This is a genomic window from Blautia sp. AM29-29 (assembly GCF_003480555.1).
Taxonomy (GTDB): Bacteria; Bacillota; Clostridia; order Lachnospirales; family Lachnospiraceae; genus Fusicatenibacter; species Fusicatenibacter saccharivorans.
On record NZ_QUJD01000007.1, the window covers coordinates 1,399 to 116,741 of the forward strand.

The 115,343-nt window shown below is 47.6% G+C and carries 117 protein-coding genes, 1 pseudogene and 1 riboswitch (1 of these 119 running past the window's edge); of the genes and pseudogenes, 98 read left to right on the forward strand and 20 right to left on the reverse strand.

Features of this window, described 5'->3' with window-relative positions; genetic code table 11:
* From DW769_RS06345 to DW769_RS16805, 5 genes are all read left to right on the forward strand, one after another.
* Nucleotides 1–472 (forward strand): RNA-guided endonuclease TnpB family protein (locus tag DW769_RS06345; protein WP_147398853.1); only part of this gene is annotated, 472 nt, incomplete at its 5' end.
* Nucleotides 473–1,460: 988 nt separating this feature from the next.
* Nucleotides 1,461–2,132 (forward strand): DUF1638 domain-containing protein, encoded by a 672-nt coding sequence (locus DW769_RS06355; RefSeq protein ID WP_055227877.1) that lies wholly within the window; start codon nt 1,461–1,463, stop codon nt 2,130–2,132.
* A 475-nt stretch (nt 2,133–2,607) separates the two neighbouring features.
* A complete protein-coding gene (locus DW769_RS06360) occupies nt 2,608–4,188 on the forward strand; it encodes an ATP-binding cassette domain-containing protein (protein ID WP_118750144.1) in 1,581 nt (526 codons plus the stop codon).
* Between the two features lie 105 nt (nt 4,189–4,293).
* On the forward strand, nt 4,294–4,827 hold the full coding sequence (locus tag DW769_RS16800; protein ID WP_227093459.1) for a hypothetical protein: 534 nt from the start codon (nt 4,294–4,296) through the stop codon (nt 4,825–4,827).
* A gap of 155 nt (nt 4,828–4,982) precedes the next feature.
* Complete coding sequence (locus tag DW769_RS16805) at nt 4,983–5,246, forward strand: hypothetical protein (protein WP_227093461.1); 264 nt, start codon at nt 4,983–4,985, stop codon at nt 5,244–5,246.
* A 38-nt stretch (nt 5,247–5,284) separates the two neighbouring features.
* Here DW769_RS16805 and DW769_RS17410 read toward each other — a convergent pair whose 3' ends face one another.
* Nucleotides 5,285–5,359 carry a DUF6783 domain-containing protein gene (locus DW769_RS17410; protein WP_442857707.1) on the reverse strand — a complete coding sequence of 25 codons (75 nt, stop codon included), beginning with the start codon at nt 5,357–5,359 and terminating at the stop codon, nt 5,285–5,287.
* Between the two features lie 51 nt (nt 5,360–5,410).
* Between DW769_RS17410 and DW769_RS06370 the strand changes: the two genes are divergently transcribed.
* The 3 genes from DW769_RS06370 (at nt 5,411) to DW769_RS06380 (ending at nt 8,959) form a co-directional block, all read left to right on the forward strand.
* Complete coding sequence (locus tag DW769_RS06370; RefSeq protein ID WP_055227879.1) at nt 5,411–7,018, forward strand: spermidine synthase; 1,608 nt, start codon at nt 5,411–5,413, stop codon at nt 7,016–7,018.
* Between the two features lie 144 nt (nt 7,019–7,162).
* Entirely contained in the window at nt 7,163–8,386 is a 1,224-nt protein-coding gene (locus tag DW769_RS06375; protein WP_055227880.1) for a M28 family metallopeptidase, read from the forward strand.
* A 78-nt stretch (nt 8,387–8,464) separates the two neighbouring features.
* Nucleotides 8,465–8,959: a GNAT family N-acetyltransferase gene (locus DW769_RS06380; protein WP_055267834.1), complete on the forward strand. Its 495-nt coding sequence runs from the start codon at nt 8,465–8,467 to the stop codon at nt 8,957–8,959.
* On the opposite strand, the gene DW769_RS06385 is transcribed toward DW769_RS06380, so the two are convergent.
* The gene (locus DW769_RS06385) at nt 8,928–9,815 is read right to left on the reverse strand and encodes a LysR family transcriptional regulator (RefSeq protein ID WP_117508979.1); all 888 of its coding nucleotides are present in this window, start codon (nt 9,813–9,815) and stop codon (nt 8,928–8,930) included. The two genes, DW769_RS06380 and DW769_RS06385, sit on opposite strands and share 32 nt — an antisense overlap.
* A 123-nt stretch (nt 9,816–9,938) precedes the next feature.
* Here DW769_RS06385 and DW769_RS06390 point away from each other — a divergent pair, with 123 nt between their 5' ends.
* The 4 genes from DW769_RS06390 to DW769_RS06405 all read left to right on the forward strand — a co-directional run bounded on the left by DW769_RS06390 (nt 9,939) and on the right by DW769_RS06405 (nt 14,007).
* Entirely contained in the window at nt 9,939–11,306 is a 1,368-nt protein-coding gene (locus tag DW769_RS06390) for an MATE family efflux transporter (protein WP_117508978.1), read from the forward strand.
* Nucleotides 11,307–11,420: 114 nt separating this feature from the next.
* The gene (locus DW769_RS06395) at nt 11,421–11,705 is read left to right on the forward strand and encodes a hypothetical protein (protein ID WP_117508977.1); all 285 of its coding nucleotides are present in this window, start codon (nt 11,421–11,423) and stop codon (nt 11,703–11,705) included.
* An 88-nt stretch (nt 11,706–11,793) separates the two neighbouring features.
* Entirely contained in the window at nt 11,794–12,639 is an 846-nt protein-coding gene (locus DW769_RS06400) for a S8 family peptidase (RefSeq protein ID WP_117508976.1), read from the forward strand.
* A gap of 165 nt (nt 12,640–12,804) precedes the next feature.
* Nucleotides 12,805–14,007, forward strand: a complete 1,203-nt coding sequence (locus DW769_RS06405; RefSeq protein WP_055217983.1) for an NADP-dependent isocitrate dehydrogenase — start codon at nt 12,805–12,807, stop codon at nt 14,005–14,007.
* 98 nt (nt 14,008–14,105) lie between these two features.
* Here DW769_RS06405 and DW769_RS06410 read toward each other — a convergent pair whose 3' ends face one another.
* Nucleotides 14,106–16,031, reverse strand: a complete 1,926-nt coding sequence (locus DW769_RS06410; protein WP_118750145.1) for an ABC-F family ATP-binding cassette domain-containing protein — start codon at nt 16,029–16,031, stop codon at nt 14,106–14,108.
* A gap of 154 nt (nt 16,032–16,185) precedes the next feature.
* Between DW769_RS06410 and DW769_RS06415 the strand changes: the two genes are divergently transcribed.
* The 12 genes from DW769_RS06415 to DW769_RS06470 all read left to right on the forward strand — a co-directional run bounded on the left by DW769_RS06415 (nt 16,186) and on the right by DW769_RS06470 (nt 28,655).
* Complete coding sequence (locus tag DW769_RS06415) at nt 16,186–16,842, forward strand: redox-sensing transcriptional repressor Rex (protein ID WP_022462574.1); 657 nt, start codon at nt 16,186–16,188, stop codon at nt 16,840–16,842.
* An 89-nt stretch (nt 16,843–16,931) separates the two neighbouring features.
* Nucleotides 16,932–18,440 carry an NAD(P)H-hydrate dehydratase gene (locus tag DW769_RS06420; protein WP_118750146.1) on the forward strand — a complete coding sequence of 503 codons (1,509 nt, stop codon included), beginning with the start codon at nt 16,932–16,934 and terminating at the stop codon, nt 18,438–18,440.
* Nucleotides 18,441–18,632: 192 nt separating this feature from the next.
* On the forward strand, nt 18,633–18,980 hold the full coding sequence (locus DW769_RS06425; protein WP_022462572.1) for a type II toxin-antitoxin system PemK/MazF family toxin: 348 nt from the start codon (nt 18,633–18,635) through the stop codon (nt 18,978–18,980).
* A gap of 137 nt (nt 18,981–19,117) precedes the next feature.
* The gene (locus DW769_RS06430) at nt 19,118–19,846 is read left to right on the forward strand and encodes a YebC/PmpR family DNA-binding transcriptional regulator (RefSeq protein WP_022462571.1); all 729 of its coding nucleotides are present in this window, start codon (nt 19,118–19,120) and stop codon (nt 19,844–19,846) included.
* 83 nt (nt 19,847–19,929) lie between these two features.
* Nucleotides 19,930–20,589 (forward strand): ClpP family protease, encoded by a 660-nt coding sequence (locus DW769_RS06435; RefSeq protein WP_022462570.1) that lies wholly within the window; start codon nt 19,930–19,932, stop codon nt 20,587–20,589.
* A gap of 121 nt (nt 20,590–20,710) precedes the next feature.
* Nucleotides 20,711–21,577, forward strand: a complete 867-nt coding sequence (locus tag DW769_RS06440) for an undecaprenyl-diphosphate phosphatase (protein WP_055217979.1) — start codon at nt 20,711–20,713, stop codon at nt 21,575–21,577.
* A 24-nt stretch (nt 21,578–21,601) separates the two neighbouring features.
* A complete protein-coding gene (locus DW769_RS06445; RefSeq protein ID WP_082424934.1) occupies nt 21,602–24,142 on the forward strand; it encodes an FtsK/SpoIIIE family DNA translocase in 2,541 nt (846 codons plus the stop codon).
* A gap of 123 nt (nt 24,143–24,265) precedes the next feature.
* Complete coding sequence (locus tag DW769_RS06450) at nt 24,266–25,153, forward strand: sulfide/dihydroorotate dehydrogenase-like FAD/NAD-binding protein (RefSeq protein WP_055217977.1); 888 nt, start codon at nt 24,266–24,268, stop codon at nt 25,151–25,153.
* Entirely contained in the window at nt 25,153–26,547 is a 1,395-nt protein-coding gene (gene gltA, locus DW769_RS06455) for an NADPH-dependent glutamate synthase (RefSeq protein WP_022462566.1), read from the forward strand. Before DW769_RS06450 ends, gltA begins: the two co-directional genes overlap by 1 nt.
* 105 nt (nt 26,548–26,652) lie before the next feature.
* Complete coding sequence (gene rlmH / locus DW769_RS06460; protein ID WP_022462565.1) at nt 26,653–27,132, forward strand: 23S rRNA (pseudouridine(1915)-N(3))-methyltransferase RlmH; 480 nt, start codon at nt 26,653–26,655, stop codon at nt 27,130–27,132.
* 26 nt (nt 27,133–27,158) lie between these two features.
* A complete protein-coding gene (locus tag DW769_RS06465; protein WP_022462564.1) occupies nt 27,159–27,656 on the forward strand; it encodes a pyridoxamine 5'-phosphate oxidase family protein in 498 nt (165 codons plus the stop codon).
* A gap of 57 nt (nt 27,657–27,713) precedes the next feature.
* Nucleotides 27,714–28,655 carry a GTP-binding protein gene (locus DW769_RS06470; RefSeq protein WP_118697237.1) on the forward strand — a complete coding sequence of 314 codons (942 nt, stop codon included), beginning with the start codon at nt 27,714–27,716 and terminating at the stop codon, nt 28,653–28,655.
* A 64-nt stretch (nt 28,656–28,719) separates the two neighbouring features.
* On the opposite strand, the gene DW769_RS06475 is transcribed toward DW769_RS06470, so the two are convergent.
* Complete coding sequence (locus DW769_RS06475; protein WP_055217971.1) at nt 28,720–29,181, reverse strand: hypothetical protein; 462 nt, start codon at nt 29,179–29,181, stop codon at nt 28,720–28,722.
* A gap of 160 nt (nt 29,182–29,341) precedes the next feature.
* On the opposite strand from DW769_RS06475, the gene DW769_RS06480 reads away from it, so the two are divergent.
* Nucleotides 29,342–30,037 carry a DNA alkylation repair protein gene (locus DW769_RS06480; RefSeq protein WP_118750147.1) on the forward strand — a complete coding sequence of 232 codons (696 nt, stop codon included), beginning with the start codon at nt 29,342–29,344 and terminating at the stop codon, nt 30,035–30,037.
* Nucleotides 30,038–30,102: 65 nt separating this feature from the next.
* Here the strand turns inward: DW769_RS06480 and DW769_RS06485 are convergent, their stop codons facing one another.
* Nucleotides 30,103–30,381 (reverse strand): type II toxin-antitoxin system HicB family antitoxin, encoded by a 279-nt coding sequence (locus DW769_RS06485; protein ID WP_055228190.1) that lies wholly within the window; start codon nt 30,379–30,381, stop codon nt 30,103–30,105.
* Between the two features lie 168 nt (nt 30,382–30,549).
* On the opposite strand from DW769_RS06485, the gene DW769_RS06490 reads away from it, so the two are divergent.
* The 16 genes from DW769_RS06490 (at nt 30,550) to DW769_RS06560 (ending at nt 41,743) form a co-directional block, all read left to right on the forward strand.
* Entirely contained in the window at nt 30,550–31,245 is a 696-nt protein-coding gene (locus DW769_RS06490; RefSeq protein ID WP_055217965.1) for a YjjG family noncanonical pyrimidine nucleotidase, read from the forward strand.
* Nucleotides 31,246–31,252: 7 nt separating this feature from the next.
* Nucleotides 31,253–32,233 (forward strand): alpha/beta fold hydrolase, encoded by a 981-nt coding sequence (locus DW769_RS06495; protein WP_055267855.1) that lies wholly within the window; start codon nt 31,253–31,255, stop codon nt 32,231–32,233.
* A 21-nt stretch (nt 32,234–32,254) separates the two neighbouring features.
* Complete coding sequence (locus tag DW769_RS06500; RefSeq protein WP_055217961.1) at nt 32,255–32,794, forward strand: DUF2284 domain-containing protein; 540 nt, start codon at nt 32,255–32,257, stop codon at nt 32,792–32,794.
* Nucleotides 32,795–32,887: 93 nt separating this feature from the next.
* The gene (locus DW769_RS17180; RefSeq protein ID WP_055217959.1) at nt 32,888–33,604 is read left to right on the forward strand and encodes a hypothetical protein; all 717 of its coding nucleotides are present in this window, start codon (nt 32,888–32,890) and stop codon (nt 33,602–33,604) included.
* A 130-nt stretch (nt 33,605–33,734) separates the two neighbouring features.
* A complete protein-coding gene (locus tag DW769_RS06510) occupies nt 33,735–34,028 on the forward strand; it encodes a YabP/YqfC family sporulation protein (RefSeq protein ID WP_022462556.1) in 294 nt (97 codons plus the stop codon).
* Nucleotides 34,029–34,073: 45 nt separating this feature from the next.
* Nucleotides 34,074–35,372, forward strand: a complete 1,299-nt coding sequence (locus DW769_RS06515) for a sporulation protein YqfD (RefSeq protein WP_158579801.1) — start codon at nt 34,074–34,076, stop codon at nt 35,370–35,372.
* On the forward strand, nt 35,359–36,390 hold the full coding sequence (locus tag DW769_RS06520; protein WP_022462554.1) for a PhoH family protein: 1,032 nt from the start codon (nt 35,359–35,361) through the stop codon (nt 36,388–36,390). Before DW769_RS06515 ends, DW769_RS06520 begins: the two co-directional genes overlap by 14 nt.
* A complete protein-coding gene (gene ybeY / locus DW769_RS06525) occupies nt 36,387–36,890 on the forward strand; it encodes an rRNA maturation RNase YbeY (RefSeq protein WP_055228185.1) in 504 nt (167 codons plus the stop codon). Before DW769_RS06520 ends, ybeY begins: the two co-directional genes overlap by 4 nt.
* Nucleotides 36,891–36,940: 50 nt before the next feature.
* The gene (locus DW769_RS06530) at nt 36,941–38,095 is read left to right on the forward strand and encodes a DUF3048 domain-containing protein (protein ID WP_055217951.1); all 1,155 of its coding nucleotides are present in this window, start codon (nt 36,941–36,943) and stop codon (nt 38,093–38,095) included.
* Nucleotides 38,096–38,201: 106 nt separating this feature from the next.
* A complete protein-coding gene (locus DW769_RS16815; RefSeq protein WP_022462552.1) occupies nt 38,202–38,420 on the forward strand; it encodes a DUF896 domain-containing protein in 219 nt (72 codons plus the stop codon).
* Nucleotides 38,398–38,946, forward strand: coding sequence for a 5-formyltetrahydrofolate cyclo-ligase (locus DW769_RS06540; RefSeq protein WP_117508969.1), 549 nt, complete (start codon nt 38,398–38,400; stop codon nt 38,944–38,946). The genes DW769_RS16815 and DW769_RS06540 overlap by 23 nt, the downstream gene beginning before the upstream one ends.
* 42 nt (nt 38,947–38,988) lie before the next feature.
* Entirely contained in the window at nt 38,989–40,233 is a 1,245-nt protein-coding gene (locus DW769_RS06545) for a glutamate-5-semialdehyde dehydrogenase (RefSeq protein ID WP_416388257.1), read from the forward strand.
* 18 nt (nt 40,234–40,251) lie between these two features.
* Entirely contained in the window at nt 40,252–40,470 is a 219-nt protein-coding gene (locus tag DW769_RS06550) for a UDP-N-acetylenolpyruvoylglucosamine reductase (RefSeq protein WP_117508967.1), read from the forward strand.
* Between the two features lie 32 nt (nt 40,471–40,502).
* A complete protein-coding gene (locus tag DW769_RS17265) occupies nt 40,503–40,775 on the forward strand; it encodes a PIN domain-containing protein (RefSeq protein ID WP_118594420.1) in 273 nt (90 codons plus the stop codon).
* On the forward strand, nt 40,688–40,873 hold the full coding sequence (locus DW769_RS06555; RefSeq protein ID WP_334294721.1) for a DUF6198 family protein: 186 nt from the start codon (nt 40,688–40,690) through the stop codon (nt 40,871–40,873). Before DW769_RS17265 ends, DW769_RS06555 begins: the two co-directional genes overlap by 88 nt.
* A 100-nt stretch (nt 40,874–40,973) precedes the next feature.
* A riboswitch (THF riboswitch) is annotated at nt 40,974–41,073 on the forward strand.
* A gap of 67 nt (nt 41,074–41,140) precedes the next feature.
* Nucleotides 41,141–41,743: a folate family ECF transporter S component gene (locus DW769_RS06560; protein ID WP_022461732.1), complete on the forward strand. Its 603-nt coding sequence runs from the start codon at nt 41,141–41,143 to the stop codon at nt 41,741–41,743.
* Nucleotides 41,744–41,935: 192 nt separating this feature from the next.
* On the opposite strand, the gene DW769_RS06570 is transcribed toward DW769_RS06560, so the two are convergent.
* Complete coding sequence (locus tag DW769_RS06570; RefSeq protein WP_117508964.1) at nt 41,936–42,892, reverse strand: glycoside hydrolase family 43 protein; 957 nt, start codon at nt 42,890–42,892, stop codon at nt 41,936–41,938.
* An 80-nt stretch (nt 42,893–42,972) separates the two neighbouring features.
* Nucleotides 42,973–44,472 (reverse strand): arabinosylfuranosidase ArfA, encoded by a 1,500-nt coding sequence (arfA, locus tag DW769_RS06575; protein ID WP_118666250.1) that lies wholly within the window; start codon nt 44,470–44,472, stop codon nt 42,973–42,975.
* A 231-nt stretch (nt 44,473–44,703) separates the two neighbouring features.
* Here arfA and DW769_RS06580 point away from each other — a divergent pair, with 231 nt between their 5' ends.
* The 12 genes from DW769_RS06580 (at nt 44,704) to DW769_RS06635 (ending at nt 56,922) form a co-directional block, all read left to right on the forward strand.
* Entirely contained in the window at nt 44,704–45,543 is an 840-nt protein-coding gene (locus DW769_RS06580; RefSeq protein ID WP_055228178.1) for a helix-turn-helix domain-containing protein, read from the forward strand.
* Nucleotides 45,544–45,631: 88 nt separating this feature from the next.
* Nucleotides 45,632–46,954 (forward strand): sodium-dependent transporter, encoded by a 1,323-nt coding sequence (locus tag DW769_RS06585; RefSeq protein WP_055217929.1) that lies wholly within the window; start codon nt 45,632–45,634, stop codon nt 46,952–46,954.
* A 175-nt stretch (nt 46,955–47,129) separates the two neighbouring features.
* The gene (gene sufC, locus DW769_RS06590; protein WP_055217927.1) at nt 47,130–47,882 is read left to right on the forward strand and encodes a Fe-S cluster assembly ATPase SufC; all 753 of its coding nucleotides are present in this window, start codon (nt 47,130–47,132) and stop codon (nt 47,880–47,882) included.
* Nucleotides 47,883–47,912: 30 nt separating this feature from the next.
* On the forward strand, nt 47,913–49,319 hold the full coding sequence (gene sufB, locus DW769_RS06595; protein ID WP_118659668.1) for a Fe-S cluster assembly protein SufB: 1,407 nt from the start codon (nt 47,913–47,915) through the stop codon (nt 49,317–49,319).
* Between the two features lie 13 nt (nt 49,320–49,332).
* Nucleotides 49,333–50,391, forward strand: coding sequence for a SufB/SufD family protein (locus DW769_RS06600; protein ID WP_118750148.1), 1,059 nt, complete (start codon nt 49,333–49,335; stop codon nt 50,389–50,391).
* Nucleotides 50,378–51,595, forward strand: coding sequence for an aminotransferase class V-fold PLP-dependent enzyme (locus DW769_RS06605; protein WP_082426263.1), 1,218 nt, complete (start codon nt 50,378–50,380; stop codon nt 51,593–51,595). Before DW769_RS06600 ends, DW769_RS06605 begins: the two co-directional genes overlap by 14 nt.
* Nucleotides 51,585–52,013 (forward strand): Fe-S cluster assembly sulfur transfer protein SufU, encoded by a 429-nt coding sequence (gene sufU, locus DW769_RS06610; protein WP_055217922.1) that lies wholly within the window; start codon nt 51,585–51,587, stop codon nt 52,011–52,013. The genes DW769_RS06605 and sufU overlap by 11 nt, the downstream gene beginning before the upstream one ends.
* 197 nt (nt 52,014–52,210) lie before the next feature.
* Nucleotides 52,211–53,512: a phosphopyruvate hydratase gene (gene eno, locus DW769_RS06615; RefSeq protein WP_118750149.1), complete on the forward strand. Its 1,302-nt coding sequence runs from the start codon at nt 52,211–52,213 to the stop codon at nt 53,510–53,512.
* 207 nt (nt 53,513–53,719) lie between these two features.
* The gene (locus DW769_RS06620; RefSeq protein WP_022462789.1) at nt 53,720–54,394 is read left to right on the forward strand and encodes an amino acid ABC transporter permease; all 675 of its coding nucleotides are present in this window, start codon (nt 53,720–53,722) and stop codon (nt 54,392–54,394) included.
* Nucleotides 54,395–54,397: 3 nt separating this feature from the next.
* On the forward strand, nt 54,398–55,141 hold the full coding sequence (locus DW769_RS06625) for an amino acid ABC transporter ATP-binding protein (RefSeq protein ID WP_055267879.1): 744 nt from the start codon (nt 54,398–54,400) through the stop codon (nt 55,139–55,141).
* A gap of 122 nt (nt 55,142–55,263) precedes the next feature.
* Nucleotides 55,264–56,121 (forward strand): transporter substrate-binding domain-containing protein, encoded by an 858-nt coding sequence (locus DW769_RS06630; protein ID WP_055217916.1) that lies wholly within the window; start codon nt 55,264–55,266, stop codon nt 56,119–56,121.
* A gap of 27 nt (nt 56,122–56,148) precedes the next feature.
* Nucleotides 56,149–56,922, forward strand: coding sequence for a histidinol-phosphatase (locus tag DW769_RS06635; protein WP_055217914.1), 774 nt, complete (start codon nt 56,149–56,151; stop codon nt 56,920–56,922).
* An 82-nt stretch (nt 56,923–57,004) separates the two neighbouring features.
* Here the strand turns inward: DW769_RS06635 and DW769_RS06640 are convergent, their stop codons facing one another.
* The 3 genes from DW769_RS06640 to DW769_RS06650 all read right to left on the reverse strand — a co-directional run bounded on the left by DW769_RS06640 (nt 57,005) and on the right by DW769_RS06650 (nt 60,287).
* A complete protein-coding gene (locus tag DW769_RS06640) occupies nt 57,005–58,390 on the reverse strand; it encodes an MATE family efflux transporter (RefSeq protein WP_117761486.1) in 1,386 nt (461 codons plus the stop codon).
* Nucleotides 58,391–58,519: 129 nt separating this feature from the next.
* Entirely contained in the window at nt 58,520–58,999 is a 480-nt protein-coding gene (locus DW769_RS06645; RefSeq protein WP_055267883.1) for a DUF6465 family protein, read from the reverse strand.
* An 85-nt stretch (nt 59,000–59,084) separates the two neighbouring features.
* The gene (locus DW769_RS06650; protein WP_117761487.1) at nt 59,085–60,287 is read right to left on the reverse strand and encodes an iron-containing alcohol dehydrogenase; all 1,203 of its coding nucleotides are present in this window, start codon (nt 60,285–60,287) and stop codon (nt 59,085–59,087) included.
* A 216-nt stretch (nt 60,288–60,503) separates the two neighbouring features.
* On the opposite strand from DW769_RS06650, the gene DW769_RS06655 reads away from it, so the two are divergent.
* Complete coding sequence (locus DW769_RS06655) at nt 60,504–61,505, forward strand: DnaJ C-terminal domain-containing protein (RefSeq protein ID WP_117509153.1); 1,002 nt, start codon at nt 60,504–60,506, stop codon at nt 61,503–61,505.
* 230 nt (nt 61,506–61,735) lie between these two features.
* Nucleotides 61,736–62,323 (forward strand): 50S ribosomal protein L25, encoded by a 588-nt coding sequence (locus tag DW769_RS06660; protein ID WP_117508954.1) that lies wholly within the window; start codon nt 61,736–61,738, stop codon nt 62,321–62,323.
* Between the two features lie 80 nt (nt 62,324–62,403).
* Here the strand turns inward: DW769_RS06660 and DW769_RS06665 are convergent, their stop codons facing one another.
* On the reverse strand, nt 62,404–63,279 hold the full coding sequence (locus DW769_RS06665) for a YitT family protein (RefSeq protein ID WP_118750150.1): 876 nt from the start codon (nt 63,277–63,279) through the stop codon (nt 62,404–62,406).
* A 294-nt stretch (nt 63,280–63,573) separates the two neighbouring features.
* Here DW769_RS06665 and DW769_RS06670 point away from each other — a divergent pair, with 294 nt between their 5' ends.
* The 15 genes from DW769_RS06670 (at nt 63,574) to DW769_RS16385 (ending at nt 75,169) form a co-directional block, all read left to right on the forward strand.
* Complete coding sequence (locus DW769_RS06670; RefSeq protein WP_117509152.1) at nt 63,574–64,620, forward strand: M42 family metallopeptidase; 1,047 nt, start codon at nt 63,574–63,576, stop codon at nt 64,618–64,620.
* Nucleotides 64,621–64,645: 25 nt separating this feature from the next.
* Nucleotides 64,646–66,511: a TIGR03960 family B12-binding radical SAM protein gene (locus DW769_RS06675; RefSeq protein ID WP_117801112.1), complete on the forward strand. Its 1,866-nt coding sequence runs from the start codon at nt 64,646–64,648 to the stop codon at nt 66,509–66,511.
* On the forward strand, nt 66,495–67,202 hold the full coding sequence (locus DW769_RS06680) for a TIGR03936 family radical SAM-associated protein (RefSeq protein WP_117508951.1): 708 nt from the start codon (nt 66,495–66,497) through the stop codon (nt 67,200–67,202). Before DW769_RS06675 ends, DW769_RS06680 begins: the two co-directional genes overlap by 17 nt.
* Nucleotides 67,195–68,394, forward strand: a complete 1,200-nt coding sequence (locus DW769_RS06685) for a ribonuclease E/G (RefSeq protein WP_117508950.1) — start codon at nt 67,195–67,197, stop codon at nt 68,392–68,394. Before DW769_RS06680 ends, DW769_RS06685 begins: the two co-directional genes overlap by 8 nt.
* Nucleotides 68,395–68,421: 27 nt before the next feature.
* Nucleotides 68,422–69,432, forward strand: a complete 1,011-nt coding sequence (locus tag DW769_RS06690) for a type II CAAX endopeptidase family protein (protein ID WP_158579802.1) — start codon at nt 68,422–68,424, stop codon at nt 69,430–69,432.
* A gap of 156 nt (nt 69,433–69,588) precedes the next feature.
* Entirely contained in the window at nt 69,589–70,464 is an 876-nt protein-coding gene (locus DW769_RS06695) for a DegV family protein (protein WP_055267903.1), read from the forward strand.
* Nucleotides 70,465–70,580: 116 nt separating this feature from the next.
* A complete protein-coding gene (rplU, locus tag DW769_RS06700) occupies nt 70,581–70,886 on the forward strand; it encodes a 50S ribosomal protein L21 (RefSeq protein WP_022462906.1) in 306 nt (101 codons plus the stop codon).
* 5 nt (nt 70,887–70,891) lie between these two features.
* Nucleotides 70,892–71,212 (forward strand): ribosomal-processing cysteine protease Prp, encoded by a 321-nt coding sequence (locus DW769_RS06705; protein WP_055228163.1) that lies wholly within the window; start codon nt 70,892–70,894, stop codon nt 71,210–71,212.
* Between the two features lie 4 nt (nt 71,213–71,216).
* Nucleotides 71,217–71,507: a 50S ribosomal protein L27 gene (gene rpmA / locus DW769_RS06710; protein ID WP_022462904.1), complete on the forward strand. Its 291-nt coding sequence runs from the start codon at nt 71,217–71,219 to the stop codon at nt 71,505–71,507.
* A 110-nt stretch (nt 71,508–71,617) separates the two neighbouring features.
* Nucleotides 71,618–72,916 carry a GTPase ObgE gene (obgE, locus tag DW769_RS06715; RefSeq protein WP_118750152.1) on the forward strand — a complete coding sequence of 433 codons (1,299 nt, stop codon included), beginning with the start codon at nt 71,618–71,620 and terminating at the stop codon, nt 72,914–72,916.
* A 28-nt stretch (nt 72,917–72,944) separates the two neighbouring features.
* A complete protein-coding gene (gene yhbY / locus DW769_RS06720) occupies nt 72,945–73,238 on the forward strand; it encodes a ribosome assembly RNA-binding protein YhbY (protein WP_022462902.1) in 294 nt (97 codons plus the stop codon).
* A gap of 67 nt (nt 73,239–73,305) precedes the next feature.
* Nucleotides 73,306–73,926, forward strand: coding sequence for a nicotinate-nucleotide adenylyltransferase (nadD, locus tag DW769_RS06725; RefSeq protein WP_118750153.1), 621 nt, complete (start codon nt 73,306–73,308; stop codon nt 73,924–73,926).
* A 12-nt stretch (nt 73,927–73,938) separates the two neighbouring features.
* Entirely contained in the window at nt 73,939–74,541 is a 603-nt protein-coding gene (gene yqeK, locus DW769_RS06730) for a bis(5'-nucleosyl)-tetraphosphatase (symmetrical) YqeK (protein WP_055217892.1), read from the forward strand.
* A complete protein-coding gene (gene rsfS, locus DW769_RS06735) occupies nt 74,542–74,895 on the forward strand; it encodes a ribosome silencing factor (protein ID WP_055267907.1) in 354 nt (117 codons plus the stop codon).
* A gap of 127 nt (nt 74,896–75,022) precedes the next feature.
* Nucleotides 75,023–75,169 (forward strand): hypothetical protein, encoded by a 147-nt coding sequence (locus tag DW769_RS16385; protein WP_015529224.1) that lies wholly within the window; start codon nt 75,023–75,025, stop codon nt 75,167–75,169.
* On the opposite strand, the gene DW769_RS06740 is transcribed toward DW769_RS16385, so the two are convergent.
* Nucleotides 75,170–75,394 (reverse strand): hypothetical protein, encoded by a 225-nt coding sequence (locus tag DW769_RS06740; RefSeq protein ID WP_118750154.1) that lies wholly within the window; start codon nt 75,392–75,394, stop codon nt 75,170–75,172. It lies immediately after the preceding gene.
* A gap of 360 nt (nt 75,395–75,754) precedes the next feature.
* Between DW769_RS06740 and DW769_RS16390 the strand changes: the two genes are divergently transcribed.
* Nucleotides 75,755–75,901, forward strand: a complete 147-nt coding sequence (locus tag DW769_RS16390) for a hypothetical protein (protein WP_015529224.1) — start codon at nt 75,755–75,757, stop codon at nt 75,899–75,901.
* Here DW769_RS16390 and DW769_RS06745 read toward each other — a convergent pair whose 3' ends face one another.
* Nucleotides 75,902–76,126 (reverse strand): hypothetical protein, encoded by a 225-nt coding sequence (locus DW769_RS06745; protein WP_118750154.1) that lies wholly within the window; start codon nt 76,124–76,126, stop codon nt 75,902–75,904.
* 360 nt (nt 76,127–76,486) lie between these two features.
* On the opposite strand from DW769_RS06745, the gene DW769_RS16395 reads away from it, so the two are divergent.
* The 13 genes from DW769_RS16395 (at nt 76,487) to DW769_RS06805 (ending at nt 94,251) form a co-directional block, all read left to right on the forward strand.
* Complete coding sequence (locus DW769_RS16395) at nt 76,487–76,633, forward strand: hypothetical protein (RefSeq protein ID WP_015529224.1); 147 nt, start codon at nt 76,487–76,489, stop codon at nt 76,631–76,633.
* Nucleotides 76,634–76,737: 104 nt separating this feature from the next.
* Nucleotides 76,738–77,415: a hypothetical protein gene (locus tag DW769_RS06750; protein ID WP_117657182.1), complete on the forward strand. Its 678-nt coding sequence runs from the start codon at nt 76,738–76,740 to the stop codon at nt 77,413–77,415.
* 300 nt (nt 77,416–77,715) lie between these two features.
* Nucleotides 77,716–79,596: a DUF5696 domain-containing protein gene (locus DW769_RS06755; protein ID WP_118750173.1), complete on the forward strand. Its 1,881-nt coding sequence runs from the start codon at nt 77,716–77,718 to the stop codon at nt 79,594–79,596.
* Between the two features lie 195 nt (nt 79,597–79,791).
* On the forward strand, nt 79,792–82,044 hold the full coding sequence (pflB, locus tag DW769_RS06760; RefSeq protein ID WP_118750155.1) for a formate C-acetyltransferase: 2,253 nt from the start codon (nt 79,792–79,794) through the stop codon (nt 82,042–82,044).
* Between the two features lie 246 nt (nt 82,045–82,290).
* Nucleotides 82,291–83,454, forward strand: coding sequence for an FAD:protein FMN transferase (locus DW769_RS06765; protein ID WP_118750156.1), 1,164 nt, complete (start codon nt 82,291–82,293; stop codon nt 83,452–83,454).
* Nucleotides 83,455–83,456: 2 nt separating this feature from the next.
* A complete protein-coding gene (locus DW769_RS06770) occupies nt 83,457–85,496 on the forward strand; it encodes an FMN-binding protein (RefSeq protein WP_118750157.1) in 2,040 nt (679 codons plus the stop codon).
* Between the two features lie 12 nt (nt 85,497–85,508).
* Nucleotides 85,509–85,997, forward strand: coding sequence for an FMN-binding protein (locus DW769_RS06775; RefSeq protein WP_055228158.1), 489 nt, complete (start codon nt 85,509–85,511; stop codon nt 85,995–85,997).
* Between the two features lies 1 nt (nt 85,998).
* Complete coding sequence (locus DW769_RS06780) at nt 85,999–86,871, forward strand: 4Fe-4S binding protein (protein WP_117508944.1); 873 nt, start codon at nt 85,999–86,001, stop codon at nt 86,869–86,871.
* Nucleotides 86,872–86,891: 20 nt separating this feature from the next.
* On the forward strand, nt 86,892–87,275 hold the full coding sequence (locus DW769_RS06785; protein ID WP_055266101.1) for a NusG domain II-containing protein: 384 nt from the start codon (nt 86,892–86,894) through the stop codon (nt 87,273–87,275).
* Nucleotides 87,276–87,305: 30 nt separating this feature from the next.
* On the forward strand, nt 87,306–87,830 hold the full coding sequence (locus DW769_RS06790) for a Gx transporter family protein (protein WP_117508942.1): 525 nt from the start codon (nt 87,306–87,308) through the stop codon (nt 87,828–87,830).
* Between the two features lie 282 nt (nt 87,831–88,112).
* Complete coding sequence (locus DW769_RS06795) at nt 88,113–92,936, forward strand: penicillin-binding Tp47 domain C-containing protein (RefSeq protein ID WP_158579803.1); 4,824 nt, start codon at nt 88,113–88,115, stop codon at nt 92,934–92,936.
* A gap of 221 nt (nt 92,937–93,157) precedes the next feature.
* The gene (locus DW769_RS06800) at nt 93,158–93,694 is read left to right on the forward strand and encodes a DUF3877 family protein (RefSeq protein WP_118750158.1); all 537 of its coding nucleotides are present in this window, start codon (nt 93,158–93,160) and stop codon (nt 93,692–93,694) included.
* 20 nt (nt 93,695–93,714) lie between these two features.
* Nucleotides 93,715–94,251: a nitroreductase family protein gene (locus tag DW769_RS06805; RefSeq protein WP_117761498.1), complete on the forward strand. Its 537-nt coding sequence runs from the start codon at nt 93,715–93,717 to the stop codon at nt 94,249–94,251.
* Here the strand turns inward: DW769_RS06805 and DW769_RS06810 are convergent.
* Complete coding sequence (locus tag DW769_RS06810; protein ID WP_158579804.1) at nt 94,237–95,106, reverse strand: helix-turn-helix domain-containing protein; 870 nt, start codon at nt 95,104–95,106, stop codon at nt 94,237–94,239. The two genes, DW769_RS06805 and DW769_RS06810, sit on opposite strands and share 15 nt — an antisense overlap.
* Before the next feature lie 226 nt (nt 95,107–95,332).
* On the opposite strand from DW769_RS06810, the gene DW769_RS06815 reads away from it, so the two are divergent.
* The 8 genes and pseudogenes from DW769_RS06815 to DW769_RS06845 all read left to right on the forward strand — a co-directional run.
* A complete protein-coding gene (locus tag DW769_RS06815; RefSeq protein WP_158579805.1) occupies nt 95,333–98,440 on the forward strand; it encodes a glycoside hydrolase family 2 TIM barrel-domain containing protein in 3,108 nt (1,035 codons plus the stop codon).
* A gap of 303 nt (nt 98,441–98,743) precedes the next feature.
* On the forward strand, nt 98,744–98,932 hold the full coding sequence (locus DW769_RS06820; protein ID WP_173815426.1) for a hypothetical protein: 189 nt from the start codon (nt 98,744–98,746) through the stop codon (nt 98,930–98,932).
* A 17-nt stretch (nt 98,933–98,949) separates the two neighbouring features.
* Entirely contained in the window at nt 98,950–99,996 is a 1,047-nt protein-coding gene (locus tag DW769_RS06825) for a GDSL-type esterase/lipase family protein (RefSeq protein ID WP_118719815.1), read from the forward strand.
* A gap of 27 nt (nt 99,997–100,023) precedes the next feature.
* On the forward strand, nt 100,024–100,617 hold the full coding sequence (locus DW769_RS06830) for a family 1 glycosylhydrolase (RefSeq protein ID WP_118719817.1): 594 nt from the start codon (nt 100,024–100,026) through the stop codon (nt 100,615–100,617).
* 159 nt (nt 100,618–100,776) lie between these two features.
* Nucleotides 100,777–101,652 carry a phosphoribosylaminoimidazolesuccinocarboxamide synthase gene (locus DW769_RS06835; protein ID WP_055217859.1) on the forward strand — a complete coding sequence of 292 codons (876 nt, stop codon included), beginning with the start codon at nt 100,777–100,779 and terminating at the stop codon, nt 101,650–101,652.
* A gap of 153 nt (nt 101,653–101,805) precedes the next feature.
* Nucleotides 101,806–102,300 (forward strand): HD domain-containing protein, encoded by a 495-nt coding sequence (locus tag DW769_RS06840; protein WP_117508936.1) that lies wholly within the window; start codon nt 101,806–101,808, stop codon nt 102,298–102,300.
* 46 nt (nt 102,301–102,346) lie between these two features.
* Nucleotides 102,347–102,511 (forward strand): hypothetical protein, encoded by a 165-nt coding sequence (locus DW769_RS16400; protein WP_022462877.1) that lies wholly within the window; start codon nt 102,347–102,349, stop codon nt 102,509–102,511.
* Nucleotides 102,512–102,655, forward strand: a pseudogene (locus DW769_RS06845) (aldo/keto reductase); the annotation flags it as partial.
* A 168-nt stretch (nt 102,656–102,823) separates the two neighbouring features.
* On the opposite strand, the gene DW769_RS06850 reads toward DW769_RS06845, so the two are convergent.
* Complete coding sequence (locus DW769_RS06850) at nt 102,824–104,521, reverse strand: carbon starvation CstA family protein (protein WP_118750161.1); 1,698 nt, start codon at nt 104,519–104,521, stop codon at nt 102,824–102,826.
* A gap of 607 nt (nt 104,522–105,128) precedes the next feature.
* Here DW769_RS06850 and DW769_RS06855 point away from each other — a divergent pair.
* From DW769_RS06855 to DW769_RS06875, 4 genes are all read left to right on the forward strand, one after another.
* A complete protein-coding gene (locus DW769_RS06855; protein WP_118750162.1) occupies nt 105,129–106,862 on the forward strand; it encodes a glycoside hydrolase family 5 protein in 1,734 nt (577 codons plus the stop codon).
* A 194-nt stretch (nt 106,863–107,056) separates the two neighbouring features.
* Nucleotides 107,057–107,275, forward strand: coding sequence for a cation transporter (locus tag DW769_RS06860; RefSeq protein ID WP_055266075.1), 219 nt, complete (start codon nt 107,057–107,059; stop codon nt 107,273–107,275).
* Between the two features lie 186 nt (nt 107,276–107,461).
* Nucleotides 107,462–109,330: a heavy metal translocating P-type ATPase gene (locus DW769_RS06870; RefSeq protein WP_117801148.1), complete on the forward strand. Its 1,869-nt coding sequence runs from the start codon at nt 107,462–107,464 to the stop codon at nt 109,328–109,330.
* A gap of 17 nt (nt 109,331–109,347) precedes the next feature.
* Nucleotides 109,348–109,722 (forward strand): ArsR/SmtB family transcription factor, encoded by a 375-nt coding sequence (locus DW769_RS06875; protein WP_022462871.1) that lies wholly within the window; start codon nt 109,348–109,350, stop codon nt 109,720–109,722.
* 194 nt (nt 109,723–109,916) lie between these two features.
* Here DW769_RS06875 and DW769_RS06880 read toward each other — a convergent pair whose 3' ends face one another.
* On the reverse strand, nt 109,917–110,291 hold the full coding sequence (locus tag DW769_RS06880) for a LysM peptidoglycan-binding domain-containing protein (RefSeq protein WP_022462870.1): 375 nt from the start codon (nt 110,289–110,291) through the stop codon (nt 109,917–109,919).
* A gap of 253 nt (nt 110,292–110,544) precedes the next feature.
* Between DW769_RS06880 and lexA the strand changes: the two genes are divergently transcribed.
* Together lexA and DW769_RS06890 are read left to right on the forward strand one after the other, a co-directional pair.
* Nucleotides 110,545–111,213 (forward strand): transcriptional repressor LexA, encoded by a 669-nt coding sequence (lexA, locus tag DW769_RS06885; protein ID WP_055217843.1) that lies wholly within the window; start codon nt 110,545–110,547, stop codon nt 111,211–111,213.
* 205 nt (nt 111,214–111,418) lie between these two features.
* On the forward strand, nt 111,419–112,495 hold the full coding sequence (locus tag DW769_RS06890; RefSeq protein ID WP_022462868.1) for a tyrosine-type recombinase/integrase: 1,077 nt from the start codon (nt 111,419–111,421) through the stop codon (nt 112,493–112,495).
* A 98-nt stretch (nt 112,496–112,593) separates the two neighbouring features.
* On the opposite strand, the gene rsmH is transcribed toward DW769_RS06890, so the two are convergent.
* The 4 genes from rsmH to DW769_RS06910 form a co-directional block, all read right to left on the reverse strand.
* A complete protein-coding gene (gene rsmH, locus DW769_RS06895; protein ID WP_118750163.1) occupies nt 112,594–113,643 on the reverse strand; it encodes a 16S rRNA (cytosine(1402)-N(4))-methyltransferase RsmH in 1,050 nt (349 codons plus the stop codon).
* A 29-nt stretch (nt 113,644–113,672) separates the two neighbouring features.
* On the reverse strand, nt 113,673–114,620 hold the full coding sequence (locus DW769_RS06900; protein WP_118750164.1) for an RluA family pseudouridine synthase: 948 nt from the start codon (nt 114,618–114,620) through the stop codon (nt 113,673–113,675).
* 108 nt (nt 114,621–114,728) lie between these two features.
* Nucleotides 114,729–115,169, reverse strand: coding sequence for a D-aminoacyl-tRNA deacylase (gene dtd, locus DW769_RS06905; protein ID WP_022462865.1), 441 nt, complete (start codon nt 115,167–115,169; stop codon nt 114,729–114,731).
* A gap of 75 nt (nt 115,170–115,244) precedes the next feature.
* Nucleotides 115,245–115,343, reverse strand: partial view of a cytidylate kinase-like family protein gene (locus DW769_RS06910; RefSeq protein ID WP_117508930.1) — the final stretch only. 540 nt of this gene lie beyond the right edge of the window; only the last 99 of its 639 coding nucleotides appear in the window; its start codon lies beyond the right edge, outside the window; its stop codon occupies nt 115,245–115,247.

The window sequence follows — 115,343 nt, forward strand, 5'->3', positions numbered from 1 at the left end:
TGTAAGGGAACAGCGCAGACTTTCCCGAAGAGAGAAAGGATCCCATAACCGGGATAAGCAGCGAATTCGAGTTGCCAAAGTACATGAAAAAGTAACGAATCAAAGAAATGATTTCCTGCAGAAACAGTCAACGATGCTGGTGTGTGAAAACCAAACCATCTGCATCGAAGACCTGCATGTAAAGGGAATGATCCGGAACCATAAACTGGCAAAGTCGATAGCCAGTGTTTCGTGGGCAAAGTTTTTTGAAATGCTGGAATATAAAGCTGTGTGGTATGGAAATGAAATCCGCAAAGTACCAACGATGTATCCGAGCAGCCAGACCTGCAGTTCCTGTGGCTATCGGAATCCGCTGGTGAAAAATCTGCGCATTCGTATCTGGGAGTGCCCCGGGTGTCATGCAGTTCATGACCGGGATACGAATGCAGGCATCAATATTTTGAAAAAAGGACTGCAGCTGCAGTCGGCATAAAGATAAGAAAACTGTACCGCAGGGCATGCGGGAACAGTATAAATATAGCCTGTGGACACCGTGTAAGACATTGCAGTACCGTAAGGTATTTGCCAATGCAATGGTGGAAGAAACAGGAATCCCCCTGCTTTAGCTGTGGGGAGTGTCAACTTACATAGACAACCACCGCAAATAGCAAGAGGGCTATTCCCTATTGGCAGTAGGGGATAGCCTTTGTCTCTTGTTGCTTTTTTGTAATAATTTAAATTATTTCAGAAAGTACAACCACTGACACGGAAATATCCTTGATTGCTTCTGATTTGATTATAAGCTGCCAGACGGAAAAAGTCAAGCAGCATGGGGGATGCGCAGAGTTTTGTGTATTCCTTTTTGTTGAAAAAATAGAATATTCTGTCTGGACTTGTTGTTTTTGCTAAGAAGTCAAGGTAACGTTTATGAAGCGATATTTCAGAGACGTTACCTTTTTTATAAAAAAATCTGTGGTTTTAGACGATAAAAATGTCATCTTTTTTGAGAAAATGTCATGTTCTTATATGAAACCAAGCAATCAGTGTGCCGTTTCCTTTCTGCATGAGCAGTGTGCCAACTGTCCGTAGCAGGATCAATGCAAGCCGAAGATCTTTAAGAAGGTTGCAAAAATAGTAACATCCAAAGCAGCGCATGAACGTGCGAAAATCCAACGGAACATGAATAGCAAAGAATTCAAAAATTATGCAAGGCTGCGTAATGGAGTGGAAACTGTTCCATCGAATATACGCAAGAATTACCACTTGGAAAAGATACCTCGTGGGAAACAGCGGGGCAAGTTCTTTTTCGGTTCCAAGATAGCAGCATTGAATTTCAGAAAACTCTTTATAGAAATAGAGGACAAAGTTATTTATGGTTTTGCCCCCAACATCAAAACTATTGTAGTATAACATAGAAAGAAAAACTTACGGTAAACGACGCAGATAAATCAATTTTTATATATTGTACGAGGAGCACGAATATGGAAAAAGAAACCGTCATTTTGACTTGCAGTTCGCTGGAACGTTATGTGAAACGGGCACAGGAGAAGATGCATACCAATTATCCGATTATAGTCATTGACCGGATCTATCACGTAGAGCCGGCGACTATGAAAACGGTGATCTGGCAGGAACTGGAAAAAAGAAAAAGGAAGCCGGATACGATTCTGGCTGCCATGGGATTTTGCGGAGGAGTTTGGGACCAGGTGCGGGCACAGGTAAGGACTGTGATTCCAAGAGTAGATGATTGTGTGTCCCTGCTTTTAGCCACAGATGACCGGTACATCCCCAACCGCAAGGAGAGCGGGCATCTGTATCTTTATGAGGATGAGCCCGAAAAATTTTCTGTGTTATCACTATTGAAAGATTATCGGAAAGCATCCAAGGAATTTCAGGGACTAGATGAAGAAACGTTGTTCCACATGTGGTTTGACCAGTATTATTTTCTGGATATCATTGATACCGGGTATAATGATTGTTATGAACTTGCGTATGCGGAGCAGGCGCAGAAAAATGCAGATATGATTCATGCAGCGTTGGACTATGTGCAGGGAAGTAACCGAATCCTGGAAAAACTGGTGTCGGGAGAATGGGATGAGCAGTTTCTGGTAGCTGAACCCGGGCATTTGATCCGGCATGGGGATTTTTTCTGAGTGGAAAAGGATGTTCCAGCCCAGAGATCTGGCATTTTTGGAAGGTCTTGTACTATTTTTATGTAAAATGGAAAGATGCTGAGAAATTAGTTTGGCATTGACAGATCAGCAAATCTGTGATATTGTCCAACTATGCATAGAGCATATTTGAAAAATGCTTTTCGAAGACGCTTTAAAGCATGAATAGAAAAAAGAAAGAACATGAACGTGTAAAGGTGAGGGAATGTATCTGAAATAATTTAAGCTGGAAAACACAATTGTATTTTGGTAAGACCTGTTTGAAACGGGTTATTTTGTGTACGCTTAAATTAGATACTTAGACGATTCGTTATGTTCCGACACCAGTGCCATGCACGCTGTGTCTGTTTAGGATGCGGGTCTGTTTTGCGTACGCAAAGCGGGCTCGCTTTTTAAATACTCTAGGCAGAATTTTTTATGCCGTGAGAAAAAGAAAAACAGGCAGAAGGGAGTTTTTATGGCACAGATCAATGTCAGTAATCTAACCTTTGGGTATGAAGGAAGTTATGATACAATCTTTGAAAATGTATCGTTTTCAATCGACACCAGCTGGAAGCTTAGTTTTGTGGGAAGAAACGGAAAGGGAAAGACAACGTTTCTTCAGTTACTCCTGGGAAAATACGAATACCAGGGAGCGATCACCCGATCGGTTGTCTTCGATTATTTTCCGTATCCGGTGAAACAAAAAGATCTGGAACGGACAGCAGCGGAGCTGATGGAAGACTGGAAAGCGGGAGTAGAGAGCTGGAGAGTTCTTTGTGAATTGGAAAAAGTGGATATGGACGCAGAACTTTTGTACAGACCATTTGGTACGTTAAGCTTTGGGGAGCGGACCAGGGTCATGCTTGCAGTCCTTTTTTCCGGTGAAAATGATTTTCTGCTGATCGATGAACCCACCAACCATTTGGATCAGGACGCCAGAGAGATTATCAAAAAATATCTGGCGTCAAAAAAAGGATTTATTCTGGTATCCCACGACAGGGATCTGCTGGACGCCTGTATCGATCATGTGCTGGTTTTAAACCGGGCCTCGATCGAAGTGCAGAGCGGCAATTTTTCCAGCTGGTGGGAAAATAAGGAAAAAGCAGACAACTTCGCCAGAATGGAACATGAAAAACATGTAAAAGAAATTGGAAAACTAAAGGCAGCCGCCGACCGTTCTTCGCGCTGGGCAGAAAAAAATGAAAATACCAAGATTGGGTATGATCCAGCCAAAGAACATGACAGATCGATATCGACACGATCGTATATCGGAGCAAAGACGAAGAAAATGCAGTCGCGCGTCAAAGCGTACGAGGAGAGAATGGACCGGGAGATCGAGAAAAAGGAAGGGCTGTTAAAAGATATCGAAACGGTAAAAGATTTAAAGATTATGCCGCTTTCCCATTACAAAGAACGGCTGATCGAATGCAGGGATTTTTCCTTAAAATATCGGGATGGAAAAGAACATGTGATCACCGGATTGAATTTTGAACTGAAACAAGGAGACCGTGTTTTTCTGAAAGGAAAAAATGGCTGTGGAAAATCCAGCCTGATCAAGTATATTCTGACGCAGAACCTGCAAAATTCTTCCAATGGCGGAATCGAAAAGCGGAAAATTACGATGTCCGGATGCGAAAATCTTTCCGGCGAAAATATAATGGCAACGGGTACCTGTTCGATTGCCTCAAATCTCGTTATTTCCTATATCAACCAGGATACCTCGCATCTGTCCGGAACGCTGAAAGAATTTGCCAAAAAGCAGGAAATTGATGAGCCAATGCTCCTTTCCATGTTGCGCAGCCTGGATCTGGACAGAGAACAGTTTGTAAAAAACATGGAGGAATTTTCCGAGGGACAGAAGAAAAAAGTATTGATTGCTGCCAGCCTTTTAACACCTGCGTATCTCTATCTGTGGGATGAACCGCTGAATTATATTGATGTATTTTCACGGATGCAGATTGAGAAACTGATTGCGCAGTTCCAGCCAACGATGCTGATCGTGGAGCATGATGCAAGGTTTGCCAAAAAGCTGGCAACGAAAGTGGTAGAGCTTTGACCAGAAGAATAAACGGAAAGGTTATGACTGAAAAAAAACGAGACTTCTTATGGAGGTCTCGTTTTGCTATGATTAAAAATAGTAAAAAAAGGAGGAATTCACATTATGACAAAAAGAAAAATAATGCTGATTACGGTTTGCTTTGCTATTTTTGCTATATCGCTTCTGCTATCCAGACAGTTTTTTAAAAGCGCTGGAAAAAGGAATATGGATGTTCCGGCAGCGGGATCTGAACAGATAGAGGATTCAAAGGATACAGAAGAAATGACAGAGCTGGAAGAAACAGAAAGAACAGCAGCATCAGAAGGGGCAGCAGAACCGGAAAAAGTGGAAAATGTTACCATAGGAAGTGAGAAATACCGGGGATTTATCCTGGATTGTGTCCTGCATTCGGAGCAGGAGGGGGATATTCATTATAATGTATATATTCCGGATTCTTATGACGGAACAAAAGAATATGCATTATATGTAACACTGCCCGGCTATCAGGGACTGTACTTTCAAGGTGTGGGGGAAAATATCAGGACAGAGGATTTTGGTTTTGAGGCACAAAAATACAATTCGGAGATAATTATCGTAGCACCGCAGTTAAATGACTGGGGTGAGACATCCGCGGATCAGGCAATCGAGCTGACGTAGTATCTTCTTGAGAATTATAAGATCAATCCGGAAAAGTATATAGTAACGGCTATTCCGGCGGAGGAGAAACGCTGGCGCTGATCCTGGGAAAAAAGCCGGAACTGTTTACTGCAGCGCTCATGTGCAGCTCCAAATGGGATGGAGTATATGAACCGGTGACAGAGGCAAAAACACCGGTCTATTTTGTGATTGGCGAAAGTGATGAATATTATGGATCAGAACCGTTTAAAGAAGCGTATCAGATTTTATATGAGCTGTATGCAGAGCAGGGTTTAGCAAAATCCGAAATAGACAATTTGCTGGTACTGGATATAAAAGAGAAAAATTACTTTGCAGGAACGAAAGTGACTTATCAGCACGGAGGCGGTTATCTGTTCTGTCGGGATGAAAAAATTATGGGATGGCTGTTTGGACATTAAGAGTCATGGAAAAATATATTGCAAAATTCCAAAGAAGTCTATGGTATGATAGTAGAGCGCGTTTGAAAAATCATTTCCGCATTCTGTGCGTTCCATTTTGCGGTATGTTTCACTCTTTTGCCGGCATGATGGCAGCAAAAAGATAAAATAAAAAAGGAGTCGACATGGAAAGAAAAAATCGTGGCATCTTAAAAAACAAGTTATTTTTGTATCTGACAGAATTTTTTTCCGGAATGTCTGTGATGGCGGTAGAACTTGGTGCGAGCAGGCTGCTTGCCCCGTATTTTAGTTCTTCACAGATTGTATGGACGATCATCATCGGAACCATCATGATTGCTATGGCACTGGGAAATATCTATGGAGGCAGAACGGCGGACAAGTCGCCCAATCCGGACAAGCTCTATGGACGTATCATCGTAGCTGCTTTATGGATTGCGTTAATTCCCGTGGTCGGAAAATATATCATTGTTGGCATTTCTGCGGTTCTGATTTTTTCCGTAAATAACAATTTTCTGATCCTGGCTGCGTTTGTGGCCTGTATGGTAATTTTTGTGTTCCCGTTATTTTTACTGGGTACGGTAACTCCGTCGCTGGTCAAATATTCGGTGAGCAATCTGGATGATAACGGAAAAACGGTGGGAACACTGGGAGCATTCAATACGATCGGCAGCATTATTGGTACCTTTGTGCCGACGTTTGTTACGATCCCTGCGGTTGGAACATCGATCACTTTTCTGATCTTTGCGGGAATTTTACTTGCGTTATCCATCGTGTATTTTGTGATGGAAAAAGCAGGGAAAAAGAAAGTGATTGCATCGGTACTTATTTTCGCGTTCTGCTGTGGAACAGGTTATTCCGATTCCTTCGCATTCTGGGAAAACAACCTGACATATGAGGGAGAGTCTGTATACAACTATCTTCAGGTGTACGAAAATGATGAGAGAGTAGCATTGTCTACCAATGTTCTGTTTGGCGTACAGTCTGTCTATATGAAGCAGGATGAACTGACCGGAATGTACTATGATTATGCGATGGCGGCGCCGCTTATGCTCAAAGACAAGCCGACAGATCAGATGGATGTGCTGATCCTTGGCATGGGTACGGGAACCTACGCCACACAGTGCAGGAAATATTTTGGGGACATGAATATCGAAGGCGTAGAAATTGATGAGAAGATCACGGATCTCTCTCGGAAATATTTCTCACTCTCAGAGGATGTTCCGGTGACTACTTACGATGGAAGAGCGTTTTTAAACGCCTCGCAGAAAGCATATGATGTGATTATGGTTGATGCATATCAGGACATCACAATTCCATTCCAGATGTCCTCGAAAGAGTTCTTTGCGCTGGTGAAATCGCATCTGAAGGACGATGGCGTCATGGTGGTAAATATGAATATGCGAGGAACGAAAGAGGGAAACATCAATCAGTACCTTTCAGATACGATTGGAAGTGTCTTTACTACCGAGGTTATCGTCGATGTGGCGGGATCATCCAACCGGGAACTCTTTGCGTCGGACGATCCGGACATCGGAAAGAATCTGACGAAGCATACAGGCGAACTTACAAATGCAAATCTGAAAAATATGATGCAGGAAGTTGCTTCAAATCTTACAGAATATCAAAAAGGAAATTATATCCTCACAGATGACCAGGCGCCGGTGGAACTGCTTGGCATGCAGGTGATCGATGAATTGATTAAAGATGAGGTCCAATACTATAAAGATATCTATAAAGAACGGGGAATCAAAGGGTTGATGGAGTCTCTCTGATATTTGGGCGCAACATGGAAAAGCGTAAATCATGAAAATCTGGCTTGCGCTTACAAATGGGATTTCGATTTTGGTTATGAGCAAGTAGCGAAAGCGGATTGCGAATATCCGCTTGACTAAAGGAAGAAAGGGAAGGTAAATATAATGAAATTACAATCTATTTTTGACCAGACAGATTTTGTGCATGCAAGCGGCACAAAAGAAGAATTGCAGGTTGCAAATTATTTAAAGGAGCAGTGCGAGACATTAGGAGTCCCGGCAGAACTGGAAAGTTTCCGCGTTGCAATGGGCGAAATCGAAGAGGCACATTTGTATGCAGACGGGATGGGAATTCCATGCAAAGCGCTCACATGCTGCGGAAGCGGAAGCGTGGAAGGCGAACTCTACTATATGCCGGGAACCGATCCGGTTTCCGTTGCCGGTGCAAAAGATAAAATTGTGCTGATGGATACGCAGGGAATCGGATTTTTTGCGTACCAGGATTTGATGAAAGCAGGCGCGAAAGCGATTCTGTTCCAATATGGAAACAGCTATTACCCACATACAGACATTGATCAGAGAGATCTTCGGGAAGCCGTTGTCGGAGAGGAAAAGAAAGTGCTCTGCGCTATGATTCACTCCGCACAGGCAGTAGAACTTGTGAAAAATAAAGTAAAACAGATCCGTCTGGAAATCCGGCAGAAGGAATACGATGGAGAATCCCATAATGTGATTGCAGAATTGCCGGGAAAAAGAGAAGAATGGATCGTTTTAAGCGCGCATTATGATACGACATCGCTTTCGCATGGTGCATATGACAACATGAGCGGATGCGCAGGGCTTCTTGGAATCATGGAGCAGATGAAAGGGAAAGAGCTGAATTATGGTCTTCGGTTTGTATTCTGCGGAAGCGAAGAAAGAGGACTTTTAGGATCAAAAGCGTATGTCAGAGATCATGAAAAAGAACTGAGACAAACAGTACTGAACATCAATCTGGACATGATCGGAACGTATATGGGAAAATTTATCGCCTGTGTATCGGCAGAAGAAAAGCTTACCCATTACATCAGCTATATGGCTGCAGAAGTTGGATTTCCAATTGCGGCAGAAAACGGCGTCTATTCCAGTGATTCCACACCATTTGCCGATCATGGGGTTCCGGCTGTTTCGTTTGCGCGTATTGCCAACGGAAATGTCGCCCCGATTCACTGCCGCTACGATGTCAAAGATGTGATGTCGATGGAGCAGCTGCAAAAAGATATTGATTTCCTGACAGTATTTACCGGAAGATTCGCAAACGCAGCGGTCTGCCCGGTGGCAAGAGAAATACCGGAAACGATTCGGAAACAATTGGATGAATATTTGTTTCGCAAGAGAAAAGAAGCCTGATATACTTCGATCACGGATATGAGCAGCGAGACGAATTGCAAATAGGAAAAAGAACGACAGTGGCAGGAGAGAGAAACCATGAAAAAAATAGAACTGGTAGAAATCAGGCAGGTAAACGATGCCCTTGCAGAAATGGTTGCGCTGTTTCGAGTAGAACTGCGTTCCTATAAAGGAATTGCATCAAAACCGAACGTGGAAGACGGACGGGAAGAAATGAAGGAATACCTTTTAGCAGGATTTCCAGTGTTTGCCGCCACGGTGCATGGCGAATACGCAGGTTATGTTGTCTGTCGTATTGAGAGCGAGGTGGTGTGGGTGGAATCCATCTTTGTCAGAGAAGAGTACCGCCGGCAGGGAGTTGCTGCCGCACTGCATGGCAAGGCAGAAGAAATTGCAGCTTCTTATGGAAACGATACGGTTTACAACTATGTCCATCCCAATAACCACAGGATGATTGAATTTTTGGGAAAGCGTGGTTACACCGTTCTGAATCTAATTGAGATTCGTAAACCGTATCTGAATGAAAAACTGACGCAGACGATTACGGTTGGGGAACATGAATTTGATTATTGAGGGAGTCATTTTCATCCCACAATTCCAGAAAAGCCCGAAGTTCAGACGGAAGGCGCCCCTTGCGCCAGGCAAGCAGGATTTCGGTTGTAAGGTCTGCATCTGTGATGGTGCAGGCCTTTAATTTATGGGTAAGATTCAGCATGGAGGCCGGCAGAAGAGCGATGCCAAGGCCTTTTTCTGCCATTGTCATTGCCGTGCGGGCGTCCTCGCAGGTGAGATAGATATCGCAGAACAGACCCGCCTGCTCGAAAGCGGAGAGCATGTATTTCCGGTAGCGGTTCGACAGAATCAGCGGCTGCTCGGCAAGTTCCGTAAGCGAAAGGGTTTCACGCCCGGCAAAAAGCGGGTGAGAAGGGAGTGCCATGGCGGTGATGCTCTCTTTTAAAAGGGTCTTCGTCTCGCAACCATTTAAAACGATTGGCGTGCGGAGCGTGGTGAGATCCACCATGTGATTTTCGAGCTGGTCTTTTAAAGCAAAGGTAGAACCCTCGTGGACATCAAAATGGATGTGCGGGTATTTCCGGGAAAATCGCAGGAGATAGTCGGCGAGCAGCGAAACGGTGGATGGCGTCATGCCGATGTGGAGTGTCGCAGACTGACTGGATTTTACGACTTCGCGCCTGGTGAGATCCGCAAGCATCAGAAGCGTTCCTGCCTGTTCATACAGTGTTTTTCCTGCCTCGGTCAGGGTGATTTTCTTTGTACCGCGGATGAGAAGAGGCACCTGAAGCTCTTCCTCCAGCATTTTGATCTGATAACTTAACGGCGGCTGTGTCATATGCAGCACCCGTGCCGCCCCGCTGATGGTTCCCGCGTCCACGATGGCGCGGAAGTATTCGAGTTGTCGAAGTTCCATAAAAATCCTCCTGAAAAAACTATATAAAAATTATTCAATTTCAATATAAAAACAATAATTTACATATAGAATACGCCATGCTATACTGAAAAGCAAGTGAAAAAGAAGGGAATGAGGGAACAAATGAAACGAATTGATTTCGAACATGGAACCGTAACCGGAAACATCTTCGGGGCAGCGCTCCCGATGCTGGTTGCTCAGATTTTGAGTCTGCTGTACAATATTGTAGACCGCGTCTACATCGCGCGGATCCCGGAGGTAGGAACGGCGGCACTCGGTGCAGTCGGTCTGTGCTTTCCGCTGATCGTTATCATCACAGCATTCAGCAACTTGTTTGGAAGCGGCGGCGCTCCGCTGTTTTCGATTGAGAGTGGAAAGAATGATCAAAAAAAGGCGGAACGTATTATGAATACGTCGTATTCCATGGTATGTGTCTGTGCTGTCATACTGATGGTGATCGGCTTTTTGTTTGCTCGTCCACTGCTGTCGCTGTTCGGTGCATCGGCAGATGCGATGGTATACGCGTATCCTTATATGATGATTTATCTGATCGGAACTTTGCCGTCGATGGTGGCAACCGGCATGAACCCGTTCATCAACGCGCAGGGCTATTCGACCGTTGGCATGCTTTCCGTCACGATCGGAGCGGTCGCAAACCTGCTGCTTGACCCGCTGTTTATCTTTGTATTTGGTTTTGGTGTGCAGGGGGCTGCGATTGCAACTGTGATTTCCCAGACACTTTCCGCCGTGTTCGTTCTGTATTTCCTGACCCGGAAATCGGAACTGAAAGTGCGCTTTGTGCGGAAAGATGAAATTTCTGAGTGTGCAGGCTATGCGAAAAATATTGTCAGTCTCGGTACCGCCGGATTTATCATGCAGCTGACCAACAGCCTTGTCACGATCTGCTGCAACAATGTACTTTCTGTGACCGGCGGTGATATTTACATCTCTGTTATGACGATCGTATCGAGCGTGCGTCAGCTCGTCGAGACACCGATCTATGCAATGAATGAGGGAACTTCTCCAATTTTGAGCTATAATTACGGTGCACGCCGTCCGGCCCGCGTGCGCAAGGCGATGTGTGTCATGAGTGCGATGATCCTCGGCTATACCGCAGTGATGTGGAGCGTGATTGTTCTGGCGCCGCATGCGCTGATCGGTATTTTCAGTTCGGATGCGGTACTGACCGCAGATGCGGTTCCGGCTCTGAAGCAGTACTTTGCAGCATTCATTTTCATGGATCTGCAGTACATTGGACAGACCGTATTCAAATCTCTGAATAAAAAGAAACAGGCGATCTTTTTCTCACTGCTCCGAAAAGTCTTCATTGTTGTACCGCTCACCTATCTGATGCCGTACGTACTCCACATGGGAACGGACGGTGTATTCCTTGCCGAACCGGTATCAAACGTAATCGGCGGAAGTCTCTGCTTTATCACCATGCTGATTCTGGTTCTGCCGGAATTGAAGCGAATGGAGCAGCAGAAGTAATGTTTTTGAAAAGTTTCTGAAAAAAGGACAGGAAGATCTTTACCGAAACGGTTTTGGCAGATATCTTCCTGTTTTTTATTGCCATACATACAATATGATGCCTCGGACAATCTGATGCGCATTGGAGTCCCGGCGCTCCGCATTCTGGCAGTGGCCTATCTGCTTTCGATTCCAGGCCTGATCTATCAGGCGGCGTTGCAGGGACTTTCCCTTGGAAAAGAAAGTATGTACATATCCATGACACGCCAGGCGATTCTGCCGCTGGTGTTTGCATTTCTTCTCAAAGGATTTGGAAACCTGAATCTGATATGGGGCGCCTTTGTCCTGGCTGAGCTCTGCGGCATCCCGCTTGCAGCAGCTCTCTGGAAACGGAAAGGGGAAAAGCAGATTCAGTTTTAAGTATAGAAAAGAAAAACAAAAAGGCTGTTCTTTGCGAAAGGCAGCCTTTTTTGCATACCATAAGATAAGAATACACAGGGGCTTATGGATGAAAGAGCAGGAAAATCTGACAGGAAAAGGAATTACAGCCGCCGTGCTGGATACAGGGATTTTTCCCCATATGGATTTTGACGGCCGGATTGTAGCCTTCCGGGATCTTGTGTACGGGCGGGAGACGCCTTACGATGACAATGGACACGGAACGCATGTCTGTGGTATCCTTGGCGGAAGTGGAAGAGCGTCCGGCGGAAAATACCAGGGTGCGGCACCGGGATGCCGGTTTGTCGTAGTGAAGATTCTGGACCGAAGGGGAAATGGAAGAAAGCAGGATATCCTCGCGGCGATTGACTGGGTGTGCAAAGAGCGAATAAGACTTAATATCCGCATTTTAAATATTTCAGTGGGAACAACAGAGCAGGAAAAAACGGTGGATGATCTGCTAGTACAGGCGGTGGAGCGCGCCTGGGATGACGGGATCACTGTTGTGACAGCGGCCGGAAATCTGGGGCCCGCTCCGGGCAGTATTACGGCGCCGGGGAACAGCAGAAAAGTGATCACCGTGGGAGCGGGCGATCTGCTGGAGCCAAGAAGAGGAATCTCCGGATGCGGCCCGACACGGGACTGCGTCTGCAAACCGGATCTTGTCGCGCCTGGAAAACGTCTCATTTCCTGCGCGCCTGGAAGAAGCAGGAAGGAATATGTGGTGAAGAGCGGCACCTCGATGGCGGCACCGCGGGTGTCCGGAGCCGTGGCTTTGGCACTTGAACGGGTTCCGGATCTTACAAATGTCCAGGCGAAAATGCTGCTTTGCGAATCGGCGAGAGACCTTGGCCTTCCGCGCAACCGTCAGGGGCATGGGATGCTTCAAACAGACCGTTTTCTGTCTCTTCTGTGAGACACTGTGCGGCAGCATAAAAAAAGAAAAATGAAGGAAAACACCTCTCATCCTGCAAAAATTGTGTGAATTTATGGGAAAATGCCAAAAAATCAGGCGAATTTTGACTTGACAAGCTATAGGATACTTTATACAATAAACGGGAATAGAAAAAGGAGGCCTACTATGGAAAAAATTCAGATGACCACTCCTCTGGTAGAGATGGATGGAGATGAGATGACCAGAATTCTCTGGAAAATGATCAAAGATGAGCTGCTTCTCCCGTTTATTGACCTGAAAACGGAATATTACGATCTGGGACTGGAACACAGAAACGAGACGAACGATCAGGTAACCGTAGATTCCGCAAACGCTACCAAGAAATACGGTGTAGCAGTCAAATGTGCCACCATTACGCCGAATGCAGCGCGTATGACCGAGTACAATCTGAAAGAAATGTGGAAGAGCCCGAACGGAACGATCCGTGCCATGCTCGACGGAACCGTTTTCCGTACCCCGATTGTCGTAAAAGGCATCGAGCCGTGCGTGCGCAACTGGAAAAAACCGATCACGATTGCCCGTCATGCATACGGAGATGTCTATAAAAATGCAGAAATGCGCATTCCGGGACCGGGAAAAGCAGAGCTGGTTTATACGGCTGAGGACGGCACCGAGACAAGAGAGCTGATCCACAACTTCACCGGCGCCGGTGTCATTCAGGGCATGCACAATCTGGATAACTCCATAGAAAGCTTTGCGAGAAGCTGTTTCGAGTACGCACTGTCCACGAAACAGGATCTGTGGTTTGCAAGCAAGGATACGATTTCCAAGAAGTATGATCACCGCTTCAAGGATATCTTCCAGGAGATCTTCGATGCAGAGTACAAAGAGAAATTTGCAGAAGCAGGCATTACCTACTTCTACACTCTGATCGACGACGCCGTTGCCCGCATCATGAAAGCAGAGGGCGGCTTTATCTGGGCCTGCAAGAACTACGACGGCGATGTCATGAGCGACATGGTATCCTCCGCCTTCGGTTCCCTTGCGATGATGACTTCTGTTCTCGTATCCCCGCACGGATATTACGAGTACGAGGCTGCGCACGGAACCGTACAGCGCCACTATTACCGTCACTTAAAAGGTGAGGAGACATCCACCAACTCCGTGGCCACCATTTTTGCATGGACCGGCGCACTCAGAAAACGCGGGGAAATGGATGGAAACGCAGAACTTTCCGCATTTGCAGACCGTCTGGAAAAAGCAACGATCGCAACGATCGAGAGCGGAAAAATGACAAAAGACCTTGCGCTGATCACCACCATGGAAAATCCGACCGTATTAAACAGCCGTGATTTCATCCTGGCCATCCGCGAGGAGCTGGAGAAATAATTAAACGAAGCAAAAAAGAAAGCCGATCCGGCATTCCCGCAAAAAGGGATGCGCCGGACTGGCTTTTTCTGTTTTGAATTTTCCGGGGAAAACCAGGCCTATTCGGCAAGCTCTTCCCATTTTTCATACAGCTCTTCGAGTTCCGCGGCAATCTCTGCTTTCTCTTTGCTTAATTTCACACACTCTGCCACATTCGTTGCGACTTCCGGTTTCGACATTTCCTCATCAATTTCCGAATCGCGTGTCTCAAGCTCTTCAATTCGTTTCTCCGTCTTTTTCAGCTCGTTTTCTTTCTTGCGGAGACGTGCCTGTTCTTCTTTCTGCGCTTTCCAGTCCAGCTTTGTGGAGGAGGCTTCGGAAGGAGCCGCTGTTTCTTCCGGAGCGGCGGCATCGGCAGCAGGAGCATAGATGCGGGTCAGCTCTTCTTTTTTCTCCAGATAGTAATCGTAATTTCCGATATAGTTGACGAGTGTTTGTCCCGTCAGCTCCAGAATCCGGGTTGCAGTCTGATTGATAAAGTAACGGTCGTGGGAAACGTACAGTACCGTTCCAGTGTAATCCTTCAGCGCGTTTTCCAGAATCTCCTTTGATACGATATCGAGGTGGTTGGTCGGCTCGTCGAGGATCAGGAAGTTGGCGTTCGAGAGCATCAGCTTGGCAAGAGAAATTCGTCCGCGCTCACCGCCGCTCAAGGTATGAATCGGTTGGAAGACATCGTCGTTTGTAAACAGGAAGGCGGCCAGCACATTTCGGATTTCGGTGTTTGTCAGATACGGATACGCGTCGGAAATCTCCTGGAAAATGGTCTTTTCCATGTGGAGCACCTGATGCTCCTGATCGTAGTAACCGATCTGTACACGGCTTCCAAGTGTAAAAGAGCCGGCATCCGGGCGGATGACTTCGTTTAAGATCTTTAAGATCGTCGTTTTTCCCGTTCCGTTGTTTCCGATGATTGCGACGCGCTCCCCGCGCTTGATTTCGAAATTCAGATCCTGGAAAAGCGTCTGTCCCGGGAAGGCTTTGGAGAGGTGCTCGACGGTCAGCACATCGTTTCCGCTTGTGATGCGCGGTTCCAGACGGATCCGCATATCGGAGCGTACTTCGGTCGGCTTTTCCAGCACATCCATTTTGTCCAGCATTTTTTCACGGCTCTCGGCGCGTTTGATGGATTTCTCGCGGTTGAAAGATTTCAGCTTTGCAATGACTTCTTCCTGATGGTGGATTTCCTGCTGCTGGTTGACCCAGGCATGGTAAGCGGCTTCACGGAGCATTGCTTTTTTCTGACTGTAGGCGGTATAGTTTCCCTCAAAAGTTGTTACTTTTTTATTGTCCACTTCAACGACTTTTGTGACAACGCGGTCGAGAAAGTAACGGTCATGGGAGACGATCAGGACGGCTCCGCTGTAATTTAAAAGATACGTTTCGAGCCAGGAGATCGAGTCCATATCGAGGTGGTTGGTCGGCTCGTCGAGCAGAATGATGTCCGGTTTGGTGAGCAGCAGTTTACCAAGTGCCACGCGGGTCTTCTGACCGCCGGAGAGGGAGTCCACCTGTTTTTCAAAATCGCTCTCGGCAAAGCCAAGACCTTTTAAGACACCGACGACCTCACTACGGTACGCGTATCCGTTTTCCAGCTCAAACGTGTGGGAGAGGCGGGTGTAGGTGGAAAGAAGTTCATCCAGCTCTGCACCGGATTTTGTCTTCATATCACTTTCCATCTGACGGAGGCGTTCCTCCATATCGATCAGATTCTGTTTCGCGGTCAGCACTTCCTGGTAAATGGAAAGGTGCCCGGTCAGATCCTGATGCTGGGCGAGATAGCCCATCGTCTTTCCTTTGGAGAGGATGACCTCTCCCTCATCGGCCCTCATTTCGCCGATGATGATTTTTAACAGCGTCGATTTTCCGGCGCCGTTGATGCCGACCAGTGCGGCTTTTTCGCGTTCTTCTATATGAAAAGATGCATTTTTGATAATTTCCGTTGTCCCGAATGCTTTCGAGATATTCTGACATGCAAGAATCATGTGGTTCCTCCAGATAACATATTTCTGTATTTTGACATAATACACCATCCTTATTATAGAGAGTAATACACAAAATTTCAAGAAATCTTTGACAATTTTCTATCAACCATATATAATATGAATATATGCAGGTGTAAATAAGGAGGAATTTATCTTGGAAGAAAAAGGAATTTCGCGGGCAGTTATCAAAAGACTTCCTAGATATTATCGTTACCTGGGCGAATTGCTGGAGGACGGAGTAGAACGGATCTCTTCCGGTGAGCTGAGCGAGCGGATGAAAGTGACAGCTTCCCAGATTCGCCAGGATTTAAATAATTTCGGCGGCTTCGGCCAGCAGGGGTATGGTTATAACGTGCGGTATCTGTACAGCGAGATTGGAAAAATCTTAGGTCTGGACAGAGTCCACAATATGATTTTTGTCGGAGCCGGAAATCTGGGACAGGCGCTTGCCAATTATGCGGCCTTTGAAAGAAGCGGATTCAAAACGGTCGGTATTTTTGACGTCAACCCGGTATTAAAAGGAATCTCCGTGCGCGGAATTGAAATCCGCATGGCGGACGAGCTTCCGGAATTTATCAAGGAACACCATGTAGAGATTGCGGCTTTGACACTGCCAAAAGCAAAAGCGGTAGAGATGGCAGAGATTCTCGTGGACAACGGTGTAAAAGCAATCTGGAATTTTGCACATACCGATCTAAACTTAAAACTTCCGAAAGATGTGATCGTCGAGAACGTCCATCTTTCCGAAAGTCTGATGCGTCTCTCCTACAATCTGACCAGATATGAGGCGGAGCATCCAAAGAACAATTAAGAAACCAAAACAAAAGCAGGAGAGTCTTCGGGAAACCGGAGACTTTTTCTGTTCATTTTCCGGATAAGGCAGGAAAAGGAGGAAAAGCGATGAAACGGATTCTTACAGCAGCACAGATGAAGCAGGCAGACCGCAATGCGATCGAAACCATGGGGGTACCGTCCCTGGTACTGATGGAGCGCGCAGCGCTGTCCTGCGTGGAGGAGCTTCAAAATGGAACATGGGATACAGGAAAAGTCCTTGCTGTGTGCGGTCCCGGAAATAATGGAGGGGACGGTGCGGCAATTGCACGGATTTTAAAGACGAAAGGGGTGGATGCGGAACTGTTCTGTCTTGGAAATCCGGAAAAATACAGTGAAGGCATGAGAGCACAGAAGAAAATTGCGGAAAATTATGGGGTCCGTGAGGTTAAGAATCCGGATTTCCGGGAATATACTGTTATCATAGATGCCATCTTTGGAATTGGCGTATCCCGTCCGCTGGCAGGGGAGTACCGGAGGGCAGTGGAAGCAATCTGCGCAAGCGGTGTTCCTGTTCTTGCCGTGGACATCCCTTCGGGGATCCACACGGATACCGGAGAGGTCCTTGATGCGGCGGTGAAAGCCAGAGCCACGGTGACATTTGCCTGTGCAAAGCCAGGGCTTCTCTTTGATCCCGGAAAACGATATGCCGGAGAGGTCCTGGTCCGTGATATCGGAATCGGCTTTGATGCAGGAGAAGAGGAGACGCCCTGGTACGGTTCAGTGGAAAAAGAAGATCTGGACCGGTTTCTTACCCGCACGCCGATGGGAAATAAGGGAACCTTCGGAAAGGTGCTGGTACTTGCCGGTTCCGGTGCCATGTGCGGAGCCGCTGTTTTGTGTGCCAGGGCAGTCCTTGCATCCGGTGCCGGCATGGTAAAGGTTGTGACAGAGGAAAGAAACCGTACGCCGCTTTTCTGTGCCCTGCCGGAAGCAATGGCGGATTTCTGGAAGGAGGATGAGCCGCTTCCGGAAGAAGCCCTGCTGCAGGATCTCGCCTGGGCGGACGCTGTTGTTGCGGGACCGGGACTTTCCAAAAGCCGGACGGCAAAAGAACTGCTCGTTTTTACGGTGCAGCACACAGAAGTTCCTCTTGTTCTGGATGCAGATGCGCTGAACCTGATTGCAGAAGATGCAGAGATTCTTTCGGGCTGCCGGGCAGAAAAAATTTTAACGCCTCATGTAGGAGAGCTTGCACGGCTGCTGCACATGACCATTGCAGAATGCCAGCGTGACCCGGCAGGAAGCGCCGGAAGGGCAGCCGAAAAATACCAGGCCTGCTGTGTACGAAAGGATTCCGTAACCGTGACAGCAGAGGAAGGGCGTGAGCAGTATTACATAAACACAAGCGGAAGCAGTGCGCTTGCGACGGCGGGAAGCGGCGATGTGCTCGCGGGAATCACAGGCGCCTTTGCAGCAAAACGTCAGTGTGAAAAAAACGAGAAAAAAATCAGCCTTGCCAAAACAGCGGCACTGGCGGCATATGCGCATGGAAAGGCGGGAGAGGCTGCGGAAGAAAAAAGCAGTGCTTCCTATGTAACAGCATCCGAGATTATCAGAGGATTGCAGTCAATCTGAGCAAAGCAGATCAGAATCACGGGTTCCCAAAAGGACTCCGGGCGGACTTTTTTGAAGCGCCGGATGAAATTTGTGAATACCTCCGGAAAAACAGGCAATATTAAATACATGGAAACGATTTTAAAAGGCGTAAAACGCCGGATCGTTATCGTATGGGAAAGCAAAACGGAAAGAATCGGAGAGTGAGCACAAGTGGTAATCAAGCGTGGCGATGTATATTATGCCGACCTGCGGCCCGTTGTGGGAAGTGAGCAGGGCGGTGTCCGTCCGGTGCTGATCATTCAGAATGACATCGGCAACCGGCACAGTCCGACGGTGATCTGTGCGGCGATTACATCGAGGATGAATAAGGCGAAGCTGCCGACGCACATTGAGATCGAAGCGTCCGCCTATGGGATTGTACGGGATTCTGTTATTTTACTGGAACAGCTTCGGACGATCGATAAGAGAAGGCTGAAAGATAAAATCTGTCATCTGACGCCGGAACAGCTGGCCCTTGTGAACGAAGCACTGAAAATCAGCCTGGATCTGCCTACATAAGGGGTATTTTTGGCGCGGTTCACGGTTGACGAATGAGAAAGATCGTGCTATATTCTATATTATATGGGCTTCTGCCGTTTTTCGGGGAAACCTTTTTACAGAAAAGTAATACTTTAAATAAAGGAGACAAAAGAGGTATGTCAGGACATTCAAAATTTGCCAATATTAAGCATAAGAAAGAAAAAAACGACGCAAAAAAAGGTAAAATCTTTACCATCATCGGCCGTGAGATCGTAATCGCTGTCAAAGAGGGCGGACCGGATCCGGCAAACAACAGCAAGCTGCGTGACGTTATCGCAAAAGCAAAAGCAAACAACATGCCGAACGATACCATCGACCGCGGTATTAAAAAAGCTGCCGGAGATGCAAACGCAGACAACTACGAGCGTATCACCTACGAAGGTTATGGCCCGAATGGTATCGCGATCATCGTAGAGACTCTGACCGACAACAAGAACCGTACCGCAGCAAACGTAAGAAGCGCTTTCACCAAAGGAAACGGAAGCGTTGGAACACCGGGATGCGTATCCTACATGTTCGACAAAAAAGGCCAGATCATCATCGACAAAGAAGAGTGCGAAATGGATGCTGACGATCTGATGATGCTTGCTCTGGATGCAGGCGCAGAAGACTTCGCAGACGAAGAGGACAGCTACGAAATCATTACCGATCCGGATGACTTCTCCGCAGTACGTGAGGCTCTGGAGAAAGACGGTATCGCCATGGCAGAGGCAGACGTTACCATGATCCCACAGACCTACGTAGAGCTGACCGATCCGCAGGCATTAAAAGATCTGAACCGTACCCTGGATCTGCTGGATGACGACGACGACGTACAGTACGTATACACCAATCTGGACGAGTAATTTCGCTGGAAATTACATAGAATCATAAGAATCTGCGCATACTGATGAAGCTATTTTGGAATAGCAGAAAAGAGGAAATCCGTATGGCAGAATCACAGAAAAACCAGACAGAAAAAGAAAATATTGTAGAACTGAAGACCAACATTTATCTGCTGTCCATCATCGGCGAGGTGGAGGGGCATGAATCACTCGGCGAGCGCACGAAAGCGACGCGCTATGAGCACATTCTCCCTGCTCTTGCCCGTGCCGAGGAGGACAAAAGTATTGATGGTCTTCTGATTCTCCTGAATACCGTAGGCGGAGATGTGGAGGCCGGTCTTGCAATTGCAGAGATGATTGCGTCCATGCGAAAGCCTGCGGTATCGCTCGTTTTAGGGGGCGGTCATTCGATCGGTGTCCCGCTCGCAGTTGCAGCAGACTATTCGCTGATCGTGCCGAGTGCCACCATGGTCATTCACCCGGTGCGTACAAACGGCATGTTCATCGGTGTTGCACAGACGTACCGTAATATGGAAAAGACGCAGGATCGGATCACAGGTTTTGTATCGGCCCATTCTAAAATCACCAAGGAACGGCTCGAGGAGCTGATGCTCGATACGAAAATGCTGGTCAAGGATGTCGGAACAATGCTGGACGGCCCGCAGGCAGTGGAAGAAGGCCTGATCGACGAGGTCGGCGGCATTGCCCGCGCGCTCGAAAAGCTGAATGAGCTGATGAAAAAGGCAGCAGGGACAGAAAATTGACTTCACGGCGCGGCTTGTGTTTCAGGGGATTTTGTGTTAGAATGAGTTCGCTGTGAAAATTCGAACGGAAGTTTTGTCCGGACTTTCACAAAAGAGAAAAATAAGGGAACAGGATAAAAAAATGACAGTAATAGAAGCTTTATTTCTGGGTCTGATCCAGGGAATCACGGAATTCCTGCCGATCAGCAGCTCCGCACATCTGATTATCTTCCGTCACTTTATGAAGATCGAAGATACGCAGACGGTGTTTTTCAATGTGCTTTTGCACTTTGGCTCCATGATTGCAATTCTGCTCACATTTTCGAAGGAATGGAAACGTCTCTTCCTCGCGTTGTGCGGAATCATAATCGATCTGTTTCATAATTTAAAGGAACACTTTTCCAGTCAGCATCAGGAGGGAAAGCAGTACCGGAAGGTGCTCGGCAGCAACTACCGTATGCTTGCTTTCCTGCTGATTCTGACCACCATCCCGACTGCTGTAATCGGCGGTATGATTCAGAGCCTTGTCACACTGACCTCCTCGAATCTGCTGGCACCTGGCGTTGGTCTGTATCTGACGGCGATTCTGCTTGTGGTGGCAGATATGCTTCCGGAGGGAGAAAAAACGCAGAAAAATTTAAAGCCGAAAGATGCACTGATTGCCGGATTCTTCCAAGGCTTTTCCACGATTCCGGGTCTTTCCCGTCTTGGTTCGACTATTTCTGCGTGTGTGATCGGCGGCATGACCCGTTCGTACGCTGTGAAATACTCTCTGATTGTGAGTGTTCCGGCGATTATCGGGGCAACGATCGTTGAACTTGCGACCATGGGAAAAAATAAAATTGTTTTTCATCCGGTATATCTGGTCGGCGTTTTCATGGCGGCACTTGCCGGTTACTTTACGATCCGCATTCTGATGCGTGTGGTGAAAAAACGGAAACTGAAATATTTTGCTTTGTACTGTCTTCTTGTCGGGACATTCTCCATTGCAGGATATTTTCTGCTGTAATACGAGAAAGGGGAGAAGTTCTGCATGGCAAATACAACAAAGGGAAGCGGGAAGACAAAGAAAAAAACTTCTGCTTCCGGAACAGCAAAAAAGAAACAGACCCAAACAACGGCCAGAAAAACAACGGTGAAAAAGAGCAGTACCGCAAAACGTACCTCCGGCACAAGGAAAAACACAGTCCGTGAGCCGATGGACGAGGGAGTGCGCGCAGAAATTATTCTGCTTTCCGTGCTTGCTGTTTCGATTCTGCTGATGCTCAGTAATTTCGGTATGGGCGGCGTGATCGGACAGGCTGTCTGCGACTTCTTTTTCGGCCTTTTCGGCGTGACAGAGTGGGCAGCACCGGTTCTGATCTTCTTTGGAACAGCATTTTACATAGCAAACAGACAGAACTTTTTAATTGTGCGGAAAACCGGGGGAGCGATCAGCTGTTTCGTCTTTTTCTGCGCTTTTATGCAGCTTCTGGCGTCCGGCTATACGAGAGATACGACATTTCTGGATTACTATTTTGACAGCGCCTACGATCATCTCGGCGGAGGAATCTTAGGAGGGTCTGTCGTGAAAATTCTCGGCATGGGATTCGGCCAGATCGGCGCGTGGGTGATTATTGTGATCGCCATCGTGATTTCCGTGATCGTGATGACGCAGAAGCCGATTCTCGCGCCGATCCATGAAAAGACGAATGACCACCGCCGGATGGCGGAGGAGCGCCGCCAGGAGCGTCTGGCGCGCCAAGCTGCGATGGAGGAAGAGGAAGGAAAAGAGCTGATTCTTGAGCCAGTGGAGGAACCGAAAAAAGCCGGGAAGAAAAAGAAATCCCGCCTTCTTTCTCATGTGGAATCGAAGGCTGATTTAAACGAAAACGACGATACCCATCAGATGGAGATGCCGGAGCTTTCGATTCACCGTGGTTCTGTGCCGGCTGAAGAGCCGGAAAAGACAGGACCGGAGATGACACGGCAAGCTGCAGAAGAGGCGAAAAAAGAGAAAACGTCTGCGGATCATACGAGAAATCCGCGGTCTTCCTGTGAAGAGATCGAGGCGGATATAGACGGCATTCGTCAGGAAATCGGGAAAAAAGCAGAGGAAAAGCGGCCGGAGTACAAAACACCGCCGATGAATCTTCTGAAAAAAGGGATGCGCGGTGCCATGGGCGATTCCGATGCGCATTTGCGGGAAGTAGCGCGGAAACTGGAGGAGACGCTGGACAGCTTCGGTGTCAAAGTTACAGTCAATAACGTAAGCTGCGGACCGACCGTCACACGGTATGAGCTGATGCCGGAACAGGGCGTGAAAGTAAGCCGGATTGTCGGATTGACCGACGATATCAAGCTGAGTCTTGCAGCAGCAGATGTCCGCATTGAGGCACCGATCCCGGGAAAATCCGCAGTCGGAATCGAGGTTCCAAATAAGACGAACACGGCCGTGATGCTGCGTGATCTTCTTGAAACACCGGAGTTTAAGAACTTTTCTTCGAATCTGGCCTTTGCTGTCGGAAAAGACATCGCCGGTCAGCCGGTCATCGCAGATATCGCGAAAATGCCTCATCTTCTGATCGCCGGTGCGACCGGTTCCGGTAAATCGGTCTGCATCAACACACTGATTATGAGTATTATTTATAAGGCAAAACCGGAAGACGTCAAACTGATCATGATCGACCCGAAGGTCGTTGAGCTTTCTGTTTATAACGGCATTCCGCACCTTTTTATTCCTGTTGTCACAGACCCGAAAAAGGCTTCCGGAGCTCTGAACTGGGCGGTTGCGGAGATGACAGACCGTTATAACAAATTTGCGGAATTCAACGTGCGCGATATGAAAGGCTACAATGCAAAAGTTGCCGAGCTGCCGCCGGATGAAAACGGCAAAAAACCGGAAAAACTGCCGCAGATCGTCATTATCGTGGATGAGCTTGCCGACCTGATGATGGTTGCGCCGGGAGAAGTGGAGGATGCGATCTGCCGTCTGGCACAGCTTGCCCGTGCGGCCGGCATCCATCTGATTATTGCAACACAGAGACCTTCCGTCAATGTCATCACTGGTCTTATCAAGGCAAATATGCCGTCCCGTATTGCATTCTCGGTTTCTTCCAGCGTAGATTCCCGTACGATCCTCGACATGGGAGGTGCGGAAAAACTGCTTGGAAAAGGCGATATGCTCTACAAGCCGCAGGATTACCAGAAACCGGCCCGTCTGCAGGGATCCTTTGTTTCGGATAAAGAGGTCAGCGATGTCGTTGCCTACTTAAAAGATCACTACGGCGAGAACGCTTATGATCCGGATATCGAAAAACGGATTCACACCGTAAGCCTGGATGGCGGTTCTGCCGCAGGCGGCGGAGATAACCGCGATAATTACTTCGTGGAAGCCGGAAAATTTATCATCGAAAAAGATAAGGCATCGATCGGCATGCTCCAGAGAGTGCTGAAAATCGGTTTCAACCGCGCGGCCAGAATCATGGATCAGCTCGCGGATGCCGGTGTCGTAGGACCGGAGGAAGGAACCAAGCCGAGAAAAGTTCTGATGTCCATGGAACAGTTCGAAAATTATCTGGAGGAACACGGATGATGGGAAAAGATGTTGTCCGTTGTTTACAAATAACCGGAAACGTGATAAAGTATTAACATAAAATGCGCGAAAATCCAAGTCGTGCTTTTGTTAAAATATTTCTAACAAGATTAGGAGGATATTATGTACAAGATTCAAGAAGCGGAAATGCTCGCGAATAACATCTACCGTATGGTAGTAGAAGCACCGCGAGTAGCACAGCACTGCCTCCCTGGACAGTTTGTTATTGTCAAGGCAGATGAAGAAGGAGAAAGAATTCCTCTGACCATTTGTGATTACGATAGAGAAGCAGGAACTATCACCATCGTATTCATGCCGATCGGAGAATCTACCAAAAAAATGAAAGATCTCAAAGCGGGAGATGCTTTCATGGATTTCGTAGGACCTCTGGGACAGCCGTCCGAGTTTTGCAGCGAAGATATCGAAGAACTGAAGAAAAAACGGATCGTATTCGTAGCCGGCGGTGTTGGAACTGCACCGGTTTACCCGCAGTTAAAATGGCTGCATGAGCATGGAATCACTGCTGACGCCATTGTCGGAGCAAAGACAAAAGATCTCGTTATTCTCGAGAAAGAAATGTCTGCTGTCAGCAATCTGTACATAACCACAGACGATGGTTCTTACGTAAGAAAAGGTATGGGTACCGATGTACTCCGCGACCTTGTACAGAACCAGGGCAAACAGTATGATGTCTGTGTTGCCATCGGACCGATGATCATGATGAAATTCGTATGTCTTCTGACAAAAGAACTGAACATCCCGACCGTTGTCAGCATGAACCCGATCATGGTAGACGGAACCGGTATGTGCGGTGCCTGTCGTCTAATGGTAGGCAATGAAGTAAAATTTGCCTGCGTAGACGGACCGGAGTTTGACGGTCATCTGGTAGACTTCGACCTGGCTATGAAACGTCAGCAGATGTACAAGACAGAAGAGGGAAGAGCTCTCTTAAGATACCAGGAAGGCGCAACCCATCACGGCGGATGCGGCCAGTGCGGAGGTGACAAATAATGGCAAAGGGATTAAACAGAGTACCGGTACGTGAGCAGGAGCCGAAGGTACGTGCCACAAATTTTGACGAGGTATGTCTTGGATACAACAAAGACGAAGCAGTAGAAGAAGCACAGCGCTGCCTGGGCTGTAAAAATGCAAAATGTATCACAGGATGCCCGGTTAATATCAACATTCCGGCATTCATTGCACAGGTAAAAGAAGGAAACTTCGAGGAAGCATACAAAATTATCGGTGAGTCCAGTGCACTCCCGGCAGTCTGCGGCCGTGTATGTCCGCAGGAGAGCCAGTGCGAGGGCAAATGTGTCCGCGGAATCAAAGGCGACGCTGTTTCCATCGGCAAACTGGAGCGTTTCGTTGCTGACTGGGCAAAAGAAAACGGTATCAAACCGGTTCCGGCAGCAGAGAAAAACGGCCACAAGATCGCGGTTATCGGTTCCGGCCCTGCAGGTCTTACCTGCGCAGGAGACCTTGCAAAACTTGGCTACGATGTAACCATCTTCGAGGCACTTCACAAAGCCGGCGGTGTATTAAGCTACGGTATTCCGGAGTTCCGTCTTCCGAAAGACAAAGTAGTTGCCGCTGAAATCGAGAACGTAAAATCTCTCGGTGTTAAAATTGAGACCAACGTTATCATCGGAAAATCCGTTACCATCGACGAGCTGTTAAAAGACGAAGGATTTGAAGCAGTCTTCATCGGTTCCGGTGCAGGCCTTCCGATGTTCATGGGAATCCCGGGTGAGAACGCAAACGGCGTATTCTCCGCAAACGAGTTCCTGACCAGAAACAACCTGATGAAAGCATTCCGCGATGATTACGATACCCCGATCGCACACGGCAAGAAAGTTGCTGTAGTCGGCGGCGGCAACGTAGCTATGGACGCTGCAAGAACCGCACTTCGTCTCGGCGCAGAGGTACACGTTATTTACCGTCGTTCTGAGGCAGAGCTTCCGGCCCGTGCAGAGGAAGTTCATCATGCAAAAGAGGAAGGTATCATCTTCGACCTTCTGACCAACCCGGTAGAAATTCTGACCGACGACAAAGACTGGGTAACCGGTATCCGCTGCATCCGTATGGAACTTGGCGAGCCGGACGCTTCCGGAAGAAGAAGACCGGTTGAGATTCCAGGATCTGAGTTCGAAATTGAAGTAGACGAAGTTATCATGTCTCTTGGTACTTCCCCGAACCCGCTGATTTCTTCCACCACCTACGGTCTGGATGTCAACAGAAGAAAATGTATCGTAGCTGAGGAAGAAACCGGAAAGACCAGCAAAGAGGGCGTTTACGCCGGCGGTGACGCTGTAACAGGTGCAGCAACCGTTATCCTTGCTATGGGTGCCGGAAAAGCCGGAGCTAAAGGAATTGATGAGTATATCAAAAGCAAAAATGCATAAGGCATTGCTTTTCTAAACTAAAAGCCATATAGACGCGGACAAAAAGTGATCTATATGGCTTTTGGTGTTTTTGACAGATATCCGAAAGGGTTTTAAGATTACAGAATGAAAATTACGATATTAACAGTAGGAAAAATCAAAGAAAAATATCTACGGGATGCGATCGCCGAGTATTCCAAGCGCCTCAGCCGCTATGCAAAGCTGGAAATTATCGAGGTGGCGGATGAAAAAACGCCGGACAACGCGAGTGAAACCGTAGAGACGAATATCAAAAATAAAGAAGCAGAACGCCTTCTCAAATATATCCGGGATGACGCTTATCTGATTACATTGGAAATTAAGGGAAAACAGCTCACATCCGAGGAGCTGGCCCAGAAAATAGATACGCTCGGCGTGCAGGGAACGAGCCATATTATTTTTGTGATCGGTGGTTCCTTAGGGCTTGGCGAGGAAGTTCTGAAGCGTTCGAACTATGCGCTCAGTTTTTCGAAAATGACATTTCCGCATCAGTTGATGCGGGTTATTCTGCTGGAACAGATTTACCGGAGCTACCGCATTAACTGCGGGGAGCCATATCATAAATAGCTGCGAATAAGAGAGGTGTGATTGCGATGCGTGAAATGCGTTTAAAAAAGCGGGAGATTACAGATCCTGAAATTTTAAGAGAAATTCTGGAAAGCTGCGAGGTTGTGCGGATCGGGGCGATGGATGAGGAAGGCATGTTTATCGTGCCGATGAATTATGGATATGATGTCCGGGAAGAAGATGGAACTCTTCACGTCTGTCTGTACCTGCATGGGGCAAAAGAAGGGCGGAAGGCGGCTGCATTTGCAGCGGATCCGCGCGTAGCGGTGGAGATGGATTACAACCATGAAGTGATTACAGGTGACTATACGTGTGCGTATTCCTATGCGTACCGCAGTATCATGGGAAACGGAACCATCACGGAGGTGACAGATCCGGAGGTAAAGAAGAAAGGCCTGGAAAAAATCATGGCGCATATCGCACCGGAGGCGAAGATCGCTTTTCTACCAGAGATGGTGGAGCGCGTTGCCGTATGGCGCATAGACATCGATACATTTACCGGCAAAGAGCGCAGACGAAAATAGAGTGTTCGAAGCTCCGCAGGCTGCAGACGGAAAAAGACAGCAGAAAGGACAGCAGAAATGATTAAAATTGATCTGATTACAGGCTTCCTTGGCTCAGGGAAGACGACTTTTTTGAAACAGTACGCAAAGTATCTGATGGCACAGGGAAAGAACATCGGCATCCTGGAGAATGATTTTGGGGCAGTCAATGTGGATATGCTGCTTCTGCAGGAACTGCGCGGCGATCAGTGCGAGCTGGAGATGATTTCCGGCGGATGCGACAAAGAGACACACCGCAGACGATTCCGCACGAAACTGATCTCGATGGGCATGAGCGGCTACGACCGCATTCTCGTGGAACCGTCGGGGATTTACGATGTGGATGAGTTCTTTGACACGCTGTATGACGAGCCGCTGAACCGCTGGTATGAGGCGGGAAGCGTCATCACGATTCTGGATGCCGGGCTCGATGAGAAGCTGTCGGAGGAAGAAGAGTATCTGCTGGCTTCCGAGGCGGCGAACGCTGGTAAAATCGTGCTGAGCAAAGTACAGAATGTTTCGGAGGAAAAGAAAGAAGAAACGATTGCCCATCTGAACCGCACGCTCGAGCAGGCAGGCTGCAGAAGACAGTTTTCTGATGCAGAAATTTTACAGAAAAACTGGGATGATCTGACAGAGGATGATTTCAAAATGCTCTCCGAATGCAGTTACCGTTCGGAGGATTACCGGAAGCTGGATTTCGGCGAGCAGCAGACATTTGATTCGCTCTGCTTTCTGGAGCCGAAGATTACGGAAGAAGCGCTGAAAAAGGCAGCAGAAGCAATCTTTGCGGATCCATCATGCGGCAATGTATTCCGGATCAAAGGAATTGTAAAGACGGGCGAAACTGTGTGGAGCGAAATCAATGCGACGCGGGAACAGATGACATTCCAGGCAGTGCCGGAGAGCCAGGAAGTGCTGATTGTAATCGGCGCGGGGCTTTCGAAAGAGCGGATTAGTGGAATTCTCGGAATTAAGTAAAAAATGGAGCATGACGGAAAGGGGTATTTTCCATCATGCTCCTGCTGGTTTGGCTAAATAGCAGTTACTGTGAAATGCGCTGCCGTTCTGACAGTGTGGGGAACGGAATGATTTTGGAATCCCGTGCATCATCCGGTGTACAAAGAGCAGTCAACGGCTGCGGCTGATTTTCCATGGTCTGGAAGGAGAGAATGCCATCTTTCCATAAAACGACATCATCCGGTGAATGGACGGCAAAATAGCGGTGCAGCACATCGAAAAGAGAGGATGGAACTGCCGCAAGATCGTGCTCGGGATCGCTGGAATATAGAAAGATCCGGCTTCCCGGAAAACGACGGGAATGGATACCGGCAGAGGGAGCGGTAAAATCCGGGTTTTCGGTAAAATATAAGGATCTTTCTGCGGGTCCGGAAAACGGAATAGACAGCGTTGTGGAAACAACTGGCGCTTCTTCTGCAAGGGCTGGCTGCTTCTGAAATTTGCACAGGAATGGAATATTTTGAAAAAATGTATATTTCTTTCTCATAAGACTCACCTTTCAGCCGGAAAAGATCTGGCATTTGGCAGGGTGGATGTTATCGTTTACTTTAATTTTATCTTATCAGAAGTGCAGAAATAACAGGGTTAAACATTTGTAAAAAGCGTGTAAAACATCTTAAAGAGAAAGAAAAGAAAGGGGAAATCATATGGAACAGGAAGTAATGCAGGCCATTCGGGCAGAACTGGAAAGCAATATAGATGCAAAATACCGGGAATTTCACAGCTCTCTTGTGCCGGGACAGAACTGTCGGATTCTTGGTGTCCGCATTCCGGTTTCGCGACGGATTGCAAAAGCGACAGCAAGAGACCATTATGAAGTTTATACCGAACAGTTTAATCCAGAAGTCTACGAGGAGCTTCTGATCCGCGGAATGATGATCGGCTACGGAAAGCTGACCAGTGAAGAACAGACGGCAGAACTGGACCGCTTCGTGCCGATGATCAACAGCTGGGGAATCTGTGACAGCTCCTGTGCAACGTGCCATTTTATGAAGAAAGACCAGGAGTATTGGTATGGATATCTGCAGAAATGGCTGAAAAGCAGCCGGGAATATGAAATCCGGTTTGGTGTTGTGTGTCTGCTGGACTTTTTTATCAACGAAGCGTATATCGATGCTGTGCTGGAGGAGATGAAAAAGATTCATCACGATGGCTATTACGTAAAAATGGCCGTCGCCTGGGCAGTATCGATCTGTTATATTTATTTTCCGGAAAAAACACAGAAACTGCTGAAAGAAAACAGTCTCGATGACTGGACACATAACAAAACAATTCAGAAAATCAGAGAGTCGCTACGGATCAGCAAAGAAGAAAAAGAGATGCTGAAAACCTGGAAGAGATAAAAAGAAAACCGTATCGCCGCGTTTCGAATATCGCAGCAATACGGTTTTCTTTCTCTTTTTTGAACTTATTCGTCCCATCCCTCAAAAAGCCGGATGTTGACGGCAATATTTCTTGCAATTTCACCTTCGCTTTTCCCGAGATCTGCCACATCCGATACCGGCGGAAAATCAGGTTCTTCTTCCGTCAGTTCCAGAGAGATCCAGTCATAGGCGGAGTGAATGGCATCTTCCAGCGCCTCGTCGAGGGTATCCCCTTTTGCATAGCAGCAGGCGAGATCTGGAAAATAACCTTCGTAGGTTCCCTGTTCGGTTTTATGAAAAACGGCTGGATAAGTAAATTTCATAGTGTTTCTTCCTTCTTCCTTTTCTTTTTCACGGAAATTCTTTTTTATCGTAGCACTTTTTCTCAAAAGATACAATGCCTAAAATACAATTGATCGTATTTGTAATCTATGCTAGAATGAAAAACAGATAATTGGAAAATACAAATGAAACCAAGGGAGGATTTCTCTTTGATAAAAGTAATTTTGTGGGACATCGACGGAACACTTCTGAATTTTAAGATGTCGGAACGATATGCAATTGAGTACTGTTTCAACAAGTTTCATATGGGAACCTGCACGGACGAAATGTTGCAGCGCTACAGCGTGATCAACCGCGGTTACTGGGAGCGGCTGGAGACGGGAGAGCTTACGAGAGAACAGGTGATGCTTGGACGGTTCCATGAATTTTTTGAATCGGAAGGATTGCCGACGGATCAGGTAAAAGTATTCAATGATGAATATCAGATCCGCCTCGGCGATAAGGCTTTCTTCTGCGATCACGGAGATGAACTGGTAAAACAGCTGAAAGCTACCGTAAAACAGTATGCAGTAACAAATGGAACCACTGTTGCACAGGAGCGTAAACTCCGCTTTTCCGGGCTTGATCAGCTTCTGGACGGCGTTTTTATCTCGGAACAGGTCGGTGTGGACAAGCCGCAGAAGGCTTTTTTTGATGCGGTATGGAACGAAATCGGAAGTTATGCACCGGATGAGGTTGTGATCGTCGGCGACTCCCTCACAAGTGATATCCGCGGCGGAAAAAATGCAGGAATCCTGACCTGCTGGTACAACCCGGATCATCTTCCGAACAAAATTGAAGTTACACCGGACTGTACCATCGACAATCTTCAGGATATCCTTTCGTATCTGGATGAAAGCAGGTGATTTGCTAATGAGAACACGCGTATTACAGGAAAAAAATTATGCGGAGCGGATGCAGAATGGTGTGGAGCCGTACCTCGCCGCTCATGCAGAAGAATTTTACTGGGAAAGGGAGAGCGGTCATCCGATTCATGTTCTTCGTTACCGCGCATTCCGCCCGAGAGGTGTTGTTGTAATTTCACACGGTTTTACGGAAAATGCAGAGAAATATAAAGAGATCGTGTATTATTTTATCAAAGAGCATTTTCATGTTTATCTGCCGGAACACTGCGGCCACGGAAAGAGCTACCGTCTGGTGGATGATCCGTCGCTTGTTTATGTCGATTCCTACCATCGTTATGTAGAAGATCTGCTCTTTGTTGCACGAAAAGCAAAAGCAGAGGCATGCGGTCTTCCGCTCGTTCTCTATTCTCACTCGATGGGCGGCGGAATCGCAGCAGCAGCGGCCGCCAAAGCGCCGCATCTGTTCCGGAAAGTGGTCTTGAGTTCGCCGATGATCCGTCCGCTGACCGGAAAAGTGCCGTTCGCCGATGCAAAACGGATCGCAGCTTTTGCCTGTGCCACAGAACGAGGCACACAGTATGTGGTAGGACAGAAACCATACCAGGGAATCGAAAGCTTTAAACAAAGTTCGTCCCTCTCCCGTCCGCGCTTTCTCTATTACCAGCAGAAGCGGGAAAAAGAGCCGCTGTATCACCTAAATGCCGCTTCTTACGGATGGCTCCATGCCGCCGCACATCTGTACCGCGATCTGATGCGGAGCGGATGGAAACGGATCGAGGCTCCTGTCCTTTTATTTCAGGCGGAGAACGATCATCTTGTGTCCAACCGTGCCCAGGAGCGGATGATCCGGAAAATGGCAGAACGCCGTCCCGGCATGGCAAAAATGGTAAAAGTACCGGGCGCAAAGCATGAATTGTTTGGAACCAGAGGGCGCATGCTCCAGACGTACTGGAATATGGTATTTGCTTTTCTGGAAAAAGATCTGTAACAAAAGAGAAGGGATGACAAAATGACACAGACAGAAATCGAAGAATATATTACCCAGTTTCCTATCTATCAGTATGCATTTGTAAAACCGGAGGACATCGAATTCAATGACCGGGTCCGCCAGATCTGCAAAAAGGAGTGCTCCCGCTACGGAGCCTCCTGGTCCTGCCCGCCGGCGGTAGGCACTGTTGAAGTCTGTAAGGAGCGTTGCATGAACTACGATCACGTTCTGTTCTTCTCCAGCATCGCAGAAGTGGACAACATCATGGATATGGATGAGACATTAAAAACAAAATCGGAGCACGAAAAAATCACACGCGAAATCGAGCAGCATTTAAAAGACAAAACCCTGCTCACCTTCGCCCTTTCCTCCGATTCCTGCCAGCTCTGCGATAAATGTACCTACCCGAGAGGCGGCTGCCGCCATCTTGAACTGATGCATCCATGCATCGAGAGCCACGGCATCGTTGTTGCAAACCTGATTGAAAAAAACATGATGGATTATTACCTCGGCGAGCATATGGTCATATGGTTCAGCATGATTTTCTATAAAGAATCGTAATCTGTGATGTAATTTTCCATTCTTTCAAACGTATTTACAGTAGAGGATTTCGCTGTAAGAAATTCAGAAAATACACAAGAGGGGGAATGAAATATGCTGAGAAAGGCAGGAAATTTTCTCAGGTATCTGTTCGGTATTCTGATGATGCTGGCGGGAGCCGGTTACTGGAAAGAGGAGAAGGCATATGCATTGTCACTGCTGCTGCTTGGAATCTTTTTGCTTCCGGTTACCTGGAATACGATAAAGAAACGGTTTCATGTGGCGAAAGCACTTCCTGTGCTGCTTCCTGTGCTGCTGCTGGTTTCCGCCTGTGCGCTGACACCTGTGACGTACAGCAGTAAGGAAACACAGAAGGCATCTGCAGAGTCTGTTTCCGTCAGCGTTACGGCAGCGCCGACGAAAAAAGCGACGCCGACCCCGACTGAAACATCAACACCAACGCCGACAGCAACACCGACCGAAACACCAACGCTGACCGCTACCCCGACTCCGACTGCTACCCCAACTCCAACGGCTGACCCGACCGAGACGCCGACACCTGAGCCAACCATAGAAGCTGCGGCGGAAGAAACCGTCGAAACGCAGGCAGCGGAAGAATCACAGCCGGCAGTGACTGCCGAAGAACCGCAGGTAACGGAAGCACCGCAGGAATCGGATCCGTATGGAGGACAGCTCGTGTGGATTTCAGAGACCGGATCGAAGTACCATAACAAAAATAACTGCGGCAGAATGAATCCGGATCGGGCATATCAGATGACGAGAGAAAATGCAGAAGCCCAGGGGTATGAACCCTGCAAAAAATGTTTTTAAAAAAGAGAAATGAAACCCCGCAGCCTGATCGGGCAGGAAACCCCAGCGGCTGTGGGGTATTTTTGTGCTTTTTTCTGCATAAAATAGCGATAGAACAAAAAGCAGACCCGCAAAGCGGAGGAGGTTTTGGATGCGAAAAAAGAAAAAGCAGAAAAAATCACTCCATCCGCCGGGCGGGGAGCTGCTTTCGGCGATGCAGGTTCCGTCAGATCTTGCTTTTGGCGAGCCGGTTGTGACGTTTTACGGCGGGAGAGAAGTGCAGATTGAAAATTACCGCAGGATTCTGGAATATAATGCGTGCCGCCTCTGTGTGCTTACACAATACGGCAGGCTGCTCCTTGTGGGAGAGGGAATCCGGATTGTTTCGTATTCCGGGGAGGAGATGCGGGTGGAAGGGAGAATCGATCAGGTGACGTTTCAATAAGTGTAATGATTCCAATCATTCCAATGCTGAAAAGGGGGTGTGCGTTTGCAGAGGGGAAAGGTTTTCTGGAAAGGCAATGTGCGGATTCGTGTGACGGGCCGTGAACCGGAGCGTTTTTTCAATCTGTGCGGGCACCATAACATCACACTGTGGGACGTGACAGAACATCAGGACTGCTTTGAGATGAGCCTTCTGCCGGAAGATTTCTTCCGTCTCCTGCCGATCCGCCGCAAGAGCGGTGTGCGCATCCGAATACAGAAAAAACAGGGACTGCCTTTCTTTTACCGGCGAAGTTTAAAAAGAAAGGCGTTTTTTATTGGCATTTTTCTCTGTCTGGCGGGACTTTATATACTGTCGCAGTTTATCTGGAATATTCATGTGGAAGGAAACTACGCGAACAGTACGCAGACGATTTTAAACAGCCTGGATGCGGCCGGGATTCATCATGGAATCTGGAAAAAACGAGTGGACTGCAGCAAAACCGCATCGTATCTGCGGGAGCAGTTTCCCAATCTGACCTGGGTGTCCGCAAAAATAGAAGGGACGCAGCTTGTCCTTGCGGTAAAAGAAAACGTAGACGGCTATGTGATCGAAGAAAAAGCAGATGATCCGCAGAATCTTGTGGCGAAAAAAGAAGGGACGGTCGTGCGCATTATCACACGGAACGGCATTCCGCAGGTGCTCCCAGGCGATACGTGCCAGGCAGGTGATATTCTCGTAAAGGGCGAGATTCCGCTTGTGAATGACAGCGGGGAGACGTACGGCTATTCTTATGTCCACGCAGATGCGGATATCGATCTCGAGACGACGTGGTACTATTATGATACCTTTCCGCTTTCCCATACGGTACGGACATATCAGAAAGCAGAGAAAAAAACGCCGGTATTCCAGATTTCTGCTTACCGATTTTTCCTTGGAAATCTGCTGCCGGAGAATTTTGTGGCGAGTTTGCGGAGCATGACCGGAACGGCGGATCAGAAAACAGAGAAAAGGGAAAATGGAGCAGACGAGGAAGTGTCCCTTCAGCAGCTTTATCTGACAGAAAACTTTGCCCTTCCGTTTTATTTCGGCTACCGTCAGAAATTTCCTTTTGAAGTTCAGAAAGAAACTTACTCAGAACACGAGGCAAAAGAAAAAGCCTCGCAGAATTATCAGAAATTCCACAGAAATTTATCAGAAAAAGGACTTCAAATATCGGAAAATCATGTTACAATAGAACTTAACGATACGTCATGTATCACAAAAGGGACACTTCGTGTGATAGAACGGGCCGTAGAAGCACAGCCCTGCGAAATGCAGAAGGTGTCGGATGGAAAGGAATCAATGGTAGATGAACAGCAATAACAACATGATAGAACTGCAGATGGAACTGCCCATCGAACATGAAAAGAAAGTATTCGGCCAGTTTGATGAACACATCAAAATCCTGGAGAGATCCCTGGCGGTTACGCTGATCTCCCGGGACGGCGTTTTAAAAATTGTAGGCCCGGCATCGAATGCAGCGCGCGCAAAGGAATGTCTGACACAGCTTCTGGAGCTTTCACGCCGCGGAAACGATATCACGACACAGAACGTCAATTATGCAATTTCACTTGTTATGGAGGACAGCGGAAGCAGCCTTGCGGAAATCGACAGCGACTGCATCTGCCACACCGTTGCAGGCCGTCCGGTCAAACCGAAAACACTCGGTCAGAAAGCGTACGTGGATGCGATCCGGGAAAAGATGATCGTCTTCGGCGTCGGCCCTGCCGGAACCGGAAAAACGTACCTTGCGATGGCGATGGCGATCACGGCATTCCGAAACGATGAGGTAGGCCGTATTATCCTGACGCGTCCGGCGATTGAGGCGGGTGAAAAACTCGGTTTCCTGCCTGGCGACCTGCAGAGTAAAATTGACCCGTATCTGCGGCCGCTCTACGACGCGCTGTATCAGATCATGGGAGCAGAGAGCTTCCAGAAAAACATGGAAAAAGGCCTGATTGAGGTTGCGCCGCTCGCGTACATGCGAGGCCGTACGCTCGACAATGCGTTTATTATCCTTGATGAGGCACAGAATACGACACCGGCGCAGATGAAGATGTTCCTGACCCGTATCGGTTTCGGTTCCAAAGTCATTGTAACCGGAGATGCCTCTCAGAAGGACCTTCCTTCCGGTACACGCTCCGGCCTTGATGTGGCAATGCAGGTACTGAAAAAAGTAGACGGAATTTCCTTCTGCGAGCTGACGAGCAAGGACGTTGTCCGTCATCCGCTGGTGCAGAAGATTGTACAGGCTTACGATGAATATGAAAAGAAAGCAAAGCCGGAAAATCACAGCGGCAGAGCAAAAAGTACGACGAGAAAACGGAGGGAAAATAAATGACACTGACGTTTGAAAATGAACAGGATTTTGACCTTGGATTTGATCCGGAAGAGGTTGCAGCAGCGGTAATCAATGGTGTGCTGGATCAGGAAGCGTGCCCGTATGAGGCAGAAGTAGAACTGATTCTGACTGATCCGGAAAATATCCGCACCATGAACCGGGAACACAGAAACATTGACCGGGAGACAGACGTGCTTTCTTTCCCGATGGTAGATTATCCTTCTCCGGCTTCGTTCGATTTTCTGGAGACGGAAGAGGGAGATGACTGTTTTAACCCGGACAGCGGTGAGCTGATGCTGGGTGATATTGTGATTTCTGTTGCGCGCGCAAGAGCGCAGGCGGAGGAATACGGTCATTCTTTAAGACGCGAATTTGCTTTTCTTGTTGCACACAGTATGCTGCATCTTCTGGGTTATGATCATATGACACCGGAGGAAGCAGCCGTGATGGAGGCAAAGCAGGAAGAGGTGCTGCAGCGTCTCGGTATCACAAGAGACTGATTGAAAGAAGAAAAGGAGGGGTCTTTATCAAAAAGAGAGGGTTTTACACATTGGGGATTGCTCTGCTGGGAAGCATGATGCTGTTCGGATGCCGGAAAATTGGGGAAACGGCACCGGAAACTGCATCGGCAGGAACTTCTTATGTCTCAGAAGAGACAGCAGGGGAAAGCAAGACAGAAACGAAAGCTACGGAACCACCGGCCCCGACCGAAGATCCGGCACCGGAACCGCTGGTTCCGGAAGCGATTGAGCCGACACCCGCGGAGGATGCGCTGCCGGAAGGTATGGTGAAAAGTTATCTGACAGGAGAACCTGTCGCCGAAGTACAGGGAAGAAGGCGCCCGGTGGCGGTTATGCTGAGTAATATCATCAGCGCCTGCCCGCAGAGCGGTATCAGCCGTGCGGGAGTGATCTATGAAGCGCCGGTCGAAGGCGGCATTACGCGCCTGATGGGGCTGTTTGAAAACTATGATGATCTCGAAAAGATCGGATCGGTGCGGAGCTGCCGTGAATATTATGTGTATCTGGCGGCTGGTTTTGATGCCCTGTATTATCATTACGGACAGGCGGCGTATGCGATTCCGCTGCTCGAATCGGATCACATAGACAATGTGAATGGCATGGAGTATTCGGAACAGGTGTATTACCGGACGTCGGATCGTCCGTCGCCGCACAATGCGTATTTGGATGCGGCCGGGATTGCAGCGGGAATCGATCTCTGCGGCTACCGGACATCTTACAAAGACGGTTATGACGGATTTTTCCAGTTTGCATCCGAGACAGAACCGGAAACGCTGGAACAGGGACGAAATGCCGCCTATGTGGCACCGGGCGGATATTTCCACAACAATCCGTGGTTTTCGTACGATGAGGCGAGCGGCACGTATTTGCGTTATCAGTTCGGGGAACCGCAGATCGATGAGATGACACAGGAACAGCTTGCGGTGAAGAACATTATCGTGCAGTACTGTTCCTGGAAAAAGTATGATGACAATGCGGAATATCTCGATATCGATGTGGTAAACGGCGGAACGGGAACGTATATCACAAGCGGAAAGGCCATCGACGTGACATGGAGCAAGGATGATCCGTGGGGCGTCACAAAATACCGGGATGGGAATGGCGATGAGATTAAGTTGAATCCTGGAAAAACATGGGTTCTGATTGTACTGGATAATTATACAGACGAGACTGAAATCCGGTGATTGAAAACCGGATTTCAGATTTTTCGCGGATCTGCTGGACAGATACCGTGTTTTGCGGTAAGATAAAGAGAAAATTCCGGTAATTTAAAGGAGCGAAATACAGAAAATGGAAATTAATATACAGAGAATTAACGAACTTGCCCGCAAGGCGAAAGCAGAGGGGCTGACGCCGGCGGAGAAAGAAGAGCAGCAGAAGCTGCGGAGAGAATATATTGCAGCCGTGAAAATGAACCTCCGTACCCAGCTCGACAATATTGATATGCAGGAGAAAGACGGAACAATCGTAAATCTGGGGGAGCGCTATGGAAGCAAAAGGAAACATTAGAAAAGAAGTTTTTGCCCGAAGAAGAGCAGCCACACAGGAAGAAATTCAGGAAAAGAGCCGTATGATTTATGAAAAAATCACGGCTCTGCCGGAGTTTCTGGATGCGGACTGCTTTTTTGCGTATATGGACTTCAAAAAAGAAGTCATGACACGGGATCTGATCGAGAAGGCCCTGCAAATGGGAAAGACGGTCGCTGTGCCGCGCGTGGAAGACGATGATATGGTTTATTATGAGATCAAAGATTTCTCCACGCTGAAATCCGGCTATTTTGGCATTATGGAGCCGGACGGCGGAAAGGTCTGCACGCGGGAAGAGGGCTTTCTGCTGGTACCCGGTGTGGCCTTTGATCCGGCGCGCCACAGAGTCGGATATGGAAAAGGATTTTATGACCGCTTTCTTGCCGCACATCCAGGGTTTACAACGGTTGCAGCGGCGTTTGAGTTTCAGCTGTTTGATGCGGTGCCGTTTGAAGAGACGGATGTTCTGCCGCAGATGCTGGTGACAGAGCAGAAGATTTACCGTTAGCAGCCAATCACGATAAGACAACACGAGGAGGAGACGAATATGATAAGTCTGGAAGAAATCGGAACAAGAGCCCGTGGGGCGGAACCTGTGCTTCGCATCATGGGGACAGAGACGAAAAACCGTGTGCTGAAAAAAGCAGCGGAAAATCTTGTGGCGGATGCCGATGCGATTATCGCGGCAAATGCGCTGGATATGGAGCATGGAAGAGAAAAAGGAATGTCCAAAGGTCTTCTGGATCGGCTGTTTCTGGATCAGAGTCGCATCGAGGCGATGGCGGAAGGTCTCTGTCAGGTATCCGAGCTGGACGATCCGATCGGGGAAGTTCTCGGTATGAAAAAACGGCCGAACGGTCTTCTGATCGGGCAGAAACGTGTTCCGCTTGGTGTTGTCGGAATCATCTATGAAGCACGTCCGAATGTAACAGCGGATGCGTTTGCACTCTGCTTTAAGACGGGAAATGTCGTGATTTTGAAGGGCGGAAGTGATGCGATCCACTCAAATATGGCGATTGTTGCCTCACTGCGGAAAACACTGAAGGAGGAGCAGGTGCCGGAGGATGCGCTGCTTCTGATCGAAGATACTTCACGTGAGACAACGGCACAGTTTATGAAGATGAACCGCTATGTCGATGTTCTGATTCCGCGCGGCGGTGCCGGACTGATCCGCGCTGTCGTGGAAAACAGCACGATTCCTGTCATTGAGACGGGAACCGGAAACTGTCATATCTACGTGGATGAAACAGCCGATCTTTCCATGGCAGTGGATATTATTCTGAATGCAAAGACACAGCGTGTCGGCGTCTGCAATGCGTGTGAATCCATCGTAGTGCATGAAAACGTGCGTGAAAAACTGCTGCCGGTTCTCGCAGAACGATTGAAAGAGAAACAGGTGGAGATGCGCGCAGACGAGAAGGCAAGAGAATACATGCCGGGAGCAGAAGCAGCGACAGAAGAGGACTGGGGAAAAGAGTATCTCGACTATATCGTATCCATTAAAACGGTTTCCTCTATCGACGAAGCGATCGCGCACATCAACCGCTACAACACAAAACACTCCGAGGCGATCATCACCAACGACTACACCCACGCCCAGAAATTCCTGGACGAAATCGACGCAGCGGTGGTCTACGTCAACGCCTCCACCCGCTTCACCGACGGCTTCGAATTCGGCTACGGTGCCGAAATCGGAATCAGCACCCAAAAACTCCACGCCAGAGGCCCGATGGGACTGCTGGCGCTGACCTCGATTAAATTTGTGGTATATGGGAATGGACAGGTACGGTCATAGAAAGGAGACAAAAACATAATGACAGCAATGAGAGAAGAAGCATTTGAATTATTGGAAAAAATGCCAGAAGATAAACTAGTGTTTATTATTCAGATTATGCAGGGTGTAAACAGTCTTTATAATAGCGGTGCTGTTGAATCGAAAAAAGATGCTTTTTTACGAATGGAGCAAATAAGAAAAAAAGGAAATGTTCAGGATGACGATGCTGAATTGGCATCTTATAGAGAGGAAAAATAAATGCGTGCATTGCCGCACACTCTGTTTCTAATATGTTTTTTATTTTAAGAAAGACATATGACGTAAAAGAAAGAAGAGAACTTCTCCTTAGCTTATTTGAAATTTTTGATGTAGAAGGAATTGATTCAGAAAAACTAATGAAAGGTCTGAAAAATGAAACATTTTCAGATTTTGAAGACTGTTTGCAGATGGAATGTGCCGAATCATTTTGCGCACAATATATTGTTACAAGAAATACAGCAGATTATGTGACTTCAAACATACCTGCGGTTACTCCGACGGAATATTTGGAATCGGAACGGTAGCAGCTGCTTTTACGATGGGAAAAGGTATTGTGCTGATGGGAAAACTGCTGGATAAAAAGTTTGCGTTTGTCTCCGTTTTATCACCGGAAAGACCGTAAAATGCAGGGCTGATATTTGATCGTAAAAAATTAGAAAAAAATGTAAAATCCTCTTGAAACCAAGGGGATTTTACTATATAATGAGCAGGACAAAAACAACTGCAGAGTAAGTTCATATGCGTAAAGTGCTCCCGGGATAGAGAGTAGCCAGGGAGACGAAAAGAGAAAATCTTGCGGTATATGAATTGCATCTCGCTGCAACAGAAGATAGAGACAAGAGATTATCTCCTATTGTAGTCAGATATCTGTAAAGGAGGTAATTTTTTTATGCAGAAAAATGCAAATGAAACAGCAAAAGAAACAAAAAACATGTTTCTGCAGTCAGCAAAAGAGCTGAAAGCAGTCACAACCCTCGCAGCCTGTGCCATGTTCGCAGCGCTGGCGATGATTCTGAACCAGGTAGCATCGATTGATATCGGACCTTATGTCCGCATCGGATTTTCCGGAATCCCGAACCGCCTTGTCGATTACCTGTTCGGACCAGTGACAGGATGTCTTTTCTCCGGCATTCTTGATGTCGTAAAATACTTCCTGAAACCGAGCGGCCCGTTCTTCTTCGGATTCACCTTTAATGCGATGCTGGCATCTTTTATGTATGGATGCTTCTACTATCGCAAAAAACTGACCATCAAACGTGTGCTTGCAGCCAAGTTCATCGTTATGCTGACTGTCAACGTACTGCTGAACACCCTGTGGATCAGCATGCTGTATGGAAAAGGAATCATGGTGCTTCTTCCGGCACGTGCCTTAAAGAACCTGATTATGTGGCCGATCGATTCCATCATTTTCTACAGCCTGACGAAGTTGATCGAGCAGACCGGCGTCTTCCGCATGTTCCATGCAAGAACCGCTGCACAGGCACAGAGATAAAGAAAAATTCAGACACCATCAAAACGATACATTTACCAATCTGCAGAAAAGGTACTGTCCGCCAGAACAAAAAGGAAGCGGATGGGTTTTGTCGGAAAAGAAAAGCGAAAAAGAACTGCGGCAGGAACTTCCCCAAAAGGAAGCCTGCCGCAGTTCTTTTTGTATGAAAATCCCATCAGGCGGACAGCGATTTTACCGATATCCGTGATCTGACCAGTCATGGTTTTTGATCCGCTCGTAATCCTCCTCTGTAATCGGAAGAATCGTTCCATGCTTGTAGCCGTATGGGAACGAGAAGGAAGCATCAGAACGAACAAATTTTCCGGAAGCAAGGCTGTCTGCAACAAACGGCACATATCCCTGGCCGGCACCCGGAACGCCGTAGTAGTCAAGGAACAGACACCATCTGCTGTCATCAAGTTGTACTGCGGTCGGAGCCTCATAGAGACCGCTCTCTACATCTTTCATGCTCTCATCGAAGCTTTCCATCCGCACATACGGGCCGGCCGCATGGTCGGAGCGGAGCAGAATAATTTTCGCCGGATTGCTTTCACTCTTTACGAAAAGATAATAAACCCCATTCTCTTCATAGATCGCCGAATCAATCACGCCGCTGTCCTCTTTTTCGTACAGAACCTGCGGAGCTGAAAAATGAACAAAATCCTTCGTTGTGCTGTAATAGATTTTTTTGGGACCGTAATCGTTTGCTGCATGGGAAGAAGACCAATGCAGAACGTACTCACCGTTTTCTTTATCGTAAATCAGATCCGGTGCCCAGAGGCAGCCGAAGTCATCATCACCGATTTTTACAAGACGCTGGTCGCTCCAGTTTACGAGATCCTCTGATTCCCAGACGGAGAAATACTTGCTGCCGTTTCTGCCGATCTCATCCCAGGAATTGTGATACTGATTCCGCATACCGTAAGAAAGACTCAGGTCAGTGGCGAAAATATAATATTTCCCGGTTTCTATGCTGTGAGTGATAGTAAAGTCGCGTACACCCTTATCTCCATAATACGTCCAGAGAACAGGAGCGCCGTCGTTGACAGCTTCCCAGTGGAAACCATCGCGGCTGATGCCGAAATAAACCTGTTCGCCGTCCGGTGTTGTTTTTTCCCGAAAATGAACAAATAAATATGCCTGTGCCATAAAATAAAACTCCTTTATGCATATGTTTGGATGAAAAATTCAGATGTTCTGTTTTTCAGGCCATACCTTATACGGTTCCATTATTTTGTAAGACGGATCACATTCCAGCTGTGTTTTCCAAGAACGGTGTGCATTTTTCCATTCTCCAGTTTGGTGGCATCGGAATGGGTCGGAGTAACGTGGTTCGGATCTGCTTCGGTGTTGACCGCTTTCATATCGTCGTTTGTCAGCACGATGTGCTCAGCCAGACGGCATCTTTCGAACTGACGCAGATCGCAGGAAACCTCCATATCCTCATCCAGGCTCTTGTTGACTGCAAAAATGGTCAGTGCATCGTTTTCCTCATCCCAGATGCAGACAGAATCGAGATACGGAGCTTCGCCGTACGTTTTGCTCTCGTAAACCGGTGTCAAAACCTGTGTATTTAAGACGGTTCCGCGGCCGTATACGCTTGCATGCATGTATGGATAGAAGATCGTCTGACGCCATGCACCGGTATCGGATGTCATGATCGGAGCGATAACGTTGACAAGCTGTGCGAGGCAGGCAATCTTGACACGGTCTGCGTGGCGCAGGAGTGTGATCAGCATGCTTCCGACGAGAAGTGCATCCTCAAAGTTGTAAACATCCTCAAGCTGATGCGGTGCGCGTACCCATTTCTCCAGCTTCTGATCCTGCTCATTGCTGTGATACCATACGTTCCACTCATCGAAGGAAAGGTTAATCTGCTTTTTGCCGTGTTTTTTCGCTTTGACTGCATCACAGATCGCAACTACACCGGAGATGAAATCATCCATGCCCTTGGAGCTTGCCAGAAAATCGACAGTATCATTTGCATAATTTCCGTAGTACTGGTGTAAAGAAAGGTAATCCACCTCATCATAGCATTCGTCCAGAACCGTATATTCCCAGGAACCGAAGGTTGGCATCGTAAGATTGGAGCTTCCGCAGGCAACAGTTTCGATCGTCGGATCCATGAATTTCATCAGACGGGAAGTCTCTGCTGCAATACGTCCGTACTCAGAAGCGGTCTTATGTCCCATCTGCCACGGTCCGTCCATCTCGTTGCCGAGGCACCAGAGTTTGATGTTGTGTGGATCTTTGTAACCGTGGGATTTTCTCAGATCACTGTAGTAGGTGCCGCCCTTGAAGTTGCAGTACTCCAGCACATTTTTTGCGTCTTCCGGTCCGCGGGTTCCGAGATTGACGGCCATCATAATATCACTGCCGGCTTTTTTCGACCAGTCAGCAAACTCATTCAGACCGAATTCGTTTGTCTCAATCACGCCCCAGGCAAGATCTGGTTTTGCAGGCCGTTTGTCTTTCGGGCCTACGCTGTCTTCCCAGTGAAAACCGGAGACAAAGTTTCCGCCCGGGTAACGGACGATCGGTACCTGAAGCTCTTTGACAAGATCCAGGGTATCTTTTCGGAAGCCCTGCTCGTCGGAGAGAGCACTTCCTTCCTGATAGATGCCCTCGTAAACGGCGCGTCCCAGGTGCTCGATAAAGGAACCGAAGATTCGTTTGTCAACTTTTCCGGTAAGAAAATATTTGTCAATGATAATCTCTGCTTTTTTCATACTTAAAAATCCTCCTGTTAAAAGAAATGTTCGTTTTCAGACACGATCCAGAAAAACAAAGGATCACAGGCGTGTCTATGATTTTATTCCACCGTTTCGCTTTCGCTTTGGATAGTTTCAATTTTAGCAGGAAGATAGAAAAAAACCAGAGATTTTTGTCCGGCAAATTTGACTTTTTTTCCGGTTTTGCGGTAAAATAGGGAGAAGAAAAGAAAAGGGGAAACGAGAAGAATGGAATTTTCAGTTCATATTTGTGAATATAATAGATCCAACGCCGATTATGAGACGATATATCGGCCGGAGGGCAGCGGGGACTATCTGTTTCTGTTGTTTAAAACGCCGATGAAGGTGTATGACAGAACTGCGTTTTTCATTGCACAGGAAAATGCCTGCCTTTTTTACACGCCGGATCACGAGCAGCATTATCAGGCTGTTCAGAAGTTTCGCAACAGCTATGTCCATTTCTGGTGCGGTGAGAATCTGGGTGAAACGTATGGAATTCCGCAGAATGCTGTTTTTTATCCACAGAACACGGAAGCAATTGATGAGCTGATTCGCCTTTTGCAGAGGGAATACATTGTGAAAGATCCATACGCAGTGGAATATGAGGAAGCACTGGTTCGTCAGATGATGATTACGGCATCGCGCGGTATGCGGCTGTACCAGAAAGCGGCAGAGGAGCCGGCCGGACTGTATCAGGAATTCCAGGAGCTGCGCCTTAAGATGTTGAGCCATTATGAGAAAGACTGGACGACAGAAAAGCTTTGCCAGATGGCCAATATGGAAAAAAGCCAGTTTTATTCTTATTATAAACAGTTTTTTAGCAGCACCCCGCACAGCGATCTGATTGAAGTACGGCTCGACAAGGCGAAAAATCTTTTGACAAATCAGGCACTTTCCATCGGACAGACCGCGGAAATCTGCGGTTTTTCCAATCTGTCTCATTTCAGCCGCTATTTCAAACGCCACTGCGGATGTTCTCCGCGGGAATGGCAGCAGCAAGGCGGAAAAAGCATAAAATATAAAGTGAAGTTGCAGGAAGATGAGAAATGCTATAGCTTTTCCCAATAGCTTATGCTAAAATATTCAGAAGATGTTGGAGTCAAAAGGTACTTTGGCCATGATATCTTCAGAAAAAGTAAGAAAAAGGGAGAGCAGTATGAAAAAGAGAGAGTCATTTAACAGTCGGTGGGGATTTATCCTGGCCTGCATCGGCTCTGCAGTTGGAATGGGCAACATCTGGATGTTCCCTACCCGGGTTTCCTTGTACGGAGGAGGTTCCTTTCTGATTCCGTATTTCCTGTTCGTTGCACTGATCGGCTTTACCGGTGTGAGCGGGGAGATGAGTTTTGGCCGTGCCACAAGATCCGGTCCGGTTGATGCGTTCGGTTTTGCATGTGAAACGAAAGGAAAACGAAAAGCCGGAGAGGCGCTTGGTCTGATTCCGGTGCTGGGTTCCCTGGCAATGGCGATCGGTTATACGGTTGTCATGGGGTGGATTTTCAGGTACATGATCGGAACCTTTACCGGAAAGACACTGTCAGCTGTGAGCGTAGAGGATTTTGCCGGAGCGTTTGAATCCATGGCATCTGCGTTTGGAAACAATTTCTGGCAGATCGTAGCTCTTGTGGTTGCGATGGTCATTCTGGCATTTGGTGTTGGTAAGGGAATTGAGAAGGTCAATAAGGTGCTGATGCCTGTTTTCTTTCTCCTGTTTGTTGCACTTGGTATCTATGTTGCCTTTCAGCCCGGTGCAGCGGATGGATACCGTTATATTTTCCGTGTGGAACCAAAAGCACTTGCAGATCCGAAGACCTGGATTTTTGCACTTGGTCAGGCATTCTTTTCCCTGTCTGTAGCCGGAAACGGAACACTGATCTATGGTTCCTATTTGTCAGATGGAGAAAATATTCCGGCCGCCGCCGGAAGAGTAGCATTTTTTGATACGCTCGCTGCTATGCTTGCTGCGCTGGTTATTATCCCGGCGATGGCAACTACGGGAGCACAGTTAAATACAGGAGGACCTGGACTTCTGTTCATTTTCCTTCCGAATTTGATAAAGTCTATGCCGGGTGGCGCGCTGATCGCAATCGTTTTCTTTGTCGCTGTCTTTTTTGCCGGCCTTACCTCTCTGATTAACCTGTACGAAGCACCGATTGCAACGGTACAGGAAAAATTTCATCTCGGAAGAGTAGCAGCCTGCGGTGTGATCGGGGTTATCGGTGTGGTCGTATCTCTTCTGATCCAGGGCATTGTATCCCAGTGGATGGATGTTCTGTCGATCTACATCTGCCCGCTCGGCGCCGGCCTTGCCGGAGTCATGTTCTTCTGGATCTGCGGAAAGAAGTATGTGCAGTCCCAGGTAGACAAGGGAAGAAGCAGCAAATTCACGGATCTGTATTATCCGATCTGCAAATATATCTACGTGCCGATCTGTGTGCTGGTTCTGATTCTCGGAATCGTGCTGGGCGGAATCGGCTGAAACGATGTTGATAGAAAACGCGCCTGTCGTGCGGAAAAAAAATCCGGCGGCAGGTGCGTTTTTTGATAAAATTTTTCAAATATATAAATCCGATTGAAATACTCGGAAAAAAGGTCTACAATCGGAGGCGAAAACAGAGATTTTAACCTCGAAGCAAAATAAGGAGGATATCAATATGGGAAAAAATCTTTTAACAGTGAAAGATTTAACGGTAAATGTAGAAGAAAAAGAGATCCTGCACGGCGTCAATCTTACGATTGGAAAAGGGGAGACGCATGTGCTGCTTGGACCGAATGGTACCGGAAAGTCGACGCTTGGCAATACGCTGCTCGGCAATCCGAAATATAACGTGACACGCGGCGAAATCTGGTTCCAGGGAAAGAACATCACAGAAGAGCCGGTCAATGAACGCGCCAAAATGGGACTGTTTCTCTCGTTTCAGAATCCGCTTGAGGTGCCTGGCGTAACCTTAAGCTCTTTTATCCGCAGCGCCGTCGAGTTAAAGACCGGCAAACGGATGCGTCTGTTTGAGTTCCGGAAAGAACTGGAAAAAGCAATGGAAGTTCTGCAGATGGATCCGTCGTATGCAGACCGTGATCTGAATGTCGGATTTTCCGGCGGTGAGAAAAAGAAAGCCGAGATCTTGCAGCTTCTGATGCTCGAGCCGTCCCTTACCATTCTCGATGAGACCGACTCCGGCCTGGATGTCGATGCGGTCCGCACCGTTTCTGCCGGAATTGAGGCATACCGCAGAAAATGCGGAGGAAGTCTTCTGATCATCACGCACAGCACGAAGATTCTGGAATCGCTGATGGTGGATCAGACCCACATCATGGTGGAAGGTGAAATCGTCAAAACTGGCGATGCATCTCTTGTAGAGGAGATCAACCGGGACGGATTTGGAAAATACGAAAAGTCACTGGCGTAAAACCGAAGGTACAGAAAGGATGAAAACGCTGTGAGAGAAAAAAGTTATGTAGAGGATATTGACCGAAGCATCTATGATTTCAAAGACGATGAAAAGGATGCCTATAAAGTAAAAGCCGGCCTGACGCCGGAAATTGTACAGAAAATTTCGGATGAGAAGAAAGACCCTGCCTGGATGCAACTGTTCCGTCTGCGTTCTTTACAGATCTACAACCAGATGCCGATTCCGGATTGGGGTCCGTCGATCGAGGCTCTGAACATGGATGACATCGTAACGTATGTCCGCCCGAATACCAAAATGAAAGCAAAGTGGTCCGATGTGCCGGATGACATCAAAAATACGTTTGAGCGTCTCGGCATCCCGCAGGCAGAGCGGAAATCACTCGCCGGCGTGGGCGCACAGTATGATTCGGAGCTGGTCTATCACAACGTCCGCGCGGAAGTTGCGGCGCAGGGTGTTGTCTATACCGATATGGAGAGTGCGCTGCATGGTGAGTACGCGGATATGGTGCGGAAACACTTTATGAAACTGGTGAAACCGACCGACCACAAATTTGCCGCACTGCACGGAGCCGTCTGGTCCGGAGGTTCGTTTGTCTATGTGCCGAAGGGGGTTTCCGTGGAAATCCCGCTGCAGTCGTATTTCCGCCTGAATGCGCCGGGCGCAGGCCAGTTCGAGCATACGCTGATTATTGTCGATGAGGACGCGGACCTTCACTTTATCGAGGGCTGTTCCGCACCGAAATACAATGTGGCCAACCTCCATGCCGGATGTGTGGAGCTGTTTGTCGGAAAGAATGCAAGACTCCGTTATTCTACGATTGAAAACTGGTCGAAGAATATGTACAACCTGAACACGAAGCGCGCGCAGGTCGAGGAGGGCGGAAAAATCGAGTGGGTTTCCGGTTCATTCGGCTCCCACGTTTCCTACCTGTACCCGATGAGCGTGCTGAAAGGAAGAGGCGCAAAGATGGAATTTACCGGCATCACGTTCGCCGGTAAGGGCCAGAATCTCGATACCGGAGCGAAGGTTGTCCACAGCGCGCCGGATACGAGTTCCTATATTAACACGAAATCGATCTCGAAGGACGGAGGCATCAGCACCTTCCGTTCGTCAGTCTCTGCAACAAAAGCGGCAAAGAACACGAAATCAGCCGTTTCCTGCCAGTCTCTGATGCTCGATGACATCTCCCGGTCGGACACGATTCCGGCGATGGATATCCGTACAAAAGATGCGAACATCGGCCATGAAGCACAGATCGGAAGCATCAGCGATGAAGCCGTCTTTTATCTGATGTCGCGCGGCATGACGGAAGAGGATGCGAGAGCGTGCATCGTCAGCGGATTCGCGGATGATGTTTCAAAAGAACTGCCGCTGGAGTATGCGGTGGAGATGAACAATCTGATCCGCCTCGAGATGAAGGGCAGCATTGGATAAGGAGGCCAGACACATGGAAGAACAGAACAGCATGAAAATCAACCAGCTTCCATCGAAAACATGGTACTGGCTGGGATTAAATGATACAAAAGTAAAATGGGCGGCGGGTGCGCCGTGTGAAATCTGCGCGGAAGAGCCGTCTGCGGATGATGAGATAACGGGTTTTCCGGAAGCTATGAATACCGGGGCAGGAAAAGAGACGGATGTCCTTTTTGCACCGGAGCAGACGAAAAACTGGAATGTCTCTGCAAAGGAGGGGCAGACGAAACAGGTCACGCTTTCCATCAGACAGGGAAAAGAGAAGGTTTCATCCGGAAAGATCCGCGCGGCGGCAGAAGAGGGAGCTTCCCTTACCGTTTTCGAGGTATTTGAACCGGCACAGGCAGCGGGACAGCTCGCGGTGCGGACAGAACTTTACGCGAAAAAAAACAGCCGCATCCGGCTCGTGCAGGTGATGATGCGCGGTGAGGGACAGGAGCTTTTAAATGATGTCGGATGCATCTGCGAGGAAAATGGTGCACTGGATCTTTTACAGGTCGTTGTCGGAAAAGGCGATGTCTATGACGGTATCTGGACCGAACTGCAGAAGGATCACGCATCACTGCAGGCAGAAATCGGCTATCTTCTGCAGAATCAGCAGAAATTTGATGTCAATCTGAATGTGCGCCACTTCGGAAAAGTAACCGAGAGCACGATCCAGGCAGACGGAACGCTGATGGATGCGGCGGAAAAGATCTTCCGCGGCACAATCGACTTTGTGCGCGGTTCGGCAGATTCCGTCGGAGCAGAGACAGAACAGGTATTGCTGCTCGGCGATGATGTAGTCAACAAGACGATTCCTGTGATCCTCTGTGCAGAGGAAAACGTACAGGGAAGCCACGGCGCGGCAATCGGAGAACTCGATGAAGAGACACTGTTTTACTTCGGTGCGCGCGGCATGGACCGTACACAGGCAGAAAATACGATAGCGCGGGCGAAACTGGAAGCAAAAATCCAGAAGATCGGCGATGCGGACATCGAACAGAAAGTAAAAACACAGCTTGCGGAGGTGCTTGACCGTGACAACAGATAACATCAGAAAAAATTTCCCGCTTCTGCAGCAAATGGACACGATCTATCTGGACAACGCGGCGACGGCACAGCGCCCGTCATGCGTTCTTGCTGCAGTACAGGAATTTTACGAACAGAAAAATGCAAATCCTCTGCGAGGCTTCTATCCTTTAAGCCTGGAGGCGACGGAGAGCTATCAGGAGGCAAGAAAGACCGTACAGGAGTTTATTCATGCAGAAGAGCCGGAGGAGATTATTTTTACCCGGAATACAACGGAAAGCCTGAACCTTGTGGCATACAGCTATGGCCTGAACTTTTTAAAGGAAGGCGACGAGATCGCTGTAACAATCATGGAGCATCACAGTAATCTGCTTCCGTGGCAGATGGTGTCGCGTATGACTGGGGCGAAGCTCCATTATCTGGAATGTACCAGTGAGGGCGAGCTGACCGATGAGGAGCTCCAAAAGGGCATTAATGAGAGAACACGTCTTGTGGCTGTTGCGCAGGTATCGAATGTGCTCGGCTGCGTGAATCCGCTCCAGAAAATCACGGAGATGGCGCACCGCGTGGGAGCCGTTGTCGTTGTGGACGGCGCCCAGAGCGTTCCGCATATGCCGGTCGACGTACAGGCGCTGGATGCAGATTTTCTCGCCTTTTCCGGCCATAAGCTGATGGGCCCGATGGGAATCGGCTGTCTGTATGGAAAACTGGAACTGCTGGAAAAAATGCCGCCGTTTTTAACCGGAGGCGAGATGATCGATTCCGTTCACCGCGACGGAGCCGTTTTTGCACCGGTTCCGCAGAAATTTGAGGCGGGAACGGTAAATGCAGCCGGTGCGGTTGGGCTGGCCGCAGCGATCCGGTATCTGCAGGAAAAAGGATTTGATTATATCCAGAAAAAAGAGCTGGAACTGACGCAACGTGCTATGGAAGGACTCGGCGCGCTGCCGTACGTTCATATCCTCGGTTCCAAAGATCCGGCCAACCATACGGGCATCGTTTCGTTTACGATTGACGGCGTGCATCCGCACGATGTGAGCGAAATTCTTTCTTCTGACGGCATCGATGTGCGGGCAGGCCACCACTGTGCACAGCCGCTTCTGGAATATCTTGGCGTCCGAAGTTCGACAAGAGCCAGCATGATGTTTTATAATACACCGGAAGAGATTGATGCACTGATCGAAAGTGTATCCACAATCAGAAGGAGAATGGGCTATGGAGAGTAGAGGATTTTATAACGAAATTTTGACGGAGCACAATCTGCGTCCGGAATTCAAGCATGATCTGCCGGATGCGGACATCGTACTCGAGGGCGTCAACCCAAGCTGCGGCGATGATATCTGGCTGAAATTAAAAGTCGACGGCGATGTGATCACGGACGGTGCGTTCGTGGGCGACGGCTGTGCGATTTCGCAGGCATCGGCGGACATTATGCTCGGCATGATCATCGGAAAGACGAAGGACGAGGCACTGCGCCTGGGAAATCTGTTTCTGCGCATGATCAAAGGAGAAGCATCCGACGAGGAGATTGACGAACTCGAGGAGGCTGGTGCACTGAAGGACATCTCCCACATGCCGGCAAGAGTGAAATGTGCAGTGCTTGGATGGCATACGCTGGAAGAGGCATTTAAACAGGAAAAATAAGAACAGAAAAACTTTTTGCATTTCTGAGAAAAAGTATCACTTTACCCACTTGCAATTTTTAAAAAATTAGTTATAATGAATTATAGTTAGTAAAGGCTAACCAAAGTGAATCAATCATTGTTATCTCCCGTCTGCGGATCCTGGACACTTCGCAGGCGGGAAACTCCAGAAACAAACGAGAAAGGAGCACACGAAAAGTGAAGAGCCTGAAAATTGAGGAAGTAAAAGGAAGAGAAATTCTGGATTCCAGAGGAAACCCAACCGTAGAAGCTGAGGTTGTTCTTGCAGGAGGCGTTGTAGGACGCGGCATGGCACCAAGCGGCGCATCTACCGGTGAGTTTGAGGCACTGGAATTACGAGATGGAGATAAAGCAAGATACCTTGGAAAAGGTGTGCAGAAAGCAGTAGAAAACATCAACACCGTCATCAACGTTACCTTAAAAGGTATGGATGCATCCGATACCTACGCTGTAGATAAAGCTATGATCGATGCGGACGGAACAAAGGATAAATCCCGCCTGGGTGCAAACGCCATTCTGGCTGTATCCATTGCCTGCGCAAGAGCAGCAGCAAACGCACTTGAGATTCCGCTGTACCGCTTCTTCGGCGGCGTTTCCGGAAATCGTCTGCCGGTTCCGATGATGAACATCATCAACGGCGGATGCCACGCACTTTCTTCCGGCCTGGATGTACAGGAGTTCATGATCATGCCGGTTGGAGCATCTTCTTTCAAAGAGTGCTTAAGATGGTGCGCTGAGGTCTTCCATGCACTGGCTGCCATCTTAAAAGAGCGCGGACTGGCAACATCGGTTGGAGATGAAGGCGGTTTTGCACCGGCTCTGAAATCCGATGAAGAAGCCATCGAGACCATTCTTGAGGCAGTGAAAAAAGCAGGCTACGAGCCAGGCAGAGACTTCAAGATCGCGATGGATGCTGCTTCCTCCGAGTGGAAGACAGGAACCAAGGGTGAATACAAACTGCCGAAAGCCGGCACTGTATTTACTTCCAAAGAGCTGATCGCTCACTGGAAAGCACTGGTAGAGAAATATCCGATCATCTCCATCGAGGATGCTCTGGATGAAGAAGACTGGGAAGGCTGGAAAGAGCTGACCGCAGAGCTTGGCGGAAAAGTACAGCTTGTCGGTGACGACCTGTTTGTAACCAATACTGAGCGTCTGGCAAAAGGTATCTCCCTTGGCTGCGGAAATTCCATCCTGATCAAACTGAACCAGATCGGTTCTGTATCTGAGACCCTTGAGGCAATCAAAATGGCTCACAAAGCAGGCTACACCGCAATTTCCTCCCACCGTTCCGGTGAGACCGAGGATACCACCATCGCAGACCTGGCTGTTGCCCTGAACACCTGCCAGATCAAGACCGGTGCACCGAGCCGTACCGAGCGTGTTGCAAAATACAACCAGCTTCTCCGAATCGAAGAAGAACTTGGAACGGCCGCTGTATACCCTGGTGCAAGAGCATTTAATGTGACACAGGACTAAGCAGTAAATAACATAATACCATAAAAAAAGACAAGATCCTTCCTCTTAAAACCAACCATAAATAAGTGTCCCCGGGGCCGTTGAAAAACGTGTTTCCCGGGGATTCTTGCATGCGGGGGAGGGGTATATGAAAAAACACTTGACTTGAAGCGGACTTGAAGTGTTATCCTATCTAGGAAAATGTAAAAATAAGGGGGATATATCGAAATGAGCGAAAGATTATGGAATATTCTTCTGGATTCTTTCTGGAAAATCTTTCTGCCGGGCCTTAAGGTGACGATTCCGCTTACTGTAATCTCGTTTTCCATTGCACTTGTAATTGCGACGGCAATGGCTATGGTACAGTTTGCAAACATCAAAGGCCTTCGTCAGATTGCACGTTTCTATATCTGGATTTTCCGCGGAACCCCGCTTCTGGTCCAGCTTTTCGTTGTGTTTTACGGACTTCCGCGCGCCGGTATTCTGATCGATCCGTTTCCGGCGGCAGTTCTCGTCTTTTCCCTGAATGAGGGCGCCTACAGTGCCGAGACGATGCGTGCGGCCCTGGAAGCCGTTCCGGCAGGCCAGCTCGAAGCCGGCTACTGTGTCGGCATGTCGTATCTGCAGATCATGCGGAGAATTATCCTTCCGCAGGCGATGCGCACCGCTTTCCCGCCGCTTTCCAACTCTCTGATCGCCATGGTAAAGGATACTTCCCTTGCCGCAAATATCACCGTAACGGAGATGTTTATGGTAACGCAGCGGATTGTAGCGCGCACCCATGAGCCGCTGGCACTGTATATTGAAGTAGGACTGATCTACCTGCTGTTCTCCACTGTGCTCACGAAGCTGCAGGGAATCGGAGAGAAGAAACTGAGTACATATCAGAAAAAAGGGGAATAAGCCATGCTGGAAATTAAAGGATTAAAGAAAGCGTTCGGCAGCCTGGAAGTATTAAAAGGTGTAGATTTAAAAGTAAAACAGGGCGATGTTGTTGCAATCCTCGGTCCGAGTGGTTCGGGAAAAACGACGATGCTGCGCTGTGTCAACTTTCTGGAGCATGCGGACGGCGGCAGCCTGATCTTTGACGGGAAAGAATATCCGTTCCACAACATCAGCAAAAAAGATATCGCGGCGATCCGTCAGAAAACCGCATTTGTATTTCAGAACTATAACCTGTTCCTGAACAAAACAGCCCTTCATAACGTAACCGAGGGCCTGATCATCGGCAGAAAAATGCCAAAAACCAGGGCGGAGGAAAAAGCGCGTGCAGCGCTTGAAAAAGTAGGCATGCTGGACCGTGCGGACTACTATCCGCATCAGCTTTCCGGCGGACAGCAGCAGAGGGTGGCAATCGCCCGTGCACTGGCAACCGATCCGGAAATTATCTATTTTGATGAGCCGACCTCAGCACTCGACCCGGAGCTGACCGGCGAGGTGCTTGGTGTTATGCGCCAGCTTGCCAAAGAGGGAATGACAATGCTCGTTGTCACGCATGAGATGGGCTTTGCAAGAAACGTTTCGAACAAAGTTGTCTTTATGGAAAACGGCGTTGTCGTTGAGGAAGGTCCGTCGAAGGAATTTTTCGCAAATCCGCGGGAAGAGCGGACGAGAACATTTTTGCAGAATATTGAACAGCATTACGAGTAAGGTATCCCGCAAAGCGGCAAATCCTGCCCGGAGCACGGAATCCGGACAGTTTGCAATAAAGAAAACAGAAGAAGCAAAGGCAGCTTCTTCCAGAACAAAACAAAAAAGGAGTGGCGAATATTATGAAAAAGAAAATGGCAGCAGTATTTCTGGCAGGTATCCTGACATCATCCTTTTTACTGACCGGATGCGGAAACAGCACGGCAGATAACAGCAGTGCTTCTTCCTCTTCATCAGCATCTTCTGCAAGTGCGTCTGGGGATCTTTTAGAGCAGATCCAGAGCAAGGGTGAGATCGTTGTGGCAATGGAAGGAACCTGGGCACCGTGGACGTATCACGATGAGGACGACAACCTGGTCGGCTATGACGTAGAAGTGGCACAGCAGATCGCAGAGAAACTCGGCGTGAAAGCAACCTTTGTAGAGGGTGAGTGGGACGGCCTTCTTGCAGGAATCGATTCCGGCCGGTACGATATCATGGTAAACGGCGTAGATATCACAGAGGAGCGCGCTGAGAAATACAGCTTTTCCGATCCATACGCATACAACCGCACCGCTGTTATCGTAAACTCTGCTAACGATGAAATCCAGTCCATGGAGGATCTCGACGGAAAGAGCACCGCGAACACCATTTCCAGTACGTATGCAGAAGTTGCCGAGAAATATGGCGCAGCCGTTACCGGTGTTGACGATCTGGAGCAGACTTTCGAGCTTCTCTTAAGCGGCCGTATCGATGCAACTCTGAACGCAGAGGTAACGTATTACGATTATATGAAAGCACACCCGGATGCAGAGATCAAAATTGCATGTCTCGATCCGGAATCCACAAAAGTCGGTATTCCGATGAAAAAAGGCGATGAGACCAAGACGCTGCTTGAGGCAGTCAACAAAGCACTTGGCGAGCTCGCAGAAGAAGGAACACTGACAGAGCTTTCGGAAAAATATTTTGGAACGGATATCTCCAAAGAAGCAGCAGAATAAGATACAAAATAAAGAAGGTTACAGATCATGATTGCAAATTATCATACCCATACATGGCGGTGCCGCCATGCGGACGGAACGGAGCGGGAGTATGTGGAGCGCGCGATTGAGGGCGGCCTTAAAATTCTCGGTTTTTCCGACCATTCGCCTTATCCGTTCCCGGACGGCTACGATTCCGGCATGCGGATGCGGCTCGATCAGGTGGAAGGCTATGTAGACACCGTGCTGGCATTGAAAAAAGAGTATGACAAGGATATTGAAATCCATCTCGGACTCGAAACAGAGTATTTCCCGAGATTCTGGGATCAGCTGATTGATTTTTTGTCGGACTATCCGTTTGAGTACTTTGTGCTTGGCCAGCACAGCCTGGGAAATGAGATCGAAAAGATTCTCTACAGCGGCCATGGAACAACAGACGGAAGCTACCTGAAACAGTATGTGGACCAGTGCCTGGCAGGCATCGATACCGGAAAATACCTGTATCTGGCACACCCGGATCTCTTTTTATTCAACGGCGACGAAGCAGTGTTCGACCGGGAATACCGGAGACTCTGCCGTGAGGTGAAAAAGAGAAACATTCCGCTGGAGATCAATTTCCTTGGTCTGATGGAAGAAAGATGGTATCCGAACGAGAAGTTCTGGAAGATCGCCGGCGAAGAAGGAAACACCGCCGTTTTCGGCTGTGATGCCCATACGCCGAAAGCCGTCTGGAATCCGGAGACGGAACAGAAGGCACTGCAGCTGGCAGCAAAATACGGTCTGAAAGTACAGGAAACCGTTCCGATGCCGAAGACATTTTAACAGAAGCAGAAAAAGCTGTTCTTTTCTGGTGAGAGTTTTGAAAACTCCGCGGAAAAGAACAGCTTTTTTGATATGAGATTTTTTATGCTTTTTTTGTGTGCATCAGCCGTACCGCCTCTTCCCGCTGTTTCAGAATCTTCTGAATCGAAGTCCAGTAAACAATCATTGAGACAACCGGCCCGATCAGGTCGGAAATAGGTTCCACGTAGAAGATGTTTTCCAGTGCAAAGAACCGCGGCAGAAGAAACAGAGCGGTAAAGTAGACGAATTTCCGGAAGAAGGAGAGTGCAAACGAATAGCGCACGCAGCCCATTGCAGTAAAGCCGTCTACAATCTCGTACTGAATGCCGAGCGGAATGACTGAGAGTGTCGAAATATGAATCGCGCGGACCACCATCGAGACGATCTGCGGATCGGAAGTAAAAAGCTGCGCAAACAGTGTTCCGGCGGCATTGGAGACGAGGAACATCAAGGTCGTAAATCCGGCACAGAGTGCGATGATGGTTTTCTGTGCCTCAAGAATACGCCTGGAATTTCCAGCTCCATAATTGTATGCGAGGATTGACTGCGTTCCGCCACTGATTCCGCCGAGCGGTATCGTAATAATCAGCATAAAGCTCTGAACGATCGTTGCACAGGTGATGAAGCTGTCTCCCTGTCCGGCGGGTGCATATTGCTGCAGGACGGCGTTCATCGCAATGATCATCACATTGTCGATGGCAATGATTAGAAACGGAGTAAAACCGACTGTCAGAATGCGTTTCATGATCGCAAATGAATACCCGCCGAAGGTGATGCGGATCGGAATCGTCTTTCCGAACAGAATATGCAGCACATACAGACAGCTTGCGATCTGGGAGAGCACGGTTGCAATTGCTGCGCCGCGCACGCCGAGATGCAGAACGAAGATAAACACAGGGTCCAGCAGCAGATTCAGGACGGCGCCTAGCAGAACAGATTTCATTCCCTCACTGGCAAAGCCCTGGCAGATCACAAACTGGTTCAGGCCGGTCGATAAAAGCGCAAACACAGAGCCGGAAACGTAGATCATAAAATAGGCTCTGGCGTAAGGATACGTAACGGTGCTGGCTCCGAATGCCATCAGCATCGGGCGGGTTAAAAAAAGCGCCGCGGCTGTCAGAACGAGGGACAGGGAAACAAGCATCAGAAACGCATTAGCCAGGATGCGGGATGCCTCTTTTTCATTTTTCTCTCCGAGCCGGATGCCGAGCAGCGGTGCGCCGCCGACCCCGATGAGGGAGGAGAACGCGCCGATCATGGTGAGAATGGGACCGCAGACGCCGACACCCGCGAGCGCCAGATCACCGACAGAGGCAATGTGGCCGATGTACATACGGTCTACAATGCTGTACAGAACACTCACGAACTGTGCCAGCATGCTCGGAAAAGCAATACGGGGAACCAGTTTTCCGATCGGGTCGGTTCCGAGATGGTTTACAGTTTTCATAGAAAAATACCTTGTCGTTTTTTAGGTTTGGGAACAGACAGCAAAAAACATGCCCGAAACAAAATCCGGAAGACTTTGTTTCGGACATGCCGCTTTTGGTCTGTTCTGATAGATCAGCTGACAGAAAAATTATTCAGCAAGAGTGGTCAGATCTACTTTGAAATCGTCAGATCCCTGTCCGTCTACGGTGTAGTAAGCGGCTCTCTGCTCTGCGTTCAGGTAGATTTTGATCTCGCCTTTTAATCCGTTTGCTTTTACTTCTTTTTTGATGACTGCTTCGAGGTCTTTCATAGATACTTTTGTCTCGAAGATCTCAAGAACGGTATCAGATACTTTTGTCATTTTACGTGGGGTTTTGGTTGCTTCTGCCATGGTTTCCGTGGTCTCCTTTTTTACTGTTTTTTTAACGGTTTCTTTTTTGGTTGCTTTTTTCGGCTCTTTTGCAGCTTCTGCTTTTCCTTCTGCTGCTTCTGTATGTAAGGTTTTTTCAGTCGTTGGTTTTACTTCTTTTGCCGGTGCCGCTGTCTTTACAACGGTTTCCGCTGTTTTTGCAGCTTCTGCAGCCTGCTGTTTCGCTTTGGCCATTTTTTTCATGGTTCTTTTATTCATTTTATTCACTCCTCTATGCGATATCTCTAATAAATTACCATGTTTTTTGCGTTCTGTCAAATTTAAATTCGAGAAAACAGCGGCTTTAGGATTGTACACGGCGGAGCACAGAAAAGATTTTTTCAGAATCCCAGATCTGCGGAACAGGGTAGGTGGGATTTGCTTCTTTTAAAGCACGGCGTGCTATTTCTGTGTAATCATTCGGCGAAAGGTGCGGCAGAGTGGATGGAATGTCAAACGAATCGCGCATAGCCTCGATAGCTGCAATCATCCGCTCAGCCTTTTCAGAAACGGTATCTCCGCCGAGAGAAAGCGCATCGGCGAGAACGGCAAGTTTAGGCGCAATGCAGGAACCGTATTCGCGCAGAACAGCAGGCAGCAGAACCGCGTTGGCTCTTCCGTGCGGAATGTGGTACAGTGCACCGACGGCGTGGGCAATGGCATGGACGTAGCCGACAAAGTTGTTGGTAAAAGCGAAACCGGCCAGATACGATGCATGAAGCATTTCCTGCCGTGCGGCAAGACGGGAGCCGTCACGCCAGGCTTCGGGCAGGGCATGGAAATTTTCGCAGACTGCCTCGATGGATGCATTCTGCACGCTGCGGGAGGCGAAGAGGTTCAGAAAAGCTTCCATGGCATGGGTCAGGGCATCCATACCGGTATCTGCGGTCATAGAGGACGGGAGGCTGATCGTAAGACGCGGATCGAGAACTGCCGTATCCGGGATCAGACAGAGGTCATTGACGGCGTATTTGTATGGTTTCCCGTCGATACAGTCTGTGATGACAGCTGCCGCCGTTGCCTCCGAACCGGTTCCGGCTGTCGTCGGCACGGCAAACAGCGGCGGAAGTTTCCGACGGACTTTCAGGAGGCCCCGCATCGCAGGAACCGTCTTTTTCGGACAGCAGACGCGGGCACCGATCAGCTTTGCTGTATCGAGAACGGATCCGCCGCCGATGGCGAGGATAGCCTGAGCCTGAATCTGCTGATAAAGACGGAAACCCTGTTCCACGCTCTCAATCTGCGGATCCGGGGCGATTTCGGAGAAAATGGTGACGGAAATGTTTTCTTTTTTACAGCCATCCAGCAGAGACGTCAGTGTTCCGCGGCGGACAAAGCCGGGGGTAGTCACCAGGAGAATCCGGGAGATCCGGCGTTTCCGGAATAACGCGGGGAGCAGCAGAACGGCATCCGGTGCTGCAAGGAGTGTCTGTTTCTTATGCTCTGTCAGATGAAGAACGCGGCTCAACACCCACTGCCGGGTGCGGAACCAGAAAATGGAATGCATCAATCAAGTACCTCCATAAAAAATCGTGAGAATCGTATATCTCTTATTGTAACAGTGCACGGCAGGTTTTTCAATTCGTATAGGAATTTTGAATCTTCCGTGAAAAGAATTGACAGTGTAAAAAATGCGTGTTATAGTACAAATAGAACAGATAAAGAGAGCCAGGAATTGTTCACCTGGGAAATCAGGAAAAGGCTTGACTGGAGGTGCCTGATGATGGAAACAAAAAGAGATTATTATGAAGTATTAGGCGTCAGCCGGAATGCAGACGAGAAAGAAATCAAGCGTGCATACCGGAAACTGGCGAAAAAATATCATCCCGATACGAATGCGGGAAACCCGGATGCGGAAAAGAAATTTAAGGAAGTGACAGAAGCGTATTCTGTCTTAAGCGATCCGGAAAAGAAGAAAATGTACGATCAGTTCGGATTCGCGGCGTTCGACCAGGGAGCCAGCGCGTACAGCCAGCAGGGCGGTGGAAATCCGTACGGCAGTGCGTATGGAAACCCGTTCGGCGGAAGCGGAAACAACGGCGGCTATCACGAATTTCACTTTGAAGGAAACGCGGACGATATGTTCGGCGATTTCTTTGATCAGATGTTTCATGGCAAAAGCCGTGGATTCGGAAGCGAGCGGTATACGCGTTCGGGAAGCAGCAGACATCCGTTTGAGGATGCATTTTCCGGCCGCGGTACGGCAGAGGATCTCGATCTGCACGCTGAGGTTTCGATCCGCCTGGAGGAAGCGGCATCGGGCTGTGAAAAACAGATTACCCTGCGGAACCCGGATGGAACGACCAATACGCTGCTGGTTAAAATCCCGGCCGGTATCGAGAACGGAAAGAGCATCCGTCTGCGCGGCAAAGGCCATACAGGATCAAACGGCCGCCGCGGCGATCTGCTTTTGAAGGTCAATGTAGAAGAAAAGAAAGGTTTTGAACGGCGCGGAATGGACATCTACACGACGATTCAGATTCCATACACAACGGCAGTCTTTGGCGGCGAAGCGCGTGTCTCGACACTGTACGGAGATGTGGTCTGCAAAATCAAGGAAGGAACACAGTCCGGCAGTAAGCTCCGTCTGCGCGGCAAGGGCATGGTATCGATGAAAGATGCGAACGTGCACGGTGATCATTATGCGACGATTGAGATTGCTGTACCGCGCAGTCTGAACCGCACAGCACGCCAGAAACTGATGGAATATAAGGAAGCGTGCTGAAAATGTGAAGAAACTGTGAAATCGGAAAATCCGGGTTGACAAATTGTGTTCGTGGTATTATATTACAAATAGAACAAAGAAAAGGAATCAACAAGAAACCAATTCTTCCTTGCATGTTCCCAAACATCCTGTTCCAAGAAACTTATTCATAGCCACAAGGCAAAGCAAACTTAACACCCTTCACAAGATAAGAAGCCTGCTAAGAATCAGATTTTTGGAGGAAAAGGTAAATGAATACTTTAAAAGCTGAAAAGAGAAGTTTGGATGTAAAAGCAAAAAGACTCAGAAGAGAAGGATACGTTGTCGGCAATGTATTCGGCAGAGAGATGAAAGAATCCATTCCAGTTAAGATGGTAAAAAGAGATGTCGAGAAACTGCTGAAGACAGACCACAAAGGCAGCCAGATTATGCTGGATGTCGACGGAACCGCATACGATGTCCTGATCAAAAATGTTGATTATAACCCGGTAGCCGGACAGATCGATTCGATCGAGTTCCAGGCACTGGTCAGCAACGAGAAAGTTCATTCCGTTGCAGAGATTGTCCTTGTAAACCATGAAAAGATCGCAGAAGGCGTTCTGCAGGAGGATCTGAACGAGGTTGCCTACATGGCATACCCGGCATCCCTGGTCGATCAGGTAATGGTCGATGTCGGAGAGATGAAGATCGGTGATGTCATCCGCGTCAAAGATCTGTCCCTGGCCGCTGACCCGGATATCACCATAAAGACCAATCCGGAATCCATTGTCGTAAGTCTGATGGCTTCCCACAACGTAGAAGCACCGGCAGAAGATACCGAAGCAGCAGAAGAGAAATAAACAGAATAAGCACATACAAAGAAATCCGAAGGCGTCAAAAACCTTCGGATTTTTTGCGTAAAAAATATGGTTTGAATCGATCAGACATAACTCATGAAGCCTTTTCTGATAATTTCGCTGCTCTTTGTGATCGCAATAAACGCGGTCGGCTCGGTATCATGAATAAACCGCTGAAGATAGACGGCCTGCTTGACATCCACAACCGTGAGAATGACTGTCCGCTGCTGGTCGGAGTAAGCGCCGACGGCGTCGTAAAGGGTTGCGCTGTGATTGAGATCCTTTGTGATGAAATCGCAGATCGGCTGCGGATTGTTGGAGATAATCGTAAAAAATTTATTCAGCTTCATCCGCTCAATCGTTTTGTCAATCAGCAGTGTTTTCGCCATCAGACCGAGAACCGAACAAAGTCCGGTTAAGGTATCGAAAATCAGGAAAGCAAGGATGACAACGATGAGGTCGGTCACCAGCAGGGCAGTGGAAATATTCATTGTAGAATATTTTTTAATAATCATGGCGATGATGTCTGTGCCGCCGCCGGAGGCATTCTCAAAAAACAGCAGTGCTGCCGCCAGTGCCGGAAGAATAATGGCAAAGCAGAGCTCCAGCATGATCTCATCGGTAAGCGGATGTGCCATCGGAAACAGCTTTTCAAAAATGTTCAGAAGAACCGAGGAAAGCACGGTCACGTAGGCTGTCTTGACGCCGAAGTTCCGCCCCAGCACAGCAAAACCAACCAGCAGAAGCAGCAGGTTGATAAAAAGGTTGATCTGTGAGGCAGTGAACGGAAGAAACCGGCAGATGACAACGGCCATACCGGATACACCGCCGAAAGAAAAATTATTAGGGAATTTAAAAACATAAATTCCAATGTCCATGATCAGAACAGCTGCGGTAATGACAGCATATTCTTTTAACGTTTGTAATGCAGGCTGCGATGCCTGTTCTTTTGTGTCCATTTTTTTGCCCCTTTATTTGAATTTGAGGCGACCTTTATTTTATTATAGAAGAAACTTTTTTGAATAACAGCTAATAATGTATCCCCCTCTTCAAACATAGCATGGCATAGGGTAGTTTGTCCAGTTACATTTTCCTTATTTCCATTTTTCCGTTTTCCGATGGTTGTATCCAATTTATTTCTGTGGTATGATGAAGGGCAGGATCTTTTTTCGGAAAGAAAAAAATCTGCAGTTTCTGTTTCAAAATGTTTCGAAAAAAGAAGAAAAAACAGAAACAAAAATGGAGGAAGAAACATGAAAAATACAAAGGTTTATGTTGATTTTATAACAGAGAAACTGAAAAAACTGCTCTCCATCGACAGCCCGACCGGCTACACGAAAGATGCCATTGCATGGCTGAAAGCAGAGTACGAAGCGATGGGCTATGCGCCGGTGATCACCACAAAGGGCGGCCTTCTGGTGCAGCTTGCCAAAGGCTGTGAAGGAAACGGCGGTGTCCTTGTGGAGACACATACCGATACGCTCGGCGGCATGGTAGCGGAAGTGAAAGGAAACGGCCGTCTTCGTCTCACCGCGCTCGGCGGTATGAATCCGAACAATGCGGAGACGGAAAACTGCGTTGTCATCACAAGAGACGGAAAACGGTACGAGGGCTGCTTCCAGATGAACAACCCGTCGATCCATGTCAACGGTTCCTACGACCAGCAGGACCGCACCTACGACAATATGGAGGTCGTTCTGGATGAGATGGTCTTCTCCAAAGAGGAGACAAAAGCGCTCGGCATCGAGACCGGTGATATCGTCTGCTTTGAGACGAGAACCCGCATCACCGAGAAGGGATACATCAAGAGCCGTTTTCTCGATGATAAACTGAGCGTTGCAATCCTGCTCGGCTATGCGAAGTATTTAAAAGAAGAAAATATCACACCGTCCCGTCCGGTTTATCAGCACATCACCGTGTACGAAGAAGTCGGCCACGGCGGATCTGCTTCCGTGCCGGAGGGTGTGACGGATATCCTTTCTGTTGATATGGGCTGTGTCGGCGACGGACTGGAGTGTAAAGAGCATCAGGTATCCATCTGCGTCAAAGACAGCGGCGGCCCTTACAGCTACGATTTTACCGGTGAGCTGATTGCGGCGGCAAAAGCAAACGGAATCGACTATGCGGCGGATGTTTACCCGCACTACGGCTCTGACGTGGAGGCAACGCTCCGCGGCGGCGCAGACGCACGCCATGCCCTGATCGGCGCCGGTGTGTACGCATCCCATGGATATGAGAGAAGCCATGTGGACGGCGTGAAGAATACGCTGGAACTGCTTGCGGCGTATCTGGACAAATAAAAATAAGAACAAGTGAGAGAATTGCATGAGAAAATTAGCATTGCCAGAAGAAGTGCTGCTCCAGATTGAGCAGCCTGCGCGATACATTGGAAATGAATTCAACAGTGTCGTAAAAGACAAAGAGAAAGTAGCCCTGCGCGGCGCATTCCTGTTCCCGGATGTGTATGAGATCGGTATGTCCCACCTTGGCATCCAGATCCTGTACGATATGTTTAACAAACGTGAGGACATGTGGTGTGAGCGTGTCTATTCCCCATGGCCGGATCTGGACCGCGTGATGCGGGAACAGAGCATTCCGCTGTTCGGCCTGGAATCCCAGGAGCCGGTGAAAAACGAGGATTTCCTGTTTATCACCCTGCAGTATGAGATGTGTTATACGAACGTTCTGCAGGCGCTCGACCTTGCCGGAATCCCGCTGCATGCGGTGGAGCGTACCGACGAGGACCCGATCGTTATCGGCGGCGGCCCGTGTACGTACAATCCGGAGCCGATCGCTCCGTTCTTCGATCTGTTTTACATCGGAGAGGGCGAGGTTGTGTACGACAAGCTTTTTGACACGTATCTGGAAAATAAAAAGAACGGCGGAACCCGTCAGGATTTCCTGAAAAAGGCATGCCGGATCCCTGGTATTTACGTACCGCAGTTTTATGAAGTAACGTACCACGAGGACGGAACGATCGCGGCCTTTACGCCGTCCATTCCGGAAGCACCGGAAAAGATCAAAAAACAGCTCGTCATGGATATGACCGAGGCAACGTATCCGGAGAAACCGGTCGTGCCGTTTATCAAGGCAACACAGGACCGTGTCGTTCTGGAGATCCAGCGCGGCTGTATCCGCGGCTGCCGTTTTTGCCAGGCGGGTATGGTGTACCGTCCGACAAGAGAGCGCGATGTGGAGAAGTTAAAAGAACTTGCGACCCATATGCTGCGCAATACCGGCCACGATGAGATTTCGTTGAGTTCTTTGAGCTCGAGTGATTACAGCCATCTTCCGGAGCTTGTCAACTATCTGATCGACAGCTGCCCGGAAAAAGGTGTCAATATTTCCCTTCCGTCTCTTCGAATCGACGCATTTTCCCTCGATGTCATGAGCAAGGTACAGGATATCAAAAAGAGCAGCCTGACCTTCGCACCGGAGGCGGGAAGCCAGCGGATGCGGAATGTTATTAATAAAGGTCTGACCGAGGAAGTCATTCTCGACGGAGCCGGAAAAGCGTTTGAGGGCGGCTGGAATAAAGTAAAACTGTATTTCATGCTGGGCCTTCCGACCGAGACCGAGGATGATATCAAAGGAATTGCGCATCTGGCGGAAAAGATCGCAGAGCGTTACTATGAGATTCCGAAAGACCAGAGAAACGGAAAATGCCAGATTACGGCAAGCTCCTCGTTCTTTATCCCGAAGCCGTTCACCCCGTTCCAGTGGGCACCGATGAACACGGAGAGGGAGTTTCTTGACAAAGCGGCGATTGTAAAGGCAGAGGTCCGCGCACAGCTGAATCAGAAGAGCATCCGTTACATTTATCATGAGGCAGATATTTCCCTTCTGGAGGGATTCCTTGCACGCGGTGACCGGAAATGTGCCGAAGTTATTGAAAAAGCGTACAGAAAAGGTGCTATTTTCGATGCCTGGTCCGAGTATTTCCGGAAAGATGCCTGGGAAGAAGCGTTTGCAGAGACCGGCATTGACGTTTCGTTCTATGCCTGCCGTGAGCGCAGCACCGATGAGATCCTTCCGTGGGATTTCCTTGATATCGGCGTGACGAAAAAATTCCTGATCCGCGAATGGGAGCGGGCACAGAAAGAAACCGTTACCCCGAACTGTAAGATGCAGTGTTCCGGCTGCGGAGCAAAATCATTCGGAGGAGGTGTCTGCTATGAAAATCAGAATTAAGTTTGCCAAAACAGGTGTGATGAAATTTGTGGGTCATCTGGATGTGATGCGTTACTTCCAGAAAGCAATCCGCCGTGCAGAACTTCCGATCGCTTATTCCGAGGGCTTCAGCCCGCACATGCTGCTGTCGTTTGCTTCTCCGCTCGGTGTCGGCATCAGCAGCACCGGTGAATATTTCGATATGGTGCTCGCGGAAGATATGAAAACCGACGAGATTGTAAAACGTCTGAATGCGACGATGGTTGAGGGAATGGAAGTGCTTTCCGCCCGCCATGTGCCGGATGGAAAAGCAAGCAAGGCAATGTCTCTCGTAGCAGGAGCCGATTATCTCGTGCAGTTCCGCGAGGGAAAAATGCCGGAGATTGATCTGGAAACGAAAGTACCGGTGTTTTTTGCACTTCCGCAGATTGAGATCATGCGAAAGACAAAACGAAGCGAAAAGCTGACCGATATCCGCCCATGGATTTACGATATGAAAGCAAAGAAAAGTGGTGTCTGGATGCAGCTCTCCACCGGAAGTGTTTCGAACCTGAAACCGGAGCTCGTGATGGAAGCGTTCTGCAAATGGTGCGGGGTTGAACTGCCGCCGTTTGCATACACGATTCTGCGCGAGGAAGTTTACGCAGACATCGGAACGGAAGAAGAGCGAAAGCTGGTTCCGCTGGAAGCATTAGGAGAAGAAGTTGAGTAAACGAGTTGTCATTGCCCATCTGCCGTGGGAGGGAAAAGATTACCTGGTACACACGCTGGTGGAAGGAGAAAAACCGGTCGAACTGACGGCCCTCTGCAGGGAGAAGGAAACGCTGCTTGGCAATATCTATGTCGGCCGGGTGGAAAAACTGGCGCCCGGGATCCGCGGGGCATTTGTCTCGTTTGCGGAGCAGCAGAGCTGTTTTCTTGATCTGTCCCGTGTAAAAGAAGGGTATCTTCTGAAAAAAGCACCGGGAACGGAACTGCATGTCGGAGATGAAATTGTCGTGCAGATCCAGCGGGAAGCGCAGAAAACGAAGCTTCCGTCGGCGACAGCAGAACTTTCTCTTTCGGGAAGTGCCCTGGCGCTCTATTATGGAAAGCCGGAAATCTCATGCTCGGGACGCCTTCTGCCGGAGCAGAAAAAACGGTTAAAAGAACTGGGAAGCCGGATGTTTCCAGAGCTTTCCGGCGGAAGCCTTCCGTTTGGCGTGATCTTCCGCACCGCATCCGCTGATGCTTCGGAAGAAGAGATCCGGCAGGAATATCTCGAGCTGTCCGAAAAACTCGCGCGGATTGTCCAGTATGGAACGATGCGGAGCCTGTACTCCTGCCTGTATCGGGCGTCAGATGCCGTGCCGGAGCTCGTCAAACGGTATGCACCGTCAGTTTCAGAACTTGTGACAGATGACAGAGAAACGTATGAGATCTGCAGAGAATATCTGGAGCGCCATGATTTTCACGACTGCCGCCTGACCTGGTATGAGGATCAGCTTACCACACTGACAAAGAAAGAAAATCTCGAAAATCACGTAAAACAGGCACTCGACAAACGTGTGGATCTGCCTTCCGGCGGATTCCTCGTGATCGAACCGACTGAAGCGCTGACCGCGATCGATGTGAACAGCGGAAAGCAGCTCGGCGGACGGAAAAATACGTTTCTGTACAGCGTAAACCAGGAGGCAGCCCGCGAAATCGCCCGCCAGATCCGCCTGCGCGGGATTTCCGGTCTGATCCTGGTTGACTTTATCAACATGCCGGAAAAAGAGCAGGAGGAGCGCCTTCTCGGCTTCCTGCAGGGTCTTGTGCGGGAAGATCCCGTTCCGACCAAAGTTGTGGATATGACGGCGCTTCATCTCGTGGAACTGACGAGAAAGAAAATCCGCCGGCCGCTGGCAGAACAGATGAAATGACAGTGACCTTACAAAGGAGGAATGAATATGGAACCACAAAAGAAACCGATTCACCTCAATGAAAATGATACCCCATATCTTTACGAACCCTTTCGAAACCAGATGCCGGCAAAACGGCCGCATCCGGCGGAAAAAGAAAAGATACTGAAACCATGGCAGGGCCTGCTGGTGTTTGCCTTTCTGATGGTTCTTTTTAATCTCGCCGGAATCCCGCTGGTTCTTGCAGGCGGGATGTATGGAAATGCGCTGGACGAGATCATTGTATTCCTGATCGGATCCATTCTCGTCGTACGGGCACTTCATATTCCGTTAAAAGAAGTGTTCCCATTAAAAAAGCCGGATGGAGCCGGAATCCTCGGAACCATTCTGATGTGGTATGTGACGTACCGCGGTGTGCTTGCCCTTTTCCTTCTGATGGAATGGATTTTCCCGCAGGAATACGCAAGCCTCTCGGAATCCATGGACAGCAGTATGGCGGGCCTTTCCTATTTCGGCGAGCTGCTTGTCGTTGCGCTGACACCGGCCATCTGTGAAGAAGCACTGCACCGCGGTCTTCTGCAGTACAGCCTGCGCGAAATCAAAAAGAAATGGGTGATGCTGCTTCTGATGGGCGTTTATTTTGGCGCTTTCCACATGAGCATCGTCCGTTTTCTTCCGATGATGATGATGGGAATCGTTCTCTCGTATGTGCGGATGAAGACCGACAACATGTTTTACAGCTCGCTGTTTCATTTCGTCCATAACGCATCGACGATTGTGGCGAGCATTGCGGCAAGCTTCCTCTATATGTTCTCGCAGGGGAACGCAGCAGCAGGCAGCGGATACGCAACGGAAACGTACATCGGCATGTATCTGATCGAAGCGGCGCTGATGCCGATCGGTCTTTATATGGGAAGCCGTCTTCTGATGTACCAGCAGACAAAAAGCGAAGGATTTTTCCCGAAGGAGAGAAGAAAAAAGACCATTGCAAAAATCGTAATTCCGACCATTCTGCTGATCCTTGGCGGACTGTTTTTCCTTGGTATTGGTATGATGTAAAAAGAATCAAAAGCAGTTTGGGCAATTTTGCAGAAATGTCCAAGCCGGGTAGAAAACAGGTACGATTTATGATAGAATAACAGCAAATCAAGCGTTACACGATATTACAGAAAGGAAAAGCTGTTTCTCTAACAAGAGACAGCAGGAATAAGAACTATGGCAAGAACAGCTATTGCTACCGACAGCAACAGCGGTATTACACAGAGTCAGGCGAAAGAGCTGGGCGTTTTTGTCCTTCCGATGCCTTTCTTCATGCGCGGAAAAATCCAGTTTGAGGATATCGACCTGACACAGGAACAGTTTTACGAGATTCTGGCAGAGGATGCGGCTGTTTCCACATCTCAGCCGTCTCCGGGAGATCTGATGGATTTCTGGAACAAAATTCTCGAAGAGTACGATGACATTGTTTACATTCCGATGTCAAGCGGCCTTTCCACCTCCTGTGATACAGCGACCGTGCTGTCCGAGGACTACGAAGGAAAAGTGCAGGTTGTCAACAACCAGAGAATCTCCGTTACGCAGCAGCAGTCTGTTCTGGATGCAAAGAAAATGGCAAACCGCGGCGTGGCAGCAAAAGACATCAAAGCAATTCTGGAAGAGGATGCGCTGGATGCAAGTATCTATATTATGGTAGATACGTTAAAATACCTGAAAAAAGGCGGCCGCGTTACGCCGGCAGCAGCCATGATCGGAACCGTTTTAAATATCAAACCGGTGCTGACGATCCAGGGAGAGAAGCTTGACGCGTTTGAAAAAGCGCGCGGTGTGAAACAGGCAAAGAAAGCCATGATCAAGGCTATGAAAAAAGATATGGACAAACGCTTCGCAAAAGAGCGTGCAGCCGGCATCATGGGACTTCACATTGCCTATACCGCAAACGACAAAGAAGTAATCGATGGATGGATTGTCGAAGTAAAAGAAGCCTTCCCGGATTTTGAAGTCGATGCGCATCCACTGTCCTTAAGCGTTGCCTGCCACATCGGACCTGGCGCACTGGCAATTGCATGTGAAAAAAAATCTGCAATTTCCTGAAAAATACTATTGACAAACAGCAGACGTGATGATATATTGTAGAAGTATGCCGCACAGAGAGGTAAAAGAGTCGAAAGACCACCGAATCTGGCGAGTAATTGATAGGGAGGTGCCATATGTACGCAATTATTGCAACAGGTGGTAAACAGTACAAGGTAGCTGAAGGCGATGTTATCCGAGTAGAGAAACTTGGCGTTGAAGCTGGAGAAACCGTAACTTTTGATCAGGTACTTGCAGTAAGCAATGACGGACTGAAAGTTGGCGAGGACGTTAAAAATGCATCCGTAACCGCATCTGTAGTTGGAAACGGTAAAGGCAAAAAAGTTATCGTTTACAAGTATAAGAGAAAAACTGGTTATCATAAGAAAAACGGTCACAGACAGCAGTACACTGAAGTGAAGATTGAAAAAATCAACGCTTAAGTCTTATGATTTGTATAACCGTAACAGAGTCTGACGGCGAGTACATCTCCGTGGAGTCAAACGGTCATGCAGGCTATGCAGAGGAAGGGCAGGATATCATCTGTGCCGCTGTCTCCGCATTGATTGTAAACACCGTAAATTCCGTGGAAACATTGACAGAGGATCTGATTATAAGTGAAGCTGGAGATGGATATGTGTATTTTTCATTCCCGAATGGGTATTCTGAAAGTACCGCACTTCTTGTAAAATCACTTTTGCTGGGCCTCGAAAGTATCCGCCGCGATTATGGAGCACAATACTTAGAGATCGCATTCAAGGAGGTGTAATACCATGTTAAATATGAACCTTCAGATTTTCGCTCATAAAAAAGGAGTTGGTTCTACCAAGAACGGTAGAGATTCCGAGTCCAAGAGATTAGGAGCAAAAAGAGCTGACGGACAGGTTGTAAAGGCTGGAAACATTCTTTACAGACAGCGTGGAACCAAGATTCATCCAGGCGTGAACGTAGGAATCGGAAAAGACGATACCTTATTCGCTATGGTTGACGGACGCGTAGCTTTCGAAAGAAAAGGACGTGACAAAAAACAGGTTTCCGTATATCCGGTAGCAACAGAAGAGTAAGACAAAGGTGCGGCTTCAAATCTTAAGAGGTTTGAAGCCGTTTTTGTTAATAATAATTAAAGGTCCAACAGACCGATTTGGATTTAGATAAAACAAGACAGGAGAATACCATGTTTGCAGACAGAGCAAAAATTCTGCTCCGCTCCGGTAAGGGCGGAGACGGACATGTCAGTTTCCGCAGAGAGCTTTTTGTACCGAACGGCGGGCCGGACGGCGGCGATGGCGGCAAAGGCGGAGACGTTATTTTTGAAGTTGACGAAGGACTGAATACACTGGTTGATTACCGCCACAGAAGAAAGTTTTCTGCTACCGACGGCGAGCCGGGCGGAAAACGCAGATGCCATGGCGGAAACGGCGCAGATATTGTCCTGAAAGTACCGGAAGGAACCGTCATTATGGACGCTGCGAGCGGAAAAGTCATCGCAGATATGTCCGGTGAAAACCGCCGTCAGGTTGTATTAAAAGGCGGAAAAGGCGGAAACGGAAATATGCATTACGCAACCGCTACCATGCAGGTTCCGAAATACGCCCAGCCAGGCCAGCCGGCACAGGAGCTGGAAGTAAGAATGGAACTGAAAGTCATCGCGGACGTCGGACTCGTCGGCTTCCCGAACGTTGGAAAATCGACCCTGCTTTCCCGCGTGACAAATGCAGAACCGAAAATTGCAAATTATCACTTTACCACACTTTCCCCGAACCTCGGTGTCGTAGACCTTGAGGGCTGCAGTGGATTTGTTATCGCAGATATCCCGGGACTGATCGAGGGTGCATCGGAAGGAGTCGGCCTCGGCCATGAATTCCTGCGCCACATCGAGAGAACCCGCGTGATGATCCATGTAGTAGACGTTGCATCGACCGAGGGAAGAGATCCGGTGGATGATATCAACAAGATCAACAAAGAGCTCGAAGCCTATAACCCGGAGATCGCAAAACGTCCGCAGATCATCGCGGCCAATAAGACCGATGCGATCTATGTAGAAGAGGGCGAAGAGGATCCGGTGGAACGTCTGAAAAAAGAGTTCGAGCCGAAAGGCATCCCGGTTTATCCGATTTCTGCCGTCAGCGGAAAAGGCTTAAAAGAGCTTTTATATGCCGTACAGAAAAAACTCGATGAGCTTCCGAAAGAGCGTATGGTCTTCGAGCAGGAATTCTTCCCGGAGGATATGCTTCTTGCCGAGAACCTGCCGTACACCGTCGAGCAGGACCCGGAGGACGAGCACCGCTTCATCATCGAGGGACCGAAGATCGAGAAAATGCTCGGCTACACCAATCTGGATTCCGAGAAAGGTTTTGCTTTCTTCCAGCGGTTCTTAAAAGATACCGGTATCTTAGACGAACTCGAACAGGCCGGCATCCAGGAAGGCGATACCGTCAAGATGTATGGATTTGAATTTGATTATTATAAATAGAACGAATAAATAACGAAGGAGGAGACGTATGACCAGCAAGCAGAGAGCATACCTGAAAGGCCTTGCCATGACCATGGAACCGATCCTGCAGGTAGGAAAAAGCAGCATCACGCCGGAGCATACCGCTGCTGTAGCAGAGGCACTTGAGGCGAGAGAACTAATTAAAATCAATGTACTGCAGAACTGCCTCGATGATCCAAGAGAGATCGCAGAAGTTCTGGCAGAACGCACCAATTCCCAGGTCGTACAGGTGATCGGCAAAAAGATCGTGCTGTACAAAGAGGGCAAAAAAGAGAAAAAGAAAATTCAGCTTCCGAAATAATCCGCAGGAAAGAACCGCCGGGACCGGAGCATACCGCTGCAGTTCCGGCGCTTTTTGAGGAAAACGTATGGAAAAGAAAAACAGAAAAATTGGCATTATGGGAGGCACATTCGATCCCATTCATATCGGTCATCTGATCCTTGGCGAGGCGGCGTACGAGCAGTTCGGGCTTGATGAAGTCTGGTTCCTTCCGGCCGGAAATCCGCCACATAAGCGGAACCGGGCGGGACGGGCAAAGGATGCACAGCGTGTCGAGATGGTGCGCCGTGCCATCGCATCCAATCCGCATTTTGTGCTCTGCACCAAAGAGATGAAAGATGAGGGCTATACCTACAGTTATCGGACGCTTGAGGCGATGCGGAAGGAACATCCGTGCACGGAGTTTTACTTTATCATTGGAGCGGATTCCCTGTTCTATTTTGATGAGTGGAAAAATCCAGAGCGGATCTGCGCCGCGGCAAAGATCCTTGTGGCGACCAGGGATCGGGCAAAAGAGAAAGAGCTTCTGGCCTGTATGGAACGAAATGCAAAAAAATTTCACGGTACCTTTCTGAAACTCGACACACCGAATCTGGATGTTTCTTCCCACGAACTGCGGGAATGGATCCGGGAAGGAAAATCCGTGAAATACTATCTGCCGGATTCTGTGATTTCCTACATTCAGGAGCAGAAAATCTATCAGGATTAGAGGAAGAGCAGGATGGAACAGTACGATTTATGGAAACTGGACAAAAAACTCCAGAAGGAAGTCGATGAAGACCGCTATCATCACACGCTCGGTGTGATGTTTACCGCAGCATCCATGGCGATGGTATGGGGCGAGGATCTCGAAAAAGCCCGTGTCGCGGGACTGCTTCACGACTGTGCAAAATGCATTCCGAATAAGAAAAAAATCACCATGTGTGAGAAAAATAAGATTGAAATCACTGAGTTTGAGCGGAACAATCCGTTTTTGATCCATGCCAAGCTCGGTGCATTTCTGGCGAAGGACAAGTATAAGGTGGAAGATCCGGAGATCTTAAGTGCCATCACCTGGCATACGACAGGAAAAGAAGATATGACATTGCTGGAGAAGATCATCTATATCGCAGATTATATCGAGCCGGCACGAAACAAGGCGCCGCACCTTACCCGCCTTCGGAAGCTGGCATTCACCGATATCGACGAATGCATGTATGAAATTTTAAAAGATAGTATGGCGTATCTGTCGGAAAACCCGAAGACGATGGACCCGATGACGGAGCAGGCATATCAGTTCTATGAGGCACTGCACCGGGAACGGACGGCAAAGGAGGAAGCATAAATGAGCGAAGCAAAACAGACTGCAAAACTTGCACTGGAAGCACTGGAAGATAAAAAAGCAATGGATGTCCGCATTCTGGACATTACCCATGTTTCGACTCTGGCAGATTATTTCATGATCGCCAGCGGAAGCAACCGCAACCAGGTACAGGCGATGGCAGACAACGTAGAGGAGGTACTCGGAAAAGCCGGCGTACATCCAAAACAGATCGAAGGCTATCAGACCGCAAACTGGATTCTGATGGACTACGGCGATGTTGTCATCCACATCTTTGATGAGGAGAACCGCCTGTTCTACGATCTGGAGAGAATCTGGAGAGACGGTAGAGTCGTAGAAAAAGAAGAGATTATGTAAGTTAGTGTACAGAAGTAACTAGCATTTTTCTATAATTTGTAAAAACAATTATTCTGTAGCAAACCAACCAACAAAACGAAGCGTATTACTGGCAAAACCGGTGATACGCTTTTTTAATGGAGGCAAAATGAAAAAATTTAAAGCTAAAATCTACCTAAAAAACAAAAAAGAATTAAATGAATACCTAAAAAATCTCGTAAAAATAAAGAAAAACCCTACTTTAGAAGATGTGAAATTTTCATTCAAGTGGGGAACAATCCCTTGTGACCAATAACTACCATGTTATTCCGAGACTTTCAAACTGCCTCTTTAACTGGTCAAGCTGTTTCTTTATGCCGGAAAATGTGACTTTCCCCTTGCAGTGGGGGCAAATTGTTTCATAGTTGTCGCTAGCACCGAAAAAATCTTCTGTCTTAATTTTTAACGCATTATTACAATTAGGACAATCCGGAGTAATATAAGGTTCATCTTTTGCAAGAATTTTGACAAACTTATCCATATTTTCAAAGCTCCTTTCTAAATACTCACCTATGGCGGTAGGCTGTATATATAGTATAAGGGCTGAACGAGAATAAGACAACAATAATAGTGCTTTCACACTTCATAGCAACAAAATCTAAATAAAATTCGGATTTTATTTAGTTTACTAATCGTCTGAAACAAGCAAATATTGCTTAAAACAGAGGATAACGATTTTTACGAAAAACAGAAAAATCATGTTTGCGAAAGGATATTAGTGTACAGAAGTAACTAGCATTTTTCTATAATTTGTAAAAACAATTATTCTGTAGCAAACCAACCAACAAAACGAAGCGTATTACTGGCAAAACCGGTGATACGCTTTTTTAATGGAGGCAAAATGAAAAAATTTAAAGCTAAAATCTACCTAAAAAACAAAAAAGAATTAAATGAATACCTAAAAAATCTCGTAAAAATAAAGAAAAACCCTACTTTAGAAGATGTGAAATTTTCATTCAAGTGGGGAACAATCCCTTGTGACCAATAACTACCATGTTATTCCGAGACTTTCAAACTGCCTCTTTAACTGGTCAAGCTGTTTCTTTATGCCGGAAAATGTGACTTTCCCCTTGCAGTGGGGGCAAATTGTTTCATAGTTGTCGCTAGCACCGAAAAAATCTTCTGTCTTAATTTTTAACGCATTATTACAATTAGGACAATCCGGAGTAATATAAGGTTCATCTTTTGCAAGAATTTTGACAAACTTATCCATATTTTCAAAGCTCCTTTCTAAATACTCACCTATGGCGGTAGGCTGTATATATAGTATAAGGGCTGAACGAGAATAAGACAACAATAATAGTGCTTTCACACTTCATAGCAACAAAATCTAAATAAAATTCGGATTTTATTTAGTTTACTAATCGTCTGAAACAAGCAAATATTGCTTAAAACAGAGGATAACGATTTTTACGAAAAACAGAAAAATCATGTTTGCGAAAGGATATTAGTGTACAGAAGTAACTAGCATTTTTCTATAATTTGTAAAAACAATTATTCTGTAGCAAACCAACCAACAAAACGAAGCGTATTACTGGCAAAACCGGTGATACGCTTTTTTAATGGAGGCAAAATGAAAAAATTTAAAGCTAAAATCTACCTAAAAAACAAAAAAGAATTAAATGAATACCTAAAAAATCTCGTAAAAATAAAGAAAAACCCTACTTTAGAAGATGTGAAATTTTCATTTAAGTGGGGAACAATCCCTTGTGACCAATAACTACCATTTGGAAATATCAGGGAAAAAGAAGATGTGGAGGAAATATAATTATAAATAACGAAATACCTAAAACAATTCCGGTCGCAGACTATGCCGGATATATTATGAAAAATTTTAAGCCAGATGTCATAAAATTCAAAAAGCCTGAATCAGAATGGACAGAAGAAGAACATACAGAATATACAAAGTGGGTTCTTAAACTGTCTATGGCACATAGATTTAAGCAACAAATACAGGAGAATAAGCCCTTAACAAATAGGGACAAAAGGATTATAGAGCGTTTTAGAAGTGGCGCAGATTTCTTTGGCGAAAAAATATGTGGCAAAGAAACATCAAGACTATTCGAACAACCATATACTTTTGATCTATTTGATGAGTGGCAGGAAAAGCACTTTAAAGAACACCCGGAAGACAAAGATAAAACAATCGAAGAGTTATTTGACATACGGCTTTCTGAACAGAAGCTATATCATTACAAAGAAGTAAACGGAAAATATTATGGTGCAGAAATCCCAAAAGAAATACATTACACAGAATATTTCCGATATCTATATTTCAATGTAAAGTATGAATTTAGTGAGAAAACATATTACAGATCTATCCCATATACAGACAAGGATAAGCAAGAAAGTATATGGGATAGGGAACGCTGCTTCGTTGCACAAGAGATCAGTGAATGGAGAGTGGACGAACTAGAAGATTGGCAGCGAGATCTTATCGAAAAAATAAGAGTCGGTGTTGAGCTGAAAGACGATGATATTGTTAAAGCAATGGGGTATTAAAATCTAAATCATGAGCCTCTTTAATCGAGGAATTCAACGATTTACGATAGCAACAACAAGTTCCAAACTAAATAAAATTCCGGTTTTATTTAGACTACTAATCGTCTGAAACAAGCAAATATTGCTTAAAACAGAGGATAACGATTTTTACGAAAAACAGAAAAATCATGTTTGCGAAAGGATAGTTAGGTGGAAAAAGGCGCAGAAAATCCGGAACCGTGCAGAGAAAGGCGGACGGGTTCTCTGCGCCTTTCTGGTGTTTGGAACGCATATGATAAAGAAAAAGGGGAATATCACACGATGAAAAAAATAGAAAGCGGATCGCTTGCTGTGATGCTCGATGAAGAGACGCTGGGACTTAGGATCGAAAAAGACGGCGTTGTCTGGAATACGGATCCGAAAAAGACACCGGAACTGATTTTTGCAGAGGGAACATACCGTTTCCTGGATGCAGAGGAGATTTCCCATGAGGTCTATTCCTTCGGCGTCGGATGCGGCATCCGGAGCCGTTATGCGGGATTTGCGGGAACACCGTATGCCTTCGAGACGATTATCTGGATCGAAGCTGTGGATGAAACATTCTGGATGGAGTGGATTCCGCTCTGCGAGGAGGGACTGCATCCGGTAAAGGTGCTGTGGCCGGCGGCAATGGAGTTTACAAACGGGCGCGATGACTGGTATACACTCCTTACCGAGGGACAGGGACTTCTGATTCCGAATACCTGGAAGACGGAACTTGGAAAGCTTTCGTTTGACGGCAGATTTGAGACCTCCGGCGGCTATATGCCGTGGTTTGGCCAGGTGAAGGAAAGATGCGGCTATACAGCGATCTGTACAACACCGTGGAACGCCGGTTATCAGGCAGAGCACCCGGCAGGCGGCCCGTATACCAGCGTGGGGGCATGGCTGGAGCCAAGCCTTGGAACAATGAATTACCGCCGCGTATTCCGTTATACGTTTTTAAATGACTGCGATTATAACGACCTCTGCAAAACATACCGTCAGTATGTACGGGAACAGGGCCATCTGCGCACTTTGAAAGAAAAGGCAGTACAGAATCCGTCCATTCACGATCTTGTGGGAACGTGTTTTGTTCATACGGGAATCAAGACGGTTGTGCAGCCGGAGTCCGGCTTTTTCGATCCGCAGAATCCGGAGAAAAATAACCGCGTAGTGCCGTTTTCCGTGCGCGAACAGCAGATCCGCGAAATTCATGATCTCGGCGTAGAGAAAGTCTATCTTCATCTGGACGGCTGGGCAGAACCGGGGTATGACAACCAGCATCCGGACTACACACCGGCATGCCAAGCGGCCGGCGGATGGGAAGACATGAAATCGCTTGTCGATACGATGCATGATTTCGGCTACAAATTCGGTATTCACGACCAGTACCGCGATTATTACCATGCAGCGCCGAGGTACGATGAAAATTATGCCTGCCGCCTTCCGGATAGAACGATACCGGGACACAGTTACTGGGCGGGCGGACCGCAGAGCTATCTCTGTGCAACGCAGGCACCGTTCTATGTGAAACGGAATTTTGCCGAGCTGAAGAAAAACGGAATCCGGCTTGACGGTGCATACCTCGATGTGTTTACGTGCAACGAGGGCGACGAGTGCGCAAATCCGGAGCATGTGATGACGAGAAGAGACTGCTATACGTACCGCGGAAACTGCTTCTCCTGGCTGCTATCACAGGGGATTCTCTCAAGCTCCGAGGAGGTCAGCGACTGGGCCGTTCCGTATCTGGTATTCTGCCATTATGCGCCGTACGACTTTATGCTGCGCCCGGCAGAGACACCGAAAAAAGGAATCCCGGTGCCGCTCTTTAATCTTGTGTATCATGACTGCGTAATCGAGCCGTGGATGATGGACCGTGTTTCAAAAGACGAGGACTATATGCTGTATGCGCTTCTTGCAGGCGGTGCACCGTATCTTGTACGGGACGGCGCATATCCGAATACAGATGGTGCATTTGACGGGGAGAAAATCAGTCTGGAAGAGATGACAGAAAGATGCCGCGTTGTAACGGAGCTGCATGAAAAAACGGCACTCCTGGAACTGGTACGCCACGAGTGTATGACGGCGGACGGAAGCGTACAGAAGAGTGAATTTTCCGATGGAACATATGTTATTTGTGACTTTGCAGAGCAGATATATGAAATCGGATACGGGGAATAAAAGAAAAGCGCCACATGTAGATTTTGTTCTTATAAAAATACAAGATTTTGTGGTTTTCCTTGTATTTTTTCAAGTGCATATCTTGCGCGGAAAGCAGAGATTTGTTATATTATGCATGCGGAGGTGTTCATGCCCGGTGCAAAGAAGATGCCGGAGCGTGACGAAACAAAATAACACCAGAAAGGAACAAAGCAAATGAGAGAATTTGAACAGTGGGATGGCTTTACCGGAAGACTCTGGAAAGAAGGCATCGACGTACGTGACTTTATTCAGAACAACTATACTCCATATGACGGAGATGAGAAATTCCTGGAGGGACCAACAGAGGCTACAGACCGTCTGTGGGGCAAATTACAGGAACTCCAGAAAGAAGAGCGTGCAAAAGGCGGCGTTCTGGATATGGAGACAGACGTTGTAAGCGGAATCACAGCTTACGGCGCAGCATATATCGATGACAGCATGAAAGATCTGGAGCAGGTAGTTGGTCTTCAGACAGACAAACCGCTGAAACGTGCATTTATGCCGTATGGTGGAATTAAAATGGCTGAGCAGTCCTGCGAGACTTACGGCTACAAACCAAGCGAGAAGCTTCATGAAATTTTCACTAAATATCACAAAACACATAACCAGGGTGTATTCGACATCTACACACCAGAGATGATGAAAGCCCGTCACAATAAAATTCTGACAGGTCTGCCGGATACCTATGGCCGTGGCCGTATCGTAGGCGACTACCGTCGTGTTGCTCTGTACGGTATTGATTACCTGATCGAGCGCAAAAAAGCAGATTTCGCTGCAACCAACCGTCAGGGAATGCGTCGTGGTGACTTCCAGTTAAGAGAAGAAATCGCAGACCAGGTAAGAGCACTTCAGGAAATGAAAGTTATGGCACAGTCTTACGGCTATGACATTTCCCAGCCGGCTAAAAACGCAAAAGAGGCTGTTCAGTGGCTGTACTTCGGATATCTTGCAGCAATCAAGACCCAGAACGGTGCCGCAATGAGCGTTGGCCGTGTATCTACTTTCCTTGACATCTACATCGAAAGAGATATTGAAAAAGGAATCCTGACTGAGAAAGAAGCTCAGGAGCTGATCGACCATCTGGTAATGAAATTCCGTATGGTTAAATTCGCAAGAATTCCGTCTTACAATCAGCTGTTCTCCGGTGACCCGGTATGGGCTACTCTGGAAGTTGCCGGTATGGGAATCGACGGACGTTCTATCGTTACAAAGAACGATTTCCGTTTCCTGCATACACTGGAAAACATGGGACCGTCACCAGAGCCGAACCTTACTGTTCTGTACTCTGAGCACCTTCCGGAAGCTTTCAAGAAATATGCAGCTCATATTTCTGTACAGACAAGCTCTATCCAGTATGAGAACGATGATGTAATGCGTCCGGTATGGGGCGATGATTACTCCATCTGCTGCTGTGTATCCGCTACCGAGACCGGTAAAGAGATCCAGTTCTTCGGCGCTCGTGCAAACCTTGCAAAATGCCTTCTGTACGCGATCAACGGCGGTAAAGACGAGAAGACAAAACAGCAGGTTGCTCCGGAATATCAGCCGATCACCAGCGAGTATCTGGACTATGATGAGGTTATGAAGAAATACGACGTTATGATGGACTGGCTGGCTCATCTGTACGTTGGAACTCTGAACATGATCCATTACATGCATGACAAATACTACTATGAGGCAGCAGAGATGGCTCTGATCGACACCGATGTAAGACGTACCTTCGCAACCGGTATCGCAGGATTCTCTCACGTAGTAGACTCCTTAAGCGCAATCAAATACGCTAAAGTTAAAGTTATCCGTGACGAAGAAGGAATGGCTGTTGACTTCGAGACAACCGGCGACTTCCCAAGATACGGCAACGACGATGACAGAGCAGACGAGATCGCTGTATGGCTGCTTCGTACCTTCATGGACAAACTGAAATACTGCCATACCTATCGTGATTCTGAGCCGACTACCTCTATCCTTACCATTACTTCCAACGTTGTATATGGTAAAGCAACTGGTTCTCTGCCGGACGGAAGAAAAGCCGGTGAGCCTCTGTCTCCAGGAGCTAACCCGTCTTACGGCGCAGAGAAGAGCGGACTTCTTGCTTCCCTGAACTCTGTAGCAAAACTGCCGTATGAGGACGCTCTGGACGGAATCTCCAACACCCAGACCATCAACCCGGGCGCACTCGGCCACAACGACGAAGAGCGTACCGAGAACCTGGTACACGTTCTGGACGGATACTTCGAGCAGGGTGCACATCACCTGAACGTAAACGTATTCGGAACCGAAAAACTGATCGACGCAATGGAGCACCCGGAGAAACCGGAGTATGCAAACTTCACAATCCGTGTATCCGGCTATGCAGTTAAATTCATCGACCTGACAAAAGAGCAGCAGATGGACGTAATTGCACGTACCTGCCACGATCATATGTAATTTCTGAAAATGTTATTTCTAAAGCCCCCGCGGCCGCAGCAATGCGGCTGTGGGGGCTTTTTGTATATCGGTGCTTGAATTCCAGTAAAATCCACTTGATTTAGAGTACATAAAATGAGAAAATTTATCAGATGCAGAACGCTAATTGAAAAACTTTTATCAAGTAATTCATAGCGTAAGTTACGAGTTAATGTTATAATACCAAAGTTAGAATTTCCTAACATAAGAAAAAATGGAGTTTTATTTATGAAAAAGAAAATTGTTGCAGCATTTTGTCTTGCCATGGTGATGACGGTCGGCGGATGTTCCGGTGCGGGGACAGCAGCGCAGCCGGAGAGCAGTGAAAGTCAGACACAGCCGGCGTCTGTTTCGGAGTCTTCGAGCAGTTCTGACGCTTCGGAAGAGAATTCCACGCAGAAATCCGCATCATCCACAGCTTCTTCCGATGCCGCAGATGCATCGAGCAGCCGAGATATTTTTGCGATGGATACGTACATGACGGTCACTGCCTATGGTCCGAATGCAGAAACGGCGGTGGATCAGGCGCAGCAGGAGATTGAGCGGCTGGATGCACTTCTGTCGACCGGAGAGAAGACGAGTGAAGTAGCGCAGATCAATGCAAACGGCGGCGGAACCTTATCGGAGGATACCACCTATCTGCTGGAACGCTCGCTGGATCTGTATGACAGCACAAACGGCGTTTTCGACATCGCAATTTATCCGATCATGGACGCCTGGGGTTTTACAACCGGAAATTATACGATTCCTTCGGATGAGACGATCGAAAGCCTCCTTCCGCTGACCGATGCCAATGATATCCTATACGACAAGGACAGCGCATCCATCAGCTTTGCCAAGGACGGCATGAAAATTGACTTCGGCGGAATCGCAAAGGGCTATACCTCCGGCAGAATCGCCGATATTTACCGGGAATGCGGTGTGACGAGCGGGCTCATCAACCTCGGCGGAAACGTTCAGGTTGTCGGCACGAAAACGGACGGCAGTAAATGGCGCGTTGCCGTGCAGAGTCCGGAGGCGGAGGATGATTATCTCGGCATTCTCTCGACGGCCGACCGGGCGGTTATTACTTCTGGCGGCTATGAGCGGTATTTCGAACAGGACGGCATGAAATATCATCACATCATCGATCCATCGACCGGTCATCCGGCAAATAACGGTCTGGTGTCGGTGACGATCGTAAGTGCTGACGGAACACTGGCGGATGGCCTTTCTACTTCTCTTTTCATCATGGGGAAGGACAAGGCGGCCGAATACTGGCGTGCACACAGCGATGAATTTGACACCATTCTGGAGGATGAGGACGGCGTTCTGTATGTAACCGAAGGAATTGCTGACGATTTCACATCCGATCACGAGACAAACATTATCAAGAAAGACGGTGATACATAACCATGGGAAAATGGAAAAAACTGACAGCATTTGCACCGGCTCTCGCGGCAGTTATCGTAGCAGCCTGTGCCGGTATTTCGCTGAACGGCTACACTGCACCGGTTTACGCCGTAGAGCAGCCGGAGGCACTGGTGACACCGGAGCCGGAACAGGATACCGATGCAGCGAAAAAGAAAGATGATACAAAAAAGAAGGACGATACCAAAAAGACAACCGATACCGAAGCAGAACTTGTCGCAGCCGTCGGTTCCGGCAGCTTTGAGCTGGCGGACGGAACGTACGAAGGAAGCGGAACAGGTTTTGGCAGTACGATTACAGTCTCTGTCGTATTGAAAGACAAAACGATTCAGTCGATCTCGATTGTAAGCGCTCCCGGCGAGGACGCAGCTTTCCTGAACCGTGCGAAGGGAGTTATCGACCGTATCATCGCATCCCAGAGTGTGGATGTGGACACGGTTTCCGGTGCAACTTTCAGTTCAAAAGGTATCCTTGCAGCCGTGAAAAATGCACTGACCGGTCAGGAGGACACTTCAGAACCGGCATCCGCATCAGGAGCGGCAGGCGGCGGAGCCTCTGCCGGCGGAACCGTTACAGTATCTAAAATCGAAGAACCGGCTGCCTACCGGGATGGAACGTATTACGGAACCGGAACAGGATTTGGCGGCACAATGAAAGTCTGCGTTGTTGTCAGCGGCGGAAAAATTGCTTCGATTGATATTGTGGAAAACAGCGATACGCCAAGCTACCTTTCCAGTGCTTCCTCTCTGATTTCGACGATTATCTCAACACAGAGTACGAATGTGGATACGGTCTCCGGCGCGACATACAGCTCCCGCGGTATTATTGAAGCTGTGCGGAGTGCCTTAAGTCAGGCGGCAGTGAACGGGTCTTCCAGTACAAACGGAGGAAGCCAGGGCAATACAAACAACGGAAACAACAGTCAGAATAACGGCCAGAACAATAACAACTCGTCTGCATCCAAGGGAAGTTTTCCTTATCAGGACGGAATTTATTACGGAACGGCCGCCGGTTTCCAGGGAGACATCAAAGTGGCGGTAGCCCTGCAGGATCAGACGATCAAAGCGGTACTGATTCTGGAAAACGAAGATGACGAGACATTCTTCAACCGTGCCAAAGTCGTAGCGGACCGCATCGTAGACGGACAGAAAACCGATGTGGATCTCGTATCCGGCGCAACGTACAGCTCCCGCGGCATCCAGAACGCAGTAAAACAGGCGCTGGAAAATGCGAAGAAGGCAACAAACGGCGAGACCGTTCCGGATAACGGAACGAGCAGCGGCGGAACCACAACGATTCCGGAAGGAAAATTCCCATACGAGGAAGGCATTTACTACGGAACCGGCGAGGGCTATCTGGGAGACATTACAACGGCAGTTGTCATTCAGGATGAGACGATCAAGGCAATTCTCGTGACCGAGAGTGAAGATGACGAAGCATTCTTAAAACGCGCAAAACAGACAGCAAAGGACGTTGTGAAAAACCAGACACTGGAAGTTGACACCGTTTCCGGCGCAACCTACAGCTCCAGGGGAATTCTTGCGGCAATCGAGGAAGCTTTAAAAGAGGCAGAACGCGTAACTGAGGAAAAGAAAAATCCAACCCCGACACCGACGGAAACACCAACCCCGACCGAAACCCCGGAGCCAACTGAGACGCCAACACCAACCCCGACGGAAACTCCGGAACAAAAGATCTATCAGGACGGCGAATACACAGCGATTGCCGTCTGCGAGCCGGATGAAGATGAAGATTTTACCGCTTATCAGCTTTCCGTGACGGTAACAATTGAAAACGATAAAATCGTAGCGTTAAGCAACATCACCGGTGACGGAGACAGTCAGAATGCCTCCTACATCCGCCGCGCATCCGAAGGAACCTCCAAAATCAAAGGCGTTTCCGCTCAGATTCTGGAAACCGGAACGCTTGAAAACATCGACACCGTTTCCCGTGCAACCTGCTCCTCAAAAGCCATTCTTGAGGCATGCCAGAATGCGCTGGATGCTGCGAAAGTAACGCAATAAAGGGGAAAACAGATGAGACAATTGATTGTTCGTTTTTTGAATGTCGCTGTCATTGCTGCTGTTCTGATCGGCTACAATACCGTACTCGATAAAAGAGACAAAGAGGATCAGATCGCGCGGCTCTCGGCAGAGCTTGAGACGACCCAGCTTCAGAAGGAAAATCTGCAGGCCGCAGCAGCTGCATCCAACACGGCGGATACGGCCGCAAGTGAAGCAGCAGAAGCAGAAGGGCAGTACGTGGACGGCACGTATGACGGTGAAGCTGACGGCTTCGGCGGCACCATTGCAGTTGAAGTAACCGTAGAGGGCGGCCAGATTACCGATCTTGCCATCACATCCGCCGACGGCGAGGACAGTGCGTATCTGTCAAACGCGGAGGCGATCATTCCAAAGATTATTGAGGCACAGTCCGCCGATGTTGATACGATCAGCGGAGCAACATTCAGCTCCACCGGTATCAGAAATGCGGCGCAGGAAGCAATAGAAAAGGCGGAGAAATAACATGAAAAATTTAGATCTATCCACATTACCGGCAAAGAAGAGAAAACAGATCGTTTCCTGCCTGCGTGCCGGAATCCAGCTTTTATATTTCCTGTTTCTTCCGTCAGTATTTACCGCTGCATTTAACGGAGTGAAATACATTTTTACGCAGCTTGGACAGGGTGAAAAAATTGAGATGACCGCGTTTGTGTCGGCTCTGCTCCTTGTCTGTGCATTTACGATCGTATTCGGAAGATTTTTCTGCGGTTTTGCATGCGCTTTTGGAAGTCTGGGGGATGCAATGCATGCAATTTATGGTATAATCTGTAAGAAACGTAAAAAGAAGCCCAGACGCATCAAACCGGAACTGGCAAAAAAACTGGCGCTGGTCAAATACGGCATTCTGCTTCTGATTGCTCTTTGCTGCTTTGCAGGAGTTTATCAGAAAGCAAGAGGAACAAGCCCGTGGGATGTCTTTTCCATGCTGCATGCGGGAAATTTCCGACTTTCCTCTTATATTCCAGGCATTGTTCTTCTGGTGCTGATCCTGGTCGGCATGTTCTTTGAGGAGCGCTTTTTCTGCCGTTTCCTGTGCCCAATGGGAGCTGTCTTTTCTCTGCTTCCGATCCTGCCGTTCTTTACTCTGCACCGGAAACGCGAAAACTGCATCCGCGGCTGCAGCGCCTGCACGAGACAGTGCCCGTCAGCGGTGGAACTGCCATCCGATGGATACGTGGAGATTTCCGGCGACTGTTTCCAGTGCCAGAAATGTATTGATACGTGTCCGAAAGGTAATATCCGCTGCGGGGTAAAGGAATTTCACGGAAATGAAATCCTCTTTACGCTGTTCCGTGCTGTATTCCTGCTGACACTGCTGTTATGGGCTGGCATCTGATTCAGAATAAGGAAAACTATATGAAGAAAAAAGATCTGATTCTGGCAGGCGCCGTTCTGCTCCTGGCTGGAATCCTTGCCCTGGCGCTTCGGCTGCCGAAAACGGAAAATGGAAATACCATGAAAGTCACGGTGGACGGCGAGGTCTACGGAACGTATTCACTCGCAGAAAATCAGACCGTGAAAATTCAGACGGGTCACGGAACGAATGTCCTGGTGATCGAAAACGGAAGTGTCCATATGGAAGAAGCTGACTGCCCGGACGGCTACTGCAAAAGACAGGGTACGATTTCCCGGGTAAATGAGACGATCGTGTGCCTGCCGCATAAGCTGGTTGCGGAGGTAGAAAGTGACGGATCCACAACGGACGACGCCGACGATGCGCCGGATGTGATTGTAAAATAATACCAGCTTAGAAGAAAGGAATTGGAATTTATGAGAGACAGCCGCACTGCAAGCAGAAAAATTGCCTTATGCGCCATGCTGATGGCACTTGCCATGATCTTCAGTTATGTGGAGGTACTGATCCCGATCAACCTCGGTGTTCCTGGAATCAAACTCGGCATTGCCAATCTGGTTGTAGTCGTCGGCCTCTTTTTCCTTCCGGCAGGGGAAGTCCTGATGATTTCCGTCGCCCGCATTCTTCTGATGGGGTATCTGTTCGGAAATGGAATGTCCATCCTTTACAGCCTTGCTGGCGGGCTTTTGAGCTTTCTTGTGATGCTTCTGCTGAAACACATCAAGGGCTTTAGTATCACCGGCGTAAGTATTGCAGGAGGCGTGACGCACAATGTCGCGCAGATCTGCGTGGCGGCTCTCGTGGTGCAGAACCGCAAACTGTTCTATTATCTGCCGGCGCTTCTCGTGGCCGGAGTCATCACCGGAATGCTGATCGGAATCCTTTCGGACCGCATTCTTTCTGCGGTAAAACGCGAGGGACGAAAGAGTTCTTCGCGGTGAAAACTCCATATCTACGGAATTTTTTCTGTGTGGGAACGAAAATCATCCCACAAACTTCACAGTATCGGATCATTAAATAGTAAAAATACTCAATAAGCAGAATCTGTGCCTCTTTTGAGAAAAAATAATCAGTTAAGAGTTAGACAAAACGATCAAAAATTAGTAGAATAATCTACGGTTAGTTAAAACAATTATTGATTAGCGAAAACTAATATAATAATGAAGGACAGTTTTGCCCCTGTTTTTCCTGCAAAACTGTGGAAAAGGAAAAAGGAGGAAGTTATGATCAAAAGAAAAGAACTTCAGAAAAAATCATTAGCAGCCGTAATGGCAGCTTCCATGACCATGAGCCTGCTCCCGGGAACCGCACTGGCGGATGCTACAAGTGGCGTGCTGGCAGATGGCACTTATGAGTCTATGGCTCATGTTACCAGAACTGCAGAAGACGATGAGGATGAGAATGCATGGGATGAATATGACGTTAATGTCAAAATCACAGTTGCAGACGGTAAGTTTTCTGATATTGCAGTAACACCTGGTTCTGGATACAATACAGAAAATGCTACATATTTTAAAAAAGCAGCTACAAACAGCAAAGGCTTTAAAACCAAATTGCTTGGACAGGCAGCAACTATCGAAAATATTGAAGGATGGGATATCGTATCGGGTGCAACCAGAACGTCTAATGCAGTAAAAACTGCGGCTCTTGCAGCAACCCAAAAAGCAACCCCAACTCCAGCAGCAGTAGACACTGCAGCTCTTGAAAAAGCAATCGCATCTGCCGAAGCATTAAAAGAAGCTGATTACACTGCAGATTCCTGGAAAGCTGTTCAGACAGCACTTACCGCAGCAAAAGCTGCTCTTTCTGCAAAAGAGTCTCAGGCGGCTGTTGATACTGCAGCAAACACACTGAATACTGCAGTAAAAGCTCTTGTAAAAGCTCCGACTCCGACTGTAACTCCGACAGCTACACCTACCGCAACACCAACAGCTACTCCGACAGAAACACCTTCCGAGCAGGTATCCTATGTCCTGATGAACATTCCGTATGATAAATTTTACGCTGCAGATGTAAATAACTCTGTTCCGGTAGATGTATTTTCCTCTGCAACACTGAACAAAACAAGAACATCAAGCCTTGCCGGCGGCTCTTATCATTCCAATGCAGATGGAAGTGCGATTAACGGTATCACCTTCCCGGTAAAAGTAACAGGAGTGGATCTTTCTAAATTTAAGAAAGTTACAGATTCTGATTCTGTAAGTATTACAGTAACAAAACGTGGTCAGACATCTACACAGACATACACCGGAAAAGACGCCTTATTTGAAAACTCAGACTATGCATATTATGTATTAAGCGAAGTACCTTCTTACTACAAAGAAGCAACGGTAAATGCAGATGGCTCTCTTTCTTTTGGAAAAACAGTTGGAACTGCAATTGAACTGACCAATGTATCTCCGGAATTTATGACTGAATCAAAATATGGAGATTATCAGCTGGATCTCGACGGACTGGAGAACACGATTGATGTTGGAACCGATCAGATCTATGGTGTTATTGTCAGCACGAAAGAAGGCAATGACTATGGTATGCGTCATGTGGAAAATATCTGGCGCGGAACAGAGCTGGCATGGTCAACTGGATTTACAACACAGGTACATGGATGCCTGACTTCTTCTGCACATTACAAGAGCATGATGGGACAGCATATCAATAAGGTTACGTATTATACCAGCAAAGGAATCTACACGATTCCAGTGAATGATATTTTTGTTCCAACAAAATTTGAGGCAAGTGTATCCGTAGAAGACGCTTCTCTTTCCGCTGGAAAGACAACGATGACCGTAACCGGACTTCCGGCTGATTATGATGCAGAATATTCCGTAGATGGTCTGGATGGATTTGCAGTAGACGGAAATACCATTTCTTATTCCGCAAATGCGAAAAAAGGAATGTATACTCTGACGATTCATGATAAAAAAGGTGTTTATGCAGATCTGACACAGAGCTTTACTCTGTATACAGATGCAATGCCGGCTGCTTACAACGAAAAAGGAAGTGCTCCGGCGCTTGTAAAAGCAGAGAATGCATCAGAAGATGACTTTGCTGATTATATCAAGAACATCACTTCGGTAAAAGTAAATGGAAAAGAATATGCAGCAACTGGAAAACGGAAAATAATTCTGATCAAAGAAGACGGTACGCTTGATCTGACAGCTGCCGCTTTTGCAGAAGGAAATAAATTTGAAATCGAAGTAACTGCAACAGGTTACAAGACGCTTTCCTTTACTTATGAGAAGAAAGAAACAACATATAAATATGTATATGCAGGTCTTACCTGGGCTGAGTATTGGGCAGCAGAAGGAGTTCAGGCGGCAGGAAGCGACGCTGGTTCGGATGAAACTGACAGTCGCGAAGAAAGTGATAAAGGCGCTTTTGATGTTGTAACCCGTGCGACCACAAACCATGGACTGCACAGAGGAAGCTTCCAGTGCGCAGCGACTATCTACATGAAAGATGGCACAACCTATGATGTGGCATATTATACCGCAGCAACCACGGCAGTTCTGACCAACGGCGAGACCGTAACTTACGACAAGAGCCAGATTGATCATTATGAAGTAAAAGGCCTGAAATATGTGCCTGTAAAAGTTTCGGAAGATGATTACGAAGATTTCTGCAAAAAGTATGTTGTGGTAGAAAACGGCGGAACACTTTCCGGTGGATTTTCTGAAAATAAACTGCAGAGCTATACAGGCCTGGTTGCAGATGTAACAGAAAACACAAACGGTCTGAAGATAGCAGTGAAAAATGCAGATGGAAGCTTCTCCTTCTCTGCAGGAACAACAGGAAGTGAATCCGGAATCAAAGATCAGGCGCTGAAGACAGCTCCGGATGCTGAGACCGTAGGACTGACCGTGAAAGAAGCCAATGGTTCTTATGGAGAATTCCTTCGCGTAGATTTAACGGGAGATTACGGCGATCTGGCTGCTAATCTGCAGACCGTAACCTGGACTTATTACGGTGATGATTCCACTTATACGAATGCAAAAGCAACGTATGGAACAAAATTCGCAGCAGATAACTGGATGCATAAAGTAATGGGAATCCAGCTTGGCCTTACCGATTCCCTGCGCTGCACTTTACCGGAGGGAACGGATGGAACCGGTTATTGGAAGATTACGATTCATGCACTTGGCTATGCAGATGCTTCCTACACTTTTGAAGCAACCAAAGCGAATATTGTAGGAGCTGATCCGGTAGAGAGCACAGCAGCACTGGAAGAGGCAATTGCAAAGGCAGATGCACTGAATAAAGATCTTTACACGGAAACTTCCTGGAATAATATGCAGACAGAATTGGCAGAAGCAAAAGAAGCATTGGAGAAAAAACAGAGCCAGGGAACCGTAGACGAAGCAACAGAGCATCTGAATGCAGCAATCGAAGCACTTCAGTCCCAGTATGTATTAATGAACATTCCGTATGCTGAGTTCTATCTGGCAGAGGTTCATAACGATGTTCCAGTAGATGCATTTACTTCCGCAACCAAGAACAAAACAAGAACAGCCTCCCTTTCCGGCGGATCTTACCATGTGAATGCAGACGGAAGCGATATTACAGGTATCACCTTCCCAGTAAAAGTAACAGAGGATATGGATCTGAGCAAATACACGAAAGTGACAGATGAGGATTCTGTAGAAATCACCGTTACCAACCGTGGACAGACATCCACCACAACGTATACCGGAAAAGATGCACTGTATGAGAATGCAAGCTATGCATATTACACTTTACATGAGGTTCCGTCTTATTACAAAGAAGCATCTGTAGATGCAGACGGCAACGTAACCTTTGGTGCTGTTCAGGGAACCGAGGCAGCAAAGCTGGAAAATGTAACGGCAGAGCTCTCCACTAACAGCAAATACGGTGATTATCAGCTGGATCTGGATGGTCTTACTGATACCATCAAAGCAGGCGAAGATACCGTATATGGTGTTGTTGTCAGCACAAAAGAGGGCAACGATTACGGAATGCGTCATCTGGAGAATATCTGGAGAGTGTCTGAGCTGGCATGGAGCACTGGATTTACGACAAGCGTTCATAACTGCCCGACCTCCTCGGAACATTACAAGAGCATGATGGGACAGACCATCAACAAAATTACCTATTACACCAGCAAGGGAATTTACGAAGTCGACGCAGATGTATATGTACCGGTTAAGTTTGCATATGAATTTTCTGTAGAGAATGCGTCTGTCACATCTGGAAATGCGTCTGTTAAACTGGAAGGCCTGCCGGATGATTACGATGCTGTCTATACAGTAGAAGGTCTGACGGGAACCGTGTCCGGTGATACTCTGTACTTCAAGAATGCAGAGAAAGGTTCTTATACATTGACTGTCAGCGATAAGAATGGTAAATATGCAGATCTTTCCGCAGACTTTATCCTTTACACGGAAGAGATGCCGGCAGCATTTAACGAAGATGCGACAACACCGGGTCTGCTTAAGAACGGGGATGCAACAGATGAAGAGTTTGCAGATTATCTGAAGAACATTACCTCTGTTACTGTAAATGGAAAAGCATATGCAGCAAGCGGAAGAGGAGCTGTTGTACTGTTCAATGAGGATGGTTCCTTAAAGACAGATGCAGCACCGTTCGCAGAGGGCGATTCCTTTGAAATTACAGTTTCTTCACTGGGATATCAGGATCTTAGCTTCACCTGGAAGAAATCAGCAGAAGAGCCGACTCCTACTCCTACAGAGACCCCAACCGTAACCCCGACCGAGACTCCGACGGTTACACCAACTGAGACTCCGACGGTTACACCTACAACAGCACCAACCACAACCCCGACGACTGCTCCTACCACAATACCTACGACGCAGCCGACGAAGACCCCGACAAGCGCCCCGAAAGCAACATCTACTCCGCTTGCAAGTAATAAAGTATCCAATACCTCTACTTCCAAGAAGAGCGATAATGCAAAGACCGGTGATGCTACCAACATCTGGGGATGGGTAAGCATGGCAGTTGCATCTCTTGGCGCTGGCGGACTTGGATTCAAACTCCGCGGCAGAAAGAAAAAAGACGACGAAGAGTAATTCAGAACAAAATGACTGAGAAATTCTTCTGACATAAGAAATCACAGAAACCTCTGTTCCAGCTTTTCTGGCGGAGGTTTCTGCCGTTTCGAGGAGTAAAAAAAGTGATTCTTTTCTTTTTGTAAAAAATAAAAAATTAAGTGTTCACACAACGCCCAATTCATGCGATAATAATACTGTATTTTTTGCACATGCAGCATAATGGAGGTGACTGAAAAAATATGACAGCAAAACTGTTGGAAAAACATATTACCGATACGATTCGGGAATGGCAGGTGAAGATCGGCTATGAGGGCGGTACGATGAAGCTCTACTACCCGGCGGAGTCCCTGCGCCGTTCCCTCTCTTTAGACGAAACAGAAGACCTGGATGCGGCACTTGCCGCGTTCTGTAAGGAAGTACAGCCGCGTCTTGGAACACTTGCGATTTCAGCGGTCAAGGACCGCTACTGCATGGAAATCCCGGAGGAGGGATGTTCTTATATCGAGCGGAAAATTCCTGTTCCGGAGCTCCTGCAGAACCTTCTGCAGGTGATCACAACGCCTGGAAACACAATGGAACAGGTTCGAAACTGCTTTTCTTCCTATGCAGAGAAAATGCATACTACCGTGGAAGAAAACGCATCCGAGGAGCATGAGATGGGCCATGTATTTTCTTTTTCAGACCCGTCTGTAGATGAATACTGTTACTGTGTCGAAGAAAATGAATTCGGCCTGACGTATCACCGTTTTTCACGGGAAGATTACGAGGTTTTATAAATAAAAGGAGGATATACACCATGGAATTTACAAAACTGCTGGAAGAAAGAAGAAGCATCCGCGCGTTTGCTCCGGAGAAACACGTAACCGCAGAGCAGATCCAGGAGATCGTACAGGCAGCGATTCAGGCACCATCCTGGAAAAACTCACAGACAACACGGTACTATGCCCTTGTAACACCGGAGAAAGTCGAAGAATTTTCCGCAAAATGCCTTCCAGAATTCAATCAGAAGAGTTCAAAGGGAGCCGCACTTGTTGTAACGGCATTCGTAAAAGACCGCTCCGGATTTACGCAGGACGGCACACCAGACAACGAAGTTGGAAACGGCTGGGGCTATTACGATCTCGGCCTGCACGACGAAAACCTGATCCTGCGCGCAAGAGAACTTGGCCTTGATACTCTGATTATGGGAATCCGTGATGAGAAAGCTATCCGTGAAGCCCTCTCCATTCCGGAGAATGAGCTCCTTGGTGCTGTCATTGCTGTCGGCTACCGTGCCATCAATCCGGACAAGCCAAAACGTAAAACCGTGGATGATATCTTAAAACTGTTCTAAATCCGGCGCATCCGTGTGAAGACGTGCGCGGTACTTTCCAGGCGGGAATCCAAAGAACCGGGAAAACTGCTTGCTGAACGCATAGACATCGCCATATCCGACAAGAACGGCAATTTCCTTCATCGGTACGCCGCCCTCGAGAAGAATACGGGCCTGCTCCATTTTCTTCCTGGTGCGGTACCGTGCAGGAGAGACGCCGGTCTGTTTTTTAAATACTTTTCGAAACGTCTCATAACCGATCTGGAGTGACCGGGCAAGCTCTTCGAGAGAAATTTCTTCATCAAGATTCTGCGAGAGCATATCGCAGGCGGCCTCGATCGGATCCCGCTGCAGATTCACCCGGTGCGCATGGTAGCCGTACATTCGCAGAATCTCTTTTTCCATCTCCGGAATCCGCAAAGGCAGCAGACTGTCCGGTGTGGCCTTTAACGACTGCAGAAGCTTCTGATACCGCTCGAGATCGCCGGGAAGCAGCTCTGCCTTTAACACCGGCTCCCGGTTCAGAACCGAAAGCGAGCAGAAAGAATCAAAAAACGGTTTCCCAATCGAGATAAAAAATTCCAGCCATTTCCCATCGGGGTCTACGCGTGTGGAATGCGGCACACCCGGTAGACGCTGGACCATACTTCCCGCCTGCAGCGGATAGGAGGTGCCGTCCTCGGCAATATATTCCCCGCTCCCGCGCAGCAGCACGAAACAGCTGTAATACTCGTTCGAAAAATGATACTGCGAGCGGTCTGCCGTCTCTTTCCGCATAAAACCGCATGCCAGAATCCCGTTCTTCATTTCATTTCCAATACAGCGATAGATAACATCGCTCTTTTCTATTTTTGCAAGCAGATATTCCGGTATCATACGACTTCTCCTTTGCTTTCCCATTTTGGATAAAAGAAACACCAGATCAACTATTTCTCATCCACGTGCAGTGTTTTATACTGAATCATAAGATAACTGCATGAATCTTCTGAAAATCCACAGATGTATTATATCACAGGAAAGCAAAAAAGAAACACCAATCTGGATAAAAAGAAGAGAGGCAGTCGGAAAATGCGAAAGCAAAGGCAAGGAGGGTTTCAAGAACATGAGACAGACAAGAGACTGGGAAAATCAGTATATAACGCAGAAAAATCGTTATCCGATGCATACGCCGTATGGTGCGTATGAGACGGTAGAGCAGGCGCTCGCCGGAAATCGGAACGCGTCCCGCTTTGTAATGGATCTGAACGGAGACTGGAAATTCAAAATGTATCCGTCACCGGAAGCGGTGGAAGCATTTTATGAAGAGAATTTCGATCACGCAGCATGGGATACGATTCCGGTGCCGTCCAACTGGGAATTGCAGGGATATGGAAAGCCGGTTTACACCAATATGCTGTATCCGTTCAAACGGGAGGCAAATGGCGAAGCATTTGAGATCGAGATTATCGAAGGCACCTACGAGCTGAATGCGCCGTATGTGCCGGAGAAAAATCTGACTGGCTGCTATTTCAGAACCTTCGAGGTTCCAACAGACTATATCGGCAGACAGCTTCTCATCGATTTCGGCGGTGTGGAGTCCTGCTTCTATCTCTGGGTCAACGGAAAACAGGTGGGGTATTCCCAGGACAGCAAAGTGAACGCGGAATTTGACATCACCGAATATGTGCAGGAGGGAACGAACACCCTTGCCGTACAGGTAATGCGCTACTGTGACGGTACTTACCTGGAAGATCAGGATTACTGGCATCTGTCCGGTATCTACCGCGATGTCCGCCTCGTATCGAAACCGGTGCAGCACATCCTGGACTATAAGGCAGAGACACTGTTCACACACCCGGATTACACGAAAGCTACCCTCTCTGTCACGATCTGGCCGGACAACTCCAAACCGTTGTACGGCGAGTATCATGCCAAAGTGACGCTGTATGATGCAGAACAGAACAAAGTAACCGAGATGGCTTCGAGACCGTTTGCTGAGTGCGGCTTCTATCTGATGCCGAAATTTATCGCAACCGTTACTGCTCCGGTAGAGAACCCGGCACTCTGGACTGCAGAGACTCCGACACTTTACACCCTCGTTGTCGAGCTGCAGAACAAAGAGAATGAGACGGTTGATATCGAGAGCTGCAAGGTCGGCTTCCGTCAGGTGGAAATCAACAGCCGCGGTGTTCTGACCCTGAATGGCAAACGCCTTGTGATCCGAGGTGTTGACCGCCACGATTTTTGCGCCGAGACGGGACGTACCGTTTCTGAGGAGCAGATGCGAAAAGAAATTGCTGTGATGAAACGCCTGAATTTCAACGCTGTTCGTACCAGCCATTATCCGAATTCCGTGAAATGGTATGATCTGTGTGACGAGCTTGGCATTTACCTTGTCGATGAGACAAATCTTGAGACGCACGGTTACGGCGGACAGCTCAGTGCATCCGCTGAGTGGACAGCCGCTTATCTGGAGCGTGCAACCCGTATGGTACTGCGTGATAAAAACCATCCTTCCATCGTCTTGTGGTCCCTTGGAAATGAATCCGGTGCCGGGGCGAATCATGCTGCGATGCACGGCTGGATCCGCGAATACGACAAGACAAGATACGTTCAGTATGAGTCCGGCAACCCAAAGAGTAATATTTCCGACGTCATCTGCCCGATGTATCCGACGATGAGCTGGCTTACGGATGTGATGGCAGACGATTCTGATCTCCGCCCGTTCATCATGTGCGAATATGCGTATGCAAAGAGCAACAGCAACGGAAACTTCAAGGAGTTCTGGGACTATGTCAATAAATACCCGCGTTTCCAGGGCGGCTTTATCTGGGATTTCGCGGACAAGGCGATTGCGATCCACGAGGAGGACGGAAATATCAAATACGGCTACGGCGGAGCGTTCGGAGAGGATGTGACCGATCCGGTTCCGGATATGTGTCTGAATGGTGTTGTCTTTGCCGATCTTTCCTATAAACCGGGCGCCTATGAGGTGAGAAACGGCCAGTCCCCGGTTACGATTGAGCAGGTGAAAAATCCATATACCGGCGAAACTATATGGGTGCTGGCAAACCGCTACCATACCCTCGATCTTTCTCATCTGCAGGTGCGCTATGAAATTGTGCAGAACGGCGAAACGCTTGCAAAAGGCAGCTATCCGGCATTTTACACGGCAGCCGGAACAACAGAGACGCTTCCGCTTCCGGAGCTTCCGGCGAAACTGCATGGCGAGGCGTATGTAAATTATTACGTTGAGCTTGCCCAAGATACCTTCTATGCACCGGCGGGAACAGAACTATACCGCCGTCAGATTCCGGTTACTACAGGTGTTTATCTGGCAGACGAGAAAACGATTGTGGAGAAACCACTGACCGTAGCGGAGGATGAAAATCATGTTCGCATCACCGGCGAAGAGACCGAAATTATCTTTGATAAAAAGACAGGTGAATTTACCAGATATCAGGCAAAGAGCGTTTCTTTTATGACCGGCGGAAAAGATGAATTTTATCGTGCCCCAACCGGTATTGATGAGGGAACCCATGAAAGTGATTACGATGATATCTGGCGCGCGGAAGGTCTGGATCGTCTGAAAAAGAAAGTACAGTCAGTATCGGCTGTCAGTGCCGGAAATCAGGTGCTTCTTGAAGTGCAGGCTTCCTATACCGCGGAGCCGGACAACGCAGTACTCTTTACCGCTCATACTCTGTATCGCATCGGCAGTGAGGGAATGGAGCTGAAAAACGAAGTAACAAACAACAGCGGCCTTGAGACCATCGCAAGAGTCGGACAGTCGTTCTGCCTTCCTGCAGCGTTTGATACGCTCAGCTGGTATGGAAAAGGACCCTGGGAGACGTATGCAGACCGAAAGGACGCAGCTTTTACCGGATTTTACACATCTTCTGTAGCAGAACAGCACGTTCCGTTTGTAGTACCTTGCGAATGCGGTGGCCATGAGGATACGCGATTTGCCGTTCTTTCAGATGGAACACATACCGTTCAGATTGTAGGCAGTGATGATTTCCATTTCAGTGCGCTTCCATATTCTATGGCAGAATATCGAAAAGCCGCATATGAGGAAGAACTTCCGGAGCATACGACAGGAACCTGGCTGATCCTGGATGCAGCACACGCAGGCCTTGGCGGAGATACCGGCTGGACGAAAAACATCCATCCGGAATATCGCGTATGCAAGGGAAGATATAGCTATACGTTCCGTTTCCATTTCGCATAAAAGAAAAAATCGGCCAACTGCCTATTGGATTCTTACGGAACAAATTACAGATTTCTCGTGAATGCTGCATATGATGAAAGGAAGAAAGCTATGAGGAAGCAGGATATTTGCCTGCTTTTTCATAGTTTTTTAAGTTAATCTTAAATTTAGCAAAAAATAACTTAAATTGAGTTGACAGTTATTTGCTATCATATTAACGTAATCTTAGATGTTAATAACGTCATAGAGGAACTAATAGATAAGTGACAGAAAGTAGGAAAGAACGTGGGACGAAGAAAGAAGGTCCGTCTGGAACAGATTGCAGTGCAGTGGAGAAAAGAAAATTCATACGGTAGATATAACAATTCTTCCGGAAGAGGTAACGGATACAACTCCATTTTATCTGATGTCATTAATTATTGCATAAGATTTTTGAAGGAGAGGCTTCCGGAGATTGAGACAGCAGCACTTGGAAATGAAGCTGGAATGATCGGTGCAGCAAGTTTACTGTAAAATATGGAGGAGATAAGATGAGAATTAATCCTGATAATAAAAAAATACGTTATAGCGGAAGGATTGACTGGGCGAATCCAAAAGAACCAATCTGGGTTTATCCATGTACATCTGTGGAATTTAAATTTACAGGAAAATATTTGAAAATTTTCCTGAGAAACAAAAATGAATACTGGCAGAATTATCTTGGATGTATTTTAGATGGAGTGCAGTCGTGTTATTATCTGGATAACGAGAAAGAGAATGAAATAGAGATTCGTGTTCCTGAGAATGAAAACGGAGAACATCATGTTCTTTTCTTTAAACGTCAGGATTCCTGCCATGAGATGCACATCCTTGGATTTGAAATTGAAGACGGAGCAAAATTATTGGAACTTCCGGATGCACAGACAAGAAAAATTGAAGTTTACGGAGATTCTGTATCAGCAGGAGAAGTGACAGAAGCAGTGGATTATACAGGAAAGACGGACCCTGAACATCAGGGAGGTTATTCTAACAGCTGGTATTCCTATGCATGGATGACAGCACGTATGCTGAATGCACAGATCCATGATATCGCACAGGGCGGAATTGCATTGCTGGATGGACAAGGCTGGTTCCATGAGCCGAATCAGATTGGAATGGAAAGTGCCTGGAATAAAATCCGCTTCAATAAAACATTTGGTGAACTGACAGAATGGGATTTTAATCAGTATACACCGCAGGTTGTTGTCGTGGCAATTGGCCAGAATGATAATCATCCGTTTGATTACATGTCAGAAGTCTATATGTGTGAGAAAGCAATTCTTTGGAGAGAACACTATACAGAATTTTTAAAAAAACTGCGTCAGGTATATCCGAAGGCATCGGTCATCTGCTGTACGACATTGCTTGAGCATGACAGTTCTTGGGACAAAGCAATTGACGATGTAGTGGTTTCTATGGGAGACAGTAAGATTTCCCATTGTATCTTTAAAAGAAACGGAGCAGCGACTCCAGGACATCTCAGAATTCCAGAAACCTATGAGATGGCGAGAGAACTTGCTGATTATATAGAGAATCTGGGAATCGAGGAATGGAAATAATTAGAATAGTAGAGTAATAAGAGGAAGATATCCTGGTGGTCTGATCCGGTTTTATTAGGACATTATCCGGATGAGGGATTGGTGCGTTATGAAAAATATCTTCCGAAAATCACAGAAGAAGATATGCGTCTGATCTCAGAACCGATCGATATCTATGGACAGAATATTTATAATGGAAGATGCGTCCGTATGGGGGAAGACGGAAAGCCACAGGAGGTTTGCCGATATGAAGGATTTCCTAAAACTGCGATCCAATGGCCGGTAACACCGGAATGTCTGCAGTGGGGACCGAAGTTTTTATATGAAAGATATCATAAGCCAATTTACATCACAGAGAACGGATTATCCTGCCATGATGTGATCTCATTAGATGGAAAAGTGCATGATCCAAACAGAATTGATTTTCTTGCAAGATATTTGCGAGAACTGAGAAAAGTAGCAGAGGAAGCGGATATCAGAGGATATTTCCAGTGGTCTTTGATGGATAATTTTGAATGGGCCAAAGGTTACTCATATCGATTTGGACTCGTATATGTGGACTACAGAAATCAGGAGAGAATTATGAAAGATTCCGCATTCCGGTATAAACACGTGATAGAAACAAACGGAGCAGAATTATAAATGGAAATAAAAGATCCCTTTTGGGGTTTATTTAGTAGCGTTAATAATAAATACTTGACAATTTATAAGGAGTGGTGTAGGGTAAAGGTGTCAAAGGAATTTCACCGGATCGGGTGTAATTCCGTTCACTATCCTATACGAAAAGAAGAGGTATTCATGATGAAAGAATTAAAGCCAATCAAAGAGGGTAAGGTACGCGAGATTTATGATAACGGCGACAGCCTGATCATGGTAGCAACCGACCGTATTAGCTGTTTTGATGTCATTCTGAACAATGTGGTAACAAAAAAAGGTACCGTTCTGACCCAGATGTCCAAATTCTGGTTCGATCTGACAGAAGACATCCTTCCGAATCATATGATCTCTGTAGACGTAAAAGACATGCCGGAATTTTTCCAGCAGGAGAAATTTGACGGAAACAGCATGATGTGCCGTAAGCTGGAAATGCTTCCTATCGAGTGCATTGTCCGCGGCTACATTACCGGAAGCGGCTGGGCAAGCTATCAGAAAACAGGAAAAGTATGTGGCATCGAGCTTCCGGAAGGATTAAAAGAATCTGACAAGCTTCCTGAGCCAATCTACACTCCGTCCACAAAGGCTGAAATCGGAGATCATGACGAAAATATCTCTTATGAGCAGAGCATCGCCCATCTGGAAAAATACTTCCCGGGAAAAGGAGCCGAGTATGCAGAGAAGCTTCGCGACTACACCATCGCTCTGTATAAAAAATGTGCCGATTATGCTTTAAGCAAAGGCATTATCATTGCAGACACAAAATTTGAGTTTGGTCTTGATGAAAACGGAAATATCGTAATCGGCGACGAGATGCTGACTCCGGACAGCTCCCGCTTCTGGCCTGCAGATGGTTATGAACCAGGCCATGGTCAGCCATCTTTTGACAAACAGTTCGCGCGCGACTGGCTCAAAGCCAACGATGGAAACCACGACTGGACTCTGCCGCAGGAAATCGTAGACAAGACGATCGAGAAATATCTTCAGGCATATGAGATGCTGACAGGAAAACCGCTGGCATAAAGAACATCATAGTGTTAAAAAGCTACAGGAGGCAGGTTCTGCCTCCTGTTTTTGCATATTTTGTGATAAGATCAGATGATAATCTGATACTCAAATGCGTGAAACATGTGATATAATGGGAAGAAAGACAGGATGCGAAGGAGGAAACACGATATGAAAATTGCTGCTGCAATTGAAAAAATGACAGATTTTTATAAGGGAAATATTCATGATATTTATCATTTTCTGAAGGTATGGGCCTTTGCAAAGAACATCGGCGAGGCGGAAGGACTGGATCCAAAAACACAGGAAACGCTGGAGATGGCAGCTGTTGTCCATGATATTGCCTGCCCGCTGTGTCGGGAAAAATACGGAAATACCAGCGGAAAGCATCAGGAAGAGGAAAGTGCGCCGCTCGTTGCAGAATTTTTCAAAGATGTACCGGCAGGAGAACTGGATGTCGAACGCATCACATGGCTGGTTACGCATCATCATACCTATACAAATGTAGAGGGAATGGATTACCAGATCCTGCTGGAAGCCGATTTTCTGGTCAATGCCGGCGAGAGCGAATATTCAAAACAGGCGATTGAAAATTTCTGCAGAAAAGTATTTCGGACGGAAGCGGGAACGCATCTGTTGAAGAGTATGTTTCCGGAGAAGGAATAAGGTCATGAAGTGTGACATCCTCCACCACCTCTACAGGTGGTGGAGGATGTCACTTTTACAGCAGGACAGCCGGGGGCATTTAACCTTTATGGCGGTCAACCGGGAGATCCCGAAGTATCTGGATGCTACCTTATGGAACAGGGGATTTGTGGATACAAACGGCAAATACTATGAGCTTTGGAATGCGCAGGCACAGTATTATACGGAGTAAAATTTTGGCAATCTGTCGGCAGAAGCCATTCACAGAGAGATTGACGGTACACTGAAACGGCTGGGAACAGATTATCTGGATCTGTATATCATTCACCGTTTTGACTACGAAACTCCGATTGAGGAAACAATGGAAGCCCTGAATGTATGACCGCACTGGCATGGCAATGGGCGAAGGGAGTCAGCTCCCCGATTATCGGTGCGACCAAGGCGGCAATTGTTTCGTAAAAAACTATGGCATGTAAAACGCCGTCAGACTTGTTGTAGTCTGACGGCGTTTTACGTTAGGAAGCTCTTTGAAGAAACATCTATATTATTTCGTTTCCTGTCCCGCTTTCTTCCGGAACAGTTCTTTTCCACAGCTGATGACAATGATGACACCAAGAACCATCAGCAGAATGGCGATGATGAGCTGCAGTCCCTCAACGAGGAAGACAGCGGTTCCTGCTCCATACGCTTTTACAAGTGCAATGACACGCTCTACCAGTGCGGTAAAGGTGACACAGAGCATGATGATGAGCAGCGGGAACAGGGTTCTGTTTTCACGGCCGGTGACTTTCAGGAAGACACAGAGCGTGATCAGAACGAGTGCACTCAGCATCTGGTTTGCACTTCCGAACAGCGGCCAGATATTGGCATATCCGATCTGGGTCAGGATGTAGCCGCAGAGCAGAGTAACAATGGTAGAGAAATATTTATTGCAGAGCAGCTTTCTCCATCCGGCAGCATGTTCCATATCATCGACAGTGAACAGTTCCTGGAAGGACATACGGCCGATTCGTGCAACGGAGTCAAGACTGGTAAGTGCCAGCGCCGATACACACATCGTCATGAAGCACTGTGCTCCGTATACCGGGATGCCGAACATTTCCAGAAATCCGGCAACACCGGAAGAAAAGATCGCAAATGGCGTTCCGACAGCAGCCGTACCGTCTGCAGAAGCAGCAGCACCGGCAACGCAGAGGGCGAGGACGGCAAGCAGGCTCTCCAGAACCATAGCTCCGTATCCGACTTTCTGCATATCTTTTTCATTCGCAATGGTTTTCGAAGAGGTTCCAGACGATACCAGGCTGTGGAATCCGGAAACAGCACCACAGGCAACGGTGACAAACAGGATCGGGAACAGATCTCCGGATGCCGCATTGTGGAAACCGGTGTACATTGGAAGATTCATTTTCGGGTGTGCAACAACAAGTCCGACAACAGCGCCAAGGATCATGCCGGCAAACATAAAGGTTGTCATAAAGTCACGCGGCTGCATCAGAAGCCACATCGGAAGGACAGCGGCAAGAAAGATGTAGGCAAATACCAGATAAGTCCAGGTTGCTTTGCTTGTTACAAGCGGTACATTCATGCCGATTGCAAAAGCTGCAACGGTGCATGCAAGGCCGAGTACCATTTCTTTCCAGCCTTTCCACTGCAGTTTTTTCTGGAGCAGTCCGAAGACAACAGCAAAAGCGATAAACAGAAGGGAGATGCTTCCGGCAGCGCCGTTTACAGTTGCCTGGGCAGAAAGCTTTGTGACGCCGTCAACCGTTTCGTAAGCATTAAATGTTCCGGCAACCATATCTGCAAAGGCGGCGATAACGATCAGTGTAAAGAGCCAGCAGAAGAGAAGAAACAGTTTTTTTCCTGTTTTGCCGATGTATTTCTCAATGAGAAGTCCCATGGATTTTCCTTCGTTTTTGACACTCGCATACAGCGCACCGAAATCGGTAACAGCACCAAAGAAGATACCGCCGATCAGGATCCATAAAAGGACGGGAACCCATCCAAAGACAGCGGCCTGAATGGCACCGGTGACAGGGCCTGCACCTGCGATTGAAGAAAACTGATGGGCGAATACGGTCCATCCATCGGTAGGGACGTAATCCTGACCGTCATTTTTTGCAACGGCAGGTGTTTTTGCTTTGGGATCGATGCCCCATTTCTTTGCCAGCCAGCTTCCGTAGAAGGTATAACCTGCTATCAGACATACAGCGGCGATCAGTACAATAACCAACGTGTTCATAATAAAATTCCTCCTCGTTCAAAAATGATATTTCCAGTTTACATGGATTTCAAATGGAAAAAGAAAAGGGAAAAGGCAATTGTGTTGGTATGCTTGGAAACAAAAAAAGCTTCGTCTCCCTGACTTATGCAAGAAGACGAAGCTTTCAAAAAACGCTCCGCGTTACCACTTCTAATTATCGGCTGTTTCTTTTGGTCGATCACTCAGACAAGATCCCCGAAACCATTTGATACACTTTCCGGTGAATCTCTTCTCTGCTAACGGTGAGAGGCCGGTCCGGACTACTTTCCATTTCTGGTTTCGTCTGTACAGCTCACAGGGGATTGTTCTTTGGGATACCTGCCATCTCGCACCAGCCGATGGTTCTCTGCAAAGGCTCACCCGAAAAATGTTGTCCTGCTCATTGCTTTTTTCTGATCCCTTTTTTCTTTTGAACACTTTGCATTATAGTCTCATTTTTCGGTTTGTCAAGCAATTTTAAAAAAAATATCATGTTTTTTCCCTGAAAATAGTAAAAATCTATTTCTTGACACAGAAAACCAAAATTTTTATAATAGAAGAAAAAGCGCAGAACCAGAAGGATTCTGCGGAAAGGTGGTATTTTTGTATGGGGTATTATGACAAAGAACGTGTAAGGGGATTTTTGCACAATCAGGACGGTATTATTGTGAATGATTTCGGAGAAGAGGTGATTCTCCGCGGCTGGGGCATGGGAAACTGGGATAATCCGGAAGGATTTATGCTCGGCACCCAGAGCGGCTTTGGACTGTTCGAGCCTGGAAAATATGCGCCGATGGGACGCATGGACCGTGGAAGAAGTATGGACCAGATTCTACGGGAGACCTGCGGAACGAAATATGCGGAGGAGTTCTGGAAACGCTGGAGACGGCTGTATCTGACGGAGGAGGATATTGCACTTCTCTCCAGACGCGGTTACAATTCCGTGCGTCTGCCGATCCGCGCAGGAAGCTTTCTGTATGAGGAGCCGGGGATTACGTATAATGAAGATTCCTTTGCCATGCTGAATGATGTTCTCGACTGGTGTGAGACGTATCAGGTTTATGCTGTCGTAGATTTCCATGCGGCAACGGCAGGCCAGTCCGGAATTCCGTGTGATGACGGCGTGGACAATGGACAGCATCTGTATGACGATGAAGAATCGATGGAGCGGATGTTTCTTCTGATGGAAGAGTTTATGAGAAGATACAAAGACCGCTGGATCATCGGCGCATATGACTGTATCAACGAGCCGATCTCCATGACGCCGCGCCGCGAGGAGCTGACACCGAAGCTGGTCTATTTTTACGAGGAAATGATCCGCCGCTGCAGAAAGATCGACCAGAAACACTTATTTTTGCTGAATGGTACACAGTTTTCCTCTCTTACATATTTCTTTAATCATGAGTTTGACCCGGAATACCACAACTGGGGCATCAGTCTTCATGCGTATGAGATGGTTGTTCCGGAGGTAGCTTCTCTTGCCAGTGTTCTCCGTACCTGCCGGGAACAGAAGATCTGCCTGTGGATGGGCGAGACAGGAGGAAGAAATGAGCACGCATGGCAGACAACGATGTATGAGATTCTTGCCGAGTACCACGCCGGTTATAATCTGTGGTGCTGGAAAACGGTAGAGGGAGCAGGATGTGCTTCGATTCTGAACTTTAATGTTCCGGATGAATGGCATCTGATTACCGATTATGCAATTAATGGAGCTGCAAAACCGTCCTACGAGCATGCGCAGGCCATCTGGGACAGCTACCTGGAATGCCTGGCGGTCGATAAATGCAAAGAAAATACGCAGTATCATCCTTATCTGCTTCGAGAGGGCGATTTTGAGATCCCGGCGATCGGCTACAACGCGCTGCCGATGGATTCATACCGTGGTCTTAGTGATCTTCCGAATGCTGCAGGATATCGTCTGTATGACCGGTTTGAATTGGTTTATGAAAAAGGATATCATCCTGAACCGGCCGGGTTTGCCGCACCGGGTCCGATCAAACATCCGAGAGATCATGTACAGCTTCAGCTGGGAGCAGGAGAGTATGCTTCCTATACAATCCGTGAAAAAGAAACCTATACCGTTTCTGTAACTTACTGTGCAGACAAAAAGGTGAAGGTACAGGCAGCTATTCAGGGAGAGACTCTTTTTGAAGGGGTAATGCCTCCTGCCGGTGAGAAAGTAACTTCGGATGTTCATCCATATTTTGCATATGAAACAGCACCGAACACACTCGAACGGTTCACACTCGGTACCGTTACAGGAGAAGGCATTCTGAAAATAGAGGTTCTGGACGGATGTGCACGGTTCGGACAGATTGTGATTCGGAAAAGTGAAAAATAGCAGAACATAACGTTTCTTTATGAGAAATAAATAACAGATCTATCTGCCCGCAGGAATCAAAAAAATCCGACGGGCAGATTTTTTGATTTTTTTCAGTTTTCCATTGACAATTGCATCACTGGTGCTATAATAAAAACAAACATATGAATAAATGTTCATATGAACAGTGAAAATGAAAAAGGAGATCAAAAGCGATGAAGAAAACGTATAAGATCGATGTTGACTGCGCAAACTGTGCAAACAAAATGGAAGAGGCTGCAAAAAACACAGCAGGTGTAAAGGATGCTACCGTAAACTTTATGATGCTCAAAATGATCGTTGAGTTCGAAGACGGACAGGATCCAAAGAGCGTTATGCAGGATGTTCTGAAAAACTGCAAAAAAGTTGAGGATGACTGCGAGATCTTCCTCTAAAATAAAAAACTTTCATCGGCGGATGGAAGAAAAAGCTGGAGCAGAATAGATTCTAAAACCTGTCTGCGGTTCAGCTCGAGAAAAATCCAGTATTTTCTCTCTGGAGCAGCGGATTTGGATCTGTAAATCTCTGGGATGAAATGCTGGATTTTTTCATCCGGCGGTAAGAACAAAGGAGGCATATGTATGAATAAGAAACAGAAAAAGGTTCTCATCCGCGTCATCGTTGCATCGGTTCTTCTGATTCTCTGCGCGGTACTGCCGACAACCGGCTATGTGCGATTTGCAACCTTTATGGTTCCTTATCTGGTCATCGGATACGATATCCTGAAAAAGGCCTGGAAGGGAATCCTGAACAAACAGGTATTTGATGAAAACTTTCTGATGGCTGTTGCAACGGTCGGTGCCATTCTGCTTGGCGAGTATCCGGAGGGCGTAGCCGTTATGCTGTTTTACCAGATCGGCGAACTGTTCCAGAGCTATGCTGTCGGAAAGAGCCGCCGGAACATCAGCGAACTGATGGATATCCGCCCGGATTATGCAAATATCGAGGTAGACGGAAAACTCGAGCAGGTTGATCCGGATGAAGTTGAGGTTGGCACAATCATCGTTGTACAGCCTGGTGAAAAGATTCCGATCGATGGTGTGATCGAAGAAGGAAACACCACACTGAATACCAGTGCCCTGACCGGAGAGAGTGTTCCGCGTGACGCCCGGGAGGGAGACGAAGTCATCAGCGGATGTATCAATATGTCCGGTCTGATTAAAGTAAAAACAACGAAAGAGTTTGGAGAGTCCACCGTATCCAAAATTCTGGACCTTGTGGAAAACTCCAGCTCCAAGAAATCAAGATCCGAGAACTTTATTTCCAAATTTGCGAAATACTATACACCGGCAGTCTGCTACGGTGCGCTGGCGCTGGCAATCCTGCCGCCGCTGGTACGGATGCTGTTTTTAAGTGCCGCTCCTGAGTGGAGCGTATGGATTTACCGTGCGCTGACCTTCCTGGTTATCAGCTGCCCTTGTGCACTGGTCATCAGTATTCCGCTCAGCTTCTTCGCCGGTATCGGCGGCGCAAGCCATGAAGGTGTCCTGGTGAAAGGTTCCAACTATCTGGAAACACTTTCCCAGACCAAATACGTTGTATTCGATAAAACCGGTACCATGACACAGGGTGTCTTTGAAGTAGCCGGTATTCACCACAATACGATCAGTCAGGAAGATGTTCTGGAATACGCAGCACTTGCTGAGTGTGCTTCGAGCCATCCGATCAGCAAGAGTCTGCAGAGAGCATATGGAAAACTGATCGACCGAAGCCGTGTCACGGACATCGAAGAGATCAGCGGAAACGGTGTAACAGCAAAGGTAGACGGTAAAAATGTCGCTGCCGGAAATGCAAAACTGATGGAACGCCTTGGCGTTGATTATATCGACTGCCACAGCGTCGGCACCATCGTCCATGTTGCTGTAGACGGCAAGTATGCCGGACATATCCTGATCTGTGATATGATCAAACCGCATGCGAAAGAGGCGATTCAGGCGCTGCGGAAATCCGGTATTAAAAAGACGATTATGCTGACCGGAGACTCCAGGCGGATAGCCGATCAGGTAGCTGCAGATCTTGGAATTGATGAAGTTTACAGCGAACTGCTTCCTGGTGACAAAGTAAGTAAAGTGGAAGAGCTGCTTGCTGCAAAGACAGAAAAAGAAAAACTTGCCTTCGTAGGTGACGGCATCAACGATGCACCGGTACTGTCCCGTGCCGATATCGGTATTGCGATGGGAGCACTTGGTTCCGACGCAGCAATTGAAGCAGCTGATATCGTTCTGATGGACGACGATCCGCTCAAGATTTCCAAAGCAATTCACATTTCCAGAAAATGTATTCACATTGTTTATGAGAATATTTATTTTGCAATTGGTATCAAAGTATTGTTCCTGCTTCTGGGAGCCATCGGTATCGCTAACATGTGGATGGCAATTTTCGCAGATGTCGGAGTTATGATTCTGGCGGTTCTGAATGCAATTCGTGCTCTGTTTGTGAAAAATCTATAGAAAGACGAGGACACAAAATGGCAAAAATCAATCCGGATGAAGCTGATCTGTGCTGTGACTCCTGTGAGGTTCATGAAAATCTGGTAAAGATTGTCAATGAGACCATGCCGGATGAAACAGAGCTTTACGATCTGGCAGAGCTTTTCAAGGTATTTGGTGATTCCACGCGGATCCAGATCCTGTTTGTCCTGTTTGAGGCAGAGGTATGCGTCTGCGACCTGGCAGAAGCACTGCACATGACACAGTCCGCAATTTCCCACCAGCTTCGCATTCTGAAGCAGAATAAGCTGGTAAAGAGCAGACGAGAAGGAAAATCGGTGTTCTACTCTCTTGCAGATGGTCATGTACGGACAATCATCGCACAGGGACAGGAGCATATTGAAGAGGATTAAAAAAAGCATAAGATAGCAGAAACGTCCCGCAGATGAGAAATTTCATTTGCGGGACGTTTCTGCTTTTCACATTCATTCTTTATTTGGTAAACCATGCTTCCCGAACATGCTGTTTTAGAAGGTTCCGTGCATTTTGGAAGCTGTTTTTTTTACTTTGTTTACATAACCGAATTATGTAAAGTATTTCTTGAATTTCATGATTTATACTCCTCGGAGTAATACGGAATGCAGAGATACATACCGTCCGTGATCTGGTTGGAACTCAGGTGATTGATCTCACGGACCTCAGCAATGTAACTGGAAATATCGGAGTATTCTTCTGTACGGTATTCTTTGGCGATATCCCACAGTGTATCGCCGGAAGAAACGCGGATACTGGTGTAGTATTTGTAGGTTGGAGCTTTCGGCTCACTGTCTGCCTGCGTATTCTGCGGCGTGAAGTGGAAGATTAAAAGAAATGTGACGGCAACCAGAGACAGGAGAGCGGCGGCTGCGCGGATCTGCAGTTTTCTTCTCTGGATTTTTCGTCTTTCTCTCAGTGATTTTCTTTTCTTTGCATTGGTACTCATGTAAAATTCCCCCTTGATTTGTGATAGAAGAGTAGTTGTGCTACGTGAACATTTGTTCTTTCGAATATATGTTCATTATAATAAAAGAACGTATGTTTGTCAATACGAAATACGAACAAATTTTCGAAACTTTTGTTTGCGTTCCGGTTGGATTTATGGTAAAATTTATTTGGTATATTTTAAGCAAATATCGTATAGAAAGAGGGGACTACCCTAATTCATATAAAAAACGAAACGACAGGAGGAACATACGATGGCTGGAGACAAAAATAAACTGACAGAGAAACAGAGACAGATTCTCGAATATTTAAAACAGGAAATTTTGCAGAGAGGATTCCCGCCGTCTGTGCGTGAGATCTGCGAAGCGGTTTCCCTTCGTTCTACATCCTCGGTACATGCACATCTGGAAACACTGGAGCGGAAAGGCTATATCAAACGAGATGCAACAAAACCGAGAGCCATTGAAATCTGCGATGAAGGATTCCATACCGGCCGCCTTGGTGCAATCCAGGGAATTGCATCGGAAGACACCGCATCCCAGAGTGAGGTTGCACAGATTCCGCTGATCGGCAAAGTAGCTGCCGGAGAACCGATTCTTGCGGTAGAGAATATTGAAGGATATTTTCCGATGCCGGTAGACCGTCTGCCAAACGCAGAAACGTTCCTTTTAAAGGTACAGGGCGAAAGCATGGTAAATGCAGGTATTTTAGACGGTGACCTTGTTCTTGTGGAACAACAGGCAACTGCGGAAAATGGAGAAAAAATTGTCGCTCTGGTCAATGATTCCGCTACAGTAAAAACATTCTACAAGGAAGACGGTTATTTCCGCCTGCAGCCGGAAAACGATGAGATGGATCCGATCCTTGTGAATGATCTGCAGATCGTAGGAAAGGTAATCGGAGTATTAAGATTTTTATCCTGAAAAATAAAAGAAGAAAATAAAAAATGTTGTGAAAAAACGAACAAGAAATCGGCCTGTAAAATTCGGCGGTTTCAGAAGAAAAACCGGTGATTTCTGAAAGTAACTCTTCAACTATTCGAAAAACCTGCGTTTCCCGAATAGTTATATAGAAGAAATACTTCTTTCATTTTCCCGGTTTTCTGTTTAGAAAGGCTCATTTGCAGTTATGAAATCAAAAATTACGTATCACGAACAAACCGATATGGAAAATACACTGAAGCTCCGCGAGGTTCTGAAGACGCTTCCCTCTTTTACTTCCGAATTTTTCCGCGGCATCAGCACAACGACATCGACCAGCACACGGATCAAATATGCATATGACCTTCGGATCTTTTTTCAGTATCTGCAGAAAGAAAATCCGGAACTTGCCAAAATTCCCATGGATCAGATGTCCGTTGATGTGCTTGACCAGGTCACTGCACTTGATCTTGAGGAATACACAGAATATTTAAAGGCTTATATCGGTTCCCAGGAATCTTATACCACCAACGGGGAAAAAGGCCTGAAACGAAAATTGTCGGCACTTCGGACGTTCTATTCCTATTATTTCAAAAAGGAACTGATTGAGACAAATCCTACGCTGCTTATCGATATGCCGAAGCTCCATGAAAAAGAAATTATCCGTCTGGAGCCAAATGAGGTTGCGGAGCTTCTCGATTTTATTGAATCCTGCGGCGACGGGCTGAGCAATCATCAGCGGGCCTACTATGAAAAAACAAAGGAACGTGATTTTGCAATCATTACTCTTCTGCTTGGCACGGGAATCCGTGTGTCGGAATGTGTCGGGTTAGATATTGAGGATGTCGATTTTAAAAACAATGGCATCAAAGTGCTTCGAAAAGGTGGAAATGAAATGTTTGTCTACTTTGGAGATGAAGTTGCCGAGGCACTGAAAAAGTATATCGAAGTCCGCGCAGGTATTACGCCTGTGGCAGGACACGAACACGCACTCTTCTATTCAGCGCAGAGAAAACGGATCAACGTCAAGACGGTGGAAAATCTGGTGAAGAAATATGCGTCCCAGGTGACGACAACGAAGAAAATTACGCCGCATAAACTGCGTAGTACGTACGGTACGACGCTGTATCAGGAAACAGGCGATATTTATCTTGTTGCGGATGTCCTCGGCCATAAGGATGTCAATACGACGAAGAAACATTATGCTGCCATGGACGATGCAAGGCGCCGTCAGGCTGCCACAGCGGTACGGCTGCGGGAGTCCATGCCGGAGCATGAGGAATAAAAATATATCAGAAACCCAAAGAGGAATCAACAGGGATTATATCCCATTCGTTGATTCCTCTTTTTTATGGAGACGACTTCTCTCCTGCTTTTTTTAAGTTACTCCGCCTTAATTGCCCAGCGCATTTTCGTTGAACTTGCACGGCTGTTGCGGATGCATTCTTCTTTGGAAGGACGAATGACTTCTTTTGAATATTCGGAATAAATACCGATCTGATACAGTCCCTTCATGGACTTTTTCACAAGCCGGTCTTCGCCGGAATGGAACGTCAGAATTGCCGCTCTGCCGCCCGGAGCAAGAGCATCCGGAAGTTTTTCCATGAATGCTTCCAGAACCTCATATTCGTTGTTTACATCGATCCGCAGTGCCTGGAAGGTGCGGGCGCAGGATTTTTTGATGGCTTCTTTTTTCTCGTCTTTCGGAAGAAAATCCAGTGCTTCAGCGATCAGATCACGCAGTGCAAACGTAGTGTCAATTTTCTTTCCTTTCCGAAGTGCCCGCGTAACAGCCTGGGAAATTTCTTTTGCATACGGTTCATCGGCGTTTTCAATGAGCATGCCTTCCAGTTCATCGCGTGCAACCGTGCGCAGACGCTCGGCCGCGGAAATTCCTGCCTCCGGATTCAGGCGAAGATCCAGCGGTCCATCATATTTGTAGGAAAAGCCGCGCTCCGGATTATCAATCTGCATGGAGGAAACACCAAGATCCGCCAGAATGAAGTCAAAGGGGCCGTATTCGGCAGCAACCTGATCAATATTGGCAAAATTCTGATGAAGAATCGTTAAAATCTCAGGGCCGTACCCCTGCGCGGCCAGTCGTTCTTTTGTTTTTGCCATCTCGATCGGATCGACATCCAGCGCACAGAGATGCCCTTTTCCCTGCAGGCATGCAAGCATACGGGAACTGTGGCCGCCGTATCCGAGTGTTGCATCAAGTCCGTTCTGTCCCGGCTCGATCTTGAGAAAATCGAGGATTTCATCTACGAGAATCGGGATATGCATGCCGGCCGGTGTGCTTCCCTTTTGGATCACATGCTCCATGGTCCCCTGATATTTCTCCGGATTCAGTTCTTTGTATTTCTCATTGTAATTCCGCGGATGTGTGCCTTTGTAGCGGACGCGGCGTTTGTGTTCTTTCTGTTCTTCCATAAAATGTTCTCCTTATACTTCAAATATATTTAATCGAACATGTGCGTTCGAATATTTTCCAGATCAATTGGTTCTCCTGTCATCGGCTGCAGAAAGTGCAGTTTCCAGGCATGGAGCGCGGCACGGGTACCGCCGTCGCGGACTCCGTAGAGCGGATCTCCGAAAAGTGGATGTCCAATAGATGCCATGTGAAGGCGGATCTGATGCGTGCGGCCGGTTTCCAGACGGCAGCACACGACGGCCCAGAAAGGATCCTGAAGGACAGCCTCGTAGTGTGTAGTAGCCCACAGGCCGTTCCCTTCTTTACAGATACGCATTTTAGTGATACGTTTCCCAGACGGATCGAAAGAATCAGGGTCATCTCCTGGAATTTGCTCCATGGAAAGACGAATGGTTTCTTTTTGCGTTTCTTCGGAAAAGGGATGGTGTACCAGAGCCAGGTATTCTTTTTTCAGCACGCCGCTCTCCCGCTGCCGGGACAGTCTGGCAGCAGCCAGCTGATTCTTTGCAAATAGTACCAGACCCGATGTATCTTTGTCAAGACGGCCGATGCAGCGGAGTTCAGAAGGCGCTGTCGGTATTTTTAACAGGGATGCGGCAGCATGTGTCAGGGAATCGGAATAATGGCCGTGGGAAGCGTGGCAGACCATACCGGATGGCTTGTCTGCGACACAGAGATCACTGTCCTCATAGAGAATCCGTACGCCGGCAGAATCACCTGATACCGGCAGAACCTGATCTTCGGAAAGGTGGGGACACTTCTGCTCATATCGAAAAGTGATCGTATCTCCAGTCTGGACGACTGCATTTGTGCGGCAGGAAACACCGTTTTTCTGAATTCCATCCGAAATATATTTGGCATGGCGGATTTCACGTGGTGTCAGATGCAGAAAACGTTTTAGAATTGTTTCCACCGACAGTCCCCCCTGTTCCGGAAGGACAAAGTGACACAGCTGCTGATAGTCAAATTGCGGCATAAAAGATTTTCTCCTCTTCACAAGTTCACATAATCATTTTATGTAAACTATATAAATACAAACAATTCAGTACGATGATGGTACACTATATCTAGACAAAAACAGGTTTCACAGATCCTCTAAGATCACCGTAAACGGCCCATCATTCACCAGTGATACTTCCATCTCAGCCCCGAACACTCCCGTTTCGACAACAGGAACCTGTTCCCGTGCTTTTGCGACCATATATTCATACAGTTCTTCTGCTCTGTGCGGCTCGCCTGCTTCCGTGAAGCTTGGACGGTTTCCTTTTTTACAGTTGGCATACAGGGTAAACTGTGAAACCATCAGAAGCTGTCCATCCACATCTGCCAGGGACTTGTTCGTCTTTCCATTTTCATCTTCAAAAATACGCAGTCCCAGCAGTTTTTTCATATACTTGTCTGCTGTTGCTTCATCGTCCCCCTGGCCGACACCGATCAGAACCAGAAAACCTTTCTGAATCGATCCGACAACCTTCTCTTCCACCGAAACACTTGCTCTTTTTACACGTTGTATAACAATTCTCATCTTTAAAATCCTTTCATAAAATGACCCTCCTCTTATTTTTAAGAGGAGGGTCGTTTCTCCTATGTTCTGTTTTGATCAGGTGCTGAAAATCTTGCGGATTCCCGCTTCTTTAACTTCAATTGCCTGTTTGATCATATCTACGGTTCCATCGATACCGAATACACTGCTGTTCAG

What these genes read in the sequence shown, in the direction of transcription:
- DW769_RS06600 (WP_118750148.1), top strand. Translation starts at nt 49,333, where the DNA reads ATGGAAGAACAGAACAGCATGAAAATCAACCAGCTTCCATCGAAAACA.
- DW769_RS06650 (WP_117761487.1), bottom strand. Translation starts at nt 60,287, where the DNA reads ATGCATTCCATTTTCTGGTTCCGCACCCGGCAGTGGGTGTTGAGCCGC.
- DW769_RS16395 (WP_015529224.1), top strand. Translation starts at nt 76,487, where the DNA reads ATGAAAAAATTTAAAGCTAAAATCTACCTAAAAAACAAAAAAGAATTA.
- DW769_RS06520 (WP_022462554.1), top strand. Translation starts at nt 35,359, where the DNA reads ATGAACAGCAATAACAACATGATAGAACTGCAGATGGAACTGCCCATC.
- DW769_RS06550 (WP_117508967.1), top strand. Translation starts at nt 40,252, where the DNA reads ATGACAGCAATGAGAGAAGAAGCATTTGAATTATTGGAAAAAATGCCA.
- rsfS (WP_055267907.1), top strand. Translation starts at nt 74,542, where the DNA reads ATGAGCGAAGCAAAACAGACTGCAAAACTTGCACTGGAAGCACTGGAA.
- DW769_RS06775 (WP_055228158.1), top strand. Translation starts at nt 85,509, where the DNA reads ATGAGACAATTGATTGTTCGTTTTTTGAATGTCGCTGTCATTGCTGCT.
- DW769_RS06445 (WP_082424934.1), top strand. Translation starts at nt 21,602, where the DNA reads ATGGCAAATACAACAAAGGGAAGCGGGAAGACAAAGAAAAAAACTTCT.
- nadD (WP_118750153.1), top strand. Translation starts at nt 73,306, where the DNA reads ATGGAAAAGAAAAACAGAAAAATTGGCATTATGGGAGGCACATTCGAT.
- DW769_RS06880 (WP_022462870.1), bottom strand. Translation starts at nt 110,291, where the DNA reads ATGAGTACCAATGCAAAGAAAAGAAAATCACTGAGAGAAAGACGAAAA.
- yqeK (WP_055217892.1), top strand. Translation starts at nt 73,939, where the DNA reads ATGGAACAGTACGATTTATGGAAACTGGACAAAAAACTCCAGAAGGAA.
- ybeY (WP_055228185.1), top strand. Translation starts at nt 36,387, where the DNA reads ATGACACTGACGTTTGAAAATGAACAGGATTTTGACCTTGGATTTGAT.
- DW769_RS16390 (WP_015529224.1), top strand. Translation starts at nt 75,755, where the DNA reads ATGAAAAAATTTAAAGCTAAAATCTACCTAAAAAACAAAAAAGAATTA.
- rlmH (WP_022462565.1), top strand. Translation starts at nt 26,653, where the DNA reads ATGAAAATTACGATATTAACAGTAGGAAAAATCAAAGAAAAATATCTA.
- DW769_RS17180 (WP_055217959.1), top strand. Translation starts at nt 32,888, where the DNA reads ATGCTGAGAAAGGCAGGAAATTTTCTCAGGTATCTGTTCGGTATTCTG.
- sufC (WP_055217927.1), top strand. Translation starts at nt 47,130, where the DNA reads ATGGGAAAAAATCTTTTAACAGTGAAAGATTTAACGGTAAATGTAGAA.
- pflB (WP_118750155.1), top strand. Translation starts at nt 79,792, where the DNA reads ATGAGAGAATTTGAACAGTGGGATGGCTTTACCGGAAGACTCTGGAAA.
- DW769_RS06430 (WP_022462571.1), top strand. Translation starts at nt 19,118, where the DNA reads ATGTCAGGACATTCAAAATTTGCCAATATTAAGCATAAGAAAGAAAAA.
- DW769_RS06675 (WP_117801112.1), top strand. Translation starts at nt 64,646, where the DNA reads ATGAGAAAATTAGCATTGCCAGAAGAAGTGCTGCTCCAGATTGAGCAG.
- DW769_RS06630 (WP_055217916.1), top strand. Translation starts at nt 55,264, where the DNA reads ATGAAAAAGAAAATGGCAGCAGTATTTCTGGCAGGTATCCTGACATCA.
- DW769_RS06495 (WP_055267855.1), top strand. Translation starts at nt 31,253, where the DNA reads ATGAGAACACGCGTATTACAGGAAAAAAATTATGCGGAGCGGATGCAG.
- DW769_RS06635 (WP_055217914.1), top strand. Translation starts at nt 56,149, where the DNA reads ATGATTGCAAATTATCATACCCATACATGGCGGTGCCGCCATGCGGAC.
- DW769_RS06475 (WP_055217971.1), bottom strand. Translation starts at nt 29,181, where the DNA reads ATGAGAAAGAAATATACATTTTTTCAAAATATTCCATTCCTGTGCAAA.
- DW769_RS06395 (WP_117508977.1), top strand. Translation starts at nt 11,421, where the DNA reads ATGCGCATTGGAGTCCCGGCGCTCCGCATTCTGGCAGTGGCCTATCTG.
- DW769_RS06500 (WP_055217961.1), top strand. Translation starts at nt 32,255, where the DNA reads ATGACACAGACAGAAATCGAAGAATATATTACCCAGTTTCCTATCTAT.
- DW769_RS06740 (WP_118750154.1), bottom strand. Translation starts at nt 75,394, where the DNA reads ATGGATAAGTTTGTCAAAATTCTTGCAAAAGATGAACCTTATATTACT.
- DW769_RS06780 (WP_117508944.1), top strand. Translation starts at nt 85,999, where the DNA reads ATGAAAAATTTAGATCTATCCACATTACCGGCAAAGAAGAGAAAACAG.
- DW769_RS16815 (WP_022462552.1), top strand. Translation starts at nt 38,202, where the DNA reads ATGGAAATTAATATACAGAGAATTAACGAACTTGCCCGCAAGGCGAAA.
- DW769_RS06800 (WP_118750158.1), top strand. Translation starts at nt 93,158, where the DNA reads ATGACAGCAAAACTGTTGGAAAAACATATTACCGATACGATTCGGGAA.
- DW769_RS16800 (WP_227093459.1), top strand. Translation starts at nt 4,294, where the DNA reads ATGACAAAAAGAAAAATAATGCTGATTACGGTTTGCTTTGCTATTTTT.
- DW769_RS06890 (WP_022462868.1), top strand. Translation starts at nt 111,419, where the DNA reads ATGAAATCAAAAATTACGTATCACGAACAAACCGATATGGAAAATACA.
- DW769_RS06510 (WP_022462556.1), top strand. Translation starts at nt 33,735, where the DNA reads ATGCGAAAAAAGAAAAAGCAGAAAAAATCACTCCATCCGCCGGGCGGG.
- DW769_RS06380 (WP_055267834.1), top strand. Translation starts at nt 8,465, where the DNA reads ATGAAAAAAATAGAACTGGTAGAAATCAGGCAGGTAAACGATGCCCTT.
- DW769_RS06435 (WP_022462570.1), top strand. Translation starts at nt 19,930, where the DNA reads ATGGCAGAATCACAGAAAAACCAGACAGAAAAAGAAAATATTGTAGAA.
- DW769_RS06805 (WP_117761498.1), top strand. Translation starts at nt 93,715, where the DNA reads ATGGAATTTACAAAACTGCTGGAAGAAAGAAGAAGCATCCGCGCGTTT.
- DW769_RS06645 (WP_055267883.1), bottom strand. Translation starts at nt 58,999, where the DNA reads ATGAATAAAAGAACCATGAAAAAAATGGCCAAAGCGAAACAGCAGGCT.
- DW769_RS06585 (WP_055217929.1), top strand. Translation starts at nt 45,632, where the DNA reads ATGAAAAAGAGAGAGTCATTTAACAGTCGGTGGGGATTTATCCTGGCC.
- obgE (WP_118750152.1), top strand. Translation starts at nt 71,618, where the DNA reads ATGTTTGCAGACAGAGCAAAAATTCTGCTCCGCTCCGGTAAGGGCGGA.
- DW769_RS06440 (WP_055217979.1), top strand. Translation starts at nt 20,711, where the DNA reads ATGACAGTAATAGAAGCTTTATTTCTGGGTCTGATCCAGGGAATCACG.
- DW769_RS06705 (WP_055228163.1), top strand. Translation starts at nt 70,892, where the DNA reads ATGATTTGTATAACCGTAACAGAGTCTGACGGCGAGTACATCTCCGTG.
- DW769_RS06660 (WP_117508954.1), top strand. Translation starts at nt 61,736, where the DNA reads ATGAATACTTTAAAAGCTGAAAAGAGAAGTTTGGATGTAAAAGCAAAA.
- dtd (WP_022462865.1), bottom strand. Translation starts at nt 115,169, where the DNA reads ATGAGAATTGTTATACAACGTGTAAAAAGAGCAAGTGTTTCGGTGGAA.
- DW769_RS06410 (WP_118750145.1), bottom strand. Translation starts at nt 16,031, where the DNA reads ATGATTCTTGCATGTCAGAATATCTCGAAAGCATTCGGGACAACGGAA.
- DW769_RS06450 (WP_055217977.1), top strand. Translation starts at nt 24,266, where the DNA reads ATGTACAAGATTCAAGAAGCGGAAATGCTCGCGAATAACATCTACCGT.
- DW769_RS06480 (WP_118750147.1), top strand. Translation starts at nt 29,342, where the DNA reads ATGGAACAGGAAGTAATGCAGGCCATTCGGGCAGAACTGGAAAGCAAT.
- DW769_RS06785 (WP_055266101.1), top strand. Translation starts at nt 86,892, where the DNA reads ATGAAGAAAAAAGATCTGATTCTGGCAGGCGCCGTTCTGCTCCTGGCT.
- yhbY (WP_022462902.1), top strand. Translation starts at nt 72,945, where the DNA reads ATGACCAGCAAGCAGAGAGCATACCTGAAAGGCCTTGCCATGACCATG.
- rplU (WP_022462906.1), top strand. Translation starts at nt 70,581, where the DNA reads ATGTACGCAATTATTGCAACAGGTGGTAAACAGTACAAGGTAGCTGAA.
- DW769_RS16385 (WP_015529224.1), top strand. Translation starts at nt 75,023, where the DNA reads ATGAAAAAATTTAAAGCTAAAATCTACCTAAAAAACAAAAAAGAATTA.
- DW769_RS06355 (WP_055227877.1), top strand. Translation starts at nt 1,461, where the DNA reads ATGGAAAAAGAAACCGTCATTTTGACTTGCAGTTCGCTGGAACGTTAT.
- DW769_RS06745 (WP_118750154.1), bottom strand. Translation starts at nt 76,126, where the DNA reads ATGGATAAGTTTGTCAAAATTCTTGCAAAAGATGAACCTTATATTACT.
- DW769_RS06870 (WP_117801148.1), top strand. Translation starts at nt 107,462, where the DNA reads ATGAATAAGAAACAGAAAAAGGTTCTCATCCGCGTCATCGTTGCATCG.
- DW769_RS06620 (WP_022462789.1), top strand. Translation starts at nt 53,720, where the DNA reads ATGAGCGAAAGATTATGGAATATTCTTCTGGATTCTTTCTGGAAAATC.
- DW769_RS06690 (WP_158579802.1), top strand. Translation starts at nt 68,422, where the DNA reads ATGGAACCACAAAAGAAACCGATTCACCTCAATGAAAATGATACCCCA.
- DW769_RS06375 (WP_055227880.1), top strand. Translation starts at nt 7,163, where the DNA reads ATGAAATTACAATCTATTTTTGACCAGACAGATTTTGTGCATGCAAGC.
- DW769_RS06770 (WP_118750157.1), top strand. Translation starts at nt 83,457, where the DNA reads ATGGGAAAATGGAAAAAACTGACAGCATTTGCACCGGCTCTCGCGGCA.
- DW769_RS06765 (WP_118750156.1), top strand. Translation starts at nt 82,291, where the DNA reads ATGAAAAAGAAAATTGTTGCAGCATTTTGTCTTGCCATGGTGATGACG.
- DW769_RS06810 (WP_158579804.1), bottom strand. Translation starts at nt 95,106, where the DNA reads ATGATACCGGAATATCTGCTTGCAAAAATAGAAAAGAGCGATGTTATC.
- DW769_RS06570 (WP_117508964.1), bottom strand. Translation starts at nt 42,892, where the DNA reads ATGGCACAGGCATATTTATTTGTTCATTTTCGGGAAAAAACAACACCG.
- DW769_RS06900 (WP_118750164.1), bottom strand. Translation starts at nt 114,620, where the DNA reads ATGCCGCAATTTGACTATCAGCAGCTGTGTCACTTTGTCCTTCCGGAA.
- DW769_RS06790 (WP_117508942.1), top strand. Translation starts at nt 87,306, where the DNA reads ATGAGAGACAGCCGCACTGCAAGCAGAAAAATTGCCTTATGCGCCATG.
- DW769_RS06670 (WP_117509152.1), top strand. Translation starts at nt 63,574, where the DNA reads ATGAAAAATACAAAGGTTTATGTTGATTTTATAACAGAGAAACTGAAA.
- DW769_RS17265 (WP_118594420.1), top strand. Translation starts at nt 40,503, where the DNA reads ATGTTTTTTATTTTAAGAAAGACATATGACGTAAAAGAAAGAAGAGAA.
- DW769_RS06640 (WP_117761486.1), bottom strand. Translation starts at nt 58,390, where the DNA reads ATGAAAACTGTAAACCATCTCGGAACCGACCCGATCGGAAAACTGGTT.
- DW769_RS06580 (WP_055228178.1), top strand. Translation starts at nt 44,704, where the DNA reads ATGGAATTTTCAGTTCATATTTGTGAATATAATAGATCCAACGCCGAT.
- arfA (WP_118666250.1), bottom strand. Translation starts at nt 44,472, where the DNA reads ATGAAAAAAGCAGAGATTATCATTGACAAATATTTTCTTACCGGAAAA.
- rpmA (WP_022462904.1), top strand. Translation starts at nt 71,217, where the DNA reads ATGTTAAATATGAACCTTCAGATTTTCGCTCATAAAAAAGGAGTTGGT.
- gltA (WP_022462566.1), top strand. Translation starts at nt 25,153, where the DNA reads ATGGCAAAGGGATTAAACAGAGTACCGGTACGTGAGCAGGAGCCGAAG.
- lexA (WP_055217843.1), top strand. Translation starts at nt 110,545, where the DNA reads ATGGCTGGAGACAAAAATAAACTGACAGAGAAACAGAGACAGATTCTC.
- DW769_RS06560 (WP_022461732.1), top strand. Translation starts at nt 41,141, where the DNA reads ATGCAGAAAAATGCAAATGAAACAGCAAAAGAAACAAAAAACATGTTT.
- DW769_RS06850 (WP_118750161.1), bottom strand. Translation starts at nt 104,521, where the DNA reads ATGAACACGTTGGTTATTGTACTGATCGCCGCTGTATGTCTGATAGCA.
- DW769_RS06655 (WP_117509153.1), top strand. Translation starts at nt 60,504, where the DNA reads ATGGAAACAAAAAGAGATTATTATGAAGTATTAGGCGTCAGCCGGAAT.
- DW769_RS16400 (WP_022462877.1), top strand. Translation starts at nt 102,347, where the DNA reads ATGTCACTTTTACAGCAGGACAGCCGGGGGCATTTAACCTTTATGGCG.
- DW769_RS06875 (WP_022462871.1), top strand. Translation starts at nt 109,348, where the DNA reads ATGGCAAAAATCAATCCGGATGAAGCTGATCTGTGCTGTGACTCCTGT.
- DW769_RS06360 (WP_118750144.1), top strand. Translation starts at nt 2,608, where the DNA reads ATGGCACAGATCAATGTCAGTAATCTAACCTTTGGGTATGAAGGAAGT.
- DW769_RS06400 (WP_117508976.1), top strand. Translation starts at nt 11,794, where the DNA reads ATGAAAGAGCAGGAAAATCTGACAGGAAAAGGAATTACAGCCGCCGTG.
- DW769_RS06750 (WP_117657182.1), top strand. Translation starts at nt 76,738, where the DNA reads ATGAAAAATTTTAAGCCAGATGTCATAAAATTCAAAAAGCCTGAATCA.
- DW769_RS06680 (WP_117508951.1), top strand. Translation starts at nt 66,495, where the DNA reads ATGAAAATCAGAATTAAGTTTGCCAAAACAGGTGTGATGAAATTTGTG.
- DW769_RS06485 (WP_055228190.1), bottom strand. Translation starts at nt 30,381, where the DNA reads ATGAAATTTACTTATCCAGCCGTTTTTCATAAAACCGAACAGGGAACC.
- DW769_RS06470 (WP_118697237.1), top strand. Translation starts at nt 27,714, where the DNA reads ATGATTAAAATTGATCTGATTACAGGCTTCCTTGGCTCAGGGAAGACG.
- DW769_RS06755 (WP_118750173.1), top strand. Translation starts at nt 77,716, where the DNA reads ATGAAAAAAATAGAAAGCGGATCGCTTGCTGTGATGCTCGATGAAGAG.
- DW769_RS06465 (WP_022462564.1), top strand. Translation starts at nt 27,159, where the DNA reads ATGCGTGAAATGCGTTTAAAAAAGCGGGAGATTACAGATCCTGAAATT.
- DW769_RS06815 (WP_158579805.1), top strand. Translation starts at nt 95,333, where the DNA reads ATGAGACAGACAAGAGACTGGGAAAATCAGTATATAACGCAGAAAAAT.
- DW769_RS06795 (WP_158579803.1), top strand. Translation starts at nt 88,113, where the DNA reads ATGATCAAAAGAAAAGAACTTCAGAAAAAATCATTAGCAGCCGTAATG.
- DW769_RS06420 (WP_118750146.1), top strand. Translation starts at nt 16,932, where the DNA reads ATGAAACGGATTCTTACAGCAGCACAGATGAAGCAGGCAGACCGCAAT.
- DW769_RS06825 (WP_118719815.1), top strand. Translation starts at nt 98,950, where the DNA reads ATGAGAATTAATCCTGATAATAAAAAAATACGTTATAGCGGAAGGATT.
- DW769_RS06665 (WP_118750150.1), bottom strand. Translation starts at nt 63,279, where the DNA reads ATGGACACAAAAGAACAGGCATCGCAGCCTGCATTACAAACGTTAAAA.
- DW769_RS06385 (WP_117508979.1), bottom strand. Translation starts at nt 9,815, where the DNA reads ATGGAACTTCGACAACTCGAATACTTCCGCGCCATCGTGGACGCGGGA.
- DW769_RS06540 (WP_117508969.1), top strand. Translation starts at nt 38,398, where the DNA reads ATGGAAGCAAAAGGAAACATTAGAAAAGAAGTTTTTGCCCGAAGAAGA.
- DW769_RS06370 (WP_055227879.1), top strand. Translation starts at nt 5,411, where the DNA reads ATGGAAAGAAAAAATCGTGGCATCTTAAAAAACAAGTTATTTTTGTAT.
- rsmH (WP_118750163.1), bottom strand. Translation starts at nt 113,643, where the DNA reads ATGGAAGAACAGAAAGAACACAAACGCCGCGTCCGCTACAAAGGCACA.
- DW769_RS06855 (WP_118750162.1), top strand. Translation starts at nt 105,129, where the DNA reads ATGGGGTATTATGACAAAGAACGTGTAAGGGGATTTTTGCACAATCAG.
- DW769_RS06405 (WP_055217983.1), top strand. Translation starts at nt 12,805, where the DNA reads ATGGAAAAAATTCAGATGACCACTCCTCTGGTAGAGATGGATGGAGAT.
- DW769_RS06835 (WP_055217859.1), top strand. Translation starts at nt 100,777, where the DNA reads ATGAAAGAATTAAAGCCAATCAAAGAGGGTAAGGTACGCGAGATTTAT.
- sufU (WP_055217922.1), top strand. Translation starts at nt 51,585, where the DNA reads ATGGAGAGTAGAGGATTTTATAACGAAATTTTGACGGAGCACAATCTG.
- DW769_RS06390 (WP_117508978.1), top strand. Translation starts at nt 9,939, where the DNA reads ATGAAACGAATTGATTTCGAACATGGAACCGTAACCGGAAACATCTTC.
- DW769_RS06840 (WP_117508936.1), top strand. Translation starts at nt 101,806, where the DNA reads ATGAAAATTGCTGCTGCAATTGAAAAAATGACAGATTTTTATAAGGGA.
- DW769_RS06860 (WP_055266075.1), top strand. Translation starts at nt 107,057, where the DNA reads ATGAAGAAAACGTATAAGATCGATGTTGACTGCGCAAACTGTGCAAAC.
- DW769_RS06625 (WP_055267879.1), top strand. Translation starts at nt 54,398, where the DNA reads ATGCTGGAAATTAAAGGATTAAAGAAAGCGTTCGGCAGCCTGGAAGTA.
- DW769_RS06695 (WP_055267903.1), top strand. Translation starts at nt 69,589, where the DNA reads ATGGCAAGAACAGCTATTGCTACCGACAGCAACAGCGGTATTACACAG.